Here is a 115,343-nt window from a genome sequence, read left to right on the forward strand (position 1 = left end):
CGAACTCTATAAATAGGAAGATAGCTCTAAATAGTTCAAACTGTAGGTGGGCGCCCAAGGAGCTTGAATACAGATAATACTCAAAACAATTCGAACTCTATAAATAGGAAGATAGCTCTAAATAGTTCAAGCTGTAGGTAGGCGCCAAGCGAAGATATCCCTAGGAGCATACGCCAGTATGTGACTAGGGTAGCTGAGTGTAGGCAACACCCCTACGGCTTGAAATATGACGAGATATCAGTCTTCTTTTTCCTTAAGGGGGAGCAAAGCCCTAATCGCAAACCCGCCGCGCTCACTTTTGTGGATCTCTATACTCCCTTCATGGGCATCCACTATACGGCGTATAATCGCTAGCCCCAAGCCAGTTCCTTTGTTGCTCCGCGCTTTTTCACCTTGCACAAAGGGTTGGAATAAACGGTGGATATCTTCGTCTTTGATACCTGCGCCGTCATCTTCCACTTGGAACCACACAAAATCTTCGGTTTTTCCGCTGCTGACTTTGATCCAGCCATTTCCATAGCGATAAGCATTCACAATCATATTGGTGATTGCGCGCTTAATCGCTAGCGGGTTACCGTTCACAACCATTGAGCCTGGTTCTAACGCCGTTTCGATTTCGCCGATCACATTGCTTTCGGAGTTTACAGCTTCCATTAAGATAGCGTTGAGGTCGCAGAACTCCATATCCATCTCTTGGCCTGTTTTCAGGTAAGACATGAATTGGCCGATAATCGCATCACACTCTTCAATATCTTTATTGATAGACTCCGCCAGATAGCTGTCTTCTGGGCTCATCATTTCTGTGGCTAAACGAATACGGGTTAACGGTGTTCTTAAGTCATGGCTGACCCCTGCCATCAAAACAGTTCGGTCATTTTCTAAAGTTTTGATCCCTGCGGCCATATGGTTAAAAGACCGAATTGCTGCTCTAACTTCCGTTGCCCCCTTTTCTTGCATCGGGGGCAAGACAAAGCCCTTTCCGACCTCCCCTGCGTGGTACTCCAATTCAAGCAATGGCTTGTTTTGGTAGCGAATATACAGCCATACCCCGGCAAAAATCGTGAGGAAAATCGTTAAGGTATACCTGAATACAAGGGAGAATTGATTTTGACCAATTTCAGTCAGAGGAACTCGCACCCAGATATCAGGAGCGAGGTAAGACGTTAACCATAAAATCGGATAATCACGGCCAAGTTCGAGGTGAACACTCGCCTTTCCGCCTAGGTATTGCGACATGTGTTCGCTCAGAAAATCATACTCTTTAGCCCAGTTCAACCCCTCTTCCATTGCAGCCGAATGGGCATAGAACGTGATACCTAATTCGTTGTAGATTTTCTTACGCAAAGCGGGAGAAACTCGCACTGAGGTTCCATCTTGCAGCACCATTTTCTCGGTCATCAATGTTCTTACTTCGTACGCAAGGACTTTATTGAATTGCTGTAAGCTTGGCATCACAACAAAATTCAATACGACCATGTAGCTGGTCACTAAACTTGCGAACAGCAGTGCAACAAACAAGAACAACGAACGAGAAAATGTACTACGTCGTGAGAACCTCAGTCGCTTCATGCTTTACTTCCATCCGGAACAAACACATAGCCCAAGCCCCAAACCGTTTGAATATAACGTGGGTGCGCAGGGTCTTCTTCAACCATACGACGCAGGCGTGAAATTTGAACGTCGATAGAACGCTCCATCGCACTATACTCGCGCCCTCTCGCTAAGCTCATCAGCTTGTCACGAGATAACGGTTCCCTTGGGTAAGAAACCAACACTTTTAATACCGCGAACTCACCGCTGGTCAATGGCATATTTTCATCACCTTGGAACATTTCACGCGTTCCGAGGTTCAGTTTAAATTTACCAAAGGTAATCACCGCATCATCTTGAGATGGCGCACCCGGTAATTCATTCGCTTGACGACGTAATACCGCACGAATACGTGCAAGCAATTCACGTGGGTTAAACGGTTTTGGAATATAGTCATCCGCACCGATTTCTAAACCTACGATACGGTCAACTTCTTCACCCTTCGCCGTGACCATAATGATAGGAATTGGGTTATTTTGGCTACGTAAACGACGGCAAATTGATAAACCATCTTCACCCGGAAGCATTAAATCTAACACGATCAGATGAATAGATTCCCTCGTCAGGATCCTGTCCATTTGTTCAGCGTTTGCAGCACTCCTTACCTGAAAGCCTTGTTCAGTGAGGTAACGCTCCAGCAGTGCACGTAAACGCATATCATCATCGACGACAAGAACTTTATAACTTTCCTGCATTTTGTAGCCCTCAAGATGTGCATCTTTTAAATTATTGTTCTAAAAGTGAACAAAAACACGTTTAATGTTCACTAATTTACCACTAACCATAGATTTAATGAATCATTTTACACTTCAGTCGGTTAGTGGCTTATAGCTTATGTCTAACACAAAATAGGTGACTTCACCGCCCGGCGTATTCACTGTAATTTCATCATCGACCTGCTTGCCAATCAGGGCGCGAGCAACAGGAGAGTCAATTGAAATCCATTGTTTTGCCGGATTGAACTCATCCGCACCTACTATGCGGAATATTCTGATATTTTCATTATCATCTTCAAGTTTAACCCATGCGCCAAAAAAGACACGGCCTTCTTGGCGAGGATCAGGCTCAATTATTCTGAGCTGATCTAACCTTTTAGATAAAAAACGAATGCGTCGGTCTATTTCACGCAACCTTTTTTTACCATAAATATATTCTGCATTTTCCGAGCGATCCCCTTGTGCCGCAGCCTCTGACACTGATTGAGTCACTCTAGGTCGTTCTTCTTTCCACAGATACTTTAGCTCTTGGTCGAGCGCATCCCAACCTTCGCGCGTTATTAATAGACTTTTCGCCATAACCTTAGAATATTAGTCAAAGAAAACAATAATTATAATATTTTATAGAACATAATCTGAGACTTTCCTACCAATAGACCGAAATTCAGTCTGGAAATTCTCGCTACCACCAAGTATAACAGTGCAGTAAATTTTTTAACTGTTCTTTCAGTAGGTATTTAAACACGACATGAATGAAACTCTAAGCCAAATTATTGCAGCTGAACTGCAAGCCCAACCGAAACAGGTTTTTTCTGCCATCACTTTATTGGATGAAGGCAATACTGTCCCGTTTATCGCGCGTTACCGTAAAGAGGTTACCGGAGGGTTGGACGATACCCAGCTTCGCCAGCTGGAAAGTCGCTTAGGGTACTTACGTGAACTGAACGACCGTAAGCAAACCATTCTAAAATCGATTGAAGAGCAAGGGAAATTATCCCCTGAACTCGCTTCTGCGATTAATACCACGCTCAATAAAACCGAACTTGAAGACCTGTATTTACCTTACAAACCGAAACGTCGTACTCGTGGGCAAATCGCTATTGAAGCGGGGCTTGAGCCATTAGCGGATACGTTGTGGACAGACCCAAGTCAATCCCCTGAAGCACTCGCTCAAACGTATATCGATGCAGATAAAGGCGTTGCGGATGTGAAAGCGGCCTTAGATGGCGCACGTTATATCCTGATGGAGCGTTTCGCCGAAGATGCAGCCTTATTAGCCAAAGTTCGTGACTATATTTGGAAAAATGCCCACCTCGTTTCTGTCGTTGCAGAGGGTAAACAGGCTGAAGGCGTCAAATTTAGTGATTACTTCGAGCATCACGAACCTGTTTCACAAGTGCCTTCACACCGCGCACTGGCCATGTTCCGTGGACGCAACGAAGGGGTTTTACAGCTTTCGTTAAATTGCGATCCTCAATTCGATGAACCACCAAAAGAAAGTTATTGCGAAGAGATTATTACTCGCCACTTAGATGTGCGTTTGAATAACGCCCCTGCTGACCAATGGCGTAAAGCGGTGATCAGCTGGACATGGCGCGTCAAAGTATTACTGCACTTAGAAACGGAAGTGATGAGTTCTTTGCGCGAAAAAGCCGAAGAGGAAGCAATTAACGTTTTTGCCCGTAACCTCAGTGACTTACTGATGGCTGCACCGGCAGGTATGCGTGCAACGATGGGCCTCGATCCGGGTCTGCGTACTGGGGTGAAAGTCGCTGTTGTGGATGCGACAGGGAAACTTATTGCCACCGACACTATCTACCCACACACCGGCCAAGCAGCGAAAGCGGCAACTATCGTCGCTGCTCTATGCCAGAAACATAACGTGGAGTTAGTGGCGATTGGTAATGGTACGGCATCCCGTGAAACGGAGCGCTTCTTTGCAGAAGTGCAAAAACAATACCCTGAAGTCACTGCGCAAAAAGTGATTGTCAGTGAAGCGGGTGCATCAGTGTACTCCGCCTCTGAACTGGCTGCGCTAGAATTCCCAACCTTAGATGTTTCTTTACGTGGTGCCGTGTCGATTGCTCGCCGTTTGCAAGACCCGCTGGCTGAGCTGGTTAAAATCGACCCGAAATCTATCGGGGTAGGCCAATATCAGCATGACGTCAGCCAAACTCAACTTGCCCGCAAGTTGGATGCCGTTGTCGAAGACTGCGTAAACTCCGTAGGTGTAGACTTAAATACCGCCTCAGTCGCCTTGCTGACTCGCGTTGCAGGCCTGAGCAAAATGATCGCGCAGAACGTGGTTGATTGGCGCGATGAAAACGGCCAATTCAATGACCGAAAACAGTTACTGAAAGTGGCTCGCCTTGGGCCTAAAGCCTTTGAACAATGTGCAGGGTTCCTGCGTATCACCAATGGCGAAAACCCGCTGGATGCATCAACGGTTCACCCTGAAGCTTACCCTATCGTTGAAAAAATTCTGCAAACTGTCCGCCAGCCGCTGAAAGAAATTATGGGTAATTCACAAGTGCTCAATGCCCTGAGCCCGCGTGATTTCACAACAGAGCAGTTTGGTGTCCCAACGGTTACGGATATTATCAAAGAGCTAGAAAAACCGGGTCGTGACCCACGTCCTGAGTTTAAAACTGCCACCTTTGCTGAAGGTGTGGAAACGATGAATGACCTCGTTTCTGGCATGATTTTAGAAGGCGCGGTGACCAATGTGACCAACTTTGGTGCATTTGTGGATATCGGTGTACACCAAGACGGCTTAGTGCATATCTCTTCACTCTCCAACAGTTACGTCGAAGACCCACACAAAGTGGTGAAAGCGGGCGATATTGTGAAAGTGAAAGTATTGGATGTCGATATTGCCCGCAAGCGTATCGCCCTCACCATGCGCTTGGACGAGCAAGCGGGGGATTCTAACAGCGCACCTCGTAAAGCTGCACCTGCACAAGATAAAAACGCACGTAAAGCCCCTGCACCTCGTGGTAACTCGCGCCAAAATACGAATTCATCAGGCAACAGTGCGATGAGCGATGCCCTTGCTGCTGCATTTGGTAAAAAGAAGTAATCTGATTAAGCTAAATACCCCAATAAATTCATTGGGGTATTTAGTATTCTCTAGAAATATCTTCACTGATAAATTAATAAACAAATTCAATATATTGTTCAAAAATCAATCCATTCAATGCGTTCCGTCTTATCCCATCGCTATCTAAAAAACACCGCTAACTCCATGCTTCGTTGATCCACATCAAGTCAAATTGACGAAAAAAGAGGCTAAATATAACAAAAGGTGGATGATTATGATTCTCATTGTTAATTAGATTTATTTTTGTTTTTCTCAGCGTTGTGCTTGTAGATAGAAACTTTTCTAACAATAATTATCAGTATCATTATGAATTGAATCGTTAGGAAGATAATAGGAAGACACTATGGCTATACTTCCTCAATGCAGTTACAAAATTCTAGGCTTCTCCCCCGAGATAAGCCCTGCATACCGACAAAAATTATTGTCTCTCGGTTTATTACCGGGCTCCGTTTTTAAAGTGGTGCGTTTAGCGCCTTTTGGCGATCCTGTACAAATCGAAACTCACCGCGTCAGCTTAGTGCTGCGTAAAAAGGATCTCGCCCTACTAAACCTTGATGAAGCGCCTACCGCTTAAGTCTTCTTTTTTGATTATTGGCAAACACTATGAAACGATTGACTATCGGCTTAATTGGTAACCCCAATGCAGGTAAAACAACCCTTTTTAACCAGCTAACAGGGTCAAGACAGCGCGTCGGTAACTGGGCTGGCGTCACCGTTGAGCGCAAGGTTGGCCGCTTCCACACGGATGACCACAAGATTGAGCTTGTCGACCTCCCCGGTACTTACTCACTCACCACTATTTCTGAACAGACCTCCCTCGACGAACAAATTGCCTGCTACTTTATTTTAAGTGGCGAAGCCGACATGTTAATTAACGTTGTGGATGCGTCGAACTTAGAGCGCAACCTCTACCTGACATTGCAATTAGTTGAGTTAGGCGTCCCATGTATTGTCGCCCTGAATATGTTGGATATTGCCCAAAGCCAGCATATTGATATCGATATTGCCGAATTGGAAAAACAACTGGGTTGCCCTGTGATCCCAATGGTTTCAACCCGTGCAACGGGCATTGATAAACTGAAAAAAGCCATTGATACTCACCCGCAAAATAACCAAAAAGCCCTTGTTGAATATCCACCACAGCTATTACACGCTGTTGATTCATTATCTGAACAAATTTCAACGCAACAATTTAGCCAACAACAGCGCCGCTGGTTAGCCCTGCAAATTCTAGAAGGGGATATTTATAGCCGTCAGCGTGCTGAAATTTCGGAAACGCAATTACAAACGACTCGCCAACAACTCAATGAAACATTAAATGAAGAGCCTGAACTGCTAATTGCCGATGCGCGTTATCAATCTATTGCAACCATCTGCCAAGCGGCGATCAACAATAGTGCGGCTGAACCTAACCGACTGACACAATCACTGGATAGATTTATCCTCAACCGCTGGTTAGGCGTACCGATTTTCTTATTTGTGATGTACCTGATGTTCGTCCTTGCCATCAATATTGGTGGGGCACTTCAACCGTTCTTTGAAGGGGCTTCTGAGGCGATATTTATCCATGGTATTCAGTGGGTTGGTGCCTACTTCAGTTTCCCTGATTGGCTCACAATATTCCTCGCACAAGGTGTCGGTGGCGGTATTAATACCGTTCTGCCATTGGTGCCACAAATCGGGATGATGTACCTGTTCCTTTCCATCCTTGAAGACTCTGGCTATATGGCTCGTGCGGCTTTTGTGATGGATCGATTGATGCAAGCGCTGGGCCTACCGGGCAAATCATTTGTTCCATTAATCGTCGGCTTTGGGTGTAACGTCCCATCAATTATGGGCGCTCGCACCCTTGATGCCCCACGTGAAAGGCTGATTACCGTCCTGATGGCGCCGTTTATGTCTTGCGGTGCAAGGCTGGCAATCTTCGCGGTATTTGCCGCGGCCTTCTTTGGTAAAAATGGCGCAAGTGTCGTGTTCTCCCTGTATATTTTAGGGATTGTGGTGGCTATCCTCACGGGGCTTTTACTCAAGCACACCCTGATGCGTGGTGAAGCATCGCCATTCGTGATGGAGTTACCGGTGTACCACGTGCCACACGTCAAAACGTTGTTAATTCAAACGTGGCAGCGCTTAAAAGGCTTTGTGGTGCGTGCAGGTAAAGTCATCGTCGTGGCGAGTATCTTTATCGGTGCGCTCAATAGCTTCTCGTTCTCAGGTAAACCCGTTGATAACATTAATGATTCCGCTCTGGCTTCCGTCAGTAAAGTGATCACCCCTGCATTACAGCCAATCGGTGTTCATGCCGACAACTGGCAAGCAACCGTGGGCTTGATTACTGGTGCGATGGCAAAAGAAGTGGTTGTTGGGACGTTAAACACCCTGTATACCGCCGAAGCGATTACCTCCGAGCCGTTCGATGCAGAATCTTTCAACTTATGGGAAGAACTTGAAGATGCGGTCTCTGAAACATGGGATAGCTTAAAAGGCACCTTTACCTTAAGCGCGTTATCGAACCCAATCGAAGCCAGCAAAGGTGATGGCGAAATGGAATCAGGCTCGATGGGCACCATGGCTGCGAAATTTGGCTCTGGTATTGCTGCCTATAGCTACCTGATTTTCGTCTTACTGTATGTGCCTTGCGTGTCAGTCATGGGGGCGATTGCTCGCGAAACAAACAAAAGCTGGATGAGTTTCTCCATCTTCTGGGGACTGAATGTGGCTTATAGCCTGTCAGCGCTGTTTTACCAAACCGCGACGTTCAGTGAGCATCCGCAAAGTAGCTTAATCACCATCATCGCTGTTGTGGTATTTAATATTGCCCTGTTCATGTTCCTGCGCCGCATACGTAGCCGCGTGACGTTGAATATTAAAAGCAAAACCGCACAGCAGTGCTCTGGCTGCTCAAACACAGCATGCCACTAGGCATGAAGGACTAAACGATGATCAGCTTGCTGCAAGTAAGAGATTTGATTGCTTTATACGGGCAAGCTGACATCGCGTTACTCAGCGAACAACTCAAAACCCCAACGCCAATGATAAAAGCGATGGTGGAAAAGTTGGAAAGCTTGGGGAAAATTGAGCGGGTGGATATAAGCGCCTGCTTAACGGGCTCTAGCTGCAAAGGCTGCCCAGAAAGCACCGACTGCGCCCATTTTGTTTATAAGATAAAGTAAGCTAAGCAGAAGGCTGCAAGGCGCCTTTTTATCGATGGATTTTTTACCTACACATTAAAGGGCATAGGCTTTTTATTGTCGAATAAATGCTTTCTATTATGCTATATTCATATTACATAACCTAAATTCAAGGGAGTGTCGTATGGCATATAAATATGACCCTGTATCGAAAACACTCATTGATACTGACGCAAAATTCAGTTTTGAAACTGTACCTAATTATGATGAACTTTACTACCAAGCAAATCTCACAAAAATTAGGGGGATCCTGAATAATGAAAAAGACGATGATAATGTCGCAGCTATAATCACCATTGAAGAAGCGGATTATATTTTAAAAAACTTATCGACTCCGACGCCTTTCAAAGATCCCAAAGAAACACTATTTGGTATTGGCGATTTTATTTCTAATTACTCATCAAATATCTATGAGGCTCATCGTGTTACTAGAATTATCAACGAATTTAGAAATATTAATATCCAAGCAACTGAATATGTTGGCCCAAACGGTAATGTTTATATTCGCCTATCTGGGCATGCTGGAGTTAGAGCTTACTTAAATGGGACTCGGTATTTAATCAACAATCCTCGCATTCTATACATGGGTGTAGGAACCCAAGGTATGAATAACATATCCGTTGGTGCAGCTCGATTTGCAATCGTTTTTTCAGCAGCTTACAGAGTAGTAGAATTAATATTCAAAAGTGAATATACGCTAGTAGATTTTTTTGTAAACATCACGATGGATATGGCAAAGCTAGCCATTAGCACTCAGATAACAGCAGCCATAACAGGAGGTTTAGCTACCGCTGCTTTAGCGGCTGGAACAAGTGTCATACTTGTAGCTTTAGGAGTATTTGCTGTGGGGGTATCCGTAGGGTTACTGTTGTTCTGGTTAGATGATGAATTCCAAATTAGCGCAACTATTATTAAAGGCTTAAAAACCCACAGAGCAAGGAAACCTGAAACACCTTATCACCCAGACCAATTTTTCTCACAGTGGGGGAGGTTCAGTCGTGGTTAAATTAGAGCCCGTAAAGTTAATCCTATCATCTATAGCTCTTTTACTTTTAGCAATCTTCGGAATTTATCTATCATCAACATATTATATTGATTACTTTCAAATGAGGCCTAGAATTCTATTCTCATTTCAAACCGGGTTCCTGTGTTTTGCAGCCCCTTTGATATTATATTTTTCATATTATAGTTTTATATTAGGATACAAAAAAGAACTACAAAAAATGAATAATAAATTAGCTAGTTTGTTTGCTGGAATCGGGGTGGCAGGCATCATATTTAGTTTTTTCTTTTCGGCCTATGTCAGTATTGATTTAACTTCAAAAGGCTACTACACGTGCTACAAATCATCTATTTTTGCACCAAATGAATATGTTATATCAAAAGAGATGTGTAAATAATATGCATCTCTTTTGATACTAAAATTACTTAACCATCTCACTATTGATACTATAGCTTGATGTGTTCGCCATTAAATGGCTTCTTGATATAGATTCGTATTTCATTTGAACTCGTTGGTATGGCATGGATTCATTATCTTTTATTGAGTCAGGAAATATGTCCGATATTTCAATTATAGACACGCCAGTGAGTTTAATTTCGTAGTATTTTTCAAGTTGACCCGCTTGACTGGTGCGGTAAAACATAAATTTTGCTTCTAGCACTTCGTTACTATCCAAAGCTACCGACAGTAAGGGAGATGATTTATCAACCGGCTTAGTAAATACGATGGGCTTATATGACGCATTCTGCTCGCGAAAAGAACCGCTATTTAGGCCTATTACTTGAATTTCGTCTTCATGACCTATCTGATAGCGATTACCGATGGAATCTTGAGAAGAGCACCCTGCCGAAATCAAACCTTGGTTTTTACCTTTCAAAACTAAATACGTCGGATATGTCATAACTCTTCCTTTTAATCGTAATCAAGATACATAACAGCCACATAAATTTAAGTTAAGAATATTATTCTAAAGTAAAATTCAATGTCGCCCAAACTTAAAATGCCCCCAATTTGAAGTCCCCCCATAAATTTGGACACTTTTATTTAGGAGTACAGGGTGACTATCGTCTTAAACAACTTCAGCCCCGCGATGGGGCTATGATGAGTAAAATAAACACAATGGAAAATAACCTTAATGGCTGATGGCGCGCTTTACTCTTCCAATCGGCTTTGGAAATCCAGCAAATATTCACAAAACTCATCGGGATGTGAAATAAACGGTGCATGAGCGCTATTGCGCATAATAACGGACGGGGAGTTTGGGTAAAGCTCATCCAATACAGGCACCATCTTACGGGGCACAAGGCCATCAAGGTAACCATAAATCCGTAAGAACGGCACTGGCAGGCTTTTTAATTCCTCTCGTAAATCTTCTGTTCGTAATGATTCAAGCCCTGCATTTAACGTTTCTACCGTTGGAATAGGCTGTTCAAGCACCACCGATTTTAAGGTACGCGCATCATTACGGGCGCTTTCTGTGCCTAAGGTTTGCAATGCTAAAAAACGTTCGACAGTGCGATGAAAATCCGCGGCAAGCTGCTGCTCAAAGCCCAATAACACCTCGGGACGAATACCCGCCCAATCCCCATCGGCTTTAAAGCAAGGGGAAGATGCCACGGTGATCAGCCCTTGAACTTCATAAGGGTGATCCAGTGCAATGCGACTGGCAACTAATCCCCCCAGCGACCACCCTAACCAAATGGCGTTTTTCGGGGCGTGTTCCCACAAAATATCTGCCATGGATTGAATGTTCATTGGCGCAAAATCTTGGCTTCGGCCATAACCCGGCAAGTCAACGAGATGAACACGAAAATGCGAAGCGATTCGAGGAATAATGGTTTGCCAAACTTGCGCATTCAACCCCCATCCGTGCAGCAGCACAAGATCTTGTTTTCCTTCGCCGACGGTCTGCCAATATAGCTTTGCCATGGTTACACTCTCTTTATTCAATCAACATTTTTAACGGAATATCATCATGCTATCAATGGAAGGGGCGTGTTGGCTTTGTCATCAATCACTTAGCAAAAGCAGCCAAGGTATTTGCAGCTTTTGCCTTAAAGGCTTACCAACGATGCCGAAGTGCTGCCCACGCTGCGCATTGCCCAGTGAACTCGATATGCTGCACTGTGGTCGCTGCTTAAAACAGCCCCCAGCTTGGCAACGGTTGATTACCGTCACACCCTATAAAAACCCATTACGTAAGCTTATTCATCACTTTAAGTTTAATCAACAATCGCAGCTCGCTTTTGCTTTAGCGCGCATTTTTGTTTTGTTTTGGCTACAAGGCTACCGCGAAAATGCATGGCAAAAACCCGACCTCATCGTCACCATTCCCTTGCATCGTCACCGATTATGGTGGCGAGGATTTGACCACATGGCATTAATAGGCGAAAATTTATCCAGATGGTTAAATATCCCCTATTCGCAAAATTCATTACTCCGTAGTCGTGATACACTGGCGCAGATTACACTAAAACGTGAACATCGCCGAAAAAACCTAAAGGGAGCATTTACCTTAGAAACTGCGGTTTCTGACCTACATGTCGCTGTCCTTGATGATGTTATCACGACAGGTTCGACAATGAATGCGGCGGCACAATTGTTGATTTGTGCGGGTGCACGCACTGTTGATGCATGGTCACTCTGTCGCACCTTGTAGGAAAGGGGTAAATGGGCGTATTATAACCAACTAAAGCAGTCAACTATTATTGAGCAAATGATTATGATTAATATTACTGAAGCAGCACAGGCTCATTTTGCCAAGTTGTTGGAAAATCAAGAGCCAGGAACCCAAATCCGTGTATTTGTCATCAACCCGGGTACACCGACAGCTGAGTGTGGCGTGTCATACTGCCCACCGGGTGCCGTTGAAGCAACAGATAAGGAACTGAAGTTCGAGAAATTATCTGCTTATGTTGATGAAATTAGCGCACCTTTCTTAGAAGAAGCGGAAATTGATTTCGTTACCGACCAACTGGGCTCACAACTGACCCTTAAGGCACCAAACGCGAAAATGCGCAAAGTCTCTGATGATGCACCATTAATCGAGCGTGTTGAGTACGTTTTACAGTCACAAATTAACCCACAATTAGCCAGCCACGGCGGCCGTGTTTCCCTGATGGAAATCACCGATGAAGGCTTTGCTATCCTGCAATTTGGCGGTGGTTGTAACGGTTGTTCTATGGTCGATGTCACCTTAAAAGAAGGTATCGAAAAAGAATTACTGAAAATGTTTGATGGTGAGCTAAAAGGCGTTAAAGACCTGACTGAGCACCAACGTGGCGAGCACTCTTTCTATTAATTGCCACTGACATCTGGCACCTGTTTTTCTGCTTACAGGTGCCGAATTTGTTTTTTATGGGGTTTTCCCCACTATATTCGGTATTTTATGGACCATTTTGAGACACTAACACCAGAGCAAGCTTATCAACATTGGTTGGAAAGCACTGCCGTACTTGTTGATGTACGTGATCCACAAAGCTTCCGCGCAGGTCATGCCAGCGGCGCTTATCACCTCACCAATGAGTCGCTGAGCCAATTTTTAGAACAAACGGATTATGAACAACCCGTTATGGTGATGTGCTACCACGGGCACAGCAGCCAAGGCGCAGCACAGTATCTAATCAATATCGGCTATGAATCTGTTTACAGCATTAATGGCGGGTTTGAAGCCTGGTTAAGGGAATATCCACAAGCCGTCACGGCGCTCTAGACGAGAAAACGCATTCATGATCCACATCACTTCCTTTGCTAACCCAAGAATGGCGCAGGCATTTGTTGACTATATGGCAGGGCAAAATATTCATTTAAGCCTTCAGCCATCTCAAGAACAAGCGCTATATGAACTTTGGTTGGAAGATGACCAATTTCTTAATCAAGTCCGTCAAGAACTTGATACTTTCCTGCAAAATCCTAATGACCCACGCTACCTTGCTGCCAGCTGGCAAACGGGTAATGCCGATACGCAATTTCAATACCGCAATTTCCTCACTTGGGGCTACCTAAAAGAACAATCAGGCCCACTAACAATTGCTGTTATTCTGCTATCGATTATTGTATATCTTTGGGTAGAAATGACTGATGCGCGGGAAGTATTACGTTACTTAGCGTGGCCAATTGGCGACCAACAATCCGAACTTTGGCGTTGGATTAGCCCCGCATTTGTCCATTTTTCACTGTCGCATATTGGGTTTAACCTTGCGCTATGGTGGTTTCTAGCAGGCCAAGTTGAACGCAAGCTAGGAACAGGGAAGCTCTTTACCATTTTATTAGTCTCCGCCCTGTTTAGTAACTGGGGGCAATCGCTGTTTAGTGAAAACAACTTTGGGGGCTTATCGGGTGTCGTTTATGCCTTAGTCAGCTACGCTTGGCTGACAGGTGAGCGCAACCCAGAAAGCGGTGTGAATGTTCCCCGAGGGTTAATGATCTTCTCAATTATCTGGCTCTTTTTCGGTTACTTCGATATTTTAGGTATGCATATTGCTAATGCCGCACACACTTCAGGGTTAATTATCGGCTTATTGATGGGAGTGTGGGATAATAGGCACAGTTTTATAAAACACCAGAGTTCCAGATAATACATTTTAATAATTAGAGGCTAACGCTGTGAAACAAACCCAGAGACATGATGCAATCGTTGAACTTGTGCGTCTTCAGGGATATGTCAGTACTGAAGAACTTGTCGAGCACTTTGAGGTTAGCCCTCAAACCATTCGACGAGACCTCAATGACCTCGCTGAGCAAAATAAAATTCAGCGACACCACGGTGGCGCAGCACTGCCTTCAAGCTCCGTAAACGCGGCGTATAATGACCGTAAAATCATGTGGTCAGACGAAAAAGCCCGTATTGCGCAGCATGTCGCTAGCCAAATTCCTGATGGCGCGACGTTATTTATTGATATCGGGACGACACCTGAAGCCGTTGCCCATGCACTGGTGAACCATAAAAACCTGCGAGTGGTGACCAATAACCTCAACGTTGCCACGTTACTGATGCCAAAAGAAGACTTCCGCTTAATTTTAGCGGGGGGTGAAGTACGCTCGCGTGATGGTGGTATTGTGGGTGAAGCTACCCTCGATTTTATCTCTCAATTTAGATTGGATTACGGTATCCTCGGTATTAGCGGCATTGATATGGACGGCTCGCTACTGGAGTTCGATTATCATGAAGTACGAACTAAACGCGCTATTATTGAGAATTCACGTTGCGTGATGTTAGTCACAGACCACTCTAAATTTGGCCGTAATGCGATGGTCAACCTCGGTAACATGAACTTAATCGACTATTTATTTACCGACAAACAACCACCAGACAGTATTCTCAAAGTAATTGAGCAACATAACGTCCAGCTCGAACTTTGCTAATCAAATCATGATGTTCATGATGGCAGTGCCCTTGCGCTGCTATCATGCTTATTAATACCCCCCTGTTTTAACGTCCACCTCTCGCTATTCTGTGTTCTTTTTCGCTCGAAACCTCGTTTTTTCCTTTGTAAATAACATTATTTTAAATGTGGGTATTGAAAAAAAATTGTTATCGATATCACGCAGTTGTTATTTTTTCTTCATTATTAGTTGGCATACTAATTGAATTTGATTACAATCAAATGAGCGAAAACGAACATTATTGAAAGTGTTTCGAACATCTCAGGGGGATGCATGGAAACTAAAGACTTGATTGTCATCGGCGGCGGGATCAACGGCGCTGGTATTGCAGCTGATGCTGCAGGTCGTGGATTATCGGTATTGCTGCTCGAAGCTCAAGACTTAGCGAGTGCAACCTCATCAGCGAGTTCAAAGCTGATCCACGGTGGCTTACGCTACCTCGAACATTATGAATTCAGATTAGTCAGTGAAGCACTGGCTGAGCGCGAAGTCCTATTACGACTGGCACCGCATATTGCGTTTCCAATGCGCTTTCGTTTACCACACCAACCTCATTTACGCCCAGCTTGGATGATCCGTATTGGCCTGTTCCTTTATGACCATTTAGGTAAACGTGTAAGCCTACCAAGTAGCAAAAGCTTAAAGTTCAACCAGAACTCTGTCCTGAAACCTGAATTAACCAAAGGGTTTGAATACTCTGACTGTTGGGTTGATGATGCGCGTTTAGTTGTTCTAAACGCTCAAGAAGTGGTACGTAAGAATGGTGAAGTTCGTACTCGCACAAAAGTAACGCGTGCTTATCGTGAAAATGGCTTATGGGTCGTTGAAGCACAAGACTTACGTACGGGCGAAACTCATACTTGGAAAGCGAAAGGACTGGTTAATGCGACGGGTCCATGGGTAAAAGAATTCTTTGACGATGGTTTGAAATTAAAATCGCCATACGGTATTCGCTTAATCAAAGGTAGCCATATTGTTGTTCCACGTGCTCACGATGAACCGCAAGCTTACATCCTGCAAAACGAAGATAACCGCATTGTCTTTGTTATTCCATGGATGGATGAGTTCTCAATCATCGGTACAACGGATGTGGAATACAAAGGCGATCCAAAAGACGTCAAGATTGATGATAAAGAAGTTAGCTATTTGCTTAAAGTGTATAACGACCACTTCAAAAAACAGTTAACGGTTGAAGATGTGGTATGGGATTACTCAGGGGTTCGCCCATTGTGTGATGATGAGTCTGACTCACCACAAGCGATTACCCGTGACTACACATTAGATATTCACGATGAGCAAGGGCAAGCACCGTTACTGTCTGTATTCGGTGGTAAATTAACTACTTATCGTAAATTAGCTGAAGCCGCTGTGAACAAACTGGCCACCTACTACCCGAACGCAGGTAGCCCGTGGACTAAAAATGGTCAATTACCGGGTGGTGATATAGAAGGTTGTGACCGTGATGGTTATGCACGTGTATTACGTCAACATTATCAATGGCTTCCAGAAGGCATTGCGCTGCGTTATGCAAGAACTTACGGCAGTAACAGCAAACTCATTTTAGAAGGCGCAAATTCGCTCAGCGATCTTGGAGAATCATTCGGTGCCAACGTCTATGAAGCCGAACTGCGTTACTTAGTGAAAAATGAGTGGGTAACAGAATTAGATGATGCCATCTGGCGTCGTACTAAATTGGGCATGTGGCTGAATGATTCAGAAAAACAGCGCATTGCACAATGGTTGTCAGAGCATACCTCTGCATAATCGTAAAAATCTCGTTGTTAGTACAAAGCCAGTCAAATGACTGGCTTTTTTATATTTAAAGCCTATAGGTTGCTTAAATTGATTTTCTTTGCCTATAATGTGCTCGTCTTTTATCCTATCACTTAACTTAGCAGGTACTCCCTACGATGAATTAAGCACTGCCAGAAAATATTTTCCAATACCACTTTGGTATTCATTTTTCTGTTCCTGGCAGGCAACGCTATTCATCGACGCTTCTTGATAAGTCAACGACGTTGTCTGCACTCTTTATTTTTGGAGGTGCCTATGACAATTGCGTGTCACTTTTCACAACTGAATATCGAATTTAACCAAACGCCCCTATTCCCCCCTTTAAGCGGAACGTTATCTTGCCAAAAAAATGCCTTAATTGGTCATAATGGGCGAGGTAAATCGGTGCTTATGAAGCTGCTTGCTCAAGTTCTACCGCCTACGCAGGGGAGTGTGCATTGGAATATGCCCTTTATCCATATTAATCAGCTCACCCGCTTAACAGGCGAAACGCTGATCGATGCTTTAGGTATTACGGAGCTGTATCATGCTTTTTCTCGCATTGAATCAGGTAATGGCTCACAGCGCGATTTTGAGCAAGTAGACGACAAATGGCATTTACCATCTCAATGGCAAAGTTTATTGGATTCCGCTCGGTTACCCATTTCGATGGACACCCCTATCGCCCATCTTAGCGGGGGCGAACGCACACGCCTTGCCCTATGCCGTGCCTTTTTACAGCAAGATAGCTTCTTACTGCTTGATGAACCAGATAACCATTTGGATGCAACTAGCCGTCAGTGGCTAAGCCAAAAACTGACTGAGCACCGAGCTGGTAGCCTTGTTATCTCTCATAACCGAGCACTGTTAAATGAAATGGACACAATTTTTGAACTCACCGAGAAAGGCTTGCAAGAATACGGAGGGAATTATGGGTTATATGACACTCAGAAAAATTTCGAAATTGCCGCAATTGATGCTCAAGCTGAGCGTTTAGAAAAGCGCATTAACCAAGAGAAAAAGCAGCAACAGGCCACGTTGCAAAAGGCCGCTCAGCGAAAAAAGCAGGGAGAAAAAATCCGTTATGGTGGTTCTCAATCCTTATTGCTACTCGATATGCAGAAAAACCGTGCGGAAAAAAGGCAGTCTAATGTTGCCGACCGACATCAGCGAGTGATGGATAACTTGCAAGGCCAACAACAAGAAAATCAAGAGAAAATACACCATACTAAGCAGCAAAAAATGATCATTGACTACCAGAGCGAGGGGAAAAAAGTGACAGTTTTCGCTTCAGATCTTTGCTTACCCTATGGCCATTTATCACCGCTGTCATTCACCATATACAGTGGGGAACATTGGCATATTCAAGGTGATAATGGTTGTGGCAAATCCACTTTACTCAAGGTACTTGCGGGGCATCTCCACGCTCAATCAGGTGAATCTCGTTTAAGTGGCCATTTTTGTTATTTAGATCAACACTTAAACTTGCTCGATAAAACGCTACCAGTTGGCGAGGCCCTACATCAATACCAACCCTCATTTACTGTTGAGCAGTGGCGAACACAACTGGGAATGTTGCGGATCCGGGGTGATAAATCCTTGTTGCCATTACAGCAACTGAGCGGCGGCGAACAGCTCAAAGCTACATTATTAGCCCTGACCCATAGCCCAAACCCACCGGCGATTTTGTTACTCGACGAACCAGATAACCATCTGGATTTAGAATCGAAGCAGTTACTGGAGAATTTATTAAGTAATTACCAAGGTACATTGCTACTGGTTTCCCATGATGACGTCTTTATTGAGCGCTGCAATATTACCCATACATTGAATCTTTCTCGTGAGTAGAATGATGAGCCGCCTTCAAGAAAGGCGGTTCATTTTTAGCGAATAAACGTGTTTTTGACGCGGTTAGAGACTAAAAGGTACGGTATCCATAACACACAATAGAAACTGCCATTAATTGCAGTGATAACATTTGAGTAATTGATTTCCATGCCGAATGCATAAGGGAAGACAAAGCGAGAAGCAAACACCATCAAGGTGTACAACAACATGGTTATGATAAATAACCACTTAGCACTTTTTTTCCATTTAACTGCCGCGATAAAGTTCCACAATAGTAATGCAATGATTACCCCATAACCCGTTTGTAACAGGTAATAAGCCGTTGAAAACCCTGACACATAAAAGTCGGAATCAACCTGCGTGGCAAGCGGCCACACTGTTTTCACTTGGGTGATGTCTTGCATTAGCATCATGACCATTTTATACAACATATAAAACAGCCCAATGACTGGCCAAATCAACCAACCCCCTAGCCCTTCAAGCGATTTTTTCGGCGCAGGTTGTGGGACGACTTGAGCGGCAACCTGCTCTAATTGAACAGTGGGTTGAGAATTCTCCATTTAACGAACCTTTTTATCCTGTATTTTCTCTTCAATGTATTCTTTGAGTACAATCGCTTGATTATGTTCTGTATTTTTTGCGCTATACAATAGCGTCAAGTTGCCTCGTTGCGCCTGTGCAACTAACGCTTTCCACGCCTGCGTATTATTTAATTCTTCATGATATTGCTGCACAAATTGCTCGAATTGGTCGGTATGTTGATGGAACCACTTACGTAGTTCGTTAGAAGGAGCGACCTCTTTGTTCCACTCATCACACTGTAAATCAGCTTTTTTAATTCCTCTGGGCCACAGCCTGTCGACCAAAACACGGTAACCATCATTTTCAGTTGTCGGGTCGTACACTCTTTTGCAATAAATCATCACTTCACCTCTATGACGGTATTTAATTCACAAAAGTATTTTTTACACGCTTAGAAACCAAAAAATACGGTATCCAAATTGCGCAGCCAATCAGAGCACGAAGAATATCGCGAATATCTGACGCTTCAACCTCTAAATCTAATAATGTGCCTGCCAGTATAATATCTGAAACCGTCAACACTAAAGCAAATAGCTGGAAGAAAATGTAAATTTTAATCGTGAGCTTTTTCTTCGTAAAAAAGACATAACACAAGAAAAGTAATAAAGCGTATAGAATCGCATTCCCTAAAAGCTCAAAATAAATAAGTTCTTTAAACAAGGGAATGAATGTATCAAATTGAGGGTTGGTTAACTCATCCCAATACTCAATAACCTGAATATTTTGCCCATAAATCGCAAATGGGAGAATAATAATGGATAGCACAATCCCTAACATAGGCAAAATTAGCCAACCACCAATCCCTGTTAATTCAGGTACAGGCTTAGAAGGGATTGGCGGGTTATGAGATGAACTGCAATCTTCAGTTTTCATTTCACTTCCTTATTAAATATAAACGCCATGTCATTTACGAAATAATCAATCTTATTAAGATAACATACTTGTTCACTAAAATATGAGTTACCTAATGCATCAATACACAATATATTGGGATTAAAGAAAAATCTTATAAGGTCATCATAATGCAAACATTTACTGTTAATTTACCGCTCCCACAACCTTATCGCTCTGAGGACTTTTTTGCCTTTCACTTAAGAGACCAACAAAATGTGGCGGAGATTGTTGTCGATAATTGTTTGCAAAAAGGCCTAATCTGGCAAAATTGTCCTGCCAACATTCAGTTAGCGATAGAAAATCAGTATGCAACAATTTCTTTGGATATTGATTCTTCCAATATCTCCCCCACTGAAACAGAACTCAGCGCCCTTGGGAAACACTTATTGGGCTTACATCAACCCGTTAATGAATTTGAAACGCTTTACCTAACAGACCCAGTGCTTGGACAACTTATTGAAAAACAAAAAGGACTAAGAATTTATCAATCCTCTAATGCTTTCGAAGCCTTAGTTTGGGCAATTATTGGGCAGCAAATTAGTGTCCATGCCGCTATCGCAATCCGCCGGCGATTTATACAGGCTGTGGGCATACAGCATTCATCGGGGATTTGGTGCTTTCCTGATATCCAACAAGTGGATTTAGTCAGTGATGATACTCTCCGACAAACAGGTTTTTCATTAGGGAAAATTGTTGCACTCAGGGCGCTATGCGAAGCAATTAAAAACCAACAGATTGATTTATCAGTACAAGTCACCCATGACAATGCTGATGAGCTTACAGAGCAACTGCTCAAAATTAAAGGGATTGGCCCTTGGACGGTCAGTTATGCTCTCTTGCGAGGCTTTAATTATCTCGATGGCTCTTTGCATGGTGATGTGGCTGTAAGACGTAACTTGCAAACATTATTAGCCAGTCAAGAGCAGCCAACAGCGAAAGAAACAGAAAAATGGTTGATGCAATTTTCACCATGGCGAGCGCTCGTCGCAGCTCATTTATGGCGCAGCCAGTCTGCCGCAGGGTATTGAATTATAACTATAAACTGAAAAGCCCAACCAATTGATTGGGCTCCTTGCTTAACTAACAACCCGTCTTAACGCAGCCAGTTAGTTTTCACCAATTGAACGACTTCATCACCGCGACCGCTCATAATGGCTTTTAACATATACAAACTAAAACCTTTTGCTTCTTGCGCAGCAATTTCAGGTGGCATTGAAAGCTCTTGTTTTGCGGTTAAAACATCCACCACCACAGGGCCATCGTGGGCAAAGGCCTCTTTAAGTGCACCGTCGAGGTCTTCACTTTTTTCGACTCGAATACCTTTAATACCCGCTGCATTCGCAATCGCCGCAAAATTCGGGTTCTGCAAATCTGTTCCAGCAGTTAAAAAACCCGCGACCTTCATTTCCATCGCAACGAAGCCCAGTACACCATTATTATGAATAATAATTTTAACTGGTAGCTGCATTTGTGAGAGAGAAATAAAATCCCCCATTAACATGCTGAACCCACCATCACCACACATGGCAACTACTTGGCGTTTTTTATCAACCGCTTGAGCACCAATGGCTTGTGGCATCGCATTTGCCATTGAACCATGATTAAACGAACCGATTAAACGACGTTTACCATTCATTTTCAAATAACGTGCAGCCCACACGGTTGGTGTTCCTACATCGCAAGTGAAGATTGCATCATCGTCGGCCAGTTCACTAATTTTAGTTGCTAAGTACTGCGGATGGATTAATCCTTCATGACCCGGTTTTGCGAGGTCGTCTAACCCTTTACGCGCTTCCTCGTAATGTTTCAACGCGCTCTCAAGATGTTTATTATCTTGTTTAGCCTGCAGGTGCGGCTGCAAAGCGTCTAGAGTCGCTTTAATATCGCCAATCAGGCCCATATCAATATGGCAGTGAGACCCTAAGCTACCTGCATTAATATCAATTTGAATAATTTTCGCATCATTTGGATAGAAAGGACGGTATGGGAATTGTGTTCCAAGCAACACAACGGTATCGGCATTCATCATTGCATGGTAACCCGATGAAAAACCGATTAAACCTGTCATCCCGACACTGTATGGGTTATCCCATTCAATGTGTTCTTTACCGCGCAGTGCGTGAACGACAGGGGCTTTTAACGTTTCGGCGAGTTTGATCACTTCATCATGTGCGCCTGCGCAGCCATTACCACAGAATAATGTGACATTTTTAGATTCATTCAGCGCTTGCGCTAATTGTTCGATTTCTGAACGTTGCGGCATAACCAACGGCGCTTGGGGCTGATACCATGTGTCTTTGGCGGTTTCAGGTGCGTCTTTTAATGCAATATCCCCCGGAATAACAACAACAGATACCCCTTTATTCAAAATAGCTTTACGCATTGCAATACCGAGCACCTGTTGAATTTGCTCAGGGTTAGAGACCATTTCGCAGTAGTGACTGCATTCACGAAAGAGTTCTGTTGGGTGAGTTTCTTGGAAATAATTACTGCCAATTTCACTGGATGGTATATGCGCAGCAATCGCCAACACAGGCACTCGGTTACGGTGGCAGTCATATAATCCATTGATAAGGTGCATATTCCCTGGCCCACAAGACCCTGCGCAAACGGCCAGTTTTCCAGTAAGCTGAGCCTCTGAGCCTGCGGCAAATGCAGCTACTTCCTCATGGCGAGTGCCTAACCATTCAATTGCCCCTTGGCGGCGCAAGCTGTCGGTTAAGCCATTCAATGAATCTCCAGTAACGCCCCAAATACGTTTAACTCCAGCATTATCAAGTACTTTCGCAATATAGGATGCAACACTCTGTTTTTTCATAATGGCACTCTTCTCAGTCGGAGGTCATACGTGCAATATTGTCGTTTGCTAAAATACCACACGCACTTTTTTAGAAATTCGGTAAAATTCATTTCGAATCTTAACGTTCTCTCTGATTATCAAACTTATTTGCAATCATTTATTTGATTGTAACCAAGTCAATTATTCATTCCTACTTATCAAATCCATTATAAAAGAGAACAACACAATCCTCCGTTATTATCAAAAGAAGATGACAATAACGGAATAAATTAAGAGTTTATTGTTAATATTAATCAACATAATAAGAACATCGTAAAATGAACGATATAATTATCCAATCAATTTCCAAATGATCACGTTATACTTTCCACAACAAAACACCCGTTTGATAACCTGCACCTAATGACCAGAAAATAATCAAGTCACCATCATGAAGTAACCCTTTTTTCAAACGACTCGCATAGGCAACAAATGGGCTATTTACACCTGTGTAACCATATTCATCACCTATATACTCAATATTATCCCAAGAGATATTTAATCCTTTTTTTATTGTACTAATACCTCCTTTTGATAATTGGGAGAAGAAAAAACAACTAATATCTTGTAATTGAAGATGGTGTTTTTCGAGTTGATATTTAATGCCCTCGATAGCAAAATCTAAACTTTGAGCGCCCGTAAAGTTATTCCAATAAAGCTTTTCTGTCTTCATATTTGTAGATTGCGAAACGCCATAGCGGGGGTAGACAATAGTGTCCACAAACTGACTATCCGTAAAATACATGCTATCAATTAATCCAGCGCCTGAATTATCCTCCGTCTTCTCCAGTACTATAGCAACAGCGGCATCCCCCATTAAGGCATTGGGCACTAATTCATTTGGATTAGTAAAACGAGATAAAAAATCAGAAGCGACAATTAATGCCTTACGATAAGATGCTTTAGATTTTAACATCATTGCGGCTTGCTCAAATATCGTTATCATCCCCAAACAATTACTGTTCATATCTATACATACACAACTATGCTGAATATCTAATTCTCCATGCAGGTGAATAGCATGAATGGGGGAAATATATTCAATCGTCGTGGATGCAAAAAGAATAATATCGATGTCATCATCTTGGATAATAGGCTTTGCTGCTTTAATTGACATCGTTAAGACATTTTCACTTGCCGGATCCGCAATATAACGTTTATCACAGCCGAATGACTCTAACATCTTCGCTATATTTTTTATTTCTGGGTGTTTCACAATGAAATAATCATTATTTCTAACCCCTGACGGGTGATAAACATTAATTGCAGATATTTTCACTGACGTATTCATATTATTCTCCCAAAACCCATAGAATATTCAGCATAGAAGAATTTGGAAAAAATTAAATGTAATCGATTGATTATTAACAAATTTACAATCAATAAATCGACTTATTCATTTAGTATATTATCGATAGAAATAACATATTGGTATAAATCTAACAATCTGAAATAAAACGCTAAACAATCCATTAACTCCGAATGAAAGTCCGCCAATTTTACATTTTCAAGATTTTAATGTATTATAGGTGACTTGTTTAGTTATTTTCAGGTGGTTACTTTGCTTTATTTAAAAAAAACATTCCCTATTTTTCCTCTATCTCTGCTGTATCGCTCCATTATTTAGTATCACTACTATAAACACTTAACACTTATCAAATATTCATACAGCGTCTATTCTAAATAATAAGATTTTCACGTTATTGAAGTATGAAAACCCACACCTTAAATGCGATTTATCTCGTTGTTAAAATTCAAATAAGAGGATGGTTTTATGAAGTTCAAGAAGAAAAAAGAAAAACCCTTAAATATTAATGACATTACAATCATTGATGATGGTAAATTAAAAAAAGCAATTACCGCTGCTTCACTGGGTAATGCGATGGAATGGTTTGATTTTGGTGTATACGGCTTCTTAGCCTACGTCTTAGGTCAAGTTTTCTTTCCAGACGCATCACCGAGCGTTCAGATGATTGCTGCACTTGCTACATTCTCCGTTCCCTTTTTAGTCAGACCGTTAGGGGGCGTGGTATTTGGTGTCTTAGGCGATAAATATGGCCGACAAAAAGTGTTGTCGATGACCATCATCATTATGGCGATAAGTACCTTCTGTATCGGCCTTATCCCGTCTTATGACAGCATTGGTATCTGGGCACCCATCTTGTTATTGGTTGCCAAATTAGCTCAGGGCTTCTCTGTGGGTGGTGAATATTCAGGAGCTGCAATCTTTGTTGCCGAGTATTCCCCCGACCGTAAACGTGGTTTTATGGGAAGCTGGTTAGACTTTGGTTCTATTGCTGGCTTCGTACTAGGTGCTGGCGTGGTTGTCCTGATTTCCAGTATTGTTGGGGAGGCGAACTTCCATGATTGGGGCTGGAGAATTCCATTCTTCTTAGCCTTACCTTTAGGGATCATTGGGTTGTATCTACGTCATTCCCTTGAAGAAACCCCTGCTTTCCAACAGCACATTGAATCACTGGAAAAACAAGATAAGGCGAATATCCAAAATCCGCCAAAAGTTTCCGTACGCGAAGTGGCATCTAAATATTGGAAAAGTTTATTAATTTGTGTGGGCTTAGTGATTGCGACTAACGTCACGTATTACATGCTGCTGACTTATATGCCAAGTTATTTATCACATAACCTGAATTATTCAACTGACCATGGTGTGTTGATTATTATCGCCATTATGATTGGGATGCTGTTTGTTCAGCCTGTGATTGGCTTAACCAGCGACAAAATAGGCCGCCGTCCGTTTGTCATCATCGGTAGTGTCGGTTTAGTTCTACTGGCTTACCCTGCTTTTATGCTAATTAACAGCGGCTCAGTTGGGTTAATTTTTGTCGGATTGCTGATCCTAGCGGTATTACTAAACTGTTTTACTGGGGTCATGGCATCAATTTTACCAGCCATTTTCCCGACACATATTCGTTATAGTGCCTTAGCCATCGCCTTTAATATTTCGGTATTAATTGCGGGTGCGACACCAACCGTTGCAGCTTGGTTAGTTGAATCCACCACGGATTTATATATGCCAGCCTATTACTTGATGGTGATTGCATTAATTGGTTTATACACGGGTATTCGCATGCCAGAAACCGCAAACAAGCCATTGCGTGGTGCGACGCCAGCAGCATCGGATAAAGCAGAAGCGAAGGAAATCTTAAGTGAGCACTTTGACAATATTGAGCAAAGAGTTGAAGATATTGACCAACAAATTGCTGAGCTTGAGAAAAAACGCCAGTCGTTAATTAATCAGCATCCTAAATTAGACTAGCCCTAGGAGGAAAGCGATGGCAGCAAAGCAAGTTTGTCATCTTGTTTGGTTTCGTCATGATTTACGCGTCACCGATAACAAAGCGCTTTCCTCGGCCTGCGCTGATCCGCAGGCCAATGTCATCGCCCTCTACACCGCAACACCAGAGCAATGGCAACAACACGATGTTTCTGCGCGGCAAATCGCCTTTATTCACCAAAATTTGGTGGAATTACAGCACTCCCTTGCGCAACTAGGCATTCCACTTATTTGCCATACTGCCGCAAGTTTTGCCGATGCCGCTACATGGGTGCTGGATTACGCCAAAGAACAGCAGGCCGATGCCCTGTTTTTCAATCGGCAGTATGAATGGAATGAAAAAAAGCGCGATGAATGGCTGATAGAACACGCACCACCAATGCATATCCATGCTTTTGATGATGCGTTGTTACTTCCCCCCGGCGCAGTAACAAACCAAAAAGGCGAAATGTACCAAGTTTATACCCCATTTCGCCGTGCTTTTCTCACCCAACTCACCGTCACCGATTGTCGTTCATTACGCGCACCAGACAAACGTTCAAAACCATTAAGGATTGAGACAAGCTCGCCGCTATTTCCCCATGAGCATCAAGAAATCGGGCAATCTTTCCCAGCGGGCGAACAAGCCGCTTTAAAGCAGCTCAGGCAGTTCTGCGCTCAAAAAGTTGCAGACTACCAACATGATAGAGATTTTCCCTCCATTGATGGCACCAGCCAGTTATCACCATATCTCGCTGTTGGGGTGCTATCACCTCGCCAGTGCTTCAATCGCTTACAAGCTGAAAACCCACAGGTTCTTGACTACCCTGATAGTGGCGCCTTTACTTGGCTAAACGAACTGGTTTGGCGTGAATTTTATACCCATCTTTTAGTGGCATTTCCTCACCTGTGCCGTCACCAGCCCTTTATTCAATGGACGCAACATATTCATTGGAATGATTCACCTACTGATTTCGAGGCATGGAAAAGCGGGCAAACGGGTTACCCAATTGTTGATGCAGCGATGCGACAACTGAATACCACTGGCTGGATGCATAATCGGTTACGAATGATTGTAGCGAGCTTCTTAGTCAAAGATTTGCTCATCGATTGGCGAAAAGGGGAAAAATACTTTATGACCCAGCTCATTGATGGGACTTTAGCGGCCAATAATGGTGGCTGGCAATGGTCTGCCTCTACCGGTGTGGATGCCTCCCCATGGTTTCGTATTTTCAACCCCACCACACAAGGGAAAAAGTTTGATGCACAAGGCTCATTTATTCGCCATTGGCTCCCCGAATTAGGTGATATCCCTGATAAATTTATCCATACCCCTCATGAATGGGCAGAAGAAAATAATACAACCATTGATTACCCTATGCCTATCGTTGATCACAAACAAGCGCGTTTAAACACACTGGAAGCCTTTGAAGCAGGTAAACGCAATAGTCTTAAATACGATAAATAGCAAAGTTATTATTTGTGTTAATGGTTATTATGCAAGCCTAATGATAAGGAGATACAATCAATGAGCGTAATTTTACAGGTAGACTTCCCATACCAAGGCCCATGGGGCGAAGAAATGACAGCAGCAATGAATGACTTAGCTGAGTCAATCAACCAAGAACCCGGTTTTATCTGGAAAATTTGGACTGAAAACCAACAAACCCAAATGGCAGGCGGTGTTTACCTGTTTGCTTCTGAGTTAGAGGCAAAAGCTTACTTAACCAAACATAGCGCGCGTTTAAAAGCCTTTGGTGTACCTGATGTCCGGGGTGAGATTTTTGCAGTGAATACTGCGCTCAGCCAACTTAACCAAGCGCAGTTTATTGCGAAATAATAGCTTATTGACGATGAAACTCAAACAGCATTACATCAGAGGTAAATGACCCATCTGCTTGTACTGCAAAATGCTGTTTTGCTTCATCACTCAGTGTATTTTGGAATTGGCGAATAGCCTCAACCAATGGTTGTGGCGTTCGCATCCGCTCGACCCAACTGGTAAATTCAAGGGGTAAACGGAAACTTTGCACTGCACTAACAAATAGCCCTGCATTATTAAACATTCCAGACCATTCCCCTGCGGAATAATCACGAATATGCGACGTATCTCTTAGCACTTCAACGGTTTGCAGGTAAATATCCAATAATGGATGGCCCGGCGAGATAACATCGATAAAAATACCTTTCCCACCAACTTTCAGGACTCGGTGAACCTCACGCAGCGCTTTTTCAACATCATGCCAATGGTGTGCAGAATAGCGGCTAATCACCCGATCAAAATGATTGTCCGCAAACGGTAATTGCTCAGCCGTGCCTTTGCAAGTCGTTATATTGGTTAACTGGCGCTCCTGTGCACTCTTCGCCACAACACTCAGCATAGAGTCAGACAGATCATATGCAGTGACCGATTTCACCTGTGGCGCCGCACAAAAACTCGCATGCCCTGCACCACAACCGAGATCAAGGATATTTTCATCCTGACAACCCTGTAGTCGCTGCTGCAAGGCGAGTAAGTCCTCACCTTGGGCATGGACTGCACTGGTTAAATAGGCATTGGCTTGCTCATCAAATTGTTGATAAACCGCTTGATGGTGCGTTTTCATCTCTGTTTCCTTACATTTCGTTGGTCATTTCCCCATCACAACAGAAAATGATTGAAAAAGCACCTATTTGTTCACCAGAAATTTATAGCAATTATTGATTAATGGAAGTCCCCTTGACGACGTTCCACCAGCGTCAAAATGCTATAAAGCGCTACAGCAGTATCATCTTGGTTGAAGACTTGCACATCCCATTCAACGACACCATTCGGTTTATCTTCTGTGATTTTTTGCGGTTTTTTAATCTTTTTCTTGCACGTTAGGCGAACTTGGATGGTATCGCCGATTTTGACAGGCTCAATAAAACGCAAGTTTTCCATCCCGTAATTCGCAATAACGGGCCCAACACCCGCATCAACGAACAAGCCTGCTGCCGCTGAAACGACAAAATACCCGTGTGCAATACGCTCACCAAACAGGGATTGTGCCGCACCGATTTTGTCCACGTGAACATAGAAATTATCTCCACTTAAGCAAGCGAAGTTTGCAATATCTGCTTCTGTGACGGTGCGCCTTGCGGTAAGCAAAGTATCGCCAATCACTAAGTCTTCAAAATGTTTTCTAAAAGGATGGACTACATCAGCTACGGTATCTGCACCACGGAGCCACTGCTGGTTGATAGCGGTTAACATCGATGGGCTAGCTTGAATCGCTGTGCGCTGCATATAATGCTTCACAGCTCTCAACCCACCAAGTTCCTCCCCACCACCTGCACGCCCAGGTCCTCCATGTACTAAAAGTGGCAATGGCGAACCATGCCCCGTAGACTCGACTGCTGATGCCTCATTTAGCACCAACATACGCCCATGCGCTCGCGCACTCGCACGGATCACCGATTGAGCCACTTGCGCATCCGCGGTCACTAATGTACCTGCAAGACTGCCGCCCCCTAAAATGGCAAGCTGTACCGCTTGCTCAAGATTTTCGTAACTCATTAGTGTGGAAACTGGGCCAAAAGCCTCGGTTTCATGAACGGCTGAAGATTTAAACGGCTCTGCACAATACAAGAGTGTGGGAGGGTAAAATGCCCCGTTTTGACTATCCGCACCGATCACTTCTAGTTGTTCAAACTGCCCACCACAGAGCACTTCACAGCCATTGCTACACAGATAATCCACCTTATCTTGCACATCTTGCCGCTGTTCTAAATTAATCAACGCTCCCATGCGAACCCCATCAACAGCAGGGTCTCCCACGGTGATACCTGATAAGCGTTTGAGTAGTGCTTGTTTAACATTTTCTAGTTGATTTTTCGGCACGATAATACGGCGGATTGCCGTACATTTCTGCCCTGCTTTCGCGGTCATCTCGCGGGCAACTTCTTTGATAAACAACGTAAATTCTGGCTGTTCAGGTTGAACATCATGACCTAAGATCGCACAGTTCAGCGAGTCGGCTTCCATGGTGAAAGGTACCGATTTGTCAATAATACGAGCGTGTGACTTAAGCATATGCCCTATTGGGGCTGATCCCGTGAACGTGACTACGTCCTCAAAATCAAGATAATCAAACATATCCCCGACACCACCACAAACCAACTGAATAGCCCCTTCAGGGACAAGACCGCTGTCGGTCATCAATTTCACCATTGCTTGGGTAACTTGGGCTGATGCCGTAGCGGGTTTAATGATGGCAGGCATACCCGCCAACCATGTGGGGGCTAGCTTTTCTAACATTCCCCAGCAAGGAAAATTAAACGCATTAATATGCAAAGCCACACCACGGCGGGATGTCAAAATATGGTGACCAATAAACTGCCCCTGCTTAGACAGTGGAACCATATCGCCTTCTGGCCAAATAGTGTCATCGGGGAGCTCTCTACTTGCTAGCCCTGAATAAGCGAATAACGTTCCAATTCCCCCTTCAATATCCACCCAACTATCTGCTTTTGTTGCCCCAGTTTGTGCAGAAATCGCATAAAGCTCAGCTTTATGTTCCAACAAATACTTGGCGACCGCTTTTAGCATCTGGCCCCGCTGCTGAAATGTCATCGCAGACAACGTTTCGCCCCCCACATTTCGCCCATAGGCCAAACTCTCAGATAACGGGAGCCCTTCTGTTGTCACTGCATATAAAGCTTGGTTGGTAAGTGCATGGTAAATCGTCCGCTCTTTACCCTTACCCTGTACCCACTTCCCCATAATGTAACTTGTTAAATGCTGCATATCCGTCTCCAGAAACAAAGGCAATAAATAAAATTGATAGTTAAATATGTATCATAAAAATAATCATAGTTGCTAATTTAAATTTAACAAATTAAGAACAAATTCGTTGTGAAATCCCTTTCCTACTAAACCCACATAAAATAAAGTATTTTTATTTAATTGATTTTATTTAATTTAATTTAAAACCTTGTGAAGTGAATCGCAAAATCAAGTTAATGAATATTGATCTTTTTGTTAACAGTTTCTAGCATTGATGTTAAATAAACATGATTCGATATTTTGATTTTAAATAAAAATTACGAATCACTTAATGGAAAAATCAATGAGCGATATAAATCAGGCTAGCTTCGAAGCCAAAATCGAAGCAGATATTTCCATCGAACCCAAGGATTGGATGCCCGATGCTTACCGACAGAATCTTATCCGCCAAATAGGTCAACATGCTCACTCTGAAGTCGTGGGGATGCTTCCAGAAGCCAACTGGCTAACACGGGCACCCACACTACGTCGTAAAGCGATATTACTGGCCAAAATTCAAGATGAAGCAGGCCACGGTTTATACCTCTACAGCGCTGCGGAGACCCTTGGCTGCTCTCGCCAAGATATCTATCAAAAGCTGCTTGATGAAAAAATGAAGTACTCCTCCATTTTTAATTACCCCACGCTGAATTGGGCGGATGTCGGGGTCGTTGGCTGGCTAGTAGATGGCGCCGCAATTGTGAACCAAGTGGCGCTGTGCCGCGCTTCATACGGCCCTTATGCACGTGCCATGGTGAAAATTTGTAAGGAAGAAAGCTTCCACCAACGCCAAGGCTATGAGGCGGTTATGGCACTGGCACAAGGGACTGATGAACAAAGGGCCATGCTGCAAGATGCGATAAACCGCTTCTGGTGGCCTGTTCTAACCATGTTTGGTCCTAATGACTCTGATTCCCCGCACAGTGCTCAAAGTATGGCGTGGAAAATCAAACGCTTCAGCAATGACGAGCTACGCCAAAAGTTTGTCGACAACACAGTTCCACAAGTCGAAGCACTCGGTATGACCATCCCTGATCCTGATTTAGCTTGGGATGATGAGTTGGGTCACTACCGCTTTGGAGAAATTGACTGGGCAGAGTTTTACCAAGTGATTAAAGGTAACGGCATTTGTAACCATGAACGCCTGAGTGCAAAGCGCAAAGGCTGGGAAGACGGCGCATGGGTGCGTGAAGGTGCCATGGCACATAGCCACAAGCAAAAAGCGGTGAAATCCGCAGCTTAAATGACTGACCGATGCCCAAAAAAGGAAAATACCATGAGTAACCAAGATTGGCCTTTATATGAAGTTTTTGTTCGCAGTAAACAGGGTTTAGCACACCGCCATGTAGGAAGTTTACATGCGGCAGACGATCAAATGGCGTTAGAGAACGCCCGCGATGCCTATACCCGACGCAGCGAAGGGTGCTCCATTTGGGTCATCAAAGCGGTGCATTTAATTGCATCGCAGCCAGAAGATAAAAGCACATTCTTTGACCCCGCCGACACCAAGGTTTACCGCCACCCGACGTTTTATACCATCCCTGATGGTATTAAGAACATGTAAGGAGCTGTCCATGAACCAACAAGAACAGCTCCATCATTACGCATTACGCCTCGGTGACTCACCCTTAATTCTGGCTCAGCGCTTGTGTGAGTGGTGTGGACATGCACCTGAAATTGAACTCGACCTCGCACTCTCCAATATTGGCCTTGATTTGCTGGGGCAAGCCCGCAATTTTTTAAGCTACGCTGCCCAGTTAAAAGGCGCTGACTGTGATGAAGACAAACTGGCTTTTCTGCGCGACGAACGAGAATTCAGCAATCTGTTACTCGTTGAGCAACCTAATAATGACTTTGGTGACACCTTAGTGCGCCAGTTCTTTATGGATGCTTATCACGTTCCATTGTATGAAGCCCTGATCCACAGCCGCGATGAACAGCTTTCGGCTATTGCAGAGAAATCCCTCAAAGAGGCTATTTACCACCTCCGTTTTAGCCGTAATTGGATGATCCGTTTAGGGGATGGCACAGCGGAAAGCCACCGACGAATTCAACACTCCATCAATGAATTATGGCGCTTTACAGGTGAGCTTTTCCACGCGGATAACATTGAAATTACCCTCAGTGAAGCAGGTTTCGCTGTAGACCCGCGTTCGTTGAAAGACACATGGTTAACTACCATCACTGAAACCTTTGAAGATGCCACACTCAGCGTGCCTGAAAAAGACGCCTACCGTTTAGGGGGCAAGCAAGGCAGCCACACAGAGCATCTTGGCCTGCTCTTAACGCAATTGCAATTTATGCAACGCGCTTACCCAAATAGCCAGTGGTGATGCAATGGAACAGAGACTGCAATTAAGCGAGCTTCAATCACCCCAAGTTCATCAGATCTGGCAACAGCTGCATCAAATTCCCGATCCTGAGCTGCCTGCACTCTCTATTACTGATCTTGGCATGATCCGCAATGTGCTCCCAAACAATCAAGGTTGGAAAGTTCTTTTTACACCTACGTATTCAGGTTGCCCAGCCACCGAGTTTTTAATCAATGAAATTAAAACAGTTTTGGGTGATGCAGGCTTTGAACAGATTGATATCGAAGTGGTGTTAACCCCCGCATGGACAACCGACTGGATGAATCAAGATGCCAAAAAGCGCTTACGCGAGTTTGGTATCGCACCACCACAAGGCACCGCTTGCGAACACCCTGAACACAAAGGGGCGATACGCTGCCCACGCTGTGATAGCGAACAAACAGAAAAAATTAGTGAATTTGGTTCAACAGCATGCAAAGCATTATATAAATGCACCGAATGCTTAGAGCCGTTTGATTACTTTAAATGTATTTAGGGGCATTCATATGACTGTATTTCATCGTTTAAGTATTGCCGCCATTGAGCGTGACACCCCTGACGCCGTTGCGGTGACGTTCAATGTTCCTGACGCCTTGCGCGAACAATATCGCTATCGCCCAGGGCAACACCTCACCTTAAAAGCCGCCATTAATGGTGAAAATTTGCGCCGCTGCTACTCCATTTGCAGCTCACCCGACGAAGAGACACTAAAAATTGGTGTAAAAGCTATTTATGAAGGGCGATTTTCCAATTTTATCAATCAACAACTGAATGTCGGCGATAGCCTTGATGTGATGATCCCGCAGGGGCAGTTTGGTTACCAGCCTGAAACACATACCCATGCGCATTACCTCGCCGTTGCCGCAGGCTCTGGGATCACCCCTTTGCTTTCCATCATTAAAGCCACATTGCAAACCGAGCCTAAAAGCCACTTTGTGTTGATTTATGGCAATAGTAATAGCCGTTCAGTGATGTTTAAAGAAAATATTGCGGACTTAAAAAACCGTTTTGCTGCGCGTTTTCAAGTACTTTATCTCTTTAGCCAAGAACCTCAAGATAGCGAACTTCTTAGCGGTCGTATTAGCCAACAGCAGCTTTCTGCATTAGGCAATACATTGTTAAATTTCAAACAATTTGACCGTGCGTTTATCTGTGGTCCTGAAAGCATGATGGATGAAGTGCATGACACCCTTGTCAATTACGGTATGCCAAAAGAATTCGTTCACACTGAGCGCTTCAACACATCAGGGGCAAAATTTAAACCGACTTCAGCGAAGTCTAATGAAACACGCCAAGTGAGCATTCACCTTGATGGCCGCACTTTGGATATCAGCATGGACAGCCAAGATGACAGCATTTTAGATGCCGCATTGCGCCAAGGTGCCGACCTGCCATACGCATGTAAAGGGGGCGTGTGCGCAACTTGTAAATGCAAATTGCGCTCAGGGGAAGTGGAAATGGGCGTCAACTACAGCCTCGAACCAGACCAAATCGCCGATGGGTACATCTTAAGTTGCCAAGCATGGCCGAAGGGCGATGGCGTTGTTTTAGACTTTGACGTATAGGAAGCGTAATGGAAAATCCGTGGATTTTATCTCAACAAAACCAGCGCGTTCTCACCCTAACGTTGAACCGCCCCGAAGTGCGCAACGCACTCAGCACACCGTGCCTTGAACTCCTGGTACAACACCTTGAAGCGGCTGATAACAATGCGCAAATTGGTGCGATAGTAATCACTGGCAACCCGCGATTCTTTGCAGCAGGCGCGGATCTTAAAGAGCTACAACAGCAAACTATCGCCAGTGCGATGATAGATAAACGCCCTCAAGTGTGGCGTCGTTTATCCATGATATCAAAACCCATTATCGCTGCCGCCAATGGGTATGCACTTGGAGCGGGCTTCGAACTGCTCCTCGCCAGTGACATGGTGATTGCTGGAGAATCCACCCGTTTTGGGTTGCCCGAAATTACCCTCGGTTTAATGCCCGGGGCGGGCGGTACGCAACGTTTGATCCGTGCAGTAGGCAAGTCTTTAGCTATGCAAATGGTACTAACAGGGGAATCGATTAATGCTAAACGCGCACTCCAAGCGGGGTTAGTCAGTGAAATTTGTGTCGATGATTTGGTTCTCGAACGCGCTCAGCAGCTTGCGCAACGTATTGCAACCCACGCACCTTTAGCTGTGCGCGCAGCAAAGGCCGCCTTAGTTCACGCCCAAGATAGCCACCTTACTGAGGGGTTACAGCTAGAACGTCAATATTTTGTGGCCTTAGCTGGTACGCAAGATCGCCAAGAAGGGATCGATGCTTTCTTCGAAAAACGCCCACCTCAGTTTACAGGACAATAACCATGACAAACGAAGCGATGATCCTCACCGCACTGGAAAATGGCGTGCTCACCATCACCTTAAACCGCCCTGATAGGCTCAATAGCTTTAACGATGAAATGCACCACCAGCTAAGTGATGCCATCAAAATTGCAGAACGTGACGACTCCGTACGTTGCTTAGTGATCACTGGCGCAGGCCGTGGCTTTTGTGCAGGGCAAGATCTCAACGATCGTAATGTCAGTGTGGGTAGCGAAGCACCTGATCTAGGCTTTTCTGTGGAAACCTACTATAACCCGTTGATCCGCCGTCTTACCGCTTTACCAAAACCGATTATTTGTGCCGTCAATGGTGTCGCCGCAGGGGCAGGCGCGGCTATCGCATTGGCTGGGGATATCGTGATCGCTGCCAAAAGCGCCTGTTTTATTCAATCATTTTGCCGCCTTGGCCTAGTTCCTGACTCAGGAGGAAGCTGGTTTTTACCCCAACTCGCTGGGCACGCCAGAGCAATGGGTATGGCATTATTAGGGGACAAAATCAGTGCAGAGCAAGCATTGCAATGGGGAATGATTTGGCAAGTCACTGAAAATGAGGCACTCACAGACACCGTTTTGCAACTAGCTCAACACCTTGCGACACAACCCACCTACGGTCTTGGTCTGATCAAAAAAGCCATTTACTGCGCAGCAACCAACACCTTAGATGAACAGCTAGACCTTGAACGCGATTTGCAGCGTTTAGGGGGACGAAGTGAAGATTACCGCGAAGGGGTAAGTGCCTTTTTAAACAAGCGCGAACCGCTGTTTAAGGGGCGATAACCATGACACTCTCTATGAATTCCACCATCAAGACAGTCGCTGTTATCGGTGCTGGTACCATGGGTATTGGTATTGCACAAGTGGCTGCCACGGCAGGGCTCACCGTTTTACTGTTTGACGTTAACCAAGACACGTTAAGCCATTCCCTAAACACCATGGCACAACGCTTGCGTAAACGTGTTGAACAAGGAAAGGCTGACTCAAAAACCACAGAAGCGCTCATTGCCAACATTCATATCGCTAACAGCTTATCTGAATTATCAAGCGCCCAACTCATCATTGAAGCTGTTGCGGAAAAACTAGCAATAAAACAAGCTATTTTCGGCGAACTTGAAGATATTTGTCACGAATCAACAATATTTGCCAGTAACACCTCTTCGTTGTCGATTACAGCGATTGGTTGCCAATTGAAACACCCTGAACGGCTTGCTGGGTTGCACTTTTTTAACCCTGCCCCAGTGATGAAATTGGTTGAGGTCATCCGTGGCCTAGAAACATCCCTTGAAGTGATTGAACAATTAAAAGCATTAACTCTCTCATGGGGGAAAGTACCCGTAATTTGCCGCTCAACACCTGGTTTTATTGTTAACCGTGTTGCGAGACCTTTTTATGCGGAGACTTTACGCGCCCTTGAAGAGCAAATTGGCTCCCCAACCACGCTAGACAGCGCACTGCGCGATGCCGGTGGCTTTGCAATGGGGCCATTACAACTTACTGATTTAATTGGCCATGATGTTAACTATGCAGTGACGGAATCTGTATTTCAGGCATTTGGTTATGACCCACGCTTTCAGACCTCATTAATGCAATTGGAATTAGTGCAAGCGGGGCATTTTGGCCGTAAATCAAAACAAGGTTTCTATCATTATGATGATAATAAACCACACCCCACCGCGTCATTTGCAGCAAAAGTGCACCTTAGCCATCCCAAAAATGTAAAAGTCAGTGGCGATTGGCAGATATTTCCTGAGTTTGCGCAGCTTTTATCTGAAAATGGGATCTCACTCGAAGGATTAGCACAACAGTCAAATCAATCTCCCACCCTTATTGTTAATGACGTTATTATTATGTTAACAAATGGTGAATTGGCCTCATTTCATGCGCAACGATCAAACCAAGCGGTGGTTCTCTTTGATTTATCGGCAAATTACCTTGCCGCAACAGCCATCACATTAACCTGCGCAACACAAAACAGTACGCAACAAAACCAGCAGGCGATAGCCTTTTTCCAGTCCCTTGGAAAAAACGTAATTGTACTACCAGATTACCCTGCGCTCTTAACGATGAGAACGGTGGCGATGTTATGCAATGAAGCACTCGATGTGGTGAATAAAGGGGTTGCAACTGTGCCAGATACCGACAATGCCATGCGATTTGGCGTGAACTACCCCAAAGGCCCATTGGCTTGGGGAGCTCAACTGGGTTGGTCACGCGTACTATCGGTACTCGAGCAACTCGCACAGTTTTATGGCGATAGCCGTTATCGGCCCAATCCATTACTTAAACAGTTAGCTGCGGGTTATCAGTCTTTATCTTTTAAGGAGTCCCTATGATCTCAGTACCGAATATCACCACCGCTCAACAATCCGCTCACATTATGTATCGCGACGATGCATGCGCAAAAGCAATGGGTATGTCGATTGAAAAAGTCGAAGATGGCTTTGCGCAATTAAAAATGCCCATCACAGCAAAGATGCTTAATGGTCATAAAACCTGCCATGGGGGGCAACTGTTTAGTCTCGCCGACACCGCATTTGCTTACGCCTGCAATAGTCAAGGGTATGCTGCTGTTGCGTCGATGTGCTCAATTGATTTTGTCCGCCCAGGCTTTGAAGGGGATTTACTGACAGCGACCGCAACAATGAAGCACCAAGGTAAGCGCAACGGGCTATACGAAGTCGAGATAGTTAACCAAAACGGAAAAATACTCGCCTTATTCCAAGGTCGTTCTCATCGCCTAGGGCATCGTTTAGAGGAAAATCACCATGACTGATGCTTATATTTGTGATGGTGTTCGTACACCAATAGGCCGTTATGGCGGTGCGCTTTCTTCCCTGCGCCCTGATGACCTCGCGACTTTGCCACTAAAAGCCTTGATAGCGAGGCACCCACAGTTAGATTGGGCGCTGACCGATGATATTATTTTAGGTTGCGCAAACCAAGCGGGTGAAGACAACCGCAATGTCGCCCGCATGGCGGGTTTATTGTCTGGTTTACCCGTTTCCGTTTCAGGCACGACCATCAACCGCTTATGTGGCTCAGGGTTGGATGCTATCGCACTTGCCGCTCGCAGTATTAAAGCGGATGAATCCGGGTTAATGATTGCAGGCGGCGTTGAATCAATGAGCCGCGCGCCTTTTGTGATGGGAAAACAGGAATCCGCTTTTTCACGCCAAGCCCAAGTGTTTGATACCACAATAGGTTGGCGGTTTATCAACCCATTAATGGAACAACAATGTGGTACTGACTCAATGCCAGAAACGGCGGAAAATGTGGCAGAAACCTATCAAATCAGCCGTGAAGACCAAGATGCATTTGCGCTACGCAGCCAGCAACGTACTGAAACTGCAAAAATTAATGGTATTTTTGCGCAAGAAATTGTCCCTGTCACCATTAAACAGCGTAAAAACGAAATCGTGGTTACCGAAGATGAACACCCGCGTGCAGAAACCACCTTTGAGCAACTACAAAAGCTGAAAACGCCGTTTCGTGAAAATGGCACGGTCACTGCGGGTAATGCTTCTGGTGTGAATGATGGCGCAGCTGCGTTAATTATTGCATCCGAGCAAATCGCGAAACAGCAAGGCTTAACCCCTCGGGCTCGCATTGTTGCTACCGCCACTTGTGGCGTTGAACCACGACTGATGGGGATTGGCCCGTTACCAGCCTCACAAAAAGTCTTAAAAATGGCGGGGTTAACTATCGACCAAATGGATGTCATTGAACTCAATGAAGCGTTTGCCGCACAAGCCCTCGCCGTATTGAGGGGGCTAGGCTTACCCGACGATGCGTCACACGTAAACCCGAACGGCGGAGCGATTTCCTTAGGTCACCCTTTAGGCATGAGCGGAGCAAGACTTGCTATCGCCGCAATTAATGAACTGCATCGCAAACGAGGCCGTTATGCCTTATGCACCATGTGTATTGGCGTAGGGCAAGGCATCGCCATGATTATCGAACGAGTCTGAACAACGTATTCATATCAATAATAACCGCCTGAAACCCTACACCTGCTCAGGCGAAAACCAGCAACGTTATCAACGAAAACTGGTTACCATAATAATTATGAGGACTGGCAATTATGAGCATGATACAAGATAGCATCGACCCAATTGAATTTGCCTCACGAGATGAAATCGAGTCATTACAATATTCTCGAATGAAGTGGACACTCACTCACGCCTATGAAAACGTGCCAATGTACCGTAAAAAATTTGATGATGCAGGCGTGCACCCTGATGACTTTAAACAATTAAGCGATATCGAAAAATTCCCCTATACCACTAAGCAAGATTTACGGGAAAACTACCCCTTCAGTACGTTTGCCGTGCCAATGGACCAGATCATCCGTATCCATGCCTCTTCGGGTACCACTGGGCGCCCAACGGTTGTTGGTTACACGCAACGTGATATTGATAATTGGGCGGATTTAATTGCACGTAGCTTGCGTTCTGCGGGAACCGTTCGCGGTGATAAGGTCCATGTGGCTTATGGCTATGGCTTGTTTACCGGCGGTTTAGGCGCACATTACGGCGCAGAGCGCCTTGGTGCCGCCGTTATTCCAATGTCAGGTGGGCAAACTGAAAAACAAGCCCAATTAATTGCTGATTTTAAACCCGATGTGATTATGGTGACACCATCATATTGCCTAAGCATTATTGACGAACTCGAAAAAATCATGGGTGGCGATGCTAGTAAGTGCTCACTTAGATTAGGCGTATTTGGCGCTGAGCCTTGGACAGAATCCCTGCGCACTGAAATCGAAACACGCCTAGGCATCAAAGCATTAGATATCTATGGTTTATCAGAAGTCATGGGCCCAGGTGTCGCCATGGAGTGTGCTGATGCTGGTGCTAGCGGCCCAACCATCTGGGAAGACCATTTTTACCCTGAGATTATTTCCCCCGAAACGCTCAAAACATTAGGGGATGGCGAGCATGGTGAGTTAGTGTTCACTACCCTGACAAAAGAGGCTATGCCAGTAATTCGCTATCGCACACGGGATTTAACCCACTTAATGAATGGCGTAAATCGCAACATGCGCCGAATTGGTAAAATCACAGGTCGTTCTGATGACATGATGATTATTCGCGGAGTAAATGTGTTCCCTTCTCAGATTGAAGAACAGATTATGCAATTCAAAGAGTTATCTCCACACTACCAATTAGAAATTGGTCGCCAAGGCAATATGGATAACTTATCGGTTCGCGTTGAGCTCAAACATCCAGAACAACTCACTTATGATGAACGTTGTAATATCTGTCATCATCTAAAACATCGTATCAAATCCATGGTAGGAATTAGCACGCGGGTCAGCATCGTGAATTGCGGTGACATTCCACGTTCACAAGGTAAGGCAGAGCGTGTTATCGATACAAGAATTGCCATTTAAACCAGTAAGTTAAGGCATATTTAATACGTATTGCTCTAATATGCCTTACTTGCCTGCTCATTTTTAGCAAAAAACCAAACGAGACAATATTCCATTTTATGTCTACTATTCAGAAAGTATTTTGATACAGAAAATTTATGGATGAAGCATAAATGAATACCAAACTCGACCAGTTTATCCAACATGCCATTGCTAGCCAGCCCATTAGTGGCACATCGCTCATTAGTTCCTTATATGGTGATGCACTACATCACCGAGGAGGAGAAGTTTGGCTAGGTAGCCTAACCAAATTACTAGAACCCATGGGGTTTACTGACCGCTTTGTACGCACCTCTGTTTTTCGTTTACAAAAAGAAGGTTGGTTAGATGTTGAAAAAATTGGCCGACGCAGCTACTACCGAATTTCTGCTCGTGGCCAGAGCCGATTTCGGCGCGCAGAACAAAAAATCTATCTCGCAGAGCAACCCGATTGGGATGGAAAGTGGGATTTATTACTCCTAGAAGCCGCTGATAAAGAAGAAAAAATTCGATTAAAGAAAGAGCTTGGTTGGTTAGGGTTTGGGCAGTTTAATACGTCTTTAATGGCTGCGCCAAGCTGCGCGCAAAGCGATGTACCTGCGTTATTAAATGAGCTCAACGCCACCGAGCAAGCCATTTATTTTCATGCAGATTACCCCTACAGTCGCTCAGAAAAAAACCTGAAAGACTTGGTGTCTCAGGCATGGTCTTTGCAGGAAATTTCAGAGCATTATCACCAATTTATTTCATTATTCAGACCTCTTGCGTTATTGCTCAAGGATAATGCGGGAACACAAATCAGCCCTGAGCATTGTTTTCAGTTACGGCTGCTTTTAATTCACTTTTATCGCCGTGTCACGCTTAAAGACCCACTGCTACCTGACGAACTTTTACCACCCCAATGGGAAGGGCATATTGCGCGCCACTTGTGTACCAATATTTATCAACGTATCGACCAAGCTGCAACGCAATATGTTTCAGAGAATAGCGAAACAACTGTGGGTGAACTTCCTCAACCTTCTAGCGCTTATTATCGGCGTTTTGGTGGGGTACTGCGGGAAATTGCCGCTTAAATTAACCTTTAAGGAGCCTTTATGCCTTTTTATCAAATTGATGGAGTTACACCTGTTGTTAGTCCAGACAGTTTTGTTCACCCTACGGCAGTTGTTATTGGTGATGTTGTCATTGGTAAAAATGTCTATATCGGCCCCAATGCCAGTCTACGTGGCGATTATGGGCGTTTAATCATTAAAGATGGGGCAAATGTACAAGATAATTGCGTAATGCATGGGTTCCCGCAATTTGACACCATTATTGAAGAGGATGGCCATATCGGTCATGGGGCTATCTTACATGGCTGCCATATCAAACGTAATGCTTTAGTCGGGATGAATAGCGTGATTATGGATGGTGCGGTGATTGGTGAAAACTCGATTGTTGGCGCTTGTGCTTTTGTCAAAGCAGAGGCCATATTTGCACAAAATAGCCTAATAGTCGGTATGCCAGCCAAAGTTGTACGAACATTATCAGAAAAAGAAATTGCGTGGAAAAGCAGTGGAACCCGAGACTACCAACACCTCGTTACTCGCTGTTTAAAGACATTTAAAGAAATTGAGCCGTTAACCGAAGTTGAAGCCAACCGCCCTGTTTTCCAGTTTGAGAATATTATCCCAAAATCTCAGTTATAACCTACTAGGGCCCCCATAAAGGGGGGCCCTAGTCCTCACAATTACTTCGCATTATTACCAAATGGTGGCTTAGCAAACCAAACGGTAATGATTAGAACAATAAACACCCAGCCACATAGCCAGAAAATTTCATTCGCTGCGATAATTAACCCTTGGCTAGTAATTTGCTGCGCAATAAACCCCGAAGTCTGCTCCGTACTTAGCCCATGAGCAGCCATGCCTTGGTACATATCCAACGACTCAGGGTTATAATCCGTAATAAACTCAGTAAGTTGGCTGTGATGCACAGATTCGCGGTCACTCCACATCGTGGTTGTAATTGACGTGCCAATTGACCCAGCTAATGTGCGGAAAAAGTTTGCCAAACTGGAAGCCGACGCCAATTTTTCTGGGGGAAGCCCCGAAAGTGTCAATGTCGTCAATGGCATAAAGAAACACGCCACGGCCATGCCCTGCACTAATTGAGGCCAAACTACCGCGGAGAACCCCATGCTCGGCTCAAAGGTATACGCCCGCCAGAAGAAGCAGATCGCATAAAAGACAAAACTAAAAGTTACTATCCAGCGGATATCCAAAAAGTCAGATAATTTCGCCACTGGGGCTGAAAATAAAACAGGCAACAAGCCAATTGGCGCAAGTGCAAGCCCCGCCCACGTCGCGGTATAGCCATACACCTCTTGCAGCAATTGAGGCAGCAATACAATTGCCCCAAAGTACGCCATATAGGCCAAACTGACCGAAATGGTACCTATGGTGAAATTACGCGATTTAAATAAAGACAGCTCAACGATCGGGTTTTTATCGGTCAGTTCCCAAATCACAAGGAATACCAACGCGATAGCCGAAACGACCGCTAAGATCACAATCTCATTTGACGCTAACCAACCCAGCTCTTTCCCTTTATCCAATAGCACTTGTAAACAGCCAACACCGACGGATAATAACGCCAAGCCAATCACATTGAACGGCACTTTAACCACCGTCGATTCCATTCCTTTGAAAATAACAGAACCCACAATAATCACGAAAACACCAAGAGGCACGTTCATAAAGAATATCCAGCCCCAATGGAAGTTATCACTAATATAACCGCCAAAAATTGGACCAAATACGGGCGCTAAAATGATGGTCATCGACCAAAAGGCCAATGCCATATTCTGCATTTTCGGTGGGTAACACCGCATAATCAAACTTTGGGATAACGGGATAACAGGCCCTGCGACAGCACCTTGTAATACACGATATAAAATCAACATTCCAAGGCTGTCAGAGAATCCACAAAACAATGAAAATAAAGTAAAAAGTGCCGTTGCCCACAGGAAAACGCGAATCTCGCCAAAGCGCTTAGCAAGATACCCCGAAATGGCAATTGAAATAGCGTTCGACACCCCAAATGAGGTGATCACCCACGTACCTTGCGAGACGGAAACACCAAGGTTACCCGCAATTGTCGGGATAGCGACGTTTGCAATGGTGGAGTCGAGTACTTGCATAAAGGTCGCCAAGGACAATGCGATGGTTGCCCAAACTAGCTTCGCACCTTTTAGGGGTTGGATATCTGCCACAGCCATTCCTTACGAGCTAATCCGCATTATCAGTGATAATGCTGTCGATAATGTGGTCGACATCCGCCAATTTCAGCACTAACACATCGCTTTCAAATGCAGGTGTTGTACGCTGAACTTCAGCTAACACAGGACCATTTTGGTCTTTAATATCAATGGTTACATTCATCGATAAGCCAATGCGCAATGGGTGTTTTGCCACTTGCTCAGGGTCAAGCTCAACTCGCACAGGCAAGCGTTGAACGACCTTAATCCAGTTCCCCGTGGCATTTTGCGCAGGGAGTAATGAAAATGCGCTTCCCGTTCCCATATCTAAGCCAACTACCGTACCGTTATACACAATGTCATCACCATAAAAATCACTGTTGATGGTGACTGGCTGACCAATGCGCACTTTTTCAAGCTGAGTTTCTTTGAAGTTGGCATCCACCCAAACAGGTTGAACTGGCACTATCGCCATTAAAGAGCTTTGAGGGCTCACTTGGGAACCGACTTGCACATTACGCCTTGAAACATAACCTGTCATTGGGCTTTTAATTTCAGTGCGTTGCAAATTAATCCATGCACTGCGCACACTATCAGCGGCTTGTTGGATGGCAGGTTGTTTTCTTAATGCCGTGTTGCGTAATAAAGCGCGGTTCGCATTATATTGCTGAATGGAGATATCCAACGCAGCTTGTGCTAATTGCACCGCTTCTTGAGAATGTTGCAGGTCTTCTTTTGAAATGGTTCCGCTGCGCCCAAGTGCCGCACGGCGTTGGTAATCTTTTTGTGCTTGCGCAAGTGAGACGCGGTTTTTCTGTATTTGCGCCTGATACTCATCACCGTTGATGTATAGCTCTTTGGTTTTGCGCACCGTGGTAGCTAAATCATGTTTAGCTTGCTCAAACGCCAGCTGAGCGTTAGTTTTATCCAACACCACCAGCACATCACCCGCTTTCACCAAGTCAGTGTTTTCAAAATTAACTTGGGTCACGTTACCCGTTGTCTGCGCAATAATCGGAATTTGCAAACCCGAGACATAAGCATCGTCGGTATATTCTTGAAAACGTAAGACCAAAAACCAATAAACACCATAAGCCACAAATAATAAGATAATAATTATTGTGGCGATAGACATCCATATTGTTCGACGTTTTTCATTTTTCGTTTTTTGATTGTTTATTTCTGAATGGGCTGATTGACTCATAATAACTCTCAAGGCCTAAAATCAATATTAATCCTCCCCCTATATTCAGGAAGTAAATGTAATAAAGCAAGAGCTAATATTTTACAAATAAAACAATCACCCAGAAAAACAAATAACCAATTGATAATTTTAAAATAAATAAAAAATTTAACCATCAGGAAAAGTATATTCATTTTATGATTAATTTAAATAAAACTATTCACAATTAGATAGCTTTAATTCAATTTTAATAAAATTAATATCAATTAAACATATTGAGTACGTTAATTCGATAATAACTATTCTTTTTTTGATGTATTTTAAATTATAACTAAAATATTTAGCGCTCTATCATTCGATTAAATAATAACCTCATCATGTCTTGACGTTGATGAATAATGGCATGGGATATAATTGTATTTTCGGCTATTTCATACGTATAGAGGATGGTATAGTTTTCTGGTGATAAATATCCTCTATACCTTGTGACACCAATATCTTGAAGATATTCTGGTATTGAGCAACACTCTGGAAATGGGTGTAAATGTTTTTCATATTTTTCAAGGAGTAAATTAGCCTGTTTTCTCCCGATACCTAATTCCTTTAACGAGCTAATAAACGTTTCTGTATACTTAAAATTGACTATCATCCAATCGTTCCAATCATGGGTCGTTTAGAGCGTATCCAATAATTGGCTACGTGAATATAATTTATCTTCTTTACTGTCTTTTTCTGAAATAGAAAGTAATTTAAGTAATGCGATTGCATCATCCCTTTTTTTTCTATCTTCATAAGATTCAATGACATATGCAGGAATGCCATTTTGAGTTACTAAAATAGGCTCTGATAATTCAAGCCCTGCAGCATGCTTTTTAATATAGCTAATAGTCTCTATTTTCATGATCGACTCCTAATAAATTCGACACTCACAAACTAAATATAGCCTAAATATAGACTGATGACAATTTTCCAGCAGTCGCAATGTTTAAAGCAAAAACCGGCACATTGGCCGGTTTGTATTTACCACTGTTTAATATTGCGGTCTTCTTGCGTCACTGAGGTGAGTTTTGCCAGTTGCGGTAATAATTTATGCTTTAAATCATCCATCAAACTGTAAATTACTGGTACAAATAGCAAACTCAAAATTGTCGAGCTCAGTAAGCCACCAATGACCGCAATCGCCATTGGCGCTCTAAATCCAGCATCCGCACCGCTGGTTAAGACAAGGGGGATCATCCCAGCAATCATGGCAAATGTCGTCATGATAATTGGGCGAATACGCTCCTGACCCGCCTCAATAATTGCCGCTTCCCTTGGCATTCCTGAACGTTGCTTTTCAAGAATAAACTCCACTAGCAAAATCGAGTTTTTGGTCACAATCCCCATCAGCATTAAAATACCGATAATCACGGGTAGATCGATCATGGCGCCATATAGAACAAGGGCGATAATGGCGCCACCAATGGAAAACGGCAATGCGACCAGTATGGTAATTGGCTGCATAAAGTCCTTAAACAGCACGATTAAAATGGCAAAAACCAACAAAATACTGAATACCATTGTGCCACCAAAGCGCTCGAACATATCAATCATATATTCCATATCGCCATATTCCACTTGTGAAACACTGTGGGGTAATTGCTGATATTCAGGCAGTTGTGCCACTATTTCCAGCGCCTCACCAAGCGTCAGTCCTTCCAAGTTCGCTTCTATCGACATCTGTCTTTGTCGGTTAATTCGCTCAATCTGTGAAGGCCCATCACTGGAATCGATTTTAGCGACCGATTTCAGCGGTACAGCTTGTTCCCCTGTACTATTCACATATAGATTATTCAGCACATCAATATTGTTTTGTTGATGCTCCGGTAAAATCACCTGCACAGCCAGTTGTCTGTCGGGTAAATTAAACTTGGCACTACGTGAGTTGGCCTCCCCCATAGTCGCAATACGTAACGTATTGGCGATTTCCTCAACATTGACTCCCGTTCGGCCAATATCTACTAGATTCGGTTTAACAATCAGCTCTTTACGCAATAACGGTTTCATGACCTGAACGTTTTTTAGCCCTTCCACTTTGGCCATCGCATCACGCAGCTTTTGCATTGATGCTTCCAGCTCTTGAGGGTTCGTCCCTGTAAACATTAAGGAGAATTCTTTACCGCCATTACTGTTACTAAAGGTATAACGTGCATCTGTTTTTTCACTTAACCACTTTGATATTTCAAGCTCAAATTGCTTTTGTGATAATGCACGTTCACTCGGTTCGACGAGGGTGAGGATCATTTCACCTTTGTGTTGAGCAACCCCCTCAGAGTCGTCCGCAATCCCAGCAACCGTATACGTCGAAAGAATTTCAGGCCTATCTTTTAACTGTTTTGTTATTTCATTCATTTTTTGCTGCGTTTGCTCAACAGGCGTACCCGGTGGCAGCTCAATATTAATTTGGCTGATACTGATATCACCATCAGGCATAAAACCGACGGGTAACAAGCTGGTCACCGCCACAGAGCCGATTAAAAAGCTCCCCGCCAATGCAGACGCTAATTTTCGGTGCTTTAACGTGAGTAATAAAAACCGCGTATAACGCGCTATCCAGTTAGGGATTTTCGCACCATCGTGCGCCCCCTTTTGTGGTAACAACACATAAGCGGCCATTAATGGCGTCACCAAGCGAGCAACTAGCAATGAAGAGAGCACTGCTGCTGATACTGTCACACCAAATGGCACAAAGTACTGCCCAACAAAGCCCCCAATAAAGCTGACGGGCAAGAACACCGCCACAATGGTCAATGTGATTGCGACGATCGCAAAACCGATAGCATCAGACGCTTTTAGTGCCGCTAAATAGGGGCGCTCGCCACGCTCGATATACTTTTGAATATTTTCAATTTCAACAATGGCATCATCTACCAATATCCCAATAACCAATGTCAAAGCTAGCAACGTAATACTGTTCAAGCTGTAATCAAACAGCGCCAATACAAAAAAGGTCGGCAAAATCGATAATGGTAATGCCACTGCCGCCACCAACGTTGCACGCCAGCTTTTCAAAAAGAAAAAGACGATAATGACGGTGAGAAACGCCCCTTCTAATAAGGTCTGAATGGTTAAAAAGAAGCTCGATTCCGTGTATTTAACTGTTGAGGAAATCAGGCGGATATCAATATCTGGATTCGCTTTTTGTAATTTTTCGACCGCTTCAGCAACGCCTTGCCCTACTTTGGTATCACTGGAGCCTTTGGCGCGATAAACCGCAAAACCGACCACATCTTGACCATTAAACTGCGAAATAGATTTCACATTCTTATGGCCATCATAAATATTGGCAATTTCACCCAACCGTACCGATTGCTGGTTATCAACGGGTAACATGATGTTTTTTATCTCATCCGCGGTCGATTTTTCACCTAATACACGGATGGTATGCTGCAACGAATTATATTTTGAGTTACCACCTGCCGAGTTCTGGTGATTGTTTTTCAGTAATTCATTAATACTGGCTATGGAGATTTGCATCGCAGCCAATTTATTTGCATCAGGCTCGATGCGGATCACGCGTTCGGTATCCCCTAAGCGACTGACTTTTTGCACCCCCGGCACTGTGATCAATTGCTTACTGACCGTGTCATCCACAAACCAAGACAAATCCGCGAGAGATTCAGTTTCCGACGAAACGGCATAACGTAGAATAGCCCCACCCTCGACATCGACGCGGTTAATCAATGGCTCATCTATTGTTTGGGGTAGCTCTCCACGGATTTGCCCCATTTTTTCACGTACATCATTGGTCGCAACGTGGGCATCAACACTGAGGTCAAACTCAATGGTGGTGCTCGATGCCCCTTCGCTAATGGAAGAGGTAATATGGCGAATACCCGGTATACCAGACACCGCACGCTCCACCCGCTTGGTGACTGCATTTTCCAGCTCTGTTGGCGATGAACCATCTTGGGTCACAGTAATCGTCACGATCGGGAACGTCACTACGGGGTTGGCAGTTACAGGTAATTGATTAAATGAAAATAACCCCGCAATCGTTAATGCTAAAAACATCACTATTGTGGGGATAGGCCGTGTGATGGCCCAAGAAGATAACTGTAATTTCATTGGCTATCCTTCACAGGCACAACAGTGTCATCATCTGATAAAAAAGCTTGTGCATAAGCCACGACCTCTAAACTTGGCGCTAATGGTGTTAACACTTCCACTCGTCCTTGCTGAATTTTGCCAATTTGTATTTTTTGTTTCGCCACTTTGCCGTCTGTCACGGTAAAAATAAAACGCTCACCATTGGGTTCTGTACGAATGGCACTATAAGGTAGTGATAGCTGTTCGCGCGGTGAATTGCTGTACACCATGGTGCCTGTTTCACCTAGACGCACGTGTTTGGTTGGCTCAGTCAGCGCCACACGGATTTTCCCAAGTTGGGTTAATGCATCTATTTTTGGCGACAAATAACGTAATTTCCCCGATGTTGATTGATTTTCATCAAGGTTAATCACGACGGGATTACTGCCCACAATGCGAGAAAGCTCGGAAGGGTGTGCCTGCGCTTCAAATTCCAATTCATTATTTTCAATCAGCTTAAATAACAAGCTGTTATCTGACAGCGTGCCATTCATCGCATGACGCTCACTGATCACCCCCGAAACAGGCGCAATAATTTTCGATTTGTCTTCTTGGCTTTGTTCACGCATTAATTGGGCTTTGAGTTGGCGCAGTTCCGCACGGCTTGCCGTTAACAATGCACTCTGTGCGGCCGCTTCTGATTTGGCTTTACCAAATTCATTCGCCGAAATCACCCCTGTTTTTGCCAGCGGTGATAAACGTTGCAGTTCTTGTTGCGATTGGGCGCTGAGCGCTTCTTGTTGCTTAATGTATGCGGCAGCTTTATCAATTTCTGCTTTTAATTGATTAACCCCTGCACTTTGGATGGGTGATTCCAACATGGCGAGCAATTGCCCTTTTTCAACCCATTCCCCTTCTTCCACAAACACTGCGGTAACCATTTGCTGTTGCAGTGGAGAACCAATTGAAATTTCGTTTTTTGCCACAAATTTGCCCGGGATGCTGACGACATCAACTGTCATCACATTTTTTGGGTTTGTGACGCTTAGGCGAATTTCCTCTGCCTGTGTGTTCAAGCAAATGAAAAATAATGAAATGGCTAAAAAGATGTGTTTCATAAGTCATAAAATTCCCGAGTAGACGCTCGCGCTACTGTAATTTCGCTTAACCACAAACTCCATAAACCAAAGTTAAACCTTAATTTTTCGTTAAGCTTGGTAAAAACCAGTAAGTCCATTTTTGCTATACGGGAAAATTATTAACTGAGATCAAATATTGACCAGAAATTAGCTCGCCAATTATTTATTTCCGATATGTTTTAGTGATAGTATTCGCAAACAATATAATTATCATTCTCATTTCTATTTGCTAGGGATTACTATGACTACGCAACATCACTACACACTTGTCGCCGCAGGTATTTGCGCGGCTTTGGCTTCATTTAGTACGACAGCAGCAGAAGATTCAGACAAACTTATCGTCACCGCATCGGGTTATTCACAACAATTACGCGATGCCCCTGCCAGTATCACGGTGATCACCGCTGAACAGTTACAAAACAAACCTGTGCGCGACCTTGCTGATGCAGTTAAAGACGTAGAAGGTGTCAGCATTGTAGGTTCAGCCAATAAACAAGATATTAATATCCGTGGCTTACCGGGTGAATACACCTTAATACTGGTTGATGGTCGTCGCCAAAATAGCCGTGAATCACGCCCAAATGGCAGCGGTGGTTTTGAAGCGGGCTTTATGCCGCCCGTCGAAGCCATTGAACGCATTGAAGTGATCCGTGGACCAATGTCTTCCCTGTATGGTTCCGATGCGATGGGTGGTGTTATCAATATCATCACTAAAAAAACCACCAATGAGTGGCACGGCAGCGTAACCACAGGCGCGATTATCCAAGAAAACAGTGATAGCGGTAATTCCACCGACGGTAACTTCTATCTGTCAGGCCCATTAGTTAAAGATAAATTAGGCTTGCAACTATACGGCGGTGGTGACTATCGTCAGGAAGACAAAATTACAGATGGCCACTACAAAAAAGACAACAAAAGTCTCACAGCTAAGTTAAGTTTTACACCAACTGAAAATCAAACCTTCCTTTTAGAAGCAGGTAGAACACTGCAAGAAAGAGAAGAAACCCCAGGCAAATCTCTTGCTGAATATGAAATGCGCGGGCAATCAAAACAATATAATAAAAAAACCGAACTCTACAATAACCGAAACCACGCCGCGCTAACTTACAAAGGTGAATGGGATTCGTTTAATACAGAATTAAGTGTCTATCAAGAAAGTACGAAGAAAAAAACCAAAACAGAAATTAAAGATGCCATCACTAAGCTGACTGAATACCGCTATGAAGACCGTGTACCTGAAATTACCAACACTGTCGTCGATGGTAAAGTTGTCGCGTTCTTACCAGACAACATCTTAACAGTCGGTGGTCAATACCAATACTCAAAACTCAAAGATAGTTCATTGGTTTCCAAAGGAAAATTTGAAAATAGCAGCATGAGTGTCGACCAATCTGCTTTATTCGTTGAAAACGAATTTACTGCCACTGATGACCTCATTCTAACCGGTGGGCTGCGTTTAGATCACCATGAAACCTATGGTAATCACTGGAACCCTCGTGGTTATGCGGTTTATTATCTAACTGACGAAATCACCATTAAAGGTGGCGTATCATCTGCATTCCGTGCGCCCACACTACGTGAGGTCAGTAGAGGTTATGGCACTTCTACAGAAGGCGGAAATGGGATTATTTATGGTAATCCAGACCTAAAACCTGAAAAAAGTGTCAGTGAAGAAATCAGCATTGCTTATAACCATGAATCTGGCTTTGATGCGAGCCTGACCCTATTTAATACTGACTTTAAAAACAAGTTAACCAGCTATAACACGGGCAATCCAGACCCGCTTTCAAATCTGAATCTCTATACTTATGACAATGTCGGCAAGGCAAATGTTAAAGGGGTTGAAGTCGCAACAGGTATTCCAATTGCTAAAGACTGGAAGCTAAGCGCCAACTACACCTACACTGATTCAGAGCGTAAAAGTGATGATGAAAAACTCGGCAATGGCATATCACTCAAAGGCTATCCATTGGATAAAACACCAAAACATATGGCTAACGCGAAATTAGATTGGCAGTTTAACGAAGATCTCAATTTGTATACGCGTGCACAATATACGGGTGAACAAGTGTGGGCAGCACAGCGCAACGGTTCAAAAGTTCCTCGTTACCGTAGCGGCTATACCACCATGGATGTAGGCGCAACTTATCAATTATTGAAAAACACCAAGTTGAACTTTGCGGTGCTCAATATTGGTAATGAAAAAGGCCCTAAAATTGATAAAGTAGATGGAAACTGGGATGTGGAAGATGGGCGCCGTTATTGGGCGAACGTTAACGTCAGCTTCTAATTTTTCACCTTGTTAACACGAATATATACGCTAAATCATTCAAGTTGCATGTAGGCGACAAGAGAAGGTATCCCGATGAGCATACAAAAGTATGTGATTCGGGTAGCTGAGCGTAGTCAACAACCATGCAGCTTGAAGGATGACGAGTATATGAATAAACTCCTAATTTCCAGCCTACTACTGTGCATAACAACCAGCGTAATGGCTCGCCCTAGTCAAAGTATTCCGCCTTTAGATGATAACGTCGCACAGTTTTACGATATTAAACAGACGGATATGGCTTATGGCGACCGTGAGCTACGCATCTACAGTGCTGTGCCGTATAACGTCACGGCAAAGCGCCCTGTACTGTATATGCTTGATGGAAATGGGTTATATCCAAAAGTCGTCAACCGCGCAGTGGAAACGCTCAATAAAGACTCGCTTCCGATTATTATCGGCATCGGCTACCCCGTTGATGAAGCCTTTCCAAAGGCTTTACGCACCTATGACTATACCCCGCCTGTATCTGGGGAAGATTTTAGCCATGGTGGCGGTTCGCCTGCGCTGTACCAGTTTATCAGCCAAACATTGCGCCCTTGGGCTGAACAACAATTTCCTATTGATAAGCAAAAACAAACCTTATTTGGTCATTCATTTGGTGGGTTATTCACCTTAATGGCTTACCAACAAAAACCCGATGATTTTCAGTACTATGTTTCAGCAAGCCCGTCATTGTGGTGGGGGAAAGGGGAAATGGTAGAGCTTGAGAAACTCACGCAAAAACATACTGCAGCGCCTATTTTTGTCACCTTGGGTGGCTTAGAAGAGACCCCTGATTTATCCAAATTAACCGAAGAACAAGTCCAAAATTACCAAAACCGCAAAAGTTGGATAAGCACCCGCCAAGTGTGCACTGAAATTCAAGCCCACCAGCGAACCTGCGAATTCACTTTATTTGAGGGCAAAAGCCACGGAAGCGTGATCCCCGATGCCATCAATAAAGCGTTGGCGGTTGCCACGCACTAGGGGTTGTTTATCTTTGATGGTCAATTTTCATTCGAATTAACGCCATTTTAGGCAAGGCGAGAGGGTCGCCGCCTAGTCAACCACTAATGGGTTTTAGCAAGTCACTGTAAAGGTCAGCTAAAACCCCATTATCCGTGAACGACTTGCGTATCCACTGAGTCACTTGCCCTGTAGCGGAATGTTGTGTGGCTAATAGCATATTGGAATCTTGGCGCGGGTTTTGAATATTTTTGACCACTAACCGACCACTCTTGGCATGCTCTTTCACCATATAGTCTGGCAAAAATCCGATCCCCTCGCCCAATATTTGGCATTGGCACTTGGTATTAAAGTCTGGTACTTGGATAGCTTCTTGCCCGTGCAATAACCAACCAACACGTTTATTTATCGTGTCTGCGGTGTCTTCCACCATGATATTGGGGTAAAGGCGCAACTGGCTTTCGGCAATAGGCTCTGGCATTAATGCGAGTGGGTGTGTTGCCGCAATGGCAAACTGCCAATGGATCGCGCCGATTTCCGTATAATCTATCCCCCCGCCGTCCATTAATGTTCCCGGCGCACCAATCGCAATATCTGCATGGTTATTAATAATCGCGTCCCATACACCGTTATACACCTCGGTCGTCACGGTAATTTGGCAAGTGGCAAATTGCCTCTTTAATATTTGCAGTAATTTAGCCGTATGGTAAGGGGTATATAAAAGTTGGTTAATACAGATACGTACCCGCGCTTCAATACCTTGCTCAATAGAATAAATACTTTTTTGAATGGAATGAAAGTTATTCAGTAAGTCTGTTGCCTTACGATAAAAATAATACCCGGCTTCTGTTAATTCAATATTACGGGTATCACGAATAAACAATGCGACATCTAAATAAGTTTCAATCCGTTTAATGGTATAACTCACGGCCGATGTGGTGATGCCTAATGCCTCAGCGGCTTTACTGAAGCTCGCAAATTTGGCTGCGGTGGTGTAGGTCAATAAATTTTCTTCAGTAAAAATTGAGTTCATACTCGCCTTCCCAACGTGTTTTAATTTTAATCAAATTGGCTTTTTATGTGAATATTATTCAATAGATTGAAATTCAGGCTATTTTTCAACCGATTTATAAATAGCTTAACAGAATAATTGCCAAGAAGAAGTGTTTTAATCTCATTTGCCTTAAGTCGTCATTTAAACCACAAAAGCTGAAGGACTATTAATAATCAAAATACTTAATATTATTGAATTAAATACTCAAACCAAGTATTAACATTCGCCCTGATCACGATCAAATTAATCACAAATTTAACAATTACAAAACCTTCAATTTGATGTGTGTCACAGAACAGAATAATGGCTCATTCAGCTTTCCCTTCAATCAAAAATAATCGATAAAAACGCGTAAAAAACAAGCAAAAATCATCAAAAAAGGATAAAAAATAATGCGTACACGCACAAAAAAGGCTAATTATTGAATTCAATTCAACAATAGAGCCTCCCATTGATGAATTAAATTTAAATGGATTCTTTTTATTAATCGCAATTGGTATGCTCTAACCATCATAAATAATCTTTAAATTGTCTTTATCTATGTTGGCAATATCAATAAGCCAACCTAAGGGGAAAAGAATGACCACCAGCACACTCGCTCAAGAATTTTTAACTGCTGCTGAAAAAGGGCAATTAGAGTTATTAAAGAATTGCATTGAAAAAGGTGTGGATATTAATACCACCAACCGTCAAGGTCGCACTGCAATTGTAAATGCAAGCCTAAACAAACACTATGAATGTGTTTCTTTTCTGATTAATGCAGGCGCGGATATTGATAAACAAGACCAAACCTGTTTTAACCCCTTTTTATTAAGCTGCCTGAATAACGATTTAACGTTATTACGCCTTGTGTTACCTGCAAAACCGAATTTAGATTTATTAACGCGTTTTGGTGGTGTCGGTATCACACCTGCCAGCGAAAAAGGCCACGTTGAGATAGTCCGTGAACTGCTCGAAAAAACAGAAATTAACGTCAACCACACCAACTTTGTGGGCTGGACTCCGCTCCTTGAAGCTATCGTCTTAAATGACGGTGGTGAGAAGCAACAGCAAATCGTTAAGCTGCTACTAGAACATGGCGCAAACCCGCATATGACGGATAAATACGGTAAAAAACCGTTAGAACTCGCACGTGAAAAAGGCTATCACGAAATTGCTGAATTACTGGTTGCTGCGGGCGCATAAGCCGCAAAACTTTCACCGATAAGGAGGCATGTGAACGCATCCATATCCCATCGGCAAATATTATACGGGCTCACGGCTGATAACCATTTTCTCAACCTTTTACATCAGCCGCAGCCTTTAGGAAAAATAGAGCAAGTATTCAATAAAGCGATTAATTTTACGGTAGAGAATACCCTTTATACGTTACTTTGCTCTTCGTTAGATAATGCACCAAATAGTTGCCGATTAATAAATACAGACTTTTCTCTTTTAACATTAAAAGAAGGGGATCCTATTTATCTATCAAATAAAGAATGGAATATTGGTGAAAATTACACAATTTCATTTTCTTTATGTAAACGCTGGCAACCGTTAACTATTAATTTTGATTCTAAAAAGTTAATTAACGAAAACTATTTATTATATATAGCAAACCAAATTAAAAACTTGAATTTTATTTTACAGGATAGCTCAAGCTCCCTATTTAATTATCAGGGAAATAACTTTTTTTATCTAACTGTATCAAAACAACTGATTCAATTACGTTTAAATCTCATTGAATCATTAATTAACAAAGACCAACAGAGTATTACCAAGATTATTAAGCAATTTGTTGGGTTAGGTATTGGGCTTACACCTTCTGGTGATGATTATTTAGTTGGGTTAATGGCATTTTTGCTATTAAAAGGTCACCCCGCTTCGGCTTTATTCCCTGCGTTTTATCAAGGAATAACACAAAGCAAAAGCCAAACGACCCCCGTTAGCGCCATCACATTAGAAAAGGCCTTAAACCAAGAATATCGCGAAAACATGCAGCAATTAATTCAATCATTAGTTGGTGCGCAAGAGACAAATATTTATCCACAATTTTTAGAGATTTTAAATATCGGGTCGAGTTCAGGCAGCGACATGCTATTTGGCCTTCGCGACGCTTTGTACCTCACTCACTATTTCGGAGAAAGACATGTCGACTAAAGTTGTCATAAAGAAAAATACCTATTTTGATTCCGTGTCACTGATGTCTATTTCAACTAAAGCCAATCAGCTCGATAATGTTGAGCAAGCTTTTGTTGCAATGGCAACGGAGATGAACAAAGGCGTTCTGCGTAATTTAGGGCTATTAACCGCTGAATTAGAAGAAGCCAAAAATGGCGATTTAATGATTGTGATTAAAGGGCCAAGTGATGAAGCCAACGATGCAACATTAATTGCTATCGAAGAATTATTTAATAAGAAAAACCAAGGCGGAGGCTCCCATGAAGCCAAATACGCCACCATCAATTCCGCAAAAACACACATTCCAGATGCCAACTTAGCAGTGATTTCTGTCAATGGGCAATTTGCCGCTCGAGAAGCGCGCATTGCGTTAGAAAATGACCTCAACGTCATGTTGTTCTCGGATAACGTCTCCATTGAAGATGAATTAGCTCTGAAACAGCTTGCCAGCAAAAAAGGCTTATTAATGATGGGCCCTGACTGCGGAACCGCAATTATCAATGGCACCGCTTTGTGCTTTGGTAACAATGTACGCCGTGGCAGCATTGGTATTATCGGTGCATCGGGCACAGGTAGCCAAGAACTGAGCGTGCGTATTCACGAATTCGGTGCCGGTGTCTCTCAATTAATTGGTACGGGCGGCCGTGATCTTAGCGAAAAAATCGGCGGGATCATGATGATTGATGCGCTGAAGATGCTTGATGCGGATGAAGAAACGAAAGTTATCGCATTGATTTCTAAGCCACCAGCACCCGCTGTTGCGAAAAAAGTGCTTGAGCAAGCTGAAAAATGCCATAAACCCGTTGTTGTCTGTTTCTTAGGTAGCCAGCCGTTGCCTGAAGACAAACCGGGGCTGACCTTTGCACAAGGCACCAAAGAAGCGGCACTGAAAGCAGTTCTGCTAACGGGTATTCGCAAAGAAGATTTAGACTTACACCCACTTAACCTGCCATTAATCGATGAAGTGAGAGCCAAACTCAAGCCTGAGCAAAAATACATTCGCGGCCTGTTCTGTGGCGGTACGCTGTGTGATGAAGCCATGTTTGCTGCGCTGGAAAAATATGATGATGTTTACAGTAATATCCAACCAAACCCTGAATATCGCTTAAAGGATTTAAACAAAAGTATTGCCCACACCTTCCTCGACTTTGGTGACGATGACTTTACCAACGGTAAACCACACCCAATGATCGACCCAACAAACCGTATTGAGCGTTTACTGCAAGAAGCCCGCGATCCAGAAGTTGGCGTCATCATGATGGACTTTGTCCTTGGCTTTGGCTCTCACGAAGACCCTGTTGGCGTGATGATTGACGCTATCAAAGAAGCCAAAAACATCGCCAAGAAAGATGGCCGTGAATTAGAAATTTTAGGTTATGTACTGGGCACTGACCAAGACACGCCAAATATGGATGCGCAGGTCAAAATGCTGACTGACGCAGGTGTAATTTGGGCTAGCAGCAGCACCAATACTGGTTTATTAGGACGTGAGTTTGTGTGGAAAGGGGAGAAAGCATAATGACTACATTATTTAAGCAACCATTAAGTGTCATCAATGTGGGTATTGAAATGTTCAGTGATGACCTGAAAAAACAACATGTTCCGGTGACACATTTAACATGGACACCACCAGGACAAGGCAACGTTGCGGTTATTCGTGCTCTCGACCAAATCGAAGGAAATGCCGCGCTACAAGAAAAAATTGAAGCTGCTAACGCACAAGCTCTCGAACGCATTATTCAGTCTCAACCTGTGCTAATTGGTTACGACCAAGCCATTAATGTCGTACCGGGTATGACAAAAAACACCATTTTACACGCAGGCCCGCCAGTGGAATGGAAAGACATGTGCGGTGCGATGAAAGGCGCGGTAACAGGTGCTTTGGTCTTTGAGGGCCTCGCGAAAGATTTAGCGGATGCTGAACGTGTTGCCGCATCGGGTGAGATTATCTTCTCTCCGTGCCATGAACATGATTGTGTTGGCTCCATGGCCGGTGTGACGTCTGCATCGATGTTTATGCATATCGTTGAAAACAAAACTTACGGCAACCGCGCGTTCACAAACCTCAGTGAGCAAATGGCTAAAATCCTGCGCATGGGAGCAAATGACCAAAGCGTTATCGACCGTTTAAATTGGATGCGCGATGTATTGGGCCCAATGCTGCGTGACGCCATGAAGATTGTTGGCGAAATTGACCTGCGTTTGATGTTAGCACAAGCACTGCATATGGGTGATGAGTGCCATAACCGTAATAACGCAGGTACCACATTGCTTATCCAAGCACTGACCACGGGGATTATCCAAACTGATTTCTCTGTCGCGCAGCAAAAAGACGTGTTTGATTTCGTCGCAAGTAGCGATTATTTCTCAGGCCCAACATGGATGGCAATGTGTAAAGCGTCAATGGATGCAGCACACGGTATCGAATACAGCACCGTCGTCACCACCATGGCTCGTAATGGTTATGAATTCGGTTTACGTATCAGTGGCTTACCGGGTCATTGGTTTACAGGCCCTTCTCAGCAAGTGATTGGCCCAATGTTTGCGGGTTATAAACCTGAAGATTCAGGCTTAGATATCGGTGACTCGGCAATCACTGAAACCTATGGTATCGGCGGCTTTGCAATGGCAACAGCCCCCGCAATCGTCGCACTAGTTGGCGGTACCGTAGAAGAAGCGGTGGATTTCTCTCGTCAGATGCGTGAAATCACACTGGGCGAAAACCCGAATGTGACTATCCCATTACTCGGCTTTATGGGTATCCCAACCGCCATTGATATTACGAAAGTTTCAGCCAGCGGTATTTTACCTGTCATCAATACAGCAATTGCCCATAAAGATGCAGGTATCGGTATGATTGGAGCAGGTATTGTTCACCCGCCGTTTGATTGCTTTGAAAAAGCGATGTTGGCCTACGCGGAAAAATACGCCTAGTTTCCATTTAATCAATAAACGCCCGACCTTGGTCGGGCAATAATAAAATATCAATACCCAAATTATTAACATACAGAAGTAAAGCAAAACCAGCTCTGTTGCGGCTTAAAATGAGTAAGCAGTTACCCAAAATAATTTAAGTTGCAGCAAGGCGGCAAACGAGGATATCTCAGGGAGCATACACCAGTATGTGACCTGTGTAGCCGAGTGTAGCCAACACAGCTGCAGCTTAAAGTATGATGGGTAATGACGGGTATACAGGGGAATACTTAAAATGAGTATACTAAATATCAAATGGAAACGCGGTGACTTGGCGGCCTACTTCGGCCTAATGACCAATAACCTGACCAACCTCCTCACCATGATGGGCCTATTAATTTTCGTCGTTGGGATCCCATCCGAAATTGTTTACGGCCGTATCGCCCCCGCTTTTGGCTTCGCCGTTTTACTCGCCAGCATCAGTTATGCCTACTTTGGTCAGCAAATGATCAAGCAAACCGGTCGTAATGATGTGACCGCACTGCCTTCAGGCCCAAGTGCCCCGTCCATCTTCACCGTGACGTTCTTAGTTATCATGCCCGTGTACCAAACCACGCAGAATGCCGAGTTTGCCATTCAAATCGCCTTGGTTTGGTGTTTTGTGGAATCCATGATTTTAGTGGGTGGTTCATTCTTAGGTGAAACCATCCGTAAGATGATCCCACGTACCGTGCTGTTATCTTGTTTGTCTGGCTTAGGTTTACTGCTTCTGGCGATGAACCCAATGCTACAAGCATTTGAAGCCCCGACCGTTTCTTTTGTGGTTTTACTGTTAATCTTCATTAACTGGTTTGGTAAAAAACCTATTTTTGCTCGCGTTCCAACCGGTTTACTGCTGTTGATTGCAGGTACTGTATTAGCATGGGTTTCTGGCTTACAAAGTGCCGAAGCGATTAAAGACTCAATGGCATCATTTGGTTTTAACCCTCCAGGTATCCACATTGATAGCTTCTTCCAAGGCTTACCACACGCACTGCCATACTTAGCATCTGCGGTACCATTGGGCTTAGCAAACTATATCTTTGACCTTGAAAACATTGAAAGTGCGCACGCTGCGGGTGATGAATACAACACACGTAAAGTCATGTTAGCGAACGGTTTATCTTCCACAGTTGGTTGCTTTATGGGTAACCCATTCCCTGTCACTGTTTATGTGGGTCACGCAGGTTGGAAAGCAATGGGCGCAAGCGTGGGTTATACCTTAGCATCCGGTATCACCATGTTTATCGTGCCATTATTCGGTATTGGCGCATTCATGTTAGCCATTATTCCAATGACCGCTATCGTGCCAATTCTGGTATTTATCGGGGTTGTTACCGCTAACCAAGTGGTGCGAGAAACACCGAAAGTGGAAGTCCCTGTCATCTTTATCTGTCTGTTCCCGTGGATTGCCAACTGGGCGCTTACAATGGTGAACAGTGTGATGGGCGCCGCAGGTACTTCTGCAAGCGCGATTGGGACGGAAGTTCTGTTACATAAAGGCGTTTATTACCAAGGCCTTGTGCACTTAGGTAACGGGGCGCCGTTAGCCAGTATGTTGTGGGGTTGTATCGCTATCTTCGCTATCCTCAATCAGCCATTACGTGGGGCAATTGCCGCAGCAGTGGGAGCCGTATTAGTGTTCTTCGGAATTATTCACTCCCCAGCGGTAGGAATTGCAACCGGTTCAACCTTGATGTTTGTTTACGCTTACCTCATGATGGCGGCTTTATTTGTACTCAAGCATTTTTTAGATAGCCGTAAATCGGTTGAAGAACAACAAGCTGAAAAGTCTGAGAAGCTCAGCAAGTCAGTGTAACGTAGCCAACCTTGCCTAGTAGGTGTGCGCTGTACACCTACTATCCGAACTCTCTGTATCAGGAAATATTAACAATGAAAGAACTCGTGGTTGTTGCCATCGGGGGCAACAGTATTATCAAAGATAACAACAGCCAGTCTATCGAAGCTCAAGAAAAAGCCGTCCAAGAAGTCGCACACCATATTAGTGACATGCTTGAAGGCGACTACAACATTGTTTTGACTCATGGAAATGGACCTCAAGTTGGGCTGGATTTACGCCGTGCAGAAATCGCACATGAAACCGAAGGTTTGCCATTAACACCGCTCGCTAACTGTGTTGCAGACACACAAGGTGGGATCGGCTATTTAGTTCAACAAGCTCTCACTAACGTACTCGCGAAGCGCCATAATCGCCAAGCGATCACCGTTGTTACACAAGTGGAAGTGGATAAAAACGACCCGAACTTTAGCGCACCGACTAAGCCAATTGGCGCATTTTTCACGCAAGAACAAGCCAACGAACTGCAACAAGCTAATCCAACGTGGCATTTTGTGGAAGACTCTGGCCGCGGTTATCGCCGTGTTGTTGCCTCCCCAGAGCCAAAGCGAGTGATTGAATCAAAAGCCATTCGCACCTTAACAGAGCACGATTATGTGGTCGTTGCTGCTGGCGGTGGCGGTATTCCTGTCATTGATAACGGAAATGGTGGATACAAAAGTGTTGATGCGGTGATTGATAAAGACTTATCAACTACGTTGCTCGCCAAAGAACTGAACGCCGATATTTTGATTATCACCACGGGCGTTGAAAAAGTGTGTATTCACTTTGGTAAGCCTGAGCAAAAAGCCCTCGGAGAAACCTCCACCAGCGATATGCAACGCTATATGGAAGAAGGCCATTTCCCTGCGGGTAGCATGCTGCCAAAAATTGAAGCAAGCCTATCGTTTATTGCCAACGGCGGTAAACGTGTGATTATTACCACCCCTGAAAAATTGCCTGAAGCCCTACGCGGCGAAACAGGTACCCATATCGTTAAAGGGTAAACATTCGATTCGCTGATCTTCTTATCAGGATCCGCGAATTAGCTGCCCATTTCACAGTAAAATTCCCTCCCAGATCGTTTGAACATGATCTGGGCGGTTAAGTGCCATCCAAAAAAGGAGTTTCTATGACAGCAGAAAGACCATCCGGCAGAAGAGAGTTCCTATCCACAGGCGCAAAAGTGGCCGCCGCTTGCACCTTGTTTGGCGCGATGTCGAGTATCGCCAATGCTCAAAACGAACCCGCTGGGCAATCCGCTATTTCAAGCATCACCGACAAGCACTACTACCTCGATGATGTGTTACTTGAAACAGGGTTTAATTTTCGTGATTCAACAGTAGTCGGCACGAAAACAGCCTTGCAAACCATTGAAGTCGATCAGGGTAAAATTGTTGCGGTTTTACCGAATAAACAACATGGCAATAGCACCTTAAATGCCTATAGCGCACAAGGTAAATTGATGTTGCCAGCGTTTCGCGATATGCATATTCATCTCGATAAAACCTTCTACGGTGGGCCATGGCAAGCCCCGGCCTCTCGCGAAGGTAAAACGATTATGGATATGATAGCACTTGAGCAAAAAATGTTGCCCGAGTTGCAACCTTTCACCGAAGAAAGGGCGCACGCGCTGATCAACTTGATCCAATCCCAAGGATCCACCATTGCACGCAGCCACTGCAATATCGAACCTGTTTCAGGGTTGAAAAATTTAGAAGCGCTACAAAAAGTATTGGCTGAGCATCAACAGGATTTGACCTGCGAAATTGTCGCGTTCCCGCAACATGGGTTATTACTCTCTAAATCAGAGCCATTAATGCGTGAAGCCATGCAGGCAGGCGCTCATTACGTAGGTGGCTTAGACCCAACCAATGTCGATGACGCGATGGAAAAATCCCTCGATACCATGTTCCAAATTGCTTTGGATTACAATAAAGGCGTGGATATTCATCTACATGAAACCAGCCCAGCCGGTTTTGCCGCTATCGAGTATATGATTAAAACCGTGGATGAAAACCGCAGCTTACGTGGAAAAGTTACCATCAGCCATGCCTTTGCACTGGCAACATTAAACCCTGAACAAGCTGAAAAAACGGCAAAACAGCTAGCAGAGCAGCAAATCACCATTGCCTCGACCGTGCCGATTGGCACACTGCATATGCCATTGAAGACACTCAATAAAAATGGCGTATTTGTGATGACCGGAACCGATAGCGTGGTTGACCATTGGTCGCCATTTGGCCTTGGGGATATGCTGGAAAAAGCCAATTTATACGCACAGCTTTATACCCGCCCTGACGAGCTTTCGTTATCACGTTCTTTGGCAATCGCCACTGGCAACATTCTGCCTTTGGATGAAAAAGGAACGCAGGTGTGGCCTACAAAAGGGGACGATGCGAGCTTTGTGTTAGTTGATGCATCTTGCTCCGCTGAAGCCGTTGCCCGTATTTCACCAAGGCATGCCTGCTTCCATAAAGGCAACCTTGCTCATGGGGTTATGCAAAAATCTGTTGCGTAGCATAGCTATAAAACAAAATAGCGCCGACTGGCGCTATACCATCAAAATAAAAATTTAGCGTTAATTATTTTATTTTTTAGTTACTTAAGGAACGTATCGAGCTGTTGATAGACATCTGGGCTCGACGCTAAAACATAACCCCCTTTCATCATAAAATCGGGGTTCGAAGAGTAATCATTGGTTGTGCCGCCCGCTTCTTGGATTAATAGCAACCCAGCAAGGCAATCCCAAGAATTGAGGTGTGGCTCGAAGTAGCCAATCAGCCTGCCTGCTGCAACGTAAGCTAACATCAATGCCGCCGAACCATTGCGGACAAACATACCGTTCGCATGGAGTAACTTATCTAGAAATGGAATAATGGTTTCAGGCGGCATTCTAGTTGAAATACCTACACCTAATAAACCGGCATTCAGAGAATGGACAGGGTTAACATTCACACGTATATCATTGCAATAGCAGCCATGGTTTTGCATTGCATGAAATAAGTCATCATGGACGGCGTCATACACTGCCGCAATCACTGTATTTTTGTGCTCATCAAGCAGTGCAATGGAAACGCACCAAGAGGCAAGACCAAAAATAAAAGCGCTAGTCCCATCGATGGGGTCAACCACCCAGGTATAGCCTGATTTTCCTTGCGAGAAGCCGCCTTCTTCACCAAAAATGGCATCGTCAGGGAAATGATGATTAATTTTTTCACGGATAAAATTTTCTGTATTTTTATCCGCAGCCGTCACAAGGTCTTGCCCATCACCTTGCTTCTTTTCAATATTTAATTGCCCACGCTGATGGTAATAAGCCACCGCTAACTTACCTGCCTCAATAGCAACCTTTTGAATAAACTGATACCTGCTCGAAATAGCGTCCATTCCAACCTCTTGAATTGAAATTATTATTCCGAAGATTACATTTATTGAATTATTTGTTTTGTGATCAATTTCAAGGCATGAAAAATTAATGTTAATTTTATTTTATAAAAAATAGTTAGTTTTGATGTTAGCTTATTGATATAGATATAACTAAACTAAAATTAAATATAATTTAAAGGAATGACTTTATTTTTATTTCTTCGCATTTGAAATAAATAAATCAAAAAATATCTTTTTATGATGACTCAATAGAAAATTAAAAACCGCTATCTGAAGAGAATCACGGCTTTTTTTAAACATTAGGAAGAAGATGAAGTACTGGCAAGGTAATTGACAATATCCTGCAAGTAATGCCATTTCATCCAGACTTCATCTTGGAGAGGAACTTCTGTGTATTGCTCAATCGCGGTTATCAGCTCCAACATTTCAAGTGAATCAATGTGCACATCTGCGATTAATGCGGAATCCACAGTAAAATCATTCTCAATACCTGAATAGGTTCGGATTTGCTGAATTTGCCCTGCTAACCACTGCCAGTGAATTTCTACTGATGAGCTCATTTTATTTACCTTAAAGCTTGTTCGCATAATCTAACTTTTCACTTAAATTACGGGTCATTAATCCCTCCGCCGATAGAACAACTTTCGCCTTATTATCAAGATAAGATGCTCTGTAGTGAGAAGCATTTTTAATCGCTAAATTGGATTCAGTCTCTGTCTGTTCTGTGGATTTATTCTGTACAAGCTCTCTGTTATTCGTCAGTTTAACGCCGTTAGGCACTTTATTATCGATTAAATAGCTACCGTAGTGGCTTCCCATTTTAGGTTTAATATCCATTGGCTCACTGTTCTTCTTTACCAGTTTAGTGGCTAATGTAAACTGATTTTTAGTCGACTGGACTGTTTCTTCTTCAAGAATGGATGACGGTTTCCAAGGGCCACTCACATTACTTGGCTCTATAAAATATTGTGATTTGACTGTGTCAATCTCTTGGCTATTTTGAGCAGAGTGGTTAGGTAAATCGTAGTCTGGTGAAGGTTCTTCTACAGGCGTCTTTAATGCCACCCGCGGTAGTTTTATTGTGTTTTGGGATAAAAACTCATCATTCTCAAACGGCTTAGCACTCACATTTTCAGTTTTATTTGATGGATGTGAGTCTTGCTCATGATTAACCGCGCTCTCTTGAGAAGAGACCTGTTTAATACTTTCAGAAAACGGCGTATTAAAATAATTATTTGTTGTGGTCGTATTATAGCTATTTGATATATTGCGCAATGAATCCGCTTTCGAGCCATAAGATAAACCATCGACTTCATCTGAAGGATGCGTTTTATCACTCGCAACATTATCCAATTTAGCAGGGTGTAATTTATCTTCCCAATCAACCGTAACTTTTAATTTTTTTGGTATTTCCAAAAACTCTTCCGAGGCTTCAAAAGCTTCATGTAAATAGAAACTTTTATCCACAGAAGGATTGGCCCCTGCACTTTGGTATGCTTGCTTTGCTGTTTCAATTCTTGCTGCTTTCTTTTGGTATTCAACTGAAACTAAACAATCTTTAATAGATAGATTTTTAATATCACTTTCAGAGAGGTGAGGCGCTAGTTTATTTTCAAATTCAGATATAACATATTCCTTTTTAAATCTATCAACCATAGTTGAGAAATTATCCCCCTCTATTTTTGACATCGCACTCTGTATTTTTTTATCAAACTCCGTTAATGCCCCTTTAATGATTTTTTTATCCGAGAGGCTTGGTGCATTTTGCATCTCGTTAATCATTTTCGCCGCAGACTTTAATAATTCATTATTCATTTCAGTTGGCTTAAGCAATGAAAGAATAATTAAACCCGTTTCTGGTCGATAATTAAGTGACTGCTGGTTTAAATCCCCCATACCATCAGAATTTAAAACAGATATTACCATCTCGACGGTTATATCTTTTGCACCTAGAAAAGGGCTGCTTTTAAATAGCTGAACAAGTTTATTAGCCTGTTTATCGCTATTTAAACTATGTAGCTCATTCTTTGACATGATAAGCGGGTTGTCTGGCGTCAAACTTTCCGTATTCATCGGAATTTTAGCGTCTTTTCCCAACGTCTGTACCGATGAAAGATTAGGTGCCATAGTGCTCGTTTGATGTATAGAGCCAAGATTGGCCAACCTAGTATCTGGTATTGCTTGTTTATTTTGAATGGAAGTTGAAGGCATAGAAGCTCCTCACAAACGTGATTAATTTAAATAAAAGATATTTATAAAAAGAATATATTTCTGTTTATATATTTATTAAGCCATTATTATATTGATTAAGGTCTTTAATTAGCTGAATAAGTAGCTGAACTAAAGTATCAAAGTGGCTATTATCCTGGCGAAATGTTTCTAACAAACGAGAATTGCTACTATTGATCGCATTTTTTTGGCTATCAATCGCTGTTTGCAGGCTCTGAAACTCTTGAGCCATAATATCACTACCTTTCCAAGAGGCATTCGTCTTAGCGATTATTGAAAATATTTCTTTTATCGGTTTGTAATCAGGGTGAATATTAATGTGGTTTTGCGTCTCTTTGATAACAAACCCTAACCCACTGAGTTTTTTATTCCAAAATTCAAATACACCCTCTGCTTTTGTAATTTGAATAAGTGGCTTTGCATTTGAAATATCAGTATCAGAGGTTAGATTCCAATCGCCAAAAAATCGGCTTGGATCAGAGCCCGAATATTCTTTATTGGAATATTTTGCTACCACTTCATTTATATCCTTTGCAAAATCTTCAGGAAAGAATTTAATTTTACCATCCTTACCCGCATCCATACGATGTCCCATTTTTCCAATGGCGGTATTAATATCCTGCATATACTTAATTGCTTCTTTAATAATATCCCCATAGGTTTTTTGGTACCCCATATGAATATTCTTGATAAACCCATTTAATGTTCCGATATGCGCTCGAGCATCCTCTATAACTTCTGCTTTCCTCTGTTTTGTTTTGAGGCTATTCACTAAATCTTCTATTTGATTTAAATCGCGTTTTGCCGCCTTCATTTTTGCTGTTATCGACTCGGAAGCCCCATTGACTGCACTTTCGACTTGCTCGTAGGATTTTTGAACAGCAAATGTTGTGGCATTCACTTGAGCCGATTCATCACTTTTCATGGTATCAAACGAAGCATCTAAACTACCTTGCATTGCTCGTGTATCAAAATTTCCCTGTGGATCCTTGAGAGAAAGATCATTTAAATGTGAATGCTGTTGTGTAGGTAAGTAATTAAGCCGATGTTTGCTAGAGATAATTTCCATAATTAACCTCTCACTATGCTTTGCATTGTTCTTAATTGGCTTTCTCGAATATCTCGCAAATGCTCATGCATTTGTTTCACTAAATCTTTATCTTTATCAATCTGTTTATCTTTATCTGAAGAAACTGTGCGTGCAATATCAGCGACGGATTGCTGCTGCATTTTATTTGCTTCTTCTTCTTTAACATTGACTTGGTTGGCTGATGTCGCCATTTGCCCCGCATTGTCAGATAGACGTGAACCTTGCTCTGCAATACTGCTTTTCGTCCGTTCACGGTTCATCACTTGGTCATGTTTTTGCAGCTCTGCTTGCCCTAACTTTTGCGTACGTTGGGCGGCTTCTGTTGTACGTTGATTCGCCAAATTTTGCTGGGACATAGTTGAACTATCCACCATATCAACTGCACGACCATCATTCGTCTTCAAATTTAATGGGTTAGCTGTTTTCGCTGCGTTGCTATTATTCGCAATCCCCGCCAAGCGGTCCGCATTTGCGGTATTTTGGTTTCCCTTAACTAAGTTATTTTTGATCGATAAATTTTGATTCCGTAGTGACTTTAATTGAAATGCAGCCCCTGCACCGCTGATTGCCATCGATGTCGCAAAGCCAATTAATGCGCCTTTAAACATCTCTTTGCCTTCTTTAATAGTCGATTCAGCCGCAGCCTCTGTCATCTTTCCATTTAGGATTAAAAAATCCGCGCTAATGCGGCGATCAGAGATATTCAATTCTGCAACGACTTTGCGAATAATCGACATTAATTCCATTAAAATATCACTACTTGAAATCCCTATAAATTTGCCCGATTTCGCTTCAACGGCTGAAACTGTTTTACTCGATTCAATGTTTTTATCAGATTGATTCGGTAATATATCTTTAAAAAATGAGCTAGCTACCATGACTTGAATTGCCTGAGAAAGCTGCTTGATTTCCATTTTATCGGGTAATTGTGCACCGTGAAAAACCTGCTCAATCGCCGTTTTTTCCTCAGAGAGGACTTTTGTCACTGCTTGCTGAACTTGTTGTGGCGTCAACGTAATAAACTGATAAATATCACTCAGTAATATCGCTTGTTCTTCCTCACCTAGCTGACTTAATGCATTCAATAACTGTGTTAAGTCAATATTCGCATCTCCGGCTGTTAAGCGTGGTTTCTCAGTACCCAGCGCCATCATTTCAGTTGGAAGCACTTGTAAATTGAGTTCTTTTCGTGCTTCAGCGGACACAGTAGTTTGCCCAGTTAGCATGCTCAATACAGCACCGATATTTGGCATCGGCAAAGTTGGTTTATAATTCGTAATATCCATGATTTTCTCTCTCAAAAGTTATGCGTAGCGTGCTGTTAACATGTCTGTCTTGCGACTTGAAGAATCTTTCAGTGACGTCATCATTCCATTAAACATCTCATCGAACTGTTCATAGTTTTTCGACATAGATTTAATGAGTTGATTGATAATGTCGGTAATGACTTCGATAATGCTGCTATTGAGCATCATGCCTGCCAGCAACTCTTTCAAATCACGCAACTTAGCAGCGGAATCCAAACGAAGCCCTCCTGTCGTTGCAGCATTGGAAATAGACAGACCTGCCCCCATTGCCTTCATTCCAACCTCCACTCGCGCCATTGTTGCACTCTGAGTTTTGACACTTTTGATTGTGTTACTCACCGTAGACGCTAACTCAGTCGCATCATCCGTATTATTTGCTACTTGGTTAACTGTTTTAGATACGTCTTTTACATCATCAAATTTGTCTGCTAGCTTGGCGAACTTAGTCAGTTTTGCCGCATTTGTTGCACTGTCAGCGACCGAATCCCCAACATTCACCATTTGCCCGCCAATCGACACTAAATTAGAGGATTTATTAACATTGTTGGTCACTTGGTTTGCAGTGCTCGCCCAATCCTCAACATCATCAAATTTGTCTGCTAGCTTGGCGAACTTAGTCAGTTTTGCCGCACTTGTTGCACTGTCAGCAACCGAATCCCCGACATTCACCATTTGCCCGCCAATCGACACTAAATGAGAGGATTTATTAACATTATTGGTCACTTGATTTACCGTTGTTGCCAAATCCTCAACATCATCAAGTTTGTCTGCAAGCTTGGCGAATTTAGTCAGTTTCGCCATATTATCGACGTTGTCAGCCACAGAATCGCCGACCTTCATTCCCTTGCTACCTATATTTCCTAACGCATTCAATAAACTCTTTGGCATTGCTTTAATGGTATTTTTCAGCAAACTCCCCACATTTTTTAGAAGCAATTGAGCTGCATTTTTAACTGTACTCGCCAGATTTTTAAGCATTGAACCCATTGAAAATAAAGAAATTGCTAAGAAAGCAATAGCGGCAACAATCATGCCAACAATGCTACCGATTTGTTTTGCTTTATCTTCATCCATGCCAAAGCTCACTAGCATATTGGTGACACCCACAGAGATTTCATTCGCCAGCATCTGCATCAAACTTCCATGCCCTGTTTCCTCCAATACAATATCCGCAACAGAGATAGCAATACCCACGGCTGCAACAGCGAGCATTAAAGGGGAAGCCGCCCCAAAGGTTGCGACCGTGGCAATAACTGAAACCGCTAACATCACATAGCTAAAAATTTTGCTGGCACAAGATGCTGCTTTATTTGCATCCGCCGCTTTACGTTCTGCTTCTGCGGCTTCTTTCGCTTTTTTATCAGAGTCTTTACGGGAGGCTTCATTGATTTTCATCATCGTTTCCTCTTGCTCTTTCATATTGCGCAATGAATCTTCATTCATTGCTTTTTTCAATTGTGCCGTCAGCATCGTTAACAGCGCTAAGGTGTTTTCCCACTTCTCACCATCAACTTCTGTCGGGCGCGGTGCCTCATCAATAAACGTATTCAGGTTTTCTCTATGGCTTGAGGATTCTTTGGCCACATCGACAGAAAGGTTTAGAGTGTTGACGAGTTCAGCATCAGAAATAGCAATCTTTTGATTTAGTGCCACACGTTTTTCAGTAAGCTGCCCTTTCAATGAAGAAAGTTGCTGAATCTCGTTGGTTAACTGCGTCAATGAAACAGATAATTCATTTTTTGTTCTCAGTAGATCTCTAGACGTTGCCTTATCTTCCAAGGTAATCGGCGGGGTTGGGACAAGTGTCATTAACTGCTCGACTTCATCCAATTGCATTTGTACTGTTTGTAACTGCGCACCATTGGATTGCAGACCATCTTCTGTTTTAGTCAGTGCCGTATCTATCGTTATAAGCTGCTCATGAGCAACGGCTATCTCTTTTTGTTTTTCCTCGGCCCTGTTCGTTAATTCAGCTAGCTTTAACGTGCTTTGAGAGAAACTCTCCAATAACTGGCTCCCTTTATGACGTAATGATTCAGATTCAAAGTTAATTAGCTGTAAACGACTATTAAGTGCGTTAATATTTCCGTCATGGAGTAATTGGCGTATTGATGCAAATGCTTCAATCAGTGTCGCATTCGCATTAAACTTTGTTTCCTGTTTCACTTCTGCTTGAGCTCGCACTGGAACAGCCGCTCGCGTCATTTTAGGGTGAGTGAGTTTAGGCATACTACTTTCATTACGGTAACGCTTTACCTGCTCATTCGACGCTAACTCCCCACATGCTTCTTCTAAAGCGAGTAACGCTTTGGCACTATCCTCCGCAATACCTAGTGGGTTGCTACCTTGCAAAAACTGGTGGATATTCTGGATACGGCTATCTGTACTTGAGCCTGTAACATGAGACATATTCTCTCCTTTTAAGCTTTATCATTACTCGGTTCAGAAACCGTTTTTTCGACATTATTTTTTAACGCCGTAAGATAAGCCTGTGATTTTTTCTGTAAATCCGCGTCAGCACTGCTTTCTAAAACACTCTCAAAACAATGAAGCGCTGCACTGGCTTTTTTCATCATTAAATTACACTGCCCCGCATGGAATAAAGGTCGATAATCATCTTTAGCTAGCACAAACGCCAAGGCATATAATTCCGTCGCTTTTTCATAACGCTTAGTCAATTGATATACTGCCGCCAATCCCATGACATAATCTGTGTTATAAAAATCATAGATACTTAAAAAACGAAAAAAGGTTTCTGCCTCTTTTAATTTACCCTGCTGATAAAATTCATAAGCATAGGAATAAATGCCATCCATTGTGCTTTGTGGGATCCCATGAATATCTTTATAAGTCGAACCTTCCATCAGAGCAGTCGTAATATTTCCGAGCAATGCTTCCATATCGACATTTTGCCCCTCTAAGTGCTGCGTATTATTCATATATTTACCTTTACGTTAAAATTTAATATATGATGAAAAAATAAACTTTTTTCATCATAATTAATCAAAAAAACCTTCGCTTTAAAAAAACGATTTTATTTATTGAATTATATTTATTATTCATCTGGCTTTATAAATTAGTCGTCTATTTATCAATTTCTTCTTCAAGCAAACTATCAACGTCTACTCCCATGCGAATAAGTTCAACGCGAATTAGCCACGAAACAATATTCATTATTTCTTCTAATCCGGTTTCATCAATAAACCGGTCTTTTTTATAAGATCGCCATATTTTTCTTGCTAATGGAATATCTCTAACAACAGGAACACCCTGCTTTTCTGCATATTTAATAATGGCTTTTGCTTGTAGCCCACGGCTTTTAGAAAATAAAAAAGGAAGTGGTGCAATATCAGGGTCATAATAGATTAATAATGCAATATGGGTTGGATTGGCCATCACAAACGTTGAGTTACGCACATTTGATTTCACCTCTTCAGATAAAAGCTCTTGATGCAAGCCTCGACGTGCACTTTTAATGTGAGGGTCCCCTTCGTTATCCTTATACTCTTTTTTAACCTCTTGTTTTTCCATCTTCAAGTTTTTAATAAACAAGAAAAATTCAGTGGCCATATCGATGACTATTATCAATAATGCAACGGCTAAAAAAACGATAATAAACGTCGTTGATAGACTCGCCCATTGTCTGATCATGCCATCGAGTGCTGTACGATAAAGCATAAAAATCTCGTGCCGCCAGAGGTAAAAAAATATACCTGCGGATATTGCAAAAACAAGTAAATATAAAAATGCTTTCACTAATTCCTTTAGTGAATTAAGCGAAAATATTTTTTTAAACCCCGCAATTGGGTTAAGTTTCGTAACATCAATTTTTACTGCTTCAGTAGCTAACCTAAATCGACTTTGTAATAAAGAAACCAATGTTCCTGCTAAAAAGCAGGCTAATAAAATAGGCAATAGCACACGGATGAAAATAGAAAAAAACTCCCACAATAGCGTGTCTATATGAATATTCGTTGGTGAAATTAATATTTTTTTCGTTAATATAGCCAAATCATTTAAATTTGTTATCCCATCAAAAACAAAAGCACTCACAATAAGCACAATAGCCGCTACCGAATCTTTACTTTTATAGCTCTGCCCTTTTTTTGCTGAATCTTTTATTTTTTTGTCGGTTGGTTTTTCTGTTTTCTCTGCCATCGCTTTCCCCTATATTAAAATTTATTACGTTGAGAGGAACACTCGTGATAGTGGTGACAATGAAATCATATTGACCAAAATGTCAGGCACTTCATTCTGGAAATAAAGTAAAAATACAATAAATGCAATCGTCGACTTTATTGCTAAAGATAATGAAAACGCATTTAATTGTGGGCAAAATCGAGAATATAGCCCTAAAGCGACTTCAGTAATAAACAATGTCACAATGATGGGTGCAGCTAAAATAACACCTTTTACAACCATATTATTTACCCATTCACCTAGGGATAAGCTATTAAATGAAGAAAACCCCTGCCCCAAAGGTAATAAATGATAGCTTTGTGCAAAAATCGTTGAGAGTTGGTACATACCACCTTGGGCCAAAAAAACCATACACACGATATAACTCAAGAAAACAGCAAGTTCCGATGCTTCTGCGCCACTTGCAGGGTCGACAATGCTACTAATGGTTTCCCCTCGTTGAGTATCGATTAACTCCCCGATGATATTCGCTATCATAAAAGGTAAACCCAGTATGAAGGCAAGCACTAAGCCAATAGTGATTTCATAAAGAAAAATTTCAACTAATCCAATGCGTTCCCACTGAACTTCTGCAGTGGAAAAAAATGGCCATAAACCTAAAGCCAAATACACGACCACACAGTTTTTTATTATCCCGCTATTCAGTAACTTGTTACTTAAAAAAGGCAAAAAAAACATCACAGGGGCAATTCGTAACCACGCTAGTGCTAATTTAATCAGTCCCTGTTGAAAGAGAAAAAATAAATATGACGCCAGCGAAATAAACTCCTGGCTCATTAAAATAGCCCCACCGCGGGAATGGCAGTTGTAATTACCTCAATAGCGTAATTCATCACTTTATCGGCTAGCCAACCAGAGATCATAAATAAAGAACCAAATACCGCTAATAACTTCACACCAAAAGGTAAAGTCTGTTCTTGGAGCTGCGTGACGGTTTGAATTAGTCCCACTAATAACCCAACAACCGTAGCAACAATGACAGGGATAGCCGATAAAATAACAATCAATAACATCGCTTTATTACTGGCATAGACAATCTCATCCATCTTATTACCTCACGTCAATGTTGTGCTAATTCAAAATATTGCATCACAAGCCCTTTAGAAATCAGCGTCCAGCCATCAATTGCCACAAAGAGGATCAGTTTTACGGGTACTGATATTGTAACGGGGCTCATCATCATCATCCCAAGTGCAAGCAAAATACTGGAGATCACTAAGTCGATAACAACGAAGGGCAAATAAATATAAAAACCAATTTGAAAAGCAGACTTAATCTCACTGAGTGCATAGGCGGGTAATAATGAAAAAAGTGTTGGCACCGTGCCATCCGCACTAATTTCTTCCTCACTACGCCCTTGCTGAATGGACTCAAAAAAAGTGACTAACTGTGGGTCTGAGTATTTCTGTAAGTAAGTTTTATAACGCCCTAACCCGTCATCCACAAAATGATCAATAGAGTCTATATTGCTAAAATCTACACTTTCTTGACGCATATAATTATTCACATCTTGCAAAACTGGCATCATGACGAAAATAGATAACAATAAAGCAATGGCATTTAATACCATCGTTGAAGGCATTTGTTGTACTCCCATCGCATTACGTACCATAACTAATACAATGGATATTTTTAAATAGCAGGTTCCTGCTGCAATCACAAAAGGAAGTAATGTGGAAAATGCAATTATTGCTAATAATGGAATTTCTTGTGGAACAGTTGGCATATTAAACTCTTTTATCACCAAGGCTAATAATGCGAGTAATTTCCAAACCTAATTCATCGCCATCCCCAATATAAGTTAATTCACCTTCCGCAATTAACTGTTTATTAGCATAGACTTTCACTTCTCGCTCTTTATTTTCACCAATTGAAAAAACAGAGCCCAACTGTATATTACTCAACTCGTTAACTTTAATATCCGTACTTCCTAACACAAAGCTCAGTTGAATAGTCATTTCGTTAATATTAAATGGGCGTACCATTTCATTTTGGTAATCTTCTGTAGATTGAATATTATTTTCGTCATTTTCTGTTGAAATCAGTTCTTCAATCATAAATAGTCCCTCTTCTTGTTTTTGAAAGCGTGCGAATAATTGCCCAGCAATTTTCATGTTCAAGGTTAATTGTTGGATGCACAGCACATCACCTAACGCTAAAGAACTTAATAGCGACGCGCTGATAATGCTGTGCCCTAAAACCCAATCCATAGAAAGTAATAGATTGTCATAGGAATAATGTGCAATATTTCGAGTGGGTAGCCCTTCAAATGGCGCATCTATCAATACCGTGCCAAGTTGATTTTCGAATACAGATAAGCCAAACCTTTCAATCTTATTGTGATTAACAATATCCACTGAATGGCAATAAAGCTGAGTGGTAAAAAAAGATTTATTGTGGTTTTCAAATTCAAATATTTCACACACGCTTTGATCATCTACCGCTTCCCAAGCATAATGCGCTAAATGAGGCCAACGGTGTTGGCACCAACCATGCACATCAATCTTTATTTGAATTTGCTGGTTATCGTTTTTTAAACACACATTAAAATAACGCTTTTCGACATTATCTTTATTAAGAATTGCAGTTGCTTGGTATTGCTTCTCCCAAGCTTTTAGTTGTGTTTCACGTTGGCTAATTCGCCTTATTTTCAACATACTTAATCTTCTTCTTGTTGATTATGTTCCTGCTGCTGGTGATGTTGCCCACGTTCTTGATGCTGTTCTTGTCGAAAATAAACATCGTGTTCACTATTTAGTAAGTGCTTATTTTCTTTTAAGGTTTCTTGCACCTCTCGATTCTGAGTGACCGCAATTAATTCAGTTTTAGTCGCCAGTTCAAATGTGACGGATGGTGCATTTTTCCATTGGTGGAACGTGTAAGTTAATGTTCTTGGCTCATATTCATTTGTAAGTGTTGAGTTAAAAACCGCGTTATGCTCAACCGTTTGATTCATACTCTGAGGGTAAGTTATTCCACCTCGTAATGGCGTAGTCTGAGCTTCCCGATACACTTCACCAACCACATCAAGTTGTGGTGAGCGATTCTGAATGATATTAACGTCTTCAATATCTGCCATCTCTTGTAAAACAGATGCTTTTTTCTCATTTTTCGTCACATCTTGTCCAAAATCAGCCAATATTTGGCTCAATGGCAGTTGTTCATTAAATGCTTTTTTATCCGAAAAATAGGAAGTGTCGCCATCAAGCAAGACATTTTCTTTGCCATGACCAGAATCTATATTCACTGTTTCACGAGGGTTATTTGTCAGATGATGCAGCTCAGATTGAACATGATTAAACACAGTTTCTTGATGGCTATTCAACGCGATATTTACCGTATGGTAATTACGAGTTTCCATATAGGATAACTTTGTACTATCAAGATGTTGACCATCAATCATGCCAAAACTTAGCGGCGTATTTTCAGACATAGTTGCCGTCTGGTTGAGGCTTAATAATGGTTTTGCTGGCAAAGTGTTATCGCGTAATGGGATCACCATTCCCCCGTTGAAATTCACCAATGGAAACCCATCATCAAACTCATGTTGCGCGGTTACTTTTTCACCTGCCGGTGTATCATCATAAGTTGTTTGAATATCATTTATCTCAACAACCTCATTTTGGAGAAAAACTGGCTCATTCCCTTTAGATAACTGAATATTATCAGAGGTATCTTTTATATTAGAAAAAAATAAATTCACATTATTCAAATCAATAAAGTTTGTGTCCTGACTATTAGGTGATACAAAAAAATTCGGTCTTATAACTGAGTCATTAATTTCCTTATTTGGATAAAGAATACTTTCCTGTAGACAATTATTTCTCAGGGTTTCTTTTGGTGTAATACCTGTTTCAATTTCACTTGGCTGAATAGAAATATTCTGTGATACACTTGATGGCATTTTATTTTTGCTCAAACCCGTGATTATTTTTTTAGCCATCATTTGTAAGCTATTATTTTTATCTTCCTTTTTATTTATTAGGGCATAACCCAATATTGTTTCATCCGAGGGTTTTATTATCCCTATATCGGAAGAATTTATAACTATTTCACTCTTAGGTGATTTTATTGCGGACATGAACGAAGAGCTCCTCTATTTCAGTATGCTGTTGCTGCTCTAATTTTAAACGCCGAGTGATCGATTGCTGTTTAAGATATTTTTGGAATTTTTCACACTTACTGTGTAACACTCGTGCCTGCATTGCCATTTGCTTAGCCAAGAGTTGATATTTCTCTATTTGGGTCGACATGGCGTCAATTTCATATTCAAACTGGGCGATATCACCGAGTACTGCCGCTTTCAGTCTTTGGCGTTCCCAAAAAGCAATCGGGCTTAGCTCTTGGGATTTTTCATATAAAGCGACCTGCTCAGATAAAATCAGGATACGATCTCTCATATCTTGAGAAGCACTTTGTAGCGCACTAATTTGCGAATTAAGTTGCCCCTGTTCATAGCGTGTTTTGTCTAAGCGACGTTCAACTAATTGCAATAAATTTTTGACACTCATGACGCCAACTGATTTAAGTCATTTATCAATATTTCAATAGATTGGCTCTCCGTCATACCCTGTCTTAAAAAAAGCTCAATTGCGGCTTGTTTGTTTAATGCTTCATCGTTATCTGTATTTTCCCCACGCTGGTATTCACCGAGGTCAAGATACAACTGGAGTTGTTCAAGCCTGCCTAACATCTCACGAACCCGAGCCGCCGATTGTTGATGCGCAGGTTGCGTGACTTTAGAAAACACACGGCTAATACTGTTTAAAACATCAATGGCAGGATAATGACCGCGACCTGCCAATTTCTGGCTAAGGTAAATATGACCATCCAAAATAGAACGTATCTCATCACCTATCGGATCAGCTTCATCTTCACTTTCTAATAACACAGTATAAAAAGCGGTGATTGACCCATTCTTGAGGCGCCCTGGGCGCTCGAGTAACAGAGGTAATTGTTCAAATACAGAAGCAGGATAACCCCGCCTTGCAGGTAGTTCCCCTGTCGCCAATGCCACATCACGTAAGGCCCTTGCATAACGCGTCATTGAATCCACATAGAGCAGAACGTTTTTCCCTTCATCACGGTAATATTCCGCAATCGTCGTTGCCAATAATGCCGCATTACACCGTTCAACTGGCGGGCTATCTGACGTGGCATACACTAAAATTGTATGCTCAGCCTGAGGTGAAGCTTTCAACTCCTCAATAAATTCAATAACTTCACGGCCACGCTCACCGATTAGCGCCACGACATGGATATCTGCCTCGGCTTGATTAATGATCATATTCATCAGAGACGTTTTCCCGCTTCCCGCAGCGGCAAAAATACCAATACGCTGCCCTTGACCACAGGTTAACAACCCATCAATCGCTCGAACACCTGTAAACAGGGGTTGATCTATTGGTTGCCTTTTAGTGACACTAACAGGTGGATTATCAATACGTTGTAATCGGTTATCAATGTGCGTAACCTCATTTTCATCTTCAGTTAGCCGCCCCACCTCTTCCCCAGCTGCATCAAAAATTTTGCCCGCAAGGTGCCCACCAACAGGAAAAACAAAAGGATAGCCACTAGGCCTGATAACCACTTCACGGGTTAATCCTTGAATACGACCAATCAAACTCAGCACAGCGAGCCCTTCTTTAAAGCCCACAACCTGCGCTTTTGCAATAATGTGAGTATTCGAAATCGACTGCTCGATAAAGCAGATTTCACCAATAAAAACACCCTGCAATGGCGCTTCAATCAGGCTCCCATTAATGCGCACAGGATGTGCGCACATATCGAAAAATTTCATCATTTAAGCGGATAATAATTGGCGTAATTCAATTGCGCGTTCAAAAAATTCTTCAAAGCTATCTGAAAATAGTGACATTTCATTCAATGAAGCTGGTTTCAATACCGCAGATAAAATCAATTCATCCTCAACAAGGTTCAACGCGGGTTGACCTGGTTGAAAATTACGTGGCGGATATTCAATAATGGATTTTAATAATAAAGCACTCACGGAATCGAGAAGGCTATAATTGCATGGCAATAAATTACACCAAATAATGATATCATCCGAAGAGAGGTCAATATTAATTGCAGGCGAATCATTCATTTCTAACTGAATATTTGAATGGCAATCCAGTTGGCTATTAATTAAATCATTGCGCCCCATGACACTTAAGTATTCGTTTAGCACTTCGATAAAACGGTATTTCATATTATATTCCTTATTTAAATGGTTTTAATTACATTGACTTTTATTGTGTCTGAAATCTCATTAAAAGAGAGAACCTCTAGCTCAGGGAAACGTCCTTCTAATATTTTTTTTACAAAACGGCGGATATCAACAGGAACGAGCACATTGATGTCCCTGATTGATAAATAACTGTTCTCTAACGCCAGCTCCGCGGATTGAATTAAGGCATTACTTGCTTCTGGCTCAAGGTGTAAATACACACCACCCGATGATTGACGAATACCTTGGCGAATAGTGTCTTCAAACTCTGAATTAATCATTAAAACATTGAGGCGCCCATCTACTGCAAATCTTGATGAGATATACCTCGCCATCCCACTGCGAATGTGCTCAACAAGCATCAAACTGTCTTTTTCTTTCGGCACCCACTGCACTAAAATTTCAATAATTAATTTCATATTTCGCACTGAAATTTTTTCCATCAATAAACGTTGGAAAACTTCTGTGACTTTCTGCACAGTGGCATGGCGATAACACTCTTTGAGTAATTCAGGATATTTACTATCTAGGTCATCAAGTAAATTTTTGGTTTCTTGAATACCAAAAAATTCATTAATATGGCGCAGCAAAAGTGTGCTAACACAATCAATCATTTCTGAAACATCATCGCGAGAATACAACCCTAGCTGCTCAATATTTTCTTTGTCTTTATTATCAAACCAAATATTTTTTGAGCCATACTCATCCGCATACTCAGTTAAATCAATGCCAAGGTATTTCAATTCATCTGTATTTGACAATAACCGGTGCCCATAAAAGCAAATGTCATATTCCCCTGCCTTTATTTCATTAATTAATATGACTATTTTGTTTTCTTCAATGATCGGTGAGTAATTTATTGCAATATCAGGGATTCGATAGCCATAACGAATAAAAACATCTTTCTTCATACGAGATAGAAAATTATTTTCTTCCAAATGTTCTTTATATACTTGATTCACTGAAATAATAATGGGAAGTGTCTCTGGGATATATTCGTCAATAAAATCTTGGTTAACGCGTTGTGTTTCCCCCTCTGTCGCTTCTGATGTGACGCTTTCTATTTCTTGTTGTTTTTCAGTGGTCATTGTCTTACGCTTTTTATAGTAACGTACGGCAAAAAGCCCAATCAGCAATGCGGAAAGAAATAGAAAAATCGTCGTTGGAAACCCGGGTAAAAACCCCATAAAAAGTACAATCAAAGCGGTAATTAATATCGTAAAATCATTAGCAAATAATTCAGAAACAATATTTTCACCCAAATTTTTATCATTTCCCCCGACACGCGTCACAATGAAGCCCGCACTAATCGAAATCAGTAATGCAGGAATTTGAGCAACTAAACCATCGCCTATCGTTAACAGCGAAAACGTATTTAGCGCTGTCGAAACATCCATACCTTGTTGTGCAGTACCGACAGAGATGCCACCGATTAAGTTAACAAAAATGATCACAATACCCGCAATGGCATCACCTTTGATAAACTTCATGGCGCCATCAAAGGAACCAAATAACTGGCTCTCTTTTTCGAGGTCTCCCCGCTTTTCTTTCACGGTAGCTTCATCAATCACACCCGCACGTAAATCAGCATCAATACTCATTTGTTTGCCCGGCATTGCATCAAGAGAAAACCGCGCAGCCACTTCCGCAATACGCTCAGAACCTTTTGTGATAACAATGAATTGCACAATTGTCACAATGGCAAACACGACCATCCCCACAACGAGGTTATCTTGAATAACGAACTCGCCAAACGTGGCAATAATATCGCCGGCATCGGCTTCTAATAGAATTAAACGGCTTGTACTAATTGATAAGGCCAATCTAAACAATGTACTGATTAATAGGATGGATGGAAACGATTGAAAATTCAGTACTCGAGTAATATAAAAAGAGCTCATAAAAATAAGGACTGAAATCATAATATTCAGACCTATTAATAAATCGACCAAAACTGTTGGTAATGGAATAATTAACATAGCGATAACCATCACCATGATCACTAACACCATTAATTCAGGTCGCTGTCGGATCTGTAATAAAAACCCTGTGATATTTTTCATAGAATGATAAATTTCCTATTTATTTCTTTGCTGTTGTTCTTTAGCCACAATGTCGTTCATCTGTATTTTTAAAAATGACAATAATTCATCTCTATCTTCCAAAGATGGAAAAACAGCGATAGGGATCATTGAGAATGCCAACAGTAATAACTGAAAAAATTGAGCACGTATTTCGGTATGAGCAATACGGAGTTCTTTATTAATAAAATCAATTAATTTTTCTTCAAATATTGTTTGCCCACGGATCCCGCTAGTAAAAACTTGGCTCAGTGATTTTTCCAATATCGGCTTATTTATGTCAGTGCTGTTTTGAAAACATGTTGATAGAAAAAATTGCTGGCTAAAGATAGAGTCAAGCGACTGTAATTCCCTTAGCCGCCCAACCCGAATAAAAAAATTACCAAATTCACTAACATTGATATCCCCTAACGGTAATGCCTGCAAATCACACGCTAATGCACGCGCTAAATAACGCATCATGTTTTCACGTTCTTGAAACTCTAATTCTTCAACCCACTGCTCATATAAATAAACGACTGGGCCGTCATAGCTAATAAACTCACGATAAACGGCTCTCAAGTTCCCAGCACTTTGTTTTAGTTTTTCAGCAAATGCCTTAGCTAATAACGCGACATTCGCCCCAGCTTGAGCTTTTCGCGCATTTTCATCATTTAAAAGATGCTCATTCAGTGTCTCAAGGTTATCAATTTGTTCCTGCTTTAGCTTTCTGCGATGAATTAATGTTGCAAGCGCCATTAATAAATCACTGGGATCAGGGAAAAACTGCAACAATAATGCACGTAATTGCTGCGGTGTCATAAGCTGCTTATTTAGCAACCCCTCGATTTTCATCACTTTCTCATCGGCATCATTGTCTAAAATGCGTTCAGAAAAACGTGTCCATTCCTCTTCAGGTGCCTTTCGAGAGCTCCCTCGGCGCACATGACTCGCGGCCAACATAGCCATTGACGCGTATTCACTGCTGCTATCAATAACCCCTAAACCACGGGCAACCTCGTCGCCATCATCACTATTGCTCTTTGATGATGCACGGCTTTTATCCTGAGTGTTGGATAAAAACCGGTTGCTGTAATTCATTGGCGTTATTGCCATGATTCACTCATATATTGCTGTAAAAACTGTACCGTGCCGTGCAACTGGCTATCACGCTGAGTAATACGCGTTTTTTCTGAGAATTGGCGGCCATCCCACGCTTCATTTTCATCCAATAAACGCGGCTGAATAAGGAATAGGCGTACCATTTTCTGCTGGTTAACTGAAGTGCTACTAAATAATCCGCCAATCCAAGGAATATCACCTAATCCAGGAATTTTACTTTCATTTTCAATGTATTGTTCGCGAGTATAGCCACCTATCAGTAAACTGCTGTCTTTCGCAATTCGTGCAACCGTATTAATACTGGTACGATTAATAGATGGTAACCCTTCAACGCTGGAAGCCTTGCCATCACTACCATGACTTTGCGCACCATCTTCAATATTGACTTCCATTTCAACTTGATGGCCCGCTGAAATACGTGGCATGACGCTGATCATGGTGCCGTAAGTGACCTGCTCCAACGTCGCAATCCGCTCACCTTGTAATTTGGCGTAAAAACTGGTGTTGTTATCAAACAACGCGGGGATATTTTCTTGTGTCAGTAAGACAGGGCGGGATACGATATGCCCATTGCCTTTTTTGCTAAGTGCATCAATTTGCAGTAAAAACTCTTGGCTATTCGACAGTGTACTACGGTTAAAGGCAATTGCCCCTCGACCCGCTTTAAATGTCCCCACTTCCCAACTCACACCTAAGTTATCTAACTCAGAACGGGTAATATCGATAATCCACAATGAAAGCTCAACTTGGCGACGGCGCACATCCAGTGTACGAACTAGCTGTTTTACATAGTTAATTTGTTCTTGGCTACCCTTAACAATTAAGCTATTACTGTCAGGATGCGCCACTAGTGAAAGTGCATTTTTACCCGATGAACGATTAACAATAACCTGCTTTTTTTCCTGCTTTTCTTCGCCTATCGGCGCATCCATCAATTCATCAATTGAATCCCCTGATACATTAAGTTTTGCAGGCTGAATATTAACGGTTTCCTCTACGGTATTGCCGCTATCTTTAAACAATGTACTAATAACAGTCAGCATGCCTGGCACTGTTGTGCTCTGACCACGGGATGAATATGTACGGTCAGTAACAGAGGCATGTTTCAATGAAATAACAGCCACCTCACTGCTGGTTGACTCTTCTTGCTTTAACTGCTTTTCGAGGTACAGCGTGGCGGCTTTGATAAGCTCGACATACAGCGGTGGCCCCGAAACAAATAATAAGTTATCAGCACCTTGAGAACGCACTGGAAATCGTTCATCATAAATCCCATTGCGCTGAATATAGCTCAGCACTTGTCCGCTGCTCACTCGATGCGTTGGCACAATGACGCTGCGCATTTCACTATTATCATAAACATAAATACTGGCGCCATCGTCATACCACACTAGCGCAATACGCCGTGTCAGGGCTTTAAACATTTCATCCGCATTCGCCAGGTTAAAATTACCTGTGACTTTTTTCTGAGCCGCTAACTTACTTAAAATAATGGGTTTATTTAACTGTTCTGCTACTGCTTCAAAAACCTTACCCACTGCAATATTGTTTGCGACAAAGGTTTCATGGTTTCTTTCTTGTGCCACAGGCTCTGCAATAAATATTTCAGACTGAGCCGCGTAAACATTAGAATTCAGTAAAAGGAGTGTTAGTAATATTGCCCCTTTTCTTTTACTGCTCATATAAATTTGCTCCAAGATGTCTTATTTCTGAAGGCGTTAACCCCAGTTCTTTTTTGATATCATTGGTGAAATGTGAGGCTGAGCAATAACCCGCTTCTAACCCAACATCTAAAATGGAACTTTCACTCTCAATTAACTGTAAAATTGCATTCGCCATACGAACGCTCATAATTTTACGCTTTGCTGTTTTATTAAAGTTTTCTCGATAAAGTTGTCTAAAATAAGAGGCTGATACACCATAACGGGCACAAAGCTGATTGATATTGGCATTCTTATCACTCTGTGCAGCTTCCAAAATAAAACGCATCATTCCGTAGGCTTCATATTTACGTAATACATTGCACCAACAGTTAAATAACGGGTGTATTCTTATAACCAAATCGATAACAATATTTCTCATTGAGACACTGGTAGAAAGCTCTTCATCCAATGAAATAAATTCTTGTGTGATTTGTTCATTTAAGCTGTAAATTTCCTTCTTTGAAAGAAATGACTGCCCCATCGCTGTATCAATCACCGCAAGAATCTCAATCAACTCTGACAATGCGATTGAATAGAGCTCCCAGTATGGGTTTTCATTACTCTCTAACACGTCATCATTGGCAATAAATATAGATGATTGCTCAAATGAAATATTTAAATTTGAATATGGCGATTTATAAAAAAACGCCGTTGCGCTATCACCTGGAATTGCCAAAACTAACTTATCCTGCAAAGAAAAACAGAAGTTTCTATTTTCTAACAGCGCAGCAATATCTTTCTTTGTCATGATATATAAGCCCTATCTATGTATTTTTTCAAAAAATAGCTTGAAATATATGCCCAACAAACTCAATGGAATAAAAAGGAATACTTTGCACTTAAAAAAATGATTCCCTAGTCATAAGGAATAAGACTAATTCAGCTGACAGTGCTTTTTTTATTCTGTTTAATACACTCAACTTATTTTTAAAGAGATTATATACGTGACAGATATCCATAATCAGACTTACGTGATGAAAATCATGAATGGTGAAATGCATGACCATGAAATAATAATTAATTTAAATGCTAATTTGATTGTTATTGGTGAGGAAGATACATATAAGACTAACGTAACGGATGAGGGTTTTACTGGGTATTCAATACCTAGCCATCAAGACGCTTTTACTTTCTCTATTATTTCCCATGAAGGCCAAATTGCCATCGACCTACACAAAAAAAACCAAAGTGAGATCATCTTAATTAATCTACAAGAAATTGTTTTAAAAGAGCTATTTCCATTTATGCTTAAAGAAATTGATACGCCTTGGAATACGTCGCTAATGTCTAAAGAGGAGCAACACCAACCTATTAAAACAGAAAAAAATCATAATAAATTTAATAAATCGCCATACAACTATAAATTCTTTGCAGGTCTATCATTATTCGCGTGCATTCTTGTTGGTTCTTTCTTTTTTCCGAATAATTCTGAATTAAAAAAAGATGCCCAATTAAAATCTATTGAAAAAATGCTAATAAGCAGCACACAAAAAATTGTAGTGACCAAAGATGATAAAAATACTGCTCTTATATTAGTACAATCTCAACGTGATTATGATTGGGCTATGCAACAATTGTTAAAGACAAAATTTCGCAACAATTTTTCCATCAAGATCCGCCGACAATTAGAAAATGAGATAGAAAATAAAATTTCAAATGAAATATCTAATTTATTAAAAGTTGATATTACTGACCCCTGTCACCCAGTGATTAAGTCATTATCTAATCAGCAAACAGTAAAAAACAATGATCTTTTTAACAAGATATTTTCCAGTAACTTTAGTTGCTATAAAAACTATACTACACATACTATCAATATCGGTGAATTACTAAAAAATGCCGAGCTAGGATTAACAGAAAGCCACGTCAAATGGCATAAAATCAATAAAAATAATAAATCCATATTTATTATTAAAGATAGTTTAAACGATAAGCAAACTATCTCATTAATTAACTTCGTTAATTCATTTAATCAGCAATGGGGAGAGCGACAAATTCAGTTCTCAATATCATTAGCCAATAATGAACTAGCAGGTCAATCTTTTATCACAAACGAAGGTGGTTATATTTTATTAGGTAATAACCATTGGACATTTAATCCAAAAACACTTTAATCAGTAAACAATGAGGATAATATCATGGCAACAATTGGTATGGGTACAACAACTGACTCAAATAATGCAACAATTAGCACGGGTGAATGGGATGGCTCTGCCTTTGAAGCAAGCGGAAGTGCAGATAGTAAATGGGGGATGATGTATCGTGCATCAGCAGGGTTAAGCGCACGAACAAAAGTCATTGCAGATAAATTAAAAGATACATTGGATAACCCAAATGTTGAAGTTGATAACCCATTAGTACTTGGCCAAATTACCACACTGAGTGGAAATTATAATATGGCTCGTCAATTACAAAGTAACGTCATGAAATCAATTAAAGACGCTGCCCAAGCCATTATTCGTAACGTTTAATACATAAATAAGCACCCTATAAATGGGTGCTCTATTTTACAGGATATTTTTATGATTAACCCAATTACATCTTCAACTGTTTTCCAAATTGACAATGACATCACAACAGCAGTACCTATGAGCTCATTTGAAGACAAAGTGAAGCAATTATTTGCCGAATATACTGTGGCTGTTGGAAGTGAAAAAGCGGACTTAATCAATAAGGCGAATAATATTGATGTCAGCAACCCCGCGGAGTTACTTAAAATTCAAAACCAAGTCGGTAATTATAACCTTGCGATGAGCACAATCAGCACGCTTACTCATAAAAGTGTTTCGGCCATTGATGTCGTCTTAAAAGCCCAATAACTTATGAACATTTTAAAAAAAATATTATTAGTCGGTTTTGTTGGTTTGTTATTAGGCTGTGATAATCAATTATTGCTCAGTAACTTAAGCCAAAGACAAAGTAATGAAGTTCTTGCAATATTACAGGCACACGGCGTAGATGCGACCCGTAAGCATGATAATAAAAGCGGGGATACCATCCGTGTCTCAAGTGATAATTTTGTCATTGCCGTTGATTTACTGCAAAAATATAACCTCCCCTCGAAAGACCCTGTTGAGATTATTCAGGCATTTCCAGGTGATTCACTCGTTGCCTCACCACAAGCGGAGCGAACCCGTTTGTTATCTTTAATTGAGCAACGTTTAGAACAATCCTTGTTATCCATTCCCGACGTAGTCAATGCAAGGGTGCATGTTAGTTACCCATTAAATGGCAATGGTACGGCAAAGCCAATACAAAAAGTCTCCAGTCTAGTGACTTACTCGGGAAATGAAGACCCCAAAATGATGATGAGCAAAATAAAACTATTTTTAAATAGTAGTTTTTCAGAAACAACTTACGATAATGTCTCGGTTGTTGTTATTAATCGTCCACCACTTCAATACCAATTAAAATCGACATCAGAGAGTAGTTTTCAGCCTATATTAATAGGGACTATTTTTGTCGTGATTGTTTTTCTCTTTAGCTTATTAGCTTTTATCCTGAAACGGCAATCAAATAAAAAACAATCTGATGAAATCGCTGAGAATAATTTAGATGTTATTACTAAATAAGCTTCTTATTGACCAAAAAAATATTTTTTTAGCACCGGGGAATTACTTTCATGATGAATTTAATCTCCCCATTTATCATCAATTACCCGCAAAATTGCAGCAGCAACACAATCAAAATTTGATTGAAAAATATGCATTAAAGATGCCGAATGAAAATACCCGAATATTACCCAGTTTATTATCAAATAATTGGGAAGCATTCCCTACGATTGCAATAACACTCGGTCATTTATGGCAAAGAAAACCATTCAATAACGATATGTTACCTAAGGAAAATATCCCACAGGCACTGTCTGCCTTTGGTGCAGCACAGCTTTTAGCTTGCCTTACCCCTTTCGGCAATATTTATGTTTCACGCGCAAAATATATGTTCAGCCAAAACACACAACAACTTATTCCTACATATTTCGACGGGGCATTACCCTGGAACATTATCGAGGAGGCATGTCATCATGTCAGCAGAAATAGAAACTAAGAAACAAATAATGGCAACAGCACAGGAAAAAGTGCTAATTAAAAAGCAGGTATTGAATGCATCAAAATATGAAAAAAGCATCATACAATACGCCAAAAAAAAGTCTAATAGACTTTATCAACATGCTCAAGAAAATGAAGCTATATTACAAAAAGCGGCCTATCAACAAGGGTACAATGATGGCTTAAAACAGCTTTTACATGACTTTATTGCAGGGTTAGAACACAGCATAATTGCCTTTCAAGAACAGGTAAATCAAAGCCAAGTCAGGCTCGAAAACCTATTGATGTCGCTGTTTAATGATGACCGTTTGAAAGAAATTATTGCGCATTACTTTGCTCAGTCCCCCGAAATAGCATCAAAAACAACCTTACATTTGCCAGCGCAGACACATGCAAATTTAAATGATATAAAACAAAACATTACGATATTGATCCATGCTGATTATGAATCAATTGCGTTAGAAACTAATAACCAAATTTGCTATTTCTCGCCTTCAATTGCGACTAAAAATACATTACCACAGATTTTCTCCATCCCAGTTCGTTGCCAGATATTGGATGAACAAAAAGTGGCCTACCAGAAACTGATTGAAAGAATAAATGCAGAGAAAGAGAATAATGACGATACTCCCCAATAGGCCCATACCAACAAGCTCTATCGTGCCAATTAGTCACCCCCTCGATAAAATAAGTATTATCACAAAAGGCACTACACCTTTAGCATCAAATACAACAAAACAGGTAGTGGATATCCCACCTAAGACACAAGAAAAAATAGATAAATTTATTGAAAAATTACAGTCAAAAGAAACAGATAAAGAGTTTTTTTCTGCTATTTTCAGTACTCTCACTCGGCTTAAAAAAAATGAAAAAGAGAATTTTATTGCTGGCACGGCGCAAATGCTCAAATCGCTACCGAATGATGGAACACCATCACTCTATGATAAATTCACAAAAGGGTTAAAGCGTTATATGGCGATAAATTTAATGAATCAACCGTTTACTGAGCAACTAAACAAAAATATATCTAGCTTTAATATAGATGGCGACGATGATGATTAAGTTTAAAAATGATAACCACCATCAATATTAGATGCATTTCTATAGAGGTAAAGTTCATACAATCTTTGATAATTATTTACCTCTTTTATATTTCCTCTCTATTCTCCCTCTAAAAAATAAAAATTATGTATATTTTTTTGATATATATATCCAGGCAATATGAGTTAAATTTATCCTAACAATAAATTTAGAGCTATTATAAAAAAACGACTTAATTTTTTTCATTTATTAGTGAGCCCTGTTTTTTTATATTGAAGCATATTTTAGTGGAAGTTAGGATATGACTAATTTCTTACCCAGTTATCTTTTATAGGAAAATATATGAGTAGTATGGAATACATGGAAATAGAGCCCATGATTTTGTTATCCGAAGAGGTTGTTTATAACCCATTAAAAAGAACCCTTTCCAAAGGAAAGAAATCCATCAGTCTTACAGAAAATGAGTCTTGCCTGTTAAAATTATTACTAGTAAAAACAAGTAATAAAAGAGAGGTCATGTACGAAATCTGGGAAAAGAGAGGAACCATTGTGACTGAAAGTAGTTACTACAAACTGGTGAGACAGTTACGTCAATCTTTCAAAAAAGTGGAATTAGATGAGAACCTCATCATGACGCTACCAAGAATTGGTATTCTCTATACTGGAGAGAAATTTGAAATGCCAGTTTTATCGAAAAATCATCAAGATAGAAAAAATGTTTATTCTTACATTCGATGTTTTTTCCAAAAAGTTTTTGTCCGTTCATTCCAATAAAATCATATATAGAAGAAATTAATCATGTTTTTTATCAATACATTAAAAAAATATATTAACGTTTTATTTATTCTCGCTTTTGTTGGCTTACTGTTTGGTTGCAGTCAATTTTCGCAAAACAGACTACTCGATTCTGACTACCGTCTTGAGGGAGATATCTATTCACATGCCAATATCCCTGATAATGCTGAAATAACATTATCCATCAGTCCATTAGATATAGTTTCCTCTAATAATGAGACCTATAGCTATCACTTTAAAACAAATAAAGTTAGTCGTGTTGTTTATTTTAAAGCGAATATTCCAGACCATCTTATGACCAATAAAAAACCATTAGGAATTAGTGTCAGAATCGAAAAAGACGAGGCGTTAATTATGATGACAAATAAAATTGTTCCACTACCTCTGCTTTCTTCAGAAAAAATATCACTGCCTGTTTTATCAATGCAGTAATAAGTTTATTATCTATTACTCCTAATTACTTCAACCCTAATCGCTTGGCTAATCGGTGTAAATTTGCAATATCTAATGATAAATCGCGAGCACTTGCCGACCAATTATAATGATTAAGCTCCAAGGCTTGCGTAATCATTTTACGTTGAAAATCATCCGTTGCATCACGCAAGTTAGTGCCCACTGGTAGCGTGAGTGGCTGGTCAACTACCTGCTCAGGGTGATTAAACGTAAAGTAGTGTGGCTGTAAAATAACATCACCTGTATGAGTAGATGCCCGAGCAAGTATAATTGCACGGTGGATAGCATGCTCTAATTCCCTGACATTTCCAGGCCACACGTAATTAAGCAAATACATTTGCAATGATGAGCTTAATACCACACTCGATAAATTAAAACGTTGGCGGTATTGTTCGCAGAAATACCCCGCAAGCAAAATAATATCTTCGCCCCGCTCTTTTAATGGCGGAACAAATAATGGGAACACGCTGAGCCGATGAAATAAGTCTGCTCTGAAACGCCCTTCTAAAACCTCTTCGCGCAAATCACGGTTTGTTGCTGCCAATACCCGTACATTAACCCGTAAACTACGGTCATCCCCCACCCGCTGAATATCGCCATATTGTAAAACACGCAATAATTTTGCCTGCAATGATAATGACAGCTCACCAATTTCATCAAGAAACAGTGTGCCATTGTCTGCCATCTCGAACTTGCCGCTTCTATGGCTTATTGCTCCAGTAAATGCCCCTTTCACGTGACCAAATAACTCACTTTCAGCCACATTTTCAGGTAAGGCCGCGCAGTTTAAATACACCAATGGCTTATCTGCGCGGAGTGATTTTTCATGAATGGATTTAACGACTAGCTCTTTCCCTGTTCCCGTTTCACCGCCCACCAGTACATTCAGATCAGAGGCTGCAACAATCTCGATTTCTTTTTTTAATTGCTGCATTCGCAGGGATAAACCAATGATTTCAGTTTGCCCTGTCGGTTTAAATAAGGCTGGTTGATTTGGCAAAACATTTTGATTTTCAAGCTGTTCAATCAACAAGGCATTGTTTAGAGCCCCCGCTGCAAGTGCAGCAATTAACCTCAATGATTCATTACTAAAGGCATCAAATTGGTCAGGAGACAGTCCATCTAAGGTTAATGCACCGATAAGATTTTGCCCTGCGTATAAAGGTAGCCCTACACAGGCATGCACTTTAAGGTGTTGATGATGTGGAATTAAACCATCATAAGGGTCTGGGAGTTGGCTATCCGCGGGGAAACGTACCACATCCCCAGCGCGTGCAATTGCTTCGAGTCGTGGGTGCCCTTCTAATAAAAAGCGTCTTCCCAACACATCTGCCATTAAGCCATCAATTGCTAAGGGTATGAATTGGCCTGACTCATAACGAAGCAATGCACAAGCATCACATTTTAGGGATTGCCTCAATGTGGTAATAAGCCGTTGAAAGCGGTCTGGGTGTTCAATACCACTTTGCAGTTCAATCGCGATTTGTGCCAATGCATCGACAGAAAAACCCATCATCATTCCTCATAGTCAATTTGACTATCATTATAGTCATAATGACTCATTTTAATATAGTCATTATGACATATTTATTTTACCTTGAAATCACTATTTACATTAAAATCAAATAGATAAAAACATGGCATGGATATTGATTATGTCTTTGTATACTCCAAAGAAATATAGGACAAAATTAATATGGCGATTCATGTAAAAAACAATATTCAGTGGGTAGGTCAGCGTGATTGGGAAGTGCGCGATTTTCATGGTACCGAGTACAAAACACTCAAAGGAAGTAGCTATAACAGCTATTTGATTTGTGAGGAGAAAAATGTCCTTATCGATACGGTAGATCATAAATTTAGCCGCGAATTTGTGCAAAATCTACGTGGCCAGATTGATTTAAATGATATCGATTACATTGTTATTAATCATGCGGAAGAAGACCACGCAGGTGCCTTAACTGAGCTCATGAGCTATATTCCTAACACGCCTATCTATTGCACCGCAAACGCTATTGACTCAATCAATGGTCACCATCATCACCCTGAATGGAATTTTAATGTCGTCAAAACAGGGGATACCCTTGATATTGGTAACAATAAGCAGCTGATATTTATTGAAACACCTATGCTTCACTGGCCAGATAGCATGATGACTTACCTTACTGACGATGCCGTTCTTTTTAGTAATGATGCATTTGGACAACACTATTGTGATGAACGATTATTCAACGATGAAGTGGATCAAAATGAACTGTTTGATCAATGTCAGCGCTATTACGCCAATATTCTGACACCCTTTAGTCGCTTAGTAACCCCGAAAATTAATGAGATCTTAGGCTTTAATCTACCCGTCGATATGATTGCAACGTCACACGGTGTGGTATGGCGAGATAATCCAACGCAAATTGTTGAATTGTATTTGAAATGGGCGGCTGATTATCAAGAAGACCGCATCACAATTTTCTACGATACCATGTCAAATAATACCCGTTTAATGGCCGATGCCATTGCACAGGGCATTAATGAGGCTGACCCGAATGTGGCGGTTAAGATTTTCAACATCGCAAAAAGTGACAAAAACGACATTATTACACATGTATTTCGTTCTAAAGGCACCCTTGTCGGCACATCAACCATGAACAATGTGATGATGCCAAAGATTGCAGGCATGCTTGAAGAAATGTCTGGGTTACGGTTTTTAAATAAAAAAGCGGCTGCATTTGGTAGCTTTGGCTGGAATGGCGGCGCCGTTGATCGGGTACAAACGCGGCTAATGGATGCAGGGTTTGATACAGCTCTGTCATTAAAAGCAAAATGGAAACCAGATACCGCAACGCTAGAAAGCTGCCGTGAATATGGCCGAGATATTGCACGTAAATGGGCTTTATCTGCATAACCACACTGACCAAAGCACGATCAGAATTTTATGATTTTATAGAGGACACCTCACATGCAATTAAGAGATAAAACACTTGGCCAGCTTGCCTTATCGATTCCAAGAGCATCCGCGCTTTTTCGCCAATACAATATGGATTATTGCTGCGGCGGAAAACAAACGCTCAGCCGAAGTGCAGAAAAATTGAATTTAGACATTGAAGCATTAGAAAAACAATTAGCAGAATTATCAAATGAAACATTAGAAAAAGACTGGCGAGCGGCTCCGCTAGATGAACTTATTGATTTTATTATTGTTCGTTATCACGATAGACACAGAGAGCAATTACCTGAACTTATTTTGCAAGCACAAAAAGTCGAGAGAGTTCATGCTAATAAACCCACCGTTCCGAGTGGCTTGGCAAAATACCTTGAAGCCCTGCTTGAAGAATTAACCAGCCATATGATGAAAGAGGAACGTGTATTGTTCCCAATGATTAAAAATGGGTTAGGGCAAAATGCAGCGGGTCCAATTAGCGTCATGGAACAGGAACATGATGATGCTGGAGATTTATTAGAAGCGATTAAAGGCATCACAGATAACGTGACACCTCCCGCGGAAGCCTGTACCACTTGGCGTGTACTTTACAATGGAATCAATGAGTTAATTGATGATTTAATGAATCATATTAACTTAGAAAACAACTTACTGTTCCCAAGGGCATTAGCAGGCGAGTAAGCGTTTTTCCACATATTATCGCTGCTTAGTAAAGAGCAGCGATAATATTTTTACCAAAGGCCTTCTGATTCCAAACCTAAAGATACCACATCAAATAAACCTTCATTTAACTCATTCTCTGTACAGGTGAAAACCAGTTTAGTCGGTGGAGTAAATCCTGTTTTTGCATCAACCCCTTTTGAGCCAAAAACAAATGCAAGCAGAGCGGTAAAAGGTGCAGAATTTATCGCCAAATCATTGAGGATAAAGTGTATTTTTTTTACTTCCTCCTCATTTTCAAAAGAACCTGTCGCATGGATATGAATCACACTTTCATCTCTATTTGCATTTTTAATATTCGGTAATGAAAATCAACAGCTTTGGCTGTAAAACGGTATTGTTTAGACATAGATTATTTTCACCTTTATTTAAGAGAGTAAAAATGACGGCTCAACAGATGAGATGCCTTATCTATGTATAAATAAAAAAGCGTTAAATGAAAAACTCATCAATTAGTACAACTTAAAAAAACATAATCAGTTATACGCTATTATTTCTTATCAAAAAAAAACGACCTAATAAATAGGTCGCTCTTTTATCATTTTTAATTGATTGCTATTGGTAGCTTTTTTTAATTTCTTGCGAAATCGCTAAGCCTCGTTTTGCTTCTTTTTCTGCTATCTCAACGGACAAACCAATATAAGAACGCGGGTCGAGCATCGCTTTGATTTCATCATTGCTAAAAGCGGCTGAAATCACACTGTTTTTGGTCAGGTTGGTATAGAAATCCTCACCATCCGCTGCGGTCTTGATCGCTTCTTCATATAGCAGCTCATGGGCTTTGTCTTTCCCCAGCTTTTCTGCCATTTTCATCATGACGTATTCAGTATTATCTAGCCCTTTATTCCTCAATACGTTATGTAACATTCTATCTTCATGAGGAACGAGAGTTCTTGAAAGCTCTTCAGTTCTTAAAAGAATTTCTGTCGTTAATTCTAACGCTTCTTCAATTAAGCCATCGAATAACATATAAGAGCTACTGTCACCTTCATAAGGACGCACGGCAGAGTACATCCCCACACTTGGCAAAGAGTACAATTTCTGTGAGTTCGCAATAATCCCTTTCGCAAGTTTTGGGTTAATCTTGTGCGGCATGGTACTGCTGCCCACCGTCCCCTTAGTAAACCCTTCAGAAACCTCAGCAATTTCTTCCAATGTGGTGCTGTAAACTTCCTCGCCAATTTTATGGCAGATATTCGCCATCAGCGCCAAGTTCGCCATATATTCTAATTTATGGGTACTTAGGTTTCTCGATGGAACTTCCATCGCATGCATGCCCGTTAGCTCAGCGACGCGTTTTTGTACCTCTAAACCAATACCCGGCATAGAGTTAAATGCCCCAACCGCTCCGCCCATCATGATGGTGAAGACGCGCTTTTCACACTCTTTCATACGCTGATAACAATCAATAAAATCACTGATCCATACCGACACTTTATAACCGTAAGTGATCGGAATTGCATGGCGTCCATGGGTTCGACCCGGCATGACCATATGTTTGGTTTTTTCTGCCAGCCCCGATAAGTTCTCAATGATTTCACTCAGCAACAACATAAATTTGTTGTGTACTGTTTTCATCATATACAGCTGGGAACTTTGCTGAATATTCTGCGTGGTAATACCGTAGTGGATATATTTACCACTCTCTTCTGAGCATGCATTTACTAATACTTTCAGAAAAGGCACAAAACCATGGCCAATTTTTTGGTAAATACGGCTCATTTCTTCGAAATCAATATTTTCAATAATCGCCTTTTCTTTGATTTCATCAGCTGCGGATTGGGGAATAAACCCCTGCTCCGCCTGTGCTTGAGCCAACATAGATTCAAACATTAACCAAGTCGTATATTTCGCTTCATCAGATAAAAGCGCCTTAATACCTCGGTCATCAATGGTTTTACTTTTAGAATCGTATAATGCTCTCATTTCGTATCCCTTCTTTATTTCTTCATTGCTTCATCAACAGCATTGCGAACGAATTCAACCTTCGGCCCATAAACGACATGGACATGGTTTGCCGATGGAAAGAAGAATGCGGTACATCCTGATTCCAACATTAAATCTTTATCAATTTGATTCACTTCGCCAACATCAATACGCATACGAGTAATACAGTTATCTACGTTACGAATATTTTGTTTGCCACCTAACGCTTGGATTAAAATTTCTGCAATTTCGCCATAACGTTTTTCTTTAATTAAGGTATTTTTCAGATTGCTAGACTCTTCACGACCCGGGGTTTTGATATCAAATTTAATAATCGCCCAGTAGAAAATAAAGTAAGTGACGACGGCTAAACAGCTACCAATGATGACCAAGAATATCCAGTTGGTGTGCTCATATAGCAATCCAAATATCGTGAAGTCGAATACCGTTCCTCGGATATAACCGATAGCAACACCCGCGAAAGAAAGTAATACCGCCCCAATACCGACAATAATCGCGTAAATGAGATACAGCAGTGGCGCAATAAATACGAAAGTAAATTCGAGCGGTTCGGTCACGTTACCCAGCATCGCAGTCAATACCATTGTCACCAACATCGACTTCACTTCTGCGCGGTTTTCTTTCTTCGATGTTCTGTAAATTGCCAGTGCAATTGCAGGGAATAAGAACAGCGTTACTAACATTTGCTGTTGCGCCATAAAGCGGGTCAAACTTGGCATCATTGCCCAATATTCGCTGTTAGGGCCTTGTTTGAATAACACTTCAGTCAATGCAGGAACAACACCAACAAAAGTTTGTCCATCAATAACATAAGTACCGCCCGCTTCCGTGAATCGGAACAACACGTTCCAGACGTGGTGCAACCCGAACGGAATGAATAAACGCTCACCACCTGCGGTAAAGAATGGCCCAACTGGACTCAAGAACACGGCGGATAGCTTCATTAAACCTTGAACTAAGACTTCCCAGATAAACGGTAACAATGCGCCGACCATGATCATTAAACCAATCATGATAATGGACACTGATTTTTTACCAGAGAAGAATGCAAATGCGGTTGGAAGCTCAAGGTTATAGAACTTGTCAGTCGCCCAAGAGGCAATTAAACCGGTAATGATCCCCCCCGCGGCACTGATATTTAGGGTTTGTATTCCAAGGACTTTGATCTGCCCCACTTGGCTCATAATCGCTGCATCAGCGAGCTTGCCAGTGAGTACCAACCAAATATTCATGGTAATGATCAAGGATAAGTAACCGACCACCGACGCAAAAACGGCTATCCCCTTATCTCTCTGACTCATCCCATAAGCGACCCCCATCGCAAACAGCAATGGGATATTATCGAAAATCACCCCTGCAATAGAACGAATGCTAACTAATAGAGCGTTAACTGTTTCATTTCCGAGGAAAGGAAAGCGTGCAATCATATACGTTTGCACTAACGCACCGCTGATACCCAATATCATACCGATAGGTGCAAGCACACCAATCGGAAGGAGTAATGTTCTCCCAAAGCGTTGGATAGATTCACCAAACTTTCTTCTGGCCATACTTTTTCCTTATGACTTCTATTATTAGAATTAAAGGCATACTAGCTTGGGGGTTTTATAAAAGAAATGATGTCCCGGTTTTAAAAATTATCTTAGGTCATAAATTATGACCTAGGTCATTTTGAAACAGCACTAACGCGAGAAATAACAATAAAAAGGCAGTAATATAGGAAGGGTAAGTTAAGAAAGTCGCCTAAAGTAGGTTTTCTAACTCATTGATAAGTAAATCAACTAAAATAAAAAAACCGATTCGGGACTTGGTGTCATCCCTTTTAGTATCGTAACTGTCTGCGAAACAAAAAAGCGTGTTATCGGTATAACTGGTTAATTCATTGGTATTGAATGCCGTCATACTAATAATATTCGCCCCTTTTAATTGGACAATTTTAGCGGTTTCAATAATCTTTTTTGTGCCACCAGAAAGGGAAATAAATATCACCGTATCATCTTTACTGACGAGCCGAGTGAAAGAATCAGATAAATTGTAGTCATTAATAAAAAAGCAGTGCAGACCTAATGCAAAGAGTAAGTGCTCAAGGTAATAGCCCACGGCCTTACTGGTTCCCCTCGCGACAATAAAAATATTTCGTGATTTATGTAAGATATTCGCACAATCGTTAATTTGGTCTTCATTGATCAGCGTAAAGCTTTTATTAATGTTTTTTTCGAGTTGTTTTTTGTAGGAAGCAGGCGTGACTTTTTCAGCTTTGTTTTTGGACAGAATATAATTATTAATTTGAAATTTAAGCTCTTTAAAACCACTGAAGCCTAATTTCTGCGATAAGTTAATAATGACTGTTTTAGACACATACGTTTTCGCCACTAAATCATTGATATTTAAGTATGGAATATCAGCAATATTGTCGTTCAGGTATTTTAAAACTTTTTTTTCGCTGAGCGTTAAATTATCGTAATTTTTTAAAAATTCCAACATATCCCACCTGACCAATTTTGCCGAAAAAACCCATTATACCGCAGGGGCCAACAACGTGATGATGATTAATAATGATGAAATAACACAAAATAATCAATTTGCTGATTATACGCCAAATAGAGCCTTTATATAGAATTCAGGGAGGTAAATTTGTGAGAAGGTACAATTGTTTAATTAAAACAATATGTTCTAAAAAAATAACTTAGTTTATTAAGATATTTCTCTAAGTAATACAGATCTAGTCATATTGCCCGCCAAAGAGCGAGTTTATCGATTATCCTTTGGTAGTGCCGCCTTTTTTTGTGCAATTTTCTGCCTAACTGTTTCCATATTGTTACTATGGATTTATTTTTTTTAGTAATTATAATCAGTGCCCATCATTTTATGTAGTAGTTCATTACATTGAGTTCGAACATGATGCTCAGGTCTGTCTTGAATGATTGAAAAATGAAATTCGCCGCGGATAGGTTGTTTTTAACGACCTAGCCTTGGGCTTTCTTATCAATTAACAAGGAGACGCTGATGCAAGTCAGTCGACGGTCTTTTTTCAAGATCTGTGCAGGTGGTATGGCAGGAACTTCCGCTGCACTACTTGGTTTTGCCCCAAATGTATCTTTCGCAGGTTCTCGCCAATATAAGCTCTTACGCTCTGTCGAAACACGTAATAACTGTACCTATTGTTCCGTGGGTTGCGGTATTTTGATGTACAGCTTAGGCGATGGCGCAAAAAACGCAGAAAAAAATATCTATCACATCGAAGGCGACCCTGATCACCCTGTTAGCCGAGGCTCGTTATGCCCAAAAGGGGCGGGCCTTATCGACTATATTCACAGTGAAAACCGCCTAAAATACCCTGAATACCGCAAACCTGGTTCTGGCAAATGGGAACGTATTTCATGGGATGAAGCGATAGACAAAATTGCGCATTTAATGAAAAAAGACCGCGATGAAAATTTTGTTACGCACAATGAAAAAGGCCAAGAAGTTAACCGCTGGCTGACAACAGGCATGTTGTGTTCATCTGCGGCGAGCAATGAAACAGGGATTCTCGATAATAAATTCTCCCGCTCATTAGGCATGCTCGCTATCGACTGCCAAGCCCGACTCTGCCATGCCCCGACCGTTTCCGCACTTGCCCCAACATTTGGTCGTGGCGCAATGACCAACAACTGGGTTGATATTAAAAATGCCAACGTCATTTTAATTATGGGTGGAAACCCGGCGGAAGCACATCCTGTTGGTTTCAAATGGGTTATCGAAGCCAAGATCAAAAATAATGCCAAAGTCATTGTTGTTGACCCACGCTTTAACCGCAGCGCGTCCGTCGCAGACATGTATTCGCCAATTCGTGCGGGTTCAGATACGGCATTTTTACTCGGTGTTATCCGCTACCTTATTGAAAATGATAAAATTCAACACGAGTATGTCAAAGCCTATACTAATGCGCCATTAATCGTTCGTGAAGATTATCATTTTGATGATGGGCTTTTTAGCGGCTTTGATGATAAAAAACAACAATATGACCGCAGCTCTTGGCATTATGAAACCGATGCAAATGGCCATGCGCTCAAGGATGAAACACTTCAACATCCTCGTTGTGTTTGGAACCTATTAAAGCAACACGTTTCCCGCTATACACCTGAAGTCGTCACGACCTTATGTGGTACACCACTTGAAGATTTTATCTATATTTGTGAACAACTTGCCTCGACTTCAGGCAAAGACAGAACGTCGACCATTTTGTATGCTTTAGGGTGGACGCACCACACAGGTGGGGCACAAACGATTCGTACTGCAGGTATGATCCAGCTATTGCTGGGTAACGTTGGTATGCCGGGTGGTGGTGTCAATGCGCTGCGTGGCCACTCCAACATTCAAGGTTATAGCGATTTAGGGTTACTCTCTTTGAATCTACCGGGTTATATGCCGTTACCCAACGAGAAACAGGATTCACTACAAACCTATCTGTCGCAAATCACACCAAGCTCAATCGTGCCTGACCAAGTGAACTACTGGAAAAGAACGCCCGATTTTTTCATTAGCTTAATGAAAAGCTTTTGGGGTGACAATGCCACCGCAGCCAATGAATGGGGTTATCACTGGCTACCTAAATGGGATAAGAGCTATGACATCATGGCGCAAACCCAAATGATGGTTGATGGCAAAATGAACGGCTATATCGTTCAAGGTTTTAACCCATTAGCTGCATTCCCTGATAAAAACAAATGTAGCGTAGCACTCTCGAAGCTCAAATATCTGGTCATTATCGATCCTCTGGTCACTGAATCATCAAACTTCTGGCAAAACCATGGTGAGATGAACGACGTCAATACCGCCGATATTCAAACCGAAGTCTTCCGTCTTCCATCCTCGTGTTTTGCTGAAGAAAATGGCTCAATCGCAAACTCTGGCCGCTGGTTACAATGGCATTGGGCGGGCGCACGACCACCCGCTCAAGCATGGCATGATGGTAAAATTCTGGGGCATTTATTGATGCGCCTACGCCAACTATACCAAGAAGAAGGCGGTGTTTGCCCTGAACCATTAATGAATCTCTCTTGGAACTATGTAGACCCATATGACCCGCAACCTGAAGAAGTGGCGAGGGAAGCGAATGGCCAAGCGATGCAGGATATTTATGATGATGCCGGCAAGCTATTATTCAAGAAAGGGCAGCAGCTTGATGGCTTCCACCAATTGAAATCCGATGGCTCAACAGCCAGTTTTTGCTGGGTCTATTCTGGTTGCTGGACAGAAAAAGGCAATCAGATGGCAAACCGCGATAATGCAGATCCATCCGGTTTAGGTTGTACCCCAGGCTGGGCGTTCGCATGGCCGCAAAACCGCCGTGTTCTCTATAACCGTGCGTCAGTCGACCCAAGTGGAAAACCATGGGATGAAAAACGCCAACTCATTAAGTGGGATGGTACCCAATGGGGGGGCTTTGATGTTCCTGATTTTGGTAATGCCCCGCCAAACAGCGGTGTAGGGCCATTTATTATGCAACCTGAGGGTGTCGGTCGCTTATTCTCCGTGGATAAAATGGCTGACGGCCCATTCCCTGAATTCTACGAACCGTTTGAATCCCCTGTAGAACATAATATTTTGCATCCAAAAGTGTCACGTAACCCAGTAGCCCGCTTATATAGCTATGATAAAGAGCATTTAGGAAATGCAAAAGATTTTCCATATGTAGCAACCACTTACTCCATCACTGAGCTATTCCGTCATTGGACGAAACATTCATTATTAAATGCCATTGCACAGCCTGACCAATTTATCGAAATTGGTGAGCAATTAGCCTCACAAAAAGGCATTAAACAAGGTGATGAAGTCAAAGTCAGTGCCAAACGAGGCTTTATTAAAGCCAAGGCCGTAGTCACCAAACGTATTCGCCCATTAACCATCAATGGTAATGTGGTCGAAACCATTGGGATCCCTTGCCATTGGGGCTTTGAAGGAGCAACACAAAAAGGTTTCCTTGCCAATACATTGACGCCATCGGTTGGTGATGCAAATGCATTCACGCCTGAATATAAAGCGTTTTTAGTCAATGTTGAAAAGGCGTAAGGAGAAATTATGTCACTGCAATCTCAAAACATTATTCGCCGTTCGGCAACGAATAGCCTTACACCAGCACCACAAGTTCGCAACCATCAAGAAGAAGTCGCAAAACTGATTGACGTTACGGTCTGTATTGGCTGTAAAGCCTGCCAAGTGGCCTGTTCAGAATGGAACGACATTCGTGACCAAGTGGGCACCAATATTGGTGTTTATGATAACCCTGTCGACTTAACAGCAAAATCTTGGACGGTTATGCGCTTTTCTGAAGTTGAAGAAAATGGCAAATTAGAATGGTTAATCCGTAAAGATGGTTGCATGCACTGCGCTGACCCAGGTTGCTTAAAAGCCTGCCCAGCGGAAGGCGCTATTGTTCAATATGCTAACGGTATTGTTGATTTTCAATCGGAGCACTGTATCGGTTGTGGTTACTGTATCGCAGGCTGCCCATTTGATGTTCCTCGTATCAATAAAGAAGATAACCGTGCCTATAAATGCACATTGTGTGTCGATCGTGTTGAAGTGGGTCAAGAACCTGCATGTGTAAAAACGTGTCCAACAGGTGCCATCCATTTTGGTAGTAAAGAAGACATGAAACATCTTGCTCAAGAGCGTGTTTCTGAACTGAATACCCGCGGCTATCAAAATGCTGGGCTTTATGATCCCCAAGGCGTCGGCGGAACCCACGTAATGTACGTTCTTCATCATGCAGATAAACCCAATCTTTATCACGGGCTCCCTGACAATCCCGAAATCAGTGAAACGGTAAAATTCTGGAAAGGAATTTGGAAACCGCTTGCGGCAATTGGGTTTGCGGCAACCTTTGCTGGCGCAATGTTCCACTATTTTGGTATCGGGCCAAACCACACCACAGAAGAAGATGAGGAAGAAGCGCGAAAAGATAAAGAAGCGGCTTCTCAAACTGCACAATCAGAGCATAACGAGGAGCAACACTGATGAAAAAAAACAGCGATACAATTTTACGCCATAATGCATCTGAGCGTATTAATCACTGGTTAGTCGTCATTGCCTTTGTCTTTACGGCATTCAGTGGGTTAGGTTTCTTTTTTCCCTCATTAAACTGGTTTATGAATATCTTAGGAACGCCACAATTATCACGTTTACTGCACCCGTTTGTCGGTAGCGTCATGGCATTCTTATTTATTTTTATGTTTTTCAGATACCTAAAATATAATTTTGTGGATAAACAAGACCTTATTTGGGCTAAAAACATTCATAAAGTTTTACGTAATGAAGAAGCTGGCGATATTGGTCATTATAACCTTGGCCAAAAAGGGATTTATTGGGTTCTCAGCCTGTGCCTTATCATCCTCACAGTCAGTGGAGTTATTATTTGGCGTCCTTATTTCGCGGATTATTTCTCGATTTCAATCATCCGCGCGGCATTACTGGCGCACTCACTATCTGCTATAGTTCTGATTATCACGGTTGTTGTTCATGCTTATGCAGCCTTTTGGGTAAAAGGCTCGATTCGTAGCATGGTCGAAGGCTGGGTGACACGTGGGTGGGCAAGGAAACACCATCCTCGTTGGTATCGCGAAGTATTAGAAGAAGAGAAAGAGAAGAAAGAATAACCGTAAATTAAAACCGCCAAGCAGCGTCATTTATGGTGCTGTTTGGCAAATTTGCACCCATAAATGCCCTTTACAGCCCACCTCTTCTTAGTGCCTACACGACTACATTCCCTCATAAATCAATTTATCTCCAGAGACGAAACCCGTTTCACTTTATCCTTCAACAATTCCATACTTTCTGCTCACAGACTCTTTTTAGCACGACTAAAGAGTATGAAAAGTCATCATGCTTAATCACTCGTATTTAGGTATCATCACGCATACATATAACATATTATATGTAATTTTAGGAAAATTTATTATTTTTAGTTAATTTATCGTGAGTATATAGCGAAATGTAACGAGGTATAAATGAGATCATAATGACTAAACGTAAATTTATTACACGCACAGAAGTTAACGCTCTATTACATGCAACCAAACAGGGGCGATATCCTAATCGTGACTATTGTTTGTTATTAATGAGCTTTTTACATGGTTTGAGAGTCAGTGAACTTACTCATATCACCATGTCTGATATTGATTTAGTCCAAAAAGTCATCTATATCAGACGATTAAAAGGAGGGCTATCCACTGTTCAACCTATAATCCCAGAAGAATTTACAGCAATAGAAAGATGGCTAATTGAGAGAGACTCTTGGAAAACATCCAGTTCAGATTGTTTGTTTATCTCGCAAAAAGGGAGCCAAATTTCTCGCTATCAAATTTATCGTTTATTTGAACAATACGGCAAGATAGCCGGACTTTCCGTCAAGCTTCACCCACATATGTTAAGGCATGCGTGTGGGTATGCATTAGCTGACCTCGGCAGAGATACTCGATTAATTCAAGACTATTTAGGGCATCGAAATATCGCCCACACTGTAATTTATACTGCAAGTAATGAAAAACGCTTTAGCGGTATTTGGTCTAATCAATAGACAATTTAATGACTTGTGTCAACATGAAACCAAAGTTCAATATTATAAAATGAATTAAACACCAAAAATACCTCAGTTATTTAACCAATTGGTTTTATAAAACTGAGGTATTCTCATAAATAGTGGGTGTAATGATTAATTTTAATACCGCTAAATAAAGCTATAGATTGACTATTTTCAAAAACCCTAAAATAAGATTAGTTAATAATTTTATTTATTCTTCTTTTACCAATTATCATAATTTAATTACTCCAATTACGAGTATATCCAAAATTGCATTAAATTAACATGTCACTACCAATTCATACACAAAAAAAACACATTTATATTCATATTTAGATAGTCATATAAAGATTATTAATGACTTTAATGATAAAATTTAAATACCAACAGAGTTTAAACCCATAAAATGGCAATAAAAAGATGCATATTTCATATGAGCGAAAAATAAAACAAAAAATAAGTTAATAATAAAGAAAATTAACAACAATTAAGCAAAAACAATGATAAATTTCAAATTTGATTTAAAATCAAATGATAACGCAACATAATAAATCAAAATGTTTAAAATGCCTAATAAGTATAATTCTGAGACTAACCAAAATCAAACAGCATAAAAATCTGTTTGCGTAATGCTTTTTAGAGTCAGAAAGCAATTAATGTAAAATTTTATTATCTACAACAAAAAGTTACCATTCGTGATGTTTTAATCATTAAAACTCGCCAGTAAAATACTCTTTATTTACTAGCAAAAAACACAAATTAAAGATTTTAATCCTGACGATGCCTATATATAAAACAAAATCGCTAAAACCAATTTAACGCAACATTTTGATTTATTTTGTTGCGTTTCTTGAGTCAAAAACAATCAAGTCGTTTACTTTGTAGGCAGGTCTGACTGTAACCTAACTGACATAACGCTTTATTGGTGAGATATGAAAAATAATAAGTTAAAAACCAGTATAGATAACTTTCAGAAAATACTAACTGAACAAATTGGTTTGGAGTTATTTCATCTTAGAAAAGAAAAAGGGCTAAGTGGTAAAGAGCTAGCTAAAAAATTAAAGATATCACAACAACAAATTTCTCGATATGAAAGAGGAATATGTAGCATTAACTGTGCAATGCTGTTTTCAATCTTATTCTATCTAGATACTAACCCTAGTGCGTTTTTCGAAAGTATAACATTGAAAATAAATGAAGAACATTCAAATGCTAATTCATTTATTCATAACAATGAAAACCTCTTCGATAAGCAAGATAATTGTCATTATATTTTCAATCGACAAACAGAAATTATTTTAAATTCTTTATACAGCAAATAGTTATTTAAAAAATATAAGATTTAACTATGCCCACTTAATTGTTGGGTAATCATCACGTTGTTATATATAAATGAGGTTCAAATGAAAAAAGTATTTTTAGCAGCACTTGTTTCTGCCGCTATCGCTTCTCCAGCACTCGCTGATCAAGGGCATGGTAAAGTTACATTTAAAGGTGAAATCATCGATGCACCTTGCTCAATTAGTTCTGACTCTATTGACCAAACAGTATGGTTAGGCCAAATCGCTAACTCTGTTTTAGCGAATGGTGGTACTTCTACTGCTAAACAATTCAACATTGAATTAGAAGACTGTGTATTCCCTAAAGATGCAAACGACAAAGTCTATAATGACAAAGTCAACATCACATTCTCTGGTTCTAGTGCCGCGTTTAATCCTAAATTATTAGGTGTAACTGGCTTAGATGCAACGGATCCAACTATTGCAGGTAACGTCGGTATTCAATTAACAGATACCAATGGTGCAGCATTAGATATGGGTGTTGCTACAGCACAAGAGCACCAACTACAAGCAGGTGATAACACACTACGTTATAGCGCTTATGTACAAGGTGCAAACGTTGCAGTGGATAAAATTCCATTAGGTAAATTCGAAGGCGTAACTAACTTTACCTTAACTTATAACTAATTGATTAGTTAAAGAGGAATACATCCGTATTCCTCTATTAGTCACCTAATTAAGTCAGAGGTTAAAGTGAAAGGATTTATCTATTCGCCAAAAAATGCATTGTTTCTATTTCTTCTTACATTATTTCTTTCGCCACAAATGGCGGCATCACCTCATGGATGGGGAAAAGTCACAATGAACGGTGAGATAGTCGATACTGCCTGTGCAATAGATATCGGGTCTAGGGATCAGACGATTAATATGGGGGTGCTTCCAACAAGCTATATTCGTGAAGTTGGAAAAGGCCCCATAAAAGAATTCAATATTAAACTTGTTGATTGCCGTTGGGAAAAATATTCAAAAGATAATAACGAATGGAATTCACTCGAAGTCACTTTTGATGGTCCATCAGAAGGTAATTTCTTCACGCTCTCGGGTGAAGCAAAAGGAGTGCAATTGGCATTGCATGATATATCAGGATATTCCATTACACCAGGGAAGCCATTACCAGCATTAGGAATTACACCTGGCACAATGATATTGAAATATAAAATGCAATTAGTCACCAATTATCACCCTGTTAAAGCGGGTAATTACCAAACCTTATTAAGGTTCAAGGTCGATTATTATTAATTCTAAAAGTTATACTGCTGTTTTAGGGATGTTTTTTATGTTTTTTAAACAACACAAAATAAATATAATAACGACAACGATAATGCTTACTTTTGGGTCATTATCCGCCCAGTTATATGCTGCTGATACCATACAATTTAATACAGCTTTATTTGATTTAGAAGACAAAAAAAACATTGATATAAAGCAGTTCTCACGTGCTGGCTATATTATGCCTGGCACTTACCCTCTGAAAATACAATTAAATAAAGAAACACTTTCTGAGCAAAGATTTTCATTTTATGCGCCGAAGAATGACCCTGAAGCGAGCCTTGTGTGTATTACTCAAGAACAAGTCCAGCTGTTAGGATTAACGGCAGATTCGCTGAAGAAAATCACGTGGTGGCATAATAATGAGTGCCTTGATTTACTCAGCTTGCCCGGTTTTCAAGCTCGAGGAGATTTATCTGACTCAACATTATACCTGAGCATTCCTCAGGCCTATCTTGAATATAGAACGGCCAACTGGGATCCACCTTCCCTCTGGGATGAAGGGATCTCTGGGGCGCTTTTCGACTACAACATTAACGCAAGAGCCAATAAACCCCATGATAACAACAGTAACTATAATGTGACAGCAAACGGCGTTGCAGGCGTGAACCTTGGTGCTTGGCGCTTCAGGGGCGATTGGCAAGGACGTGCTCAACGAGAAACCAGTTCAAATAGTAAAAATGAGCATGATTTCCAATGGAGTCGGTTATACGCCTACAAAGCATTAACCAGTATTAAAGCTAAATTGACCTTAGGTGAAGACTATTTTAATACGGATTTATTCGATAGCTTCCGATTTACAGGTGTTAGTTTACGCTCTGATATCTTGATGCTACCACCTAACTTACGTGGGTATGCACCTGAGATTACAGGCGTTGCGGCAACCAATGCGACAGTCATTATTAGCCAACAGGGGCGAATTATTTACCAAGAACAAGTCGCTGCAGGGCCTTTTCGTGTCCAAAACTTAAGTGATGCAACGACAGGTAAACTGGATGTTAGAATCGAAGAGCAAGATGGCTCAGTTCAAGAATATCAAGTTGAAACGGCTAATATTCCTTATTTAACGCGACCTGGCAGTGTTCGGTATAAATTAGCAGTGGGCCGACCAACGGATATGGAGCACCATGTTAATGGAGACACATTCGCAAGTGGTGAAATGTCATGGGGTGTCACCAACGGTTGGTCATTACTCGCAGGCTCATTAAATAGCCAAGACTATAATGCATTCAACGTAGGTGTAGGCCGAGACCTATTAGCATTTGGTGCTTTATCTTTCGATATTACACATTCTATTGCAAATATTCCGAATGATAAAAAACTGACTGGTAATTCATATCGAATAAACTATTCGAAGCGCTTTGATGACTATGATAGCCAAGTCCAATTCGCAGGCTACCGCTTCTCTGAGCGTAGCTTTATGACAGTGACTGATTTTTTAACGGCTAAAGACTCTGGCGAACGCCAAGGCAGTAATAAGGAAATGTATGTGATTTCCCTAAATAAAAACTTTAGGGAATCAAGAATTACAGCTTATTTAAACTATTCACACCAAACGTATTGGGATAAGCCAGAAAGCAATCGCTACAATTTAATGGTCACAAAAACCTTAGATTGGGGGAGCCTGAAAAATATTAATATTTCGTTATCAGCTTATCGCAATAAATATAACGAAACAAATGATGACGGCCTTTATATTTCAGCATCCATGCCTTGGGGAAATGGCGCCAATATCGGCTATTCATTACAAGCAACACGGGACGACACCGTTAACCGGGCAACTTATTATGACAAGCTGTCTGATAGAACCAATTACCAAGTCAGCGCAGGGTCAACTAACAAAGGCGGAACCGCAAGCACCTATATTACTCATTATGGCGATAATACGAAGTTAACCGCAAATGCCAGCTATATTCACAATAATTACACGTCATTTGGATTAGGGGCTCAAGGCGGATTCACTATGACGTTAAAAGGTGCGGATGCTCACCGAGTTTCAAATATTGGCGGCACTCGTTTACTTATCGACACTGACGGCGTAGCTAAAATCCCCGTATCAGACCGCGGCATCCCTATTGCATCAAATGCATTCGGTAAAGTGGTCGTGCCTGACTTAAATAGCTACTACCGCAGTAAAGTTAAAGTCGACTTAAACGCTCTACCGAATAACGCCGAAGTGACTGATTCTATTGTTCAAGCAACATTAACTGAAGGCGCGATTGGCTACCGTAAATTTAATGTGTTATCTGGTGAAAAGATGATGCTTTCAATGCGTATGTCTGATGGTTCTGCGCCACCTTTTGGTGCTCAGGTTACCAATTTGGCAGGAAAAGAAACAGGAATAGTCACTGATAATGGGTATGCCTACGTGAGCGGAATCAATCCGAATGAAGTCATGATTATTCATTGGGGTGGCGAAGCTCAATGTGAAATTCATTTTCCTGAAAATTTAGAAACAATTAGCCAAGGATTATTCATTCCTTGTAAACCATTATCAAATAAACGTAATGAAACAGATAATAATCTGTAGATGAGTGATTGCGATGAAAAAATTAACTAATTTATATATCAGTACTATTTTATTAAGCAGTTTAGTTAGCGGAAGTGCTTTCTCAGCAATTGCTTTAGATAGAACTCGCATTATTTTTAATGGCGATCAAAAAAGTGTATCAATCACTATTACCAATAAAAATAACCAACTGCCTTATTTGGCTCAAGGCTGGGTAGAAAATATTCAAGGGGTGAAAATTACCTCACCTTTTGCCGTATTACCTCCCGTGCAAAGAGTTGAACCAGAAAAATCAAGCCAAGTGCGTATTGAGGCACTCCCTGAAATAAGTCAATTACCTCAAGATCGAGAAAGTGTTTATTACTTTAACTTAAGAGAGATCCCACCGAAAAGTGATAAACCCAATGTTTTGCAATTAGCATTACAAAGCAAAATTAAATTATTTTATCGCCCCAAAAGCATCATGCTAAGCGAAACTGAAATGCTGAATAACCCTTGGCAAGAAAAAACACAGCTTATTAAGCAAGGCGACCAATATATTATAAAAAACCCAACACCCTTTTACATCACTATTATTGGTGCTGCGGAGCGTATCAACTCACCGGTAAATCAAAACTTTAAAGCCGTTATGGTCGCGCCATTTAGCCAAGAAAACCTAGGTGTTCCAAGCTCTACTGTAGGTGCGAACCCTGTTCTCACCTACATCAATGACTACGGTGGCCGTCCTAAATTGCAATTCAAATGCCAAGTCAGCACATGCCAGGTTGTTCCTGAAAATAAATAGAGAGGAAAAGATGATTAATCAAAAAAGTCTTACCTTGCTTCTCGGGTTATCTCTGATATTTCCATCGTCTGTCATATATGGGGCATCCTCGAATGCCTTTCATAACGCCACAGGAAATTGGGATGTCGAAGGCGCTAATGGAAAAATTTTTGTTTATGGCTCCTTAACTGAAAGTGCTTGCCATTTATCGATGGAGTCTGCATTTCAATCTGTTGATTTGGGGAATGTTGAAACTGCGTCATTAAAAGCAATTGGTGCACAAGGCCATAAAACCCCGATTAATATTGAGTTACTAGATTGTATCGAAACGCCAACCGTCCTAAGAAATGACAAATCGGGTAATGTTACATGGAGTACTTCTCAGCCGGGGATGAAAATTCGGTTTATTGCCCCTGTCATACCGTTTCGCCCTAACATTGCCAGTGTAGAAGGTGTTACAGGATTAGGATTACAAATCACTAACCCAAAAGGAAAAGAAATCGCTTTTGGTGAATACAGCGAACCACAACTTATTTCGTCTGGGCAAAATATTTTAACCTATTACGTAGCCCCCGTTAGAGTTGCTGAAAAATTACAGGCAGGCGCGTACAGAAGCGTTATTTCTTTTCAAATAGCCTATGAATAAGCTCACTCAATTTCGCGGATGTAGCATTGAAGGTATTTATATGAATAACTTAAATTTCAATTTTTATAAATTTAAAAAAATAATACTCTCCATGCTATTAAGTTTGTTATTTTTTTCATTACCGAGTCATGCAAAAAATGGTCAAATCGGTGAAATTAAAATACGAGGGCAGCTTGTTGCTGAAGCTTGTACAGTAAGACCTGGTGATGAAAATATCATTGTAGACTTTGGTACTATCGTCAATAAGTATCTCTATATCAACCAAAAAACGCCTCTGGAAAATTTTAATATTCACTTAGATGACTGTGATAATAGTATATTTAAAACGGTAACCGTTAAATTTACAGGAACCGAAAATACCAATCTACCAGGCCTTCTTGCATTAGATTCAGGCAGTATGGCTTCGGGTATAGGCATTGAAATTTTAGAATACAGTGGTAAAAAAATCCCCATTAATAGTACGACGCCCGCATACAAACTAGAGAATGGTACAAATATATTAAGTTTTAATGCGAATGTACAAGGGGAACCCGATGCAATCAAAAATAAAAGTATTGCGTTTGGCCATTTTACTGCAACCGCTATTTTTAGTTTAATTTATGATTAAGGTATCAGTAACAATGAAGATATTAATATTACTTCTCGCAACCTTATTATTTTCCCCCACCATTTTAGCATTCCAATGTAAAACAAATGGGGGCCAAGAGGTCGGCGGTGGAACACAAAGTATTAATGATGTTCCTCTTGATAATGATATTTTTGCGGTACCTAATCGAATTAATGAATTCGCAGATGTGAGCGATTTTATGACTTGCCGTAATGAAGCTCCAACTGCGTACGTTGATTACCTCAATGTCACAGGCGCTGATTTAGGCCCCGCATTTAAAAACAATCCTGAATTAAAAGCGGGTGTTGTTGTACGTGGTGCTTATTATTTAGCGCCTTTTAGTGGGAAAGAAATTCAAGTTTTTCGTTTAACCACCGCCTCTGAACCTTTACAAATTAAATTATATTTACAAGTAAACGTTAAGCCTACGCCTTCTGTGTTAGTCAGAAAAGGCGATTTATTGATGACGTTGGATCTCCATAAATACGCGACATATGTGAATAGTAGCCAACATATTGACCACGCCTATTTTAAATGGAATTTCTATGCTGGAAATGATGTGGTAGTCGGAACAGGGACATGCGATATCAATAATAACCAAATCATTATTGTTGATTTTGAAACAGTCAACGCATCAGGTATTTCAACCGTAGGTAGCGCGAGCCGTTTTCAGCGCAATGTTGAGATCACGTACAGCTGCGAAGATAATAACTTAACAGCACCAATAAAAATGATTTTGAGCGGGGAAACCTCAACTTTCTCATCTGATGCACTACTCATTAGAACTGGCGATATCGGTAGCCAAGGCCCAATTATGCCCGGACTAGGTGTAGAGGTTTATCATCAAGGACAACGTGTTTCGCCAATGAATGGGCACTTCAATTCAAAAATCGAAAACGGCCATGGCCGAGATACATTAATGTTTACGTTAGTGAAAAAACCAAATTTATCACCAAATGAACTAACAGAAGGCTATTTTAACTCTGCGGCAACAATTATTATGTCCACACCATAGCGATAGAAAGGGGCTTTTAATGAATAAAAGCCCCTTTCTTATTAGTTATTCACAATTCCCAACTGAGTAATACTTATCAAAAATAACAATATATTTTCGGCTTTTTTTCTTTAAGCGTGCATCGTTAAACTCTTGATTAGGCAATAAATAAAAGACGTAAGGCTCAGAGTCATCATCAGCATCACAGCTTTCATGCAATAACACTCTAAAGTAAGTATTCCCTGTATTTTTCAACACGCCTTCATTTGAATTAATGTTGTATTTAAAATCAGGTTTTTTGGGTCTCACAACAAAATAGGTTTCTAAACTAACAGTTGGGTAAAATAATGGCTGCTTTTTTTTCCCGTCATCATTGCGCATATCTAAAGGCGTTTCGCTAATAATAATCTTATAATAACGCTCTGTTTCATCCGCTTGCCCTCGATAAAAAATTTTAAAAAATTCTTGCTCTCCTGGTAATAAAATTTTCTTCAATGGCGTAAAAATAATTTCACCGTTGAGTATCGGCTCACCCTGTTCTTGGCCACCCGGCTTATCAATTTTATAAGCACTAAAATTGTATAAGTTCGTCTTTTTTGTGTCATTCACGTATGGCTTAGAAAAAAACTCTTGCCCCGAATCCATCGAAGAAATATCTGAGTTGATATATAACGCAAATGCGTTGTTGTAGAACGAAAACAACACCATCAAGAATAGGATTTTAAGCAAAGAAAAGCGTTTCATAATAAAAATCCGATATTGAATTGAAGGAAGAATTGGTGCCAATAAAATGGCTACTTGCGTCATTACAAGTAGCCACAAAATAGCCGTGAAATTTATTGAATATCCGGCCCTGTCCAAATCGCCTTAACGGTGATCGTCCCACTTGCTGAAACTGTCCCAAGCCAATCAATGCCATCTAATGTGAAAAACGAATTAGCATCATTCATTGGGAACGATAAATCTAAATTAGTGCGATAAAAAGAACCGAGATCTTCATTTGGCCTATCCCATGGCGTTTCCGCCCATAACGCATTTTTCAATGAAATTTCATTGTTATCACAACTTGCGCGATATGATTCTTTCACACCACTGCCATTTTTAAAGGAAAGATAGGCAGAAAAAGGCACATTTAATTTGTTATCGTTTGACGTAAATAAACAATACGATTGACCTTTTAATGTTGTTTGGGGGCCTTCAACTTTTGCTGTAATAGAATCAGCCTGCCTTGGGCCACTGGTGGTCACAATATAATTAAATTCTATTGGTGGTTCTTCGCTACCGACCTTACCTGTTTTCGATTGATTTGGATTAAAGTCCGCAGGAATAATGCTAATTCCATAATCTCTCGGTTTAATTATTAAGTAG

The 115,343-nt window shown here is 41.5% G+C and carries 105 protein-coding genes and 2 pseudogenes (1 of these 107 running past the window's edge); 62 read left to right on the forward strand and 45 right to left on the reverse strand.

From position 1 onward, the window contains the following. Positions 1-237: 237 nt before the first annotated feature. The 3 genes from envZ to greB all read right to left on the reverse strand — a co-directional run bounded on the left by envZ (position 238) and on the right by greB (position 2,885). Positions 238-1,569, reverse strand: coding sequence for a two-component system sensor histidine kinase EnvZ (gene envZ / locus AC4IFO_RS09560; RefSeq protein WP_490733812.1), 1,332 nt, complete (start codon positions 1,567-1,569; stop codon positions 238-240). After that, positions 1,566-2,285, reverse strand: coding sequence for an osmolarity response regulator transcription factor OmpR (gene ompR / locus AC4IFO_RS09565; RefSeq protein WP_042847751.1), 720 nt, complete (start codon positions 2,283-2,285; stop codon positions 1,566-1,568). The genes envZ and ompR overlap by 4 nt, the downstream gene beginning before the upstream one ends. 114 nt (positions 2,286-2,399) lie before the next feature. Further along, positions 2,400-2,885, reverse strand: a complete 486-nt coding sequence (greB, locus tag AC4IFO_RS09570; RefSeq protein ID WP_490733814.1) for a transcription elongation factor GreB — start codon at positions 2,883-2,885, stop codon at positions 2,400-2,402. 169 nt (positions 2,886-3,054) lie between these two features. Here greB and AC4IFO_RS09575 point away from each other — a divergent pair, with 169 nt between their 5' ends. The 6 genes from AC4IFO_RS09575 (at position 3,055) to AC4IFO_RS09600 (ending at position 9,997) form a co-directional block, all read left to right on the forward strand. Next, positions 3,055-5,385 carry a Tex family protein gene (locus tag AC4IFO_RS09575; RefSeq protein WP_490733816.1) on the forward strand — a complete coding sequence of 777 codons (2,331 nt, stop codon included), beginning with the start codon at positions 3,055-3,057 and terminating at the stop codon, positions 5,383-5,385. Positions 5,386-5,749: 364 nt separating this feature from the next. Beyond that, entirely contained in the window at positions 5,750-5,980 is a 231-nt protein-coding gene (feoA, locus tag AC4IFO_RS09580; protein ID WP_047756225.1) for a ferrous iron transporter A, read from the forward strand. A gap of 29 nt (positions 5,981-6,009) precedes the next feature. Next, positions 6,010-8,328: a Fe(2+) transporter permease subunit FeoB gene (feoB, locus tag AC4IFO_RS09585; RefSeq protein ID WP_490733818.1), complete on the forward strand. Its 2,319-nt coding sequence runs from the start codon at positions 6,010-6,012 to the stop codon at positions 8,326-8,328. 17 nt (positions 8,329-8,345) lie between these two features. Continuing rightward, positions 8,346-8,579: a FeoC-like transcriptional regulator gene (locus AC4IFO_RS09590; protein ID WP_490733820.1), complete on the forward strand. Its 234-nt coding sequence runs from the start codon at positions 8,346-8,348 to the stop codon at positions 8,577-8,579. A gap of 142 nt (positions 8,580-8,721) precedes the next feature. Continuing rightward, positions 8,722-9,603 carry a hypothetical protein gene (locus AC4IFO_RS09595; protein ID WP_490733822.1) on the forward strand — a complete coding sequence of 294 codons (882 nt, stop codon included), beginning with the start codon at positions 8,722-8,724 and terminating at the stop codon, positions 9,601-9,603. Between the two features lie 100 nt (positions 9,604-9,703). Beyond that, positions 9,704-9,997 (forward strand): DUF1240 domain-containing protein, encoded by a 294-nt coding sequence (locus tag AC4IFO_RS09600; RefSeq protein ID WP_490734100.1) that lies wholly within the window; start codon positions 9,704-9,706, stop codon positions 9,995-9,997. Between the two features lie 24 nt (positions 9,998-10,021). Here AC4IFO_RS09600 and AC4IFO_RS09605 read toward each other — a convergent pair whose 3' ends face one another. Together AC4IFO_RS09605 and bioH are read right to left on the reverse strand one after the other, a co-directional pair. Further along, positions 10,022-10,501, reverse strand: a complete 480-nt coding sequence (locus tag AC4IFO_RS09605) for an Hcp family type VI secretion system effector (protein ID WP_490733824.1) — start codon at positions 10,499-10,501, stop codon at positions 10,022-10,024. 251 nt (positions 10,502-10,752) lie between these two features. Then, entirely contained in the window at positions 10,753-11,529 is a 777-nt protein-coding gene (gene bioH / locus AC4IFO_RS09610; RefSeq protein ID WP_490733826.1) for a pimeloyl-ACP methyl ester esterase BioH, read from the reverse strand. 46 nt (positions 11,530-11,575) lie between these two features. Between bioH and AC4IFO_RS09615 the strand changes: the two genes are divergently transcribed. The 7 genes from AC4IFO_RS09615 (at position 11,576) to AC4IFO_RS09645 (ending at position 18,606) form a co-directional block, all read left to right on the forward strand. Further along, positions 11,576-12,259 (forward strand): DNA utilization protein GntX, encoded by a 684-nt coding sequence (locus tag AC4IFO_RS09615; RefSeq protein WP_490733828.1) that lies wholly within the window; start codon positions 11,576-11,578, stop codon positions 12,257-12,259. A gap of 63 nt (positions 12,260-12,322) precedes the next feature. Then, a complete protein-coding gene (gene nfuA / locus AC4IFO_RS09620) occupies positions 12,323-12,901 on the forward strand; it encodes a Fe-S biogenesis protein NfuA (RefSeq protein WP_047756247.1) in 579 nt (192 codons plus the stop codon). A gap of 87 nt (positions 12,902-12,988) precedes the next feature. Continuing rightward, positions 12,989-13,312: a thiosulfate sulfurtransferase GlpE gene (gene glpE / locus AC4IFO_RS09625; protein WP_219245354.1), complete on the forward strand. Its 324-nt coding sequence runs from the start codon at positions 12,989-12,991 to the stop codon at positions 13,310-13,312. A gap of 16 nt (positions 13,313-13,328) precedes the next feature. Next, complete coding sequence (gene glpG / locus AC4IFO_RS09630) at positions 13,329-14,177, forward strand: rhomboid family intramembrane serine protease GlpG (RefSeq protein ID WP_490733831.1); 849 nt, start codon at positions 13,329-13,331, stop codon at positions 14,175-14,177. Between the two features lie 28 nt (positions 14,178-14,205). Further along, complete coding sequence (locus AC4IFO_RS09635) at positions 14,206-14,964, forward strand: DeoR/GlpR family transcriptional regulator (protein ID WP_004262881.1); 759 nt, start codon at positions 14,206-14,208, stop codon at positions 14,962-14,964. Between the two features lie 294 nt (positions 14,965-15,258). Next, positions 15,259-16,749, forward strand: a complete 1,491-nt coding sequence (gene glpD, locus AC4IFO_RS09640) for a glycerol-3-phosphate dehydrogenase (RefSeq protein ID WP_490733833.1) — start codon at positions 15,259-15,261, stop codon at positions 16,747-16,749. 285 nt (positions 16,750-17,034) lie between these two features. After that, positions 17,035-18,606 (forward strand): ATP-binding cassette domain-containing protein, encoded by a 1,572-nt coding sequence (locus AC4IFO_RS09645; RefSeq protein WP_490733835.1) that lies wholly within the window; start codon positions 17,035-17,037, stop codon positions 18,604-18,606. 35 nt (positions 18,607-18,641) lie between these two features. Here the strand turns inward: AC4IFO_RS09645 and AC4IFO_RS09650 are convergent, their stop codons facing one another. The 3 genes from AC4IFO_RS09650 to AC4IFO_RS09660 are packed head-to-tail and all read right to left on the reverse strand — an operon-like array spanning position 18,642 to position 20,061. Then, positions 18,642-19,166, reverse strand: a complete 525-nt coding sequence (locus AC4IFO_RS09650; protein WP_490733837.1) for a DUF2569 family protein — start codon at positions 19,164-19,166, stop codon at positions 18,642-18,644. Then, on the reverse strand, positions 19,167-19,529 hold the full coding sequence (locus tag AC4IFO_RS09655) for a DUF488 domain-containing protein (protein ID WP_490733839.1): 363 nt from the start codon (positions 19,527-19,529) through the stop codon (positions 19,167-19,169). Positions 19,530-19,551: 22 nt separating this feature from the next. Continuing rightward, a complete protein-coding gene (locus tag AC4IFO_RS09660) occupies positions 19,552-20,061 on the reverse strand; it encodes a DUF2569 domain-containing protein (protein ID WP_490733841.1) in 510 nt (169 codons plus the stop codon). Between the two features lie 149 nt (positions 20,062-20,210). Between AC4IFO_RS09660 and AC4IFO_RS09665 the strand changes: the two genes are divergently transcribed. Continuing rightward, positions 20,211-21,110, forward strand: coding sequence for a DNA-3-methyladenine glycosylase family protein (locus tag AC4IFO_RS09665; RefSeq protein ID WP_490733843.1), 900 nt, complete (start codon positions 20,211-20,213; stop codon positions 21,108-21,110). 65 nt (positions 21,111-21,175) lie between these two features. Here AC4IFO_RS09665 and poxB read toward each other — a convergent pair whose 3' ends face one another. Beyond that, complete coding sequence (poxB, locus tag AC4IFO_RS09670) at positions 21,176-22,900, reverse strand: ubiquinone-dependent pyruvate dehydrogenase (protein WP_490733845.1); 1,725 nt, start codon at positions 22,898-22,900, stop codon at positions 21,176-21,178. A 340-nt stretch (positions 22,901-23,240) separates the two neighbouring features. Beyond that, on the reverse strand, positions 23,241-24,200 hold the full coding sequence (locus AC4IFO_RS09675; protein WP_490733847.1) for a 3-oxoacyl-ACP synthase III family protein: 960 nt from the start codon (positions 24,198-24,200) through the stop codon (positions 23,241-23,243). 495 nt (positions 24,201-24,695) lie between these two features. Here AC4IFO_RS09675 and proP point away from each other — a divergent pair, with 495 nt between their 5' ends. The 3 genes from proP to AC4IFO_RS09690 are packed head-to-tail and all read left to right on the forward strand — an operon-like array spanning position 24,696 to position 28,035. Then, positions 24,696-26,198, forward strand: coding sequence for a glycine betaine/L-proline transporter ProP (gene proP, locus AC4IFO_RS09680; RefSeq protein ID WP_490733849.1), 1,503 nt, complete (start codon positions 24,696-24,698; stop codon positions 26,196-26,198). Between the two features lie 16 nt (positions 26,199-26,214). Then, the gene (phrB, locus tag AC4IFO_RS09685) at positions 26,215-27,663 is read left to right on the forward strand and encodes a deoxyribodipyrimidine photo-lyase (RefSeq protein WP_490733851.1); all 1,449 of its coding nucleotides are present in this window, start codon (positions 26,215-26,217) and stop codon (positions 27,661-27,663) included. Positions 27,664-27,723: 60 nt separating this feature from the next. Then, positions 27,724-28,035: a monooxygenase gene (locus AC4IFO_RS09690; protein ID WP_490733853.1), complete on the forward strand. Its 312-nt coding sequence runs from the start codon at positions 27,724-27,726 to the stop codon at positions 28,033-28,035. A 4-nt stretch (positions 28,036-28,039) separates the two neighbouring features. Here the strand turns inward: AC4IFO_RS09690 and AC4IFO_RS09695 are convergent. Continuing rightward, positions 28,040-28,810: pseudogene (locus AC4IFO_RS09695) on the reverse strand (class I SAM-dependent methyltransferase); the annotation flags it as partial. Positions 28,811-28,899: 89 nt separating this feature from the next. Further along, on the reverse strand, positions 28,900-30,963 hold the full coding sequence (gene paaZ, locus AC4IFO_RS09700) for a phenylacetic acid degradation bifunctional protein PaaZ (RefSeq protein WP_490733855.1): 2,064 nt from the start codon (positions 30,961-30,963) through the stop codon (positions 28,900-28,902). Positions 30,964-31,285: 322 nt separating this feature from the next. Between paaZ and paaA the strand changes: the two genes are divergently transcribed. The 13 genes from paaA to paaY all read left to right on the forward strand — a co-directional run bounded on the left by paaA (position 31,286) and on the right by paaY (position 42,794). Next, entirely contained in the window at positions 31,286-32,224 is a 939-nt protein-coding gene (paaA, locus tag AC4IFO_RS09705) for a 1,2-phenylacetyl-CoA epoxidase subunit PaaA (RefSeq protein ID WP_490733857.1), read from the forward strand. A gap of 33 nt (positions 32,225-32,257) precedes the next feature. After that, complete coding sequence (gene paaB, locus AC4IFO_RS09710) at positions 32,258-32,545, forward strand: 1,2-phenylacetyl-CoA epoxidase subunit PaaB (protein ID WP_490733859.1); 288 nt, start codon at positions 32,258-32,260, stop codon at positions 32,543-32,545. A 10-nt stretch (positions 32,546-32,555) separates the two neighbouring features. Continuing rightward, on the forward strand, positions 32,556-33,314 hold the full coding sequence (gene paaC / locus AC4IFO_RS09715) for a 1,2-phenylacetyl-CoA epoxidase subunit PaaC (protein ID WP_490733861.1): 759 nt from the start codon (positions 32,556-32,558) through the stop codon (positions 33,312-33,314). Positions 33,315-33,318: 4 nt separating this feature from the next. Continuing rightward, positions 33,319-33,828, forward strand: a complete 510-nt coding sequence (gene paaD, locus AC4IFO_RS09720) for a 1,2-phenylacetyl-CoA epoxidase subunit PaaD (RefSeq protein WP_490733863.1) — start codon at positions 33,319-33,321, stop codon at positions 33,826-33,828. 10 nt (positions 33,829-33,838) lie between these two features. Continuing rightward, complete coding sequence (gene paaE, locus AC4IFO_RS09725) at positions 33,839-34,897, forward strand: 1,2-phenylacetyl-CoA epoxidase subunit PaaE (protein WP_490733865.1); 1,059 nt, start codon at positions 33,839-33,841, stop codon at positions 34,895-34,897. Between the two features lie 8 nt (positions 34,898-34,905). Next, positions 34,906-35,679 (forward strand): 2,3-dehydroadipyl-CoA hydratase PaaF, encoded by a 774-nt coding sequence (paaF, locus tag AC4IFO_RS09730; RefSeq protein ID WP_219245335.1) that lies wholly within the window; start codon positions 34,906-34,908, stop codon positions 35,677-35,679. Between the two features lie 2 nt (positions 35,680-35,681). Continuing rightward, complete coding sequence (gene paaG / locus AC4IFO_RS09735; RefSeq protein WP_490733868.1) at positions 35,682-36,476, forward strand: 2-(1,2-epoxy-1,2-dihydrophenyl)acetyl-CoA isomerase PaaG; 795 nt, start codon at positions 35,682-35,684, stop codon at positions 36,474-36,476. A gap of 2 nt (positions 36,477-36,478) precedes the next feature. Next, entirely contained in the window at positions 36,479-38,029 is a 1,551-nt protein-coding gene (locus AC4IFO_RS09740) for a 3-hydroxyacyl-CoA dehydrogenase (RefSeq protein ID WP_490733870.1), read from the forward strand. After that, on the forward strand, positions 38,026-38,469 hold the full coding sequence (gene paaI, locus AC4IFO_RS09745) for a hydroxyphenylacetyl-CoA thioesterase PaaI (protein ID WP_490733872.1): 444 nt from the start codon (positions 38,026-38,028) through the stop codon (positions 38,467-38,469). The genes AC4IFO_RS09740 and paaI overlap by 4 nt, the downstream gene beginning before the upstream one ends. Next, positions 38,462-39,664, forward strand: a complete 1,203-nt coding sequence (gene pcaF, locus AC4IFO_RS09750; protein WP_490733874.1) for a 3-oxoadipyl-CoA thiolase — start codon at positions 38,462-38,464, stop codon at positions 39,662-39,664. The genes paaI and pcaF overlap by 8 nt, the downstream gene beginning before the upstream one ends. 113 nt (positions 39,665-39,777) lie before the next feature. Next, positions 39,778-41,088, forward strand: coding sequence for a phenylacetate--CoA ligase PaaK (paaK, locus tag AC4IFO_RS09755; RefSeq protein WP_490733876.1), 1,311 nt, complete (start codon positions 39,778-39,780; stop codon positions 41,086-41,088). Positions 41,089-41,240: 152 nt separating this feature from the next. Then, positions 41,241-42,179: a phenylacetic acid degradation operon negative regulatory protein PaaX gene (gene paaX / locus AC4IFO_RS09760; RefSeq protein ID WP_490733878.1), complete on the forward strand. Its 939-nt coding sequence runs from the start codon at positions 41,241-41,243 to the stop codon at positions 42,177-42,179. A gap of 21 nt (positions 42,180-42,200) precedes the next feature. Continuing rightward, positions 42,201-42,794 carry a phenylacetic acid degradation protein PaaY gene (paaY, locus tag AC4IFO_RS09765; RefSeq protein ID WP_490733880.1) on the forward strand — a complete coding sequence of 198 codons (594 nt, stop codon included), beginning with the start codon at positions 42,201-42,203 and terminating at the stop codon, positions 42,792-42,794. Between the two features lie 41 nt (positions 42,795-42,835). Here the strand turns inward: paaY and AC4IFO_RS09770 are convergent, their stop codons facing one another. From AC4IFO_RS09770 to AC4IFO_RS09790, 5 genes are all read right to left on the reverse strand, one after another. Next, entirely contained in the window at positions 42,836-44,359 is a 1,524-nt protein-coding gene (locus AC4IFO_RS09770; protein ID WP_490733882.1) for a DHA2 family efflux MFS transporter permease subunit, read from the reverse strand. 16 nt (positions 44,360-44,375) lie between these two features. Continuing rightward, positions 44,376-45,548, reverse strand: a complete 1,173-nt coding sequence (emrA, locus tag AC4IFO_RS09775) for a multidrug efflux MFS transporter periplasmic adaptor subunit EmrA (protein ID WP_490733884.1) — start codon at positions 45,546-45,548, stop codon at positions 44,376-44,378. Positions 45,549-46,200: 652 nt separating this feature from the next. Continuing rightward, positions 46,201-46,428: a type II toxin-antitoxin system Phd/YefM family antitoxin gene (locus tag AC4IFO_RS09780; protein WP_225820068.1), complete on the reverse strand. Its 228-nt coding sequence runs from the start codon at positions 46,426-46,428 to the stop codon at positions 46,201-46,203. A gap of 119 nt (positions 46,429-46,547) precedes the next feature. After that, complete coding sequence (locus AC4IFO_RS09785) at positions 46,548-49,634, reverse strand: efflux RND transporter permease subunit (RefSeq protein ID WP_490733886.1); 3,087 nt, start codon at positions 49,632-49,634, stop codon at positions 46,548-46,550. Then, the gene (locus AC4IFO_RS09790; RefSeq protein ID WP_490733888.1) at positions 49,631-50,713 is read right to left on the reverse strand and encodes an efflux RND transporter periplasmic adaptor subunit; all 1,083 of its coding nucleotides are present in this window, start codon (positions 50,711-50,713) and stop codon (positions 49,631-49,633) included. The genes AC4IFO_RS09785 and AC4IFO_RS09790 overlap by 4 nt, the downstream gene beginning before the upstream one ends. A gap of 262 nt (positions 50,714-50,975) precedes the next feature. On the opposite strand from AC4IFO_RS09790, the gene AC4IFO_RS09795 reads away from it, so the two are divergent. Next, positions 50,976-53,024, forward strand: coding sequence for a TonB-dependent receptor domain-containing protein (locus tag AC4IFO_RS09795; protein ID WP_490733890.1), 2,049 nt, complete (start codon positions 50,976-50,978; stop codon positions 53,022-53,024). A gap of 150 nt (positions 53,025-53,174) precedes the next feature. Next, a complete protein-coding gene (locus AC4IFO_RS09800; RefSeq protein WP_490733892.1) occupies positions 53,175-54,032 on the forward strand; it encodes an alpha/beta hydrolase in 858 nt (285 codons plus the stop codon). A 76-nt stretch (positions 54,033-54,108) separates the two neighbouring features. On the opposite strand, the gene AC4IFO_RS09805 is transcribed toward AC4IFO_RS09800, so the two are convergent. Then, positions 54,109-55,044, reverse strand: a complete 936-nt coding sequence (locus tag AC4IFO_RS09805; RefSeq protein WP_490733894.1) for a LysR substrate-binding domain-containing protein — start codon at positions 55,042-55,044, stop codon at positions 54,109-54,111. 600 nt (positions 55,045-55,644) lie between these two features. On the opposite strand from AC4IFO_RS09805, the gene AC4IFO_RS09810 reads away from it, so the two are divergent. From AC4IFO_RS09810 to AC4IFO_RS09840, 7 genes are all read left to right on the forward strand, one after another. Continuing rightward, positions 55,645-56,250, forward strand: a complete 606-nt coding sequence (locus tag AC4IFO_RS09810) for an ankyrin repeat domain-containing protein (protein WP_219245321.1) — start codon at positions 55,645-55,647, stop codon at positions 56,248-56,250. 30 nt (positions 56,251-56,280) lie between these two features. Continuing rightward, positions 56,281-57,204, forward strand: coding sequence for an oxamate carbamoyltransferase subunit AllH family protein (locus AC4IFO_RS09815; protein ID WP_490733896.1), 924 nt, complete (start codon positions 56,281-56,283; stop codon positions 57,202-57,204). Continuing rightward, on the forward strand, positions 57,194-58,744 hold the full coding sequence (gene fdrA, locus AC4IFO_RS09820) for an acyl-CoA synthetase FdrA (protein WP_490733898.1): 1,551 nt from the start codon (positions 57,194-57,196) through the stop codon (positions 58,742-58,744). The genes AC4IFO_RS09815 and fdrA overlap by 11 nt, the downstream gene beginning before the upstream one ends. Continuing rightward, positions 58,744-60,159 (forward strand): YlbE family protein, encoded by a 1,416-nt coding sequence (locus tag AC4IFO_RS09825; RefSeq protein WP_490733900.1) that lies wholly within the window; start codon positions 58,744-58,746, stop codon positions 60,157-60,159. The genes fdrA and AC4IFO_RS09825 overlap by 1 nt, the downstream gene beginning before the upstream one ends. A 274-nt stretch (positions 60,160-60,433) precedes the next feature. Then, positions 60,434-61,996 (forward strand): permease family protein, encoded by a 1,563-nt coding sequence (locus AC4IFO_RS09830; RefSeq protein WP_490733902.1) that lies wholly within the window; start codon positions 60,434-60,436, stop codon positions 61,994-61,996. A 74-nt stretch (positions 61,997-62,070) separates the two neighbouring features. Then, a complete protein-coding gene (locus tag AC4IFO_RS09835) occupies positions 62,071-63,021 on the forward strand; it encodes a carbamate kinase family protein (RefSeq protein ID WP_219245316.1) in 951 nt (316 codons plus the stop codon). A gap of 125 nt (positions 63,022-63,146) precedes the next feature. Beyond that, on the forward strand, positions 63,147-64,535 hold the full coding sequence (locus AC4IFO_RS09840; RefSeq protein ID WP_490733904.1) for an amidohydrolase family protein: 1,389 nt from the start codon (positions 63,147-63,149) through the stop codon (positions 64,533-64,535). Between the two features lie 80 nt (positions 64,536-64,615). On the opposite strand, the gene AC4IFO_RS09845 is transcribed toward AC4IFO_RS09840, so the two are convergent. The 20 genes from AC4IFO_RS09845 to AC4IFO_RS09940 form a co-directional block, all read right to left on the reverse strand. After that, positions 64,616-65,404 carry an inositol monophosphatase family protein gene (locus AC4IFO_RS09845; protein ID WP_490733906.1) on the reverse strand — a complete coding sequence of 263 codons (789 nt, stop codon included), beginning with the start codon at positions 65,402-65,404 and terminating at the stop codon, positions 64,616-64,618. A 299-nt stretch (positions 65,405-65,703) separates the two neighbouring features. After that, complete coding sequence (locus AC4IFO_RS09850; protein ID WP_490733908.1) at positions 65,704-65,964, reverse strand: acyl carrier protein; 261 nt, start codon at positions 65,962-65,964, stop codon at positions 65,704-65,706. 10 nt (positions 65,965-65,974) lie between these two features. Then, positions 65,975-67,615 carry a hypothetical protein gene (locus tag AC4IFO_RS09855; protein WP_490733910.1) on the reverse strand — a complete coding sequence of 547 codons (1,641 nt, stop codon included), beginning with the start codon at positions 67,613-67,615 and terminating at the stop codon, positions 65,975-65,977. Between the two features lie 64 nt (positions 67,616-67,679). After that, positions 67,680-68,702 carry a hypothetical protein gene (locus AC4IFO_RS09860; RefSeq protein ID WP_490733912.1) on the reverse strand — a complete coding sequence of 341 codons (1,023 nt, stop codon included), beginning with the start codon at positions 68,700-68,702 and terminating at the stop codon, positions 67,680-67,682. 2 nt (positions 68,703-68,704) lie between these two features. Next, on the reverse strand, positions 68,705-70,009 hold the full coding sequence (locus AC4IFO_RS09865) for an IpaC/SipC family type III secretion system effector (protein ID WP_490733914.1): 1,305 nt from the start codon (positions 70,007-70,009) through the stop codon (positions 68,705-68,707). Between the two features lie 18 nt (positions 70,010-70,027). After that, positions 70,028-72,439 (reverse strand): type III secretion system translocon subunit SseC family protein, encoded by a 2,412-nt coding sequence (gene sctE, locus AC4IFO_RS09870; protein WP_490733916.1) that lies wholly within the window; start codon positions 72,437-72,439, stop codon positions 70,028-70,030. 11 nt (positions 72,440-72,450) lie between these two features. After that, positions 72,451-72,969 (reverse strand): type III secretion system translocator chaperone SicA, encoded by a 519-nt coding sequence (sicA, locus tag AC4IFO_RS09875; RefSeq protein WP_490733918.1) that lies wholly within the window; start codon positions 72,967-72,969, stop codon positions 72,451-72,453. Positions 72,970-73,114: 145 nt separating this feature from the next. After that, complete coding sequence (locus AC4IFO_RS09880) at positions 73,115-74,188, reverse strand: EscU/YscU/HrcU family type III secretion system export apparatus switch protein (protein WP_490733920.1); 1,074 nt, start codon at positions 74,186-74,188, stop codon at positions 73,115-73,117. 24 nt (positions 74,189-74,212) lie between these two features. Beyond that, positions 74,213-75,007 carry a type III secretion system export apparatus subunit SctT gene (gene sctT, locus AC4IFO_RS09885; RefSeq protein WP_490733922.1) on the reverse strand — a complete coding sequence of 265 codons (795 nt, stop codon included), beginning with the start codon at positions 75,005-75,007 and terminating at the stop codon, positions 74,213-74,215. Then, on the reverse strand, positions 75,007-75,276 hold the full coding sequence (sctS, locus tag AC4IFO_RS09890) for a type III secretion system export apparatus subunit SctS (RefSeq protein WP_219245301.1): 270 nt from the start codon (positions 75,274-75,276) through the stop codon (positions 75,007-75,009). Before sctS ends, sctT begins: the two co-directional genes overlap by 1 nt. 14 nt (positions 75,277-75,290) lie before the next feature. Beyond that, complete coding sequence (locus AC4IFO_RS09895; protein WP_490733924.1) at positions 75,291-75,956, reverse strand: EscR/YscR/HrcR family type III secretion system export apparatus protein; 666 nt, start codon at positions 75,954-75,956, stop codon at positions 75,291-75,293. Position 75,957: 1 nt separating this feature from the next. Next, entirely contained in the window at positions 75,958-76,887 is a 930-nt protein-coding gene (locus AC4IFO_RS09900) for a FliM/FliN family flagellar motor switch protein (protein WP_490733926.1), read from the reverse strand. Between the two features lie 2 nt (positions 76,888-76,889). Next, positions 76,890-78,311, reverse strand: a complete 1,422-nt coding sequence (locus AC4IFO_RS09905) for a SpaN/EivJ family type III secretion system needle length determinant (RefSeq protein ID WP_490733928.1) — start codon at positions 78,309-78,311, stop codon at positions 76,890-76,892. Beyond that, entirely contained in the window at positions 78,289-78,741 is a 453-nt protein-coding gene (locus AC4IFO_RS09910) for a hypothetical protein (protein WP_490733930.1), read from the reverse strand. Before AC4IFO_RS09910 ends, AC4IFO_RS09905 begins: the two co-directional genes overlap by 23 nt. Then, a complete protein-coding gene (gene sctN / locus AC4IFO_RS09915) occupies positions 78,738-80,030 on the reverse strand; it encodes a type III secretion system ATPase SctN (RefSeq protein WP_490734102.1) in 1,293 nt (430 codons plus the stop codon). Before sctN ends, AC4IFO_RS09910 begins: the two co-directional genes overlap by 4 nt. A 3-nt stretch (positions 80,031-80,033) precedes the next feature. After that, a complete protein-coding gene (locus AC4IFO_RS09920; RefSeq protein WP_490733932.1) occupies positions 80,034-80,441 on the reverse strand; it encodes an InvB/SpaK family type III secretion system chaperone in 408 nt (135 codons plus the stop codon). A gap of 14 nt (positions 80,442-80,455) precedes the next feature. Next, positions 80,456-82,522, reverse strand: a complete 2,067-nt coding sequence (locus AC4IFO_RS09925) for an EscV/YscV/HrcV family type III secretion system export apparatus protein (RefSeq protein WP_490733934.1) — start codon at positions 82,520-82,522, stop codon at positions 80,456-80,458. Between the two features lie 15 nt (positions 82,523-82,537). Beyond that, the gene (gene sctW / locus AC4IFO_RS09930; protein WP_490733936.1) at positions 82,538-83,635 is read right to left on the reverse strand and encodes a type III secretion system gatekeeper subunit SctW; all 1,098 of its coding nucleotides are present in this window, start codon (positions 83,633-83,635) and stop codon (positions 82,538-82,540) included. Next, positions 83,626-85,323: a type III secretion system outer membrane ring subunit SctC gene (gene sctC, locus AC4IFO_RS09935; protein ID WP_490733938.1), complete on the reverse strand. Its 1,698-nt coding sequence runs from the start codon at positions 85,321-85,323 to the stop codon at positions 83,626-83,628. Before sctC ends, sctW begins: the two co-directional genes overlap by 10 nt. Then, complete coding sequence (locus tag AC4IFO_RS09940; RefSeq protein ID WP_490733940.1) at positions 85,313-86,092, reverse strand: helix-turn-helix domain-containing protein; 780 nt, start codon at positions 86,090-86,092, stop codon at positions 85,313-85,315. The genes sctC and AC4IFO_RS09940 overlap by 11 nt, the downstream gene beginning before the upstream one ends. A 196-nt stretch (positions 86,093-86,288) precedes the next feature. On the opposite strand from AC4IFO_RS09940, the gene AC4IFO_RS09945 reads away from it, so the two are divergent. The 9 genes from AC4IFO_RS09945 to AC4IFO_RS09985 all read left to right on the forward strand — a co-directional run bounded on the left by AC4IFO_RS09945 (position 86,289) and on the right by AC4IFO_RS09985 (position 91,661). Then, complete coding sequence (locus tag AC4IFO_RS09945; protein WP_490733942.1) at positions 86,289-87,458, forward strand: PrgH/EprH family type III secretion apparatus protein; 1,170 nt, start codon at positions 86,289-86,291, stop codon at positions 87,456-87,458. A gap of 24 nt (positions 87,459-87,482) precedes the next feature. Next, entirely contained in the window at positions 87,483-87,815 is a 333-nt protein-coding gene (locus tag AC4IFO_RS09950; RefSeq protein WP_490733944.1) for an EscF/YscF/HrpA family type III secretion system needle major subunit, read from the forward strand. A gap of 51 nt (positions 87,816-87,866) precedes the next feature. Further along, on the forward strand, positions 87,867-88,163 hold the full coding sequence (gene sctI, locus AC4IFO_RS09955) for a type III secretion system inner rod subunit SctI (RefSeq protein ID WP_490733946.1): 297 nt from the start codon (positions 87,867-87,869) through the stop codon (positions 88,161-88,163). Between the two features lie 3 nt (positions 88,164-88,166). Further along, on the forward strand, positions 88,167-88,916 hold the full coding sequence (gene sctJ, locus AC4IFO_RS09960) for a type III secretion system inner membrane ring lipoprotein SctJ (RefSeq protein WP_490733948.1): 750 nt from the start codon (positions 88,167-88,169) through the stop codon (positions 88,914-88,916). Beyond that, positions 88,900-89,391 (forward strand): hypothetical protein, encoded by a 492-nt coding sequence (locus tag AC4IFO_RS09965; protein WP_490733950.1) that lies wholly within the window; start codon positions 88,900-88,902, stop codon positions 89,389-89,391. Before sctJ ends, AC4IFO_RS09965 begins: the two co-directional genes overlap by 17 nt. Next, positions 89,369-90,031 (forward strand): hypothetical protein, encoded by a 663-nt coding sequence (locus AC4IFO_RS09970; RefSeq protein ID WP_490733952.1) that lies wholly within the window; start codon positions 89,369-89,371, stop codon positions 90,029-90,031. The genes AC4IFO_RS09965 and AC4IFO_RS09970 overlap by 23 nt, the downstream gene beginning before the upstream one ends. After that, positions 90,012-90,455, forward strand: coding sequence for a hypothetical protein (locus AC4IFO_RS09975; protein WP_490733954.1), 444 nt, complete (start codon positions 90,012-90,014; stop codon positions 90,453-90,455). The genes AC4IFO_RS09970 and AC4IFO_RS09975 overlap by 20 nt, the downstream gene beginning before the upstream one ends. Positions 90,456-90,776: 321 nt before the next feature. After that, complete coding sequence (locus AC4IFO_RS09980; RefSeq protein ID WP_490733956.1) at positions 90,777-91,208, forward strand: winged helix-turn-helix domain-containing protein; 432 nt, start codon at positions 90,777-90,779, stop codon at positions 91,206-91,208. A 24-nt stretch (positions 91,209-91,232) separates the two neighbouring features. Beyond that, the gene (locus AC4IFO_RS09985) at positions 91,233-91,661 is read left to right on the forward strand and encodes a hypothetical protein (RefSeq protein ID WP_490733958.1); all 429 of its coding nucleotides are present in this window, start codon (positions 91,233-91,235) and stop codon (positions 91,659-91,661) included. 25 nt (positions 91,662-91,686) lie between these two features. Here AC4IFO_RS09985 and norR read toward each other — a convergent pair whose 3' ends face one another. Continuing rightward, complete coding sequence (gene norR / locus AC4IFO_RS09990; protein WP_490733960.1) at positions 91,687-93,195, reverse strand: nitric oxide reductase transcriptional regulator NorR; 1,509 nt, start codon at positions 93,193-93,195, stop codon at positions 91,687-91,689. A gap of 183 nt (positions 93,196-93,378) precedes the next feature. Between norR and norV the strand changes: the two are divergent. Together norV and ytfE are read left to right on the forward strand one after the other, a co-directional pair. Next, a pseudogene (gene norV / locus AC4IFO_RS09995) lies at positions 93,379-94,575 on the forward strand (anaerobic nitric oxide reductase flavorubredoxin); the annotation flags it as partial. Positions 94,576-94,635: 60 nt separating this feature from the next. Next, positions 94,636-95,298, forward strand: coding sequence for an iron-sulfur cluster repair protein YtfE (ytfE, locus tag AC4IFO_RS10000; RefSeq protein ID WP_490733962.1), 663 nt, complete (start codon positions 94,636-94,638; stop codon positions 95,296-95,298). Between the two features lie 50 nt (positions 95,299-95,348). Here ytfE and AC4IFO_RS10005 read toward each other — a convergent pair whose 3' ends face one another. The 4 genes from AC4IFO_RS10005 to AC4IFO_RS10020 all read right to left on the reverse strand — a co-directional run bounded on the left by AC4IFO_RS10005 (position 95,349) and on the right by AC4IFO_RS10020 (position 99,768). After that, the gene (locus tag AC4IFO_RS10005; protein WP_490733964.1) at positions 95,349-95,606 is read right to left on the reverse strand and encodes a hypothetical protein; all 258 of its coding nucleotides are present in this window, start codon (positions 95,604-95,606) and stop codon (positions 95,349-95,351) included. 286 nt (positions 95,607-95,892) lie between these two features. Further along, entirely contained in the window at positions 95,893-97,263 is a 1,371-nt protein-coding gene (locus tag AC4IFO_RS10010) for a class-II fumarase/aspartase family protein (RefSeq protein WP_490733966.1), read from the reverse strand. Positions 97,264-97,277: 14 nt separating this feature from the next. Further along, positions 97,278-98,834: a PTS transporter subunit EIIC gene (locus tag AC4IFO_RS10015; RefSeq protein WP_219245279.1), complete on the reverse strand. Its 1,557-nt coding sequence runs from the start codon at positions 98,832-98,834 to the stop codon at positions 97,278-97,280. A 193-nt stretch (positions 98,835-99,027) separates the two neighbouring features. Continuing rightward, a complete protein-coding gene (locus tag AC4IFO_RS10020) occupies positions 99,028-99,768 on the reverse strand; it encodes a MurR/RpiR family transcriptional regulator (RefSeq protein ID WP_490733968.1) in 741 nt (246 codons plus the stop codon). 522 nt (positions 99,769-100,290) lie between these two features. Here AC4IFO_RS10020 and fdnG point away from each other — a divergent pair. The 12 genes from fdnG to AC4IFO_RS10080 all read left to right on the forward strand — a co-directional run bounded on the left by fdnG (position 100,291) and on the right by AC4IFO_RS10080 (position 113,996). Continuing rightward, a complete protein-coding gene (gene fdnG, locus AC4IFO_RS10025; RefSeq protein ID WP_490733970.1) occupies positions 100,291-103,338 on the forward strand; it encodes a formate dehydrogenase-N subunit alpha in 3,048 nt (1,015 codons plus the stop codon). Positions 103,339-103,347: 9 nt separating this feature from the next. Next, on the forward strand, positions 103,348-104,286 hold the full coding sequence (fdxH, locus tag AC4IFO_RS10030) for a formate dehydrogenase subunit beta (protein WP_272575124.1): 939 nt from the start codon (positions 103,348-103,350) through the stop codon (positions 104,284-104,286). Then, positions 104,283-104,924, forward strand: coding sequence for a formate dehydrogenase cytochrome b556 subunit (fdoI, locus tag AC4IFO_RS10035; protein ID WP_490734104.1), 642 nt, complete (start codon positions 104,283-104,285; stop codon positions 104,922-104,924). The genes fdxH and fdoI overlap by 4 nt, the downstream gene beginning before the upstream one ends. A gap of 362 nt (positions 104,925-105,286) precedes the next feature. After that, positions 105,287-105,844 carry a tyrosine-type DNA invertase gene (locus AC4IFO_RS10040; protein WP_490733973.1) on the forward strand — a complete coding sequence of 186 codons (558 nt, stop codon included), beginning with the start codon at positions 105,287-105,289 and terminating at the stop codon, positions 105,842-105,844. Between the two features lie 935 nt (positions 105,845-106,779). Next, the gene (locus tag AC4IFO_RS10045) at positions 106,780-107,169 is read left to right on the forward strand and encodes a helix-turn-helix domain-containing protein (RefSeq protein WP_490733975.1); all 390 of its coding nucleotides are present in this window, start codon (positions 106,780-106,782) and stop codon (positions 107,167-107,169) included. Between the two features lie 81 nt (positions 107,170-107,250). After that, positions 107,251-107,814: a fimbrial protein gene (locus AC4IFO_RS10050; RefSeq protein ID WP_219245273.1), complete on the forward strand. Its 564-nt coding sequence runs from the start codon at positions 107,251-107,253 to the stop codon at positions 107,812-107,814. Positions 107,815-107,880: 66 nt separating this feature from the next. Next, positions 107,881-108,426, forward strand: coding sequence for a fimbrial protein (locus AC4IFO_RS10055; protein ID WP_490733978.1), 546 nt, complete (start codon positions 107,881-107,883; stop codon positions 108,424-108,426). A 28-nt stretch (positions 108,427-108,454) separates the two neighbouring features. Further along, positions 108,455-110,986, forward strand: a complete 2,532-nt coding sequence (locus AC4IFO_RS10060; RefSeq protein WP_490733980.1) for an outer membrane usher protein — start codon at positions 108,455-108,457, stop codon at positions 110,984-110,986. A gap of 13 nt (positions 110,987-110,999) precedes the next feature. Further along, the gene (locus AC4IFO_RS10065; RefSeq protein WP_490733982.1) at positions 111,000-111,749 is read left to right on the forward strand and encodes a fimbria/pilus periplasmic chaperone; all 750 of its coding nucleotides are present in this window, start codon (positions 111,000-111,002) and stop codon (positions 111,747-111,749) included. Between the two features lie 10 nt (positions 111,750-111,759). Continuing rightward, positions 111,760-112,374: a fimbrial protein gene (locus AC4IFO_RS10070; RefSeq protein ID WP_490733984.1), complete on the forward strand. Its 615-nt coding sequence runs from the start codon at positions 111,760-111,762 to the stop codon at positions 112,372-112,374. Positions 112,375-112,414: 40 nt separating this feature from the next. Next, positions 112,415-112,981, forward strand: a complete 567-nt coding sequence (locus AC4IFO_RS10075) for a fimbrial protein (protein ID WP_490733986.1) — start codon at positions 112,415-112,417, stop codon at positions 112,979-112,981. Between the two features lie 13 nt (positions 112,982-112,994). Next, positions 112,995-113,996, forward strand: a complete 1,002-nt coding sequence (locus AC4IFO_RS10080; RefSeq protein WP_490733988.1) for a fimbrial protein — start codon at positions 112,995-112,997, stop codon at positions 113,994-113,996. A 45-nt stretch (positions 113,997-114,041) separates the two neighbouring features. On the opposite strand, the gene AC4IFO_RS10085 is transcribed toward AC4IFO_RS10080, so the two are convergent. Both AC4IFO_RS10085 and AC4IFO_RS10090 read right to left on the reverse strand, forming a co-directional pair. Next, positions 114,042-114,719, reverse strand: a complete 678-nt coding sequence (locus AC4IFO_RS10085) for a fimbrial protein (RefSeq protein ID WP_490734106.1) — start codon at positions 114,717-114,719, stop codon at positions 114,042-114,044. 92 nt (positions 114,720-114,811) lie between these two features. Next, a protein-coding gene (locus AC4IFO_RS10090; protein WP_490733990.1) for a fimbrial protein crosses the window boundary here: on the reverse strand, positions 114,812-115,343 show its 3' portion. Its footprint extends 1,085 nt past the window's final position; only the last 532 of its 1,617 coding nucleotides appear in the window; its start codon lies beyond the right edge, outside the window; it ends in the stop codon at positions 114,812-114,814.

The sequence above is a fragment of the Providencia sp. UF-224 genome (assembly GCF_058245955.1).

Bases quoted from the DNA above. Each gene is read 5' to 3' on its own strand.
- envZ (WP_490733812.1), bottom strand. From the start codon at position 1,569: ATGAAGCGACTGAGGTTCTCACGACGTAGTACATTTTCTCGTTCGTTG.
- ompR (WP_042847751.1), bottom strand. From the start codon at position 2,285: ATGCAGGAAAGTTATAAAGTTCTTGTCGTCGATGATGATATGCGTTTA.
- greB (WP_490733814.1), bottom strand. From the start codon at position 2,885: ATGGCGAAAAGTCTATTAATAACGCGCGAAGGTTGGGATGCGCTCGAC.
- AC4IFO_RS09575 (WP_490733816.1), top strand. From the start codon at position 3,055: ATGAATGAAACTCTAAGCCAAATTATTGCAGCTGAACTGCAAGCCCAA.
- feoA (WP_047756225.1), top strand. From the start codon at position 5,750: ATGGCTATACTTCCTCAATGCAGTTACAAAATTCTAGGCTTCTCCCCC.
- feoB (WP_490733818.1), top strand. From the start codon at position 6,010: ATGAAACGATTGACTATCGGCTTAATTGGTAACCCCAATGCAGGTAAA.
- AC4IFO_RS09590 (WP_490733820.1), top strand. From the start codon at position 8,346: ATGATCAGCTTGCTGCAAGTAAGAGATTTGATTGCTTTATACGGGCAA.
- AC4IFO_RS09595 (WP_490733822.1), top strand. From the start codon at position 8,722: ATGGCATATAAATATGACCCTGTATCGAAAACACTCATTGATACTGAC.
- AC4IFO_RS09600 (WP_490734100.1), top strand. From the start codon at position 9,704: ATGAGGCCTAGAATTCTATTCTCATTTCAAACCGGGTTCCTGTGTTTT.
- AC4IFO_RS09605 (WP_490733824.1), bottom strand. From the start codon at position 10,501: ATGACATATCCGACGTATTTAGTTTTGAAAGGTAAAAACCAAGGTTTG.
- bioH (WP_490733826.1), bottom strand. From the start codon at position 11,529: ATGGCAAAGCTATATTGGCAGACCGTCGGCGAAGGAAAACAAGATCTT.
- AC4IFO_RS09615 (WP_490733828.1), top strand. From the start codon at position 11,576: ATGCTATCAATGGAAGGGGCGTGTTGGCTTTGTCATCAATCACTTAGC.
- nfuA (WP_047756247.1), top strand. From the start codon at position 12,323: ATGATTAATATTACTGAAGCAGCACAGGCTCATTTTGCCAAGTTGTTG.
- glpE (WP_219245354.1), top strand. From the start codon at position 12,989: ATGGACCATTTTGAGACACTAACACCAGAGCAAGCTTATCAACATTGG.
- glpG (WP_490733831.1), top strand. From the start codon at position 13,329: ATGATCCACATCACTTCCTTTGCTAACCCAAGAATGGCGCAGGCATTT.
- glpD (WP_490733833.1), top strand. From the start codon at position 15,259: ATGGAAACTAAAGACTTGATTGTCATCGGCGGCGGGATCAACGGCGCT.
- AC4IFO_RS09645 (WP_490733835.1), top strand. From the start codon at position 17,035: ATGACAATTGCGTGTCACTTTTCACAACTGAATATCGAATTTAACCAA.
- AC4IFO_RS09650 (WP_490733837.1), bottom strand. From the start codon at position 19,166: ATGGAGAATTCTCAACCCACTGTTCAATTAGAGCAGGTTGCCGCTCAA.
- AC4IFO_RS09655 (WP_490733839.1), bottom strand. From the start codon at position 19,529: ATGATTTATTGCAAAAGAGTGTACGACCCGACAACTGAAAATGATGGT.
- AC4IFO_RS09660 (WP_490733841.1), bottom strand. From the start codon at position 20,061: ATGAAAACTGAAGATTGCAGTTCATCTCATAACCCGCCAATCCCTTCT.
- AC4IFO_RS09665 (WP_490733843.1), top strand. From the start codon at position 20,211: ATGCAAACATTTACTGTTAATTTACCGCTCCCACAACCTTATCGCTCT.
- poxB (WP_490733845.1), bottom strand. From the start codon at position 22,900: ATGAAAAAACAGAGTGTTGCATCCTATATTGCGAAAGTACTTGATAAT.
- proP (WP_490733849.1), top strand. From the start codon at position 24,696: ATGAAGTTCAAGAAGAAAAAAGAAAAACCCTTAAATATTAATGACATT.
- phrB (WP_490733851.1), top strand. From the start codon at position 26,215: ATGGCAGCAAAGCAAGTTTGTCATCTTGTTTGGTTTCGTCATGATTTA.
- AC4IFO_RS09690 (WP_490733853.1), top strand. From the start codon at position 27,724: ATGAGCGTAATTTTACAGGTAGACTTCCCATACCAAGGCCCATGGGGC.
- paaZ (WP_490733855.1), bottom strand. From the start codon at position 30,963: ATGCAGCATTTAACAAGTTACATTATGGGGAAGTGGGTACAGGGTAAG.
- paaA (WP_490733857.1), top strand. From the start codon at position 31,286: ATGAGCGATATAAATCAGGCTAGCTTCGAAGCCAAAATCGAAGCAGAT.
- paaB (WP_490733859.1), top strand. From the start codon at position 32,258: ATGAGTAACCAAGATTGGCCTTTATATGAAGTTTTTGTTCGCAGTAAA.
- paaC (WP_490733861.1), top strand. From the start codon at position 32,556: ATGAACCAACAAGAACAGCTCCATCATTACGCATTACGCCTCGGTGAC.
- paaD (WP_490733863.1), top strand. From the start codon at position 33,319: ATGGAACAGAGACTGCAATTAAGCGAGCTTCAATCACCCCAAGTTCAT.
- paaE (WP_490733865.1), top strand. From the start codon at position 33,839: ATGACTGTATTTCATCGTTTAAGTATTGCCGCCATTGAGCGTGACACC.
- paaF (WP_219245335.1), top strand. From the start codon at position 34,906: ATGGAAAATCCGTGGATTTTATCTCAACAAAACCAGCGCGTTCTCACC.
- paaG (WP_490733868.1), top strand. From the start codon at position 35,682: ATGACAAACGAAGCGATGATCCTCACCGCACTGGAAAATGGCGTGCTC.
- AC4IFO_RS09740 (WP_490733870.1), top strand. From the start codon at position 36,479: ATGACACTCTCTATGAATTCCACCATCAAGACAGTCGCTGTTATCGGT.
- paaI (WP_490733872.1), top strand. From the start codon at position 38,026: ATGATCTCAGTACCGAATATCACCACCGCTCAACAATCCGCTCACATT.
- pcaF (WP_490733874.1), top strand. From the start codon at position 38,462: ATGACTGATGCTTATATTTGTGATGGTGTTCGTACACCAATAGGCCGT.
- paaK (WP_490733876.1), top strand. From the start codon at position 39,778: ATGAGCATGATACAAGATAGCATCGACCCAATTGAATTTGCCTCACGA.
- paaX (WP_490733878.1), top strand. From the start codon at position 41,241: ATGAATACCAAACTCGACCAGTTTATCCAACATGCCATTGCTAGCCAG.
- paaY (WP_490733880.1), top strand. From the start codon at position 42,201: ATGCCTTTTTATCAAATTGATGGAGTTACACCTGTTGTTAGTCCAGAC.
- emrA (WP_490733884.1), bottom strand. From the start codon at position 45,548: ATGAGTCAATCAGCCCATTCAGAAATAAACAATCAAAAAACGAAAAAT.
- AC4IFO_RS09780 (WP_225820068.1), bottom strand. From the start codon at position 46,428: ATGAAAATAGAGACTATTAGCTATATTAAAAAGCATGCTGCAGGGCTT.
- AC4IFO_RS09785 (WP_490733886.1), bottom strand. From the start codon at position 49,634: ATGAAATTACAGTTATCTTCTTGGGCCATCACACGGCCTATCCCCACA.
- AC4IFO_RS09790 (WP_490733888.1), bottom strand. From the start codon at position 50,713: ATGAAACACATCTTTTTAGCCATTTCATTATTTTTCATTTGCTTGAAC.
- AC4IFO_RS09795 (WP_490733890.1), top strand. From the start codon at position 50,976: ATGACTACGCAACATCACTACACACTTGTCGCCGCAGGTATTTGCGCG.
- AC4IFO_RS09800 (WP_490733892.1), top strand. From the start codon at position 53,175: ATGAATAAACTCCTAATTTCCAGCCTACTACTGTGCATAACAACCAGC.
- AC4IFO_RS09805 (WP_490733894.1), bottom strand. From the start codon at position 55,044: ATGAACTCAATTTTTACTGAAGAAAATTTATTGACCTACACCACCGCA.
- AC4IFO_RS09810 (WP_219245321.1), top strand. From the start codon at position 55,645: ATGACCACCAGCACACTCGCTCAAGAATTTTTAACTGCTGCTGAAAAA.
- fdrA (WP_490733898.1), top strand. From the start codon at position 57,194: ATGTCGACTAAAGTTGTCATAAAGAAAAATACCTATTTTGATTCCGTG.
- AC4IFO_RS09825 (WP_490733900.1), top strand. From the start codon at position 58,744: ATGACTACATTATTTAAGCAACCATTAAGTGTCATCAATGTGGGTATT.
- AC4IFO_RS09830 (WP_490733902.1), top strand. From the start codon at position 60,434: ATGAGTATACTAAATATCAAATGGAAACGCGGTGACTTGGCGGCCTAC.
- AC4IFO_RS09835 (WP_219245316.1), top strand. From the start codon at position 62,071: ATGAAAGAACTCGTGGTTGTTGCCATCGGGGGCAACAGTATTATCAAA.
- AC4IFO_RS09840 (WP_490733904.1), top strand. From the start codon at position 63,147: ATGACAGCAGAAAGACCATCCGGCAGAAGAGAGTTCCTATCCACAGGC.
- AC4IFO_RS09845 (WP_490733906.1), bottom strand. From the start codon at position 65,404: ATGGACGCTATTTCGAGCAGGTATCAGTTTATTCAAAAGGTTGCTATT.
- AC4IFO_RS09850 (WP_490733908.1), bottom strand. From the start codon at position 65,964: ATGAGCTCATCAGTAGAAATTCACTGGCAGTGGTTAGCAGGGCAAATT.
- AC4IFO_RS09855 (WP_490733910.1), bottom strand. From the start codon at position 67,615: ATGCCTTCAACTTCCATTCAAAATAAACAAGCAATACCAGATACTAGG.
- AC4IFO_RS09860 (WP_490733912.1), bottom strand. From the start codon at position 68,702: ATGGAAATTATCTCTAGCAAACATCGGCTTAATTACTTACCTACACAA.
- AC4IFO_RS09865 (WP_490733914.1), bottom strand. From the start codon at position 70,009: ATGGATATTACGAATTATAAACCAACTTTGCCGATGCCAAATATCGGT.
- sctE (WP_490733916.1), bottom strand. From the start codon at position 72,439: ATGTCTCATGTTACAGGCTCAAGTACAGATAGCCGTATCCAGAATATC.
- sicA (WP_490733918.1), bottom strand. From the start codon at position 72,969: ATGAATAATACGCAGCACTTAGAGGGGCAAAATGTCGATATGGAAGCA.
- AC4IFO_RS09880 (WP_490733920.1), bottom strand. From the start codon at position 74,188: ATGGCAGAGAAAACAGAAAAACCAACCGACAAAAAAATAAAAGATTCA.
- sctT (WP_490733922.1), bottom strand. From the start codon at position 75,007: ATGAGCCAGGAGTTTATTTCGCTGGCGTCATATTTATTTTTTCTCTTT.
- sctS (WP_219245301.1), bottom strand. From the start codon at position 75,276: ATGGATGAGATTGTCTATGCCAGTAATAAAGCGATGTTATTGATTGTT.
- AC4IFO_RS09895 (WP_490733924.1), bottom strand. From the start codon at position 75,956: ATGCCAACTGTTCCACAAGAAATTCCATTATTAGCAATAATTGCATTT.
- AC4IFO_RS09900 (WP_490733926.1), bottom strand. From the start codon at position 76,887: ATGTTGAAAATAAGGCGAATTAGCCAACGTGAAACACAACTAAAAGCT.
- AC4IFO_RS09905 (WP_490733928.1), bottom strand. From the start codon at position 78,311: ATGTCCGCAATAAAATCACCTAAGAGTGAAATAGTTATAAATTCTTCC.
- AC4IFO_RS09910 (WP_490733930.1), bottom strand. From the start codon at position 78,741: ATGAGTGTCAAAAATTTATTGCAATTAGTTGAACGTCGCTTAGACAAA.
- sctN (WP_490734102.1), bottom strand. From the start codon at position 80,030: ATGAAATTTTTCGATATGTGCGCACATCCTGTGCGCATTAATGGGAGC.
- AC4IFO_RS09920 (WP_490733932.1), bottom strand. From the start codon at position 80,441: ATGAAATACCGTTTTATCGAAGTGCTAAACGAATACTTAAGTGTCATG.
- AC4IFO_RS09925 (WP_490733934.1), bottom strand. From the start codon at position 82,522: ATGAAAAATATCACAGGGTTTTTATTACAGATCCGACAGCGACCTGAA.
- sctW (WP_490733936.1), bottom strand. From the start codon at position 83,635: ATGGCAATAACGCCAATGAATTACAGCAACCGGTTTTTATCCAACACT.
- sctC (WP_490733938.1), bottom strand. From the start codon at position 85,323: ATGAGCAGTAAAAGAAAAGGGGCAATATTACTAACACTCCTTTTACTG.
- AC4IFO_RS09940 (WP_490733940.1), bottom strand. From the start codon at position 86,092: ATGACAAAGAAAGATATTGCTGCGCTGTTAGAAAATAGAAACTTCTGT.
- AC4IFO_RS09950 (WP_490733944.1), top strand. From the start codon at position 87,483: ATGGCAACAATTGGTATGGGTACAACAACTGACTCAAATAATGCAACA.
- sctI (WP_490733946.1), top strand. From the start codon at position 87,867: ATGATTAACCCAATTACATCTTCAACTGTTTTCCAAATTGACAATGAC.
- sctJ (WP_490733948.1), top strand. From the start codon at position 88,167: ATGAACATTTTAAAAAAAATATTATTAGTCGGTTTTGTTGGTTTGTTA.
- AC4IFO_RS09965 (WP_490733950.1), top strand. From the start codon at position 88,900: ATGTTATTACTAAATAAGCTTCTTATTGACCAAAAAAATATTTTTTTA.
- AC4IFO_RS09970 (WP_490733952.1), top strand. From the start codon at position 89,369: ATGTCAGCAGAAATAGAAACTAAGAAACAAATAATGGCAACAGCACAG.
- AC4IFO_RS09975 (WP_490733954.1), top strand. From the start codon at position 90,012: ATGACGATACTCCCCAATAGGCCCATACCAACAAGCTCTATCGTGCCA.
- AC4IFO_RS09980 (WP_490733956.1), top strand. From the start codon at position 90,777: ATGAGTAGTATGGAATACATGGAAATAGAGCCCATGATTTTGTTATCC.
- AC4IFO_RS09985 (WP_490733958.1), top strand. From the start codon at position 91,233: ATGTTTTTTATCAATACATTAAAAAAATATATTAACGTTTTATTTATT.
- norR (WP_490733960.1), bottom strand. From the start codon at position 93,195: ATGGGTTTTTCTGTCGATGCATTGGCACAAATCGCGATTGAACTGCAA.
- ytfE (WP_490733962.1), top strand. From the start codon at position 94,636: ATGCAATTAAGAGATAAAACACTTGGCCAGCTTGCCTTATCGATTCCA.
- AC4IFO_RS10010 (WP_490733966.1), bottom strand. From the start codon at position 97,263: ATGAGAGCATTATACGATTCTAAAAGTAAAACCATTGATGACCGAGGT.
- AC4IFO_RS10015 (WP_219245279.1), bottom strand. From the start codon at position 98,834: ATGGCCAGAAGAAAGTTTGGTGAATCTATCCAACGCTTTGGGAGAACA.
- AC4IFO_RS10020 (WP_490733968.1), bottom strand. From the start codon at position 99,768: ATGTTGGAATTTTTAAAAAATTACGATAATTTAACGCTCAGCGAAAAA.
- fdnG (WP_490733970.1), top strand. From the start codon at position 100,291: ATGCAAGTCAGTCGACGGTCTTTTTTCAAGATCTGTGCAGGTGGTATG.
- fdxH (WP_272575124.1), top strand. From the start codon at position 103,348: ATGTCACTGCAATCTCAAAACATTATTCGCCGTTCGGCAACGAATAGC.
- AC4IFO_RS10040 (WP_490733973.1), top strand. From the start codon at position 105,287: ATGACTAAACGTAAATTTATTACACGCACAGAAGTTAACGCTCTATTA.
- AC4IFO_RS10045 (WP_490733975.1), top strand. From the start codon at position 106,780: ATGAAAAATAATAAGTTAAAAACCAGTATAGATAACTTTCAGAAAATA.
- AC4IFO_RS10050 (WP_219245273.1), top strand. From the start codon at position 107,251: ATGAAAAAAGTATTTTTAGCAGCACTTGTTTCTGCCGCTATCGCTTCT.
- AC4IFO_RS10060 (WP_490733980.1), top strand. From the start codon at position 108,455: ATGTTTTTTATGTTTTTTAAACAACACAAAATAAATATAATAACGACA.
- AC4IFO_RS10065 (WP_490733982.1), top strand. From the start codon at position 111,000: ATGAAAAAATTAACTAATTTATATATCAGTACTATTTTATTAAGCAGT.
- AC4IFO_RS10070 (WP_490733984.1), top strand. From the start codon at position 111,760: ATGATTAATCAAAAAAGTCTTACCTTGCTTCTCGGGTTATCTCTGATA.
- AC4IFO_RS10075 (WP_490733986.1), top strand. From the start codon at position 112,415: ATGAATAACTTAAATTTCAATTTTTATAAATTTAAAAAAATAATACTC.
- AC4IFO_RS10080 (WP_490733988.1), top strand. From the start codon at position 112,995: ATGAAGATATTAATATTACTTCTCGCAACCTTATTATTTTCCCCCACC.
- AC4IFO_RS10085 (WP_490734106.1), bottom strand. From the start codon at position 114,719: ATGAAACGCTTTTCTTTGCTTAAAATCCTATTCTTGATGGTGTTGTTT.